Source organism: Pseudomonas sp. S2_B07 (genome assembly GCF_054668435.1).
Genome location: NZ_CP162769.1, coordinates 4557314 through 4670897, shown reverse-complemented (window position 1 = coordinate 4670897; position 113584 = coordinate 4557314). Strand labels below are relative to the sequence as shown.

Annotated in this window: 105 protein-coding genes, 4 tRNA genes and 3 pseudogenes (2 of these 112 cut by a window edge); 56 read left to right on the top strand and 56 right to left on the bottom strand. The window is 59.3% G+C overall.

The window, feature by feature from the left end; all coding sequences use genetic code 11:
• Window positions 1-1146, bottom strand: partial view of a penicillin-binding protein 1B gene (mrcB, locus tag AB4N43_RS21490; protein WP_059182150.1) — the start only. The gene continues 1179 nt to the left of window position 1, outside the view; 1146 of the gene's 2325 nt are visible here — the first part of the coding sequence; it begins with the start codon at window positions 1144-1146; its stop codon lies beyond the left edge, outside the window.
• Between the two features lie 118 nt (window positions 1147-1264).
• On the opposite strand from mrcB, the gene AB4N43_RS21485 reads away from it, so the two are divergent.
• The 3 genes from AB4N43_RS21485 to AB4N43_RS21475 all read left to right on the top strand — a co-directional run bounded on the left by AB4N43_RS21485 (window position 1265) and on the right by AB4N43_RS21475 (window position 3750).
• The gene (locus AB4N43_RS21485; RefSeq protein WP_027924141.1) at window positions 1265-2821 is read left to right on the top strand and encodes a bifunctional aminoglycoside phosphotransferase/ATP-binding protein; all 1557 of its coding nucleotides are present in this window, start codon (window positions 1265-1267) and stop codon (window positions 2819-2821) included.
• Between the two features lie 90 nt (window positions 2822-2911).
• The gene (locus tag AB4N43_RS21480; protein WP_027924142.1) at window positions 2912-3256 is read left to right on the top strand and encodes a pentapeptide repeat-containing protein; all 345 of its coding nucleotides are present in this window, start codon (window positions 2912-2914) and stop codon (window positions 3254-3256) included.
• A 221-nt stretch (window positions 3257-3477) separates the two neighbouring features.
• Window positions 3478-3750: a TfoX/Sxy family protein gene (locus tag AB4N43_RS21475; protein WP_007948654.1), complete on the top strand. Its 273-nt coding sequence runs from the start codon at window positions 3478-3480 to the stop codon at window positions 3748-3750.
• 238 nt (window positions 3751-3988) lie between these two features.
• On the opposite strand, the gene AB4N43_RS21470 is transcribed toward AB4N43_RS21475, so the two are convergent.
• The 4 genes from AB4N43_RS21470 to AB4N43_RS21455 are packed head-to-tail and all read right to left on the bottom strand — an operon-like array spanning window position 3989 to window position 7533.
• Complete coding sequence (locus AB4N43_RS21470; RefSeq protein ID WP_460151925.1) at window positions 3989-4840, bottom strand: ChaN family lipoprotein; 852 nt, start codon at window positions 4838-4840, stop codon at window positions 3989-3991.
• A 19-nt stretch (window positions 4841-4859) separates the two neighbouring features.
• The gene (locus tag AB4N43_RS21465; RefSeq protein WP_027924144.1) at window positions 4860-5627 is read right to left on the bottom strand and encodes a heme ABC transporter ATP-binding protein; all 768 of its coding nucleotides are present in this window, start codon (window positions 5625-5627) and stop codon (window positions 4860-4862) included.
• Entirely contained in the window at window positions 5627-6610 is a 984-nt protein-coding gene (locus tag AB4N43_RS21460; protein ID WP_177327618.1) for a FecCD family ABC transporter permease, read from the bottom strand. The genes AB4N43_RS21465 and AB4N43_RS21460 overlap by 1 nt, the downstream gene beginning before the upstream one ends.
• A gap of 50 nt (window positions 6611-6660) precedes the next feature.
• Window positions 6661-7533, bottom strand: a complete 873-nt coding sequence (locus tag AB4N43_RS21455; RefSeq protein ID WP_460151924.1) for a heme/hemin ABC transporter substrate-binding protein — start codon at window positions 7531-7533, stop codon at window positions 6661-6663.
• A 165-nt stretch (window positions 7534-7698) separates the two neighbouring features.
• On the opposite strand from AB4N43_RS21455, the gene AB4N43_RS21450 reads away from it, so the two are divergent.
• Window positions 7699-8016 (top strand): Rieske (2Fe-2S) protein, encoded by a 318-nt coding sequence (locus AB4N43_RS21450; protein ID WP_194940741.1) that lies wholly within the window; start codon window positions 7699-7701, stop codon window positions 8014-8016.
• Here AB4N43_RS21450 and sfsA read toward each other — a convergent pair.
• Both sfsA and AB4N43_RS21440 read right to left on the bottom strand, forming a co-directional pair.
• On the bottom strand, window positions 8013-8726 hold the full coding sequence (gene sfsA, locus AB4N43_RS21445; RefSeq protein WP_460151923.1) for a DNA/RNA nuclease SfsA: 714 nt from the start codon (window positions 8724-8726) through the stop codon (window positions 8013-8015). The two genes, AB4N43_RS21450 and sfsA, sit on opposite strands and share 4 nt — an antisense overlap.
• Entirely contained in the window at window positions 8726-9898 is a 1173-nt protein-coding gene (locus AB4N43_RS21440; RefSeq protein WP_194940743.1) for a pyridoxal phosphate-dependent aminotransferase, read from the bottom strand. Before AB4N43_RS21440 ends, sfsA begins: the two co-directional genes overlap by 1 nt.
• A 332-nt stretch (window positions 9899-10230) precedes the next feature.
• Between AB4N43_RS21440 and dksA the strand changes: the two genes are divergently transcribed.
• The 16 genes from dksA to AB4N43_RS21360 all read left to right on the top strand — a co-directional run bounded on the left by dksA (window position 10231) and on the right by AB4N43_RS21360 (window position 31140).
• Window positions 10231-10671, top strand: coding sequence for an RNA polymerase-binding protein DksA (gene dksA, locus AB4N43_RS21435; protein WP_027924150.1), 441 nt, complete (start codon window positions 10231-10233; stop codon window positions 10669-10671).
• Between the two features lie 197 nt (window positions 10672-10868).
• The gene (gene gluQRS / locus AB4N43_RS21430; protein ID WP_027924151.1) at window positions 10869-11765 is read left to right on the top strand and encodes a tRNA glutamyl-Q(34) synthetase GluQRS; all 897 of its coding nucleotides are present in this window, start codon (window positions 10869-10871) and stop codon (window positions 11763-11765) included.
• A 77-nt stretch (window positions 11766-11842) separates the two neighbouring features.
• Window positions 11843-12019 (top strand): hypothetical protein, encoded by a 177-nt coding sequence (locus AB4N43_RS21425; RefSeq protein WP_003176118.1) that lies wholly within the window; start codon window positions 11843-11845, stop codon window positions 12017-12019.
• On the top strand, window positions 12003-14957 hold the full coding sequence (locus AB4N43_RS21420) for a sensor histidine kinase (RefSeq protein ID WP_027924152.1): 2955 nt from the start codon (window positions 12003-12005) through the stop codon (window positions 14955-14957). The genes AB4N43_RS21425 and AB4N43_RS21420 overlap by 17 nt, the downstream gene beginning before the upstream one ends.
• Window positions 14958-14979: 22 nt before the next feature.
• A complete protein-coding gene (locus AB4N43_RS21415) occupies window positions 14980-16416 on the top strand; it encodes a sigma-54-dependent transcriptional regulator (protein WP_027924153.1) in 1437 nt (478 codons plus the stop codon).
• A gap of 739 nt (window positions 16417-17155) precedes the next feature.
• Entirely contained in the window at window positions 17156-18556 is a 1401-nt protein-coding gene (locus tag AB4N43_RS21410; protein ID WP_027924154.1) for a polynucleotide adenylyltransferase PcnB, read from the top strand.
• Window positions 18557-18559: 3 nt separating this feature from the next.
• Window positions 18560-19045, top strand: a complete 486-nt coding sequence (folK, locus tag AB4N43_RS21405) for a 2-amino-4-hydroxy-6-hydroxymethyldihydropteridine diphosphokinase (protein ID WP_027924155.1) — start codon at window positions 18560-18562, stop codon at window positions 19043-19045.
• Window positions 19046-19410: 365 nt separating this feature from the next.
• The gene (panB, locus tag AB4N43_RS21400; protein WP_027924156.1) at window positions 19411-20211 is read left to right on the top strand and encodes a 3-methyl-2-oxobutanoate hydroxymethyltransferase; all 801 of its coding nucleotides are present in this window, start codon (window positions 19411-19413) and stop codon (window positions 20209-20211) included.
• Window positions 20208-21068 carry a pantoate--beta-alanine ligase gene (panC, locus tag AB4N43_RS21395; protein ID WP_027924157.1) on the top strand — a complete coding sequence of 287 codons (861 nt, stop codon included), beginning with the start codon at window positions 20208-20210 and terminating at the stop codon, window positions 21066-21068. Before panB ends, panC begins: the two co-directional genes overlap by 4 nt.
• A gap of 195 nt (window positions 21069-21263) precedes the next feature.
• A complete protein-coding gene (gene panD, locus AB4N43_RS21390; RefSeq protein WP_003228271.1) occupies window positions 21264-21644 on the top strand; it encodes an aspartate 1-decarboxylase in 381 nt (126 codons plus the stop codon).
• 229 nt (window positions 21645-21873) lie between these two features.
• Entirely contained in the window at window positions 21874-23538 is a 1665-nt protein-coding gene (gene pgi / locus AB4N43_RS21385) for a glucose-6-phosphate isomerase (protein ID WP_027924158.1), read from the top strand.
• A 227-nt stretch (window positions 23539-23765) separates the two neighbouring features.
• Window positions 23766-25703: an acetate--CoA ligase gene (acs, locus tag AB4N43_RS21380; RefSeq protein ID WP_460151922.1), complete on the top strand. Its 1938-nt coding sequence runs from the start codon at window positions 23766-23768 to the stop codon at window positions 25701-25703.
• A gap of 50 nt (window positions 25704-25753) precedes the next feature.
• Window positions 25754-26626, top strand: coding sequence for an oxygenase MpaB family protein (locus AB4N43_RS21375; RefSeq protein WP_027924160.1), 873 nt, complete (start codon window positions 25754-25756; stop codon window positions 26624-26626).
• A 156-nt stretch (window positions 26627-26782) separates the two neighbouring features.
• The gene (locus AB4N43_RS21370; protein ID WP_027924161.1) at window positions 26783-27799 is read left to right on the top strand and encodes a class I SAM-dependent rRNA methyltransferase; all 1017 of its coding nucleotides are present in this window, start codon (window positions 26783-26785) and stop codon (window positions 27797-27799) included.
• 93 nt (window positions 27800-27892) lie between these two features.
• A complete protein-coding gene (locus AB4N43_RS21365; protein ID WP_460151921.1) occupies window positions 27893-30844 on the top strand; it encodes a DUF748 domain-containing protein in 2952 nt (983 codons plus the stop codon).
• Between the two features lie 35 nt (window positions 30845-30879).
• Window positions 30880-31140, top strand: a complete 261-nt coding sequence (locus AB4N43_RS21360) for a DUF2845 domain-containing protein (RefSeq protein ID WP_050590206.1) — start codon at window positions 30880-30882, stop codon at window positions 31138-31140.
• A gap of 181 nt (window positions 31141-31321) precedes the next feature.
• On the opposite strand, the gene AB4N43_RS21355 is transcribed toward AB4N43_RS21360, so the two are convergent.
• Window positions 31322-31675, bottom strand: coding sequence for a BON domain-containing protein (locus tag AB4N43_RS21355; RefSeq protein ID WP_027924164.1), 354 nt, complete (start codon window positions 31673-31675; stop codon window positions 31322-31324).
• A gap of 310 nt (window positions 31676-31985) precedes the next feature.
• The gene (locus AB4N43_RS21350; protein WP_027924165.1) at window positions 31986-32408 is read right to left on the bottom strand and encodes a pilin; all 423 of its coding nucleotides are present in this window, start codon (window positions 32406-32408) and stop codon (window positions 31986-31988) included.
• 225 nt (window positions 32409-32633) lie between these two features.
• Between AB4N43_RS21350 and pilB the strand changes: the two genes are divergently transcribed.
• From pilB to yacG, 5 genes are read left to right on the top strand one after another with little or no spacing between them, the layout of a single operon-like run.
• Window positions 32634-34334, top strand: coding sequence for a type IV-A pilus assembly ATPase PilB (pilB, locus tag AB4N43_RS21345; protein WP_460151920.1), 1701 nt, complete (start codon window positions 32634-32636; stop codon window positions 34332-34334).
• A gap of 2 nt (window positions 34335-34336) precedes the next feature.
• Complete coding sequence (locus AB4N43_RS21340; RefSeq protein WP_059182144.1) at window positions 34337-35554, top strand: type II secretion system F family protein; 1218 nt, start codon at window positions 34337-34339, stop codon at window positions 35552-35554.
• A gap of 1 nt (window position 35555) precedes the next feature.
• Window positions 35556-36428 (top strand): prepilin peptidase, encoded by an 873-nt coding sequence (locus tag AB4N43_RS21335; protein ID WP_059182143.1) that lies wholly within the window; start codon window positions 35556-35558, stop codon window positions 36426-36428.
• The gene (coaE, locus tag AB4N43_RS21330) at window positions 36425-37048 is read left to right on the top strand and encodes a dephospho-CoA kinase (RefSeq protein ID WP_027924169.1); all 624 of its coding nucleotides are present in this window, start codon (window positions 36425-36427) and stop codon (window positions 37046-37048) included. The genes AB4N43_RS21335 and coaE overlap by 4 nt, the downstream gene beginning before the upstream one ends.
• The gene (gene yacG / locus AB4N43_RS21325) at window positions 37045-37245 is read left to right on the top strand and encodes a DNA gyrase inhibitor YacG (protein ID WP_027924170.1); all 201 of its coding nucleotides are present in this window, start codon (window positions 37045-37047) and stop codon (window positions 37243-37245) included. Before coaE ends, yacG begins: the two co-directional genes overlap by 4 nt.
• Before the next feature lie 4 nt (window positions 37246-37249).
• Here the strand turns inward: yacG and AB4N43_RS21320 are convergent, their stop codons facing one another.
• The 3 genes from AB4N43_RS21320 to AB4N43_RS21310 form a co-directional block, all read right to left on the bottom strand.
• A complete protein-coding gene (locus tag AB4N43_RS21320) occupies window positions 37250-37465 on the bottom strand; it encodes a hypothetical protein (protein WP_027924171.1) in 216 nt (71 codons plus the stop codon).
• Between the two features lie 63 nt (window positions 37466-37528).
• The gene (locus AB4N43_RS21315) at window positions 37529-38218 is read right to left on the bottom strand and encodes an energy-coupling factor ABC transporter permease (protein WP_027924172.1); all 690 of its coding nucleotides are present in this window, start codon (window positions 38216-38218) and stop codon (window positions 37529-37531) included.
• The gene (locus AB4N43_RS21310) at window positions 38215-38682 is read right to left on the bottom strand and encodes a hypothetical protein (protein ID WP_027924173.1); all 468 of its coding nucleotides are present in this window, start codon (window positions 38680-38682) and stop codon (window positions 38215-38217) included. Before AB4N43_RS21310 ends, AB4N43_RS21315 begins: the two co-directional genes overlap by 4 nt.
• A gap of 128 nt (window positions 38683-38810) precedes the next feature.
• Between AB4N43_RS21310 and AB4N43_RS21305 the strand changes: the two genes are divergently transcribed.
• The 5 genes from AB4N43_RS21305 to AB4N43_RS21285 all read left to right on the top strand — a co-directional run bounded on the left by AB4N43_RS21305 (window position 38811) and on the right by AB4N43_RS21285 (window position 42262).
• Complete coding sequence (locus tag AB4N43_RS21305; RefSeq protein WP_027924174.1) at window positions 38811-39437, top strand: DUF1780 domain-containing protein; 627 nt, start codon at window positions 38811-38813, stop codon at window positions 39435-39437.
• Window positions 39434-39961: an MOSC domain-containing protein gene (locus AB4N43_RS21300; protein WP_460151919.1), complete on the top strand. Its 528-nt coding sequence runs from the start codon at window positions 39434-39436 to the stop codon at window positions 39959-39961. Before AB4N43_RS21305 ends, AB4N43_RS21300 begins: the two co-directional genes overlap by 4 nt.
• Window positions 39962-40011: 50 nt before the next feature.
• Complete coding sequence (locus tag AB4N43_RS21295) at window positions 40012-40185, top strand: DUF3094 domain-containing protein (protein ID WP_032833555.1); 174 nt, start codon at window positions 40012-40014, stop codon at window positions 40183-40185.
• A 60-nt stretch (window positions 40186-40245) separates the two neighbouring features.
• Complete coding sequence (locus tag AB4N43_RS21290; protein WP_460151918.1) at window positions 40246-41544, top strand: NAD(P)/FAD-dependent oxidoreductase; 1299 nt, start codon at window positions 40246-40248, stop codon at window positions 41542-41544.
• 319 nt (window positions 41545-41863) lie between these two features.
• Complete coding sequence (locus AB4N43_RS21285) at window positions 41864-42262, top strand: HvfA family oxazolone/thioamide-modified RiPP metallophore (protein ID WP_027924177.1); 399 nt, start codon at window positions 41864-41866, stop codon at window positions 42260-42262.
• Window positions 42263-42324: 62 nt separating this feature from the next.
• Here AB4N43_RS21285 and AB4N43_RS21280 read toward each other — a convergent pair.
• From AB4N43_RS21280 to rluD, 9 genes and pseudogenes are all read right to left on the bottom strand, one after another.
• Window positions 42325-42924 (bottom strand): annotated as a pseudogene (locus tag AB4N43_RS21280) (methyl-accepting chemotaxis protein); the annotation flags it as partial.
• A 303-nt stretch (window positions 42925-43227) separates the two neighbouring features.
• A pseudogene (locus tag AB4N43_RS21275) lies at window positions 43228-43950 on the bottom strand (MCP four helix bundle domain-containing protein); the annotation flags it as partial.
• Window positions 43951-44121: 171 nt separating this feature from the next.
• A tRNA-Pro gene (locus tag AB4N43_RS21270) sits at window positions 44122-44198 on the bottom strand.
• A gap of 96 nt (window positions 44199-44294) precedes the next feature.
• A tRNA-Lys gene (locus AB4N43_RS21265) sits at window positions 44295-44370 on the bottom strand.
• A gap of 5 nt (window positions 44371-44375) precedes the next feature.
• Window positions 44376-44452: transfer RNA gene (locus AB4N43_RS21260), tRNA-Pro, on the bottom strand.
• 9 nt (window positions 44453-44461) lie between these two features.
• Window positions 44462-44537, bottom strand: a tRNA-Asn gene (locus AB4N43_RS21255).
• Window positions 44538-44836: 299 nt separating this feature from the next.
• Window positions 44837-47401, bottom strand: coding sequence for an ATP-dependent chaperone ClpB (clpB, locus tag AB4N43_RS21250; RefSeq protein WP_027924179.1), 2565 nt, complete (start codon window positions 47399-47401; stop codon window positions 44837-44839).
• Window positions 47402-47665: 264 nt separating this feature from the next.
• Entirely contained in the window at window positions 47666-48418 is a 753-nt protein-coding gene (pgeF, locus tag AB4N43_RS21245) for a peptidoglycan editing factor PgeF (protein WP_460151917.1), read from the bottom strand.
• On the bottom strand, window positions 48415-49377 hold the full coding sequence (rluD, locus tag AB4N43_RS21240) for a 23S rRNA pseudouridine(1911/1915/1917) synthase RluD (protein ID WP_007942311.1): 963 nt from the start codon (window positions 49375-49377) through the stop codon (window positions 48415-48417). Before rluD ends, pgeF begins: the two co-directional genes overlap by 4 nt.
• A 151-nt stretch (window positions 49378-49528) precedes the next feature.
• On the opposite strand from rluD, the gene AB4N43_RS21235 reads away from it, so the two are divergent.
• From AB4N43_RS21235 to AB4N43_RS21220, 4 genes are all read left to right on the top strand, one after another.
• Window positions 49529-50551: an outer membrane protein assembly factor BamD gene (locus tag AB4N43_RS21235; protein ID WP_027924181.1), complete on the top strand. Its 1023-nt coding sequence runs from the start codon at window positions 49529-49531 to the stop codon at window positions 50549-50551.
• Between the two features lie 122 nt (window positions 50552-50673).
• A complete protein-coding gene (locus AB4N43_RS21230; protein ID WP_027924182.1) occupies window positions 50674-50907 on the top strand; it encodes a PP0621 family protein in 234 nt (77 codons plus the stop codon).
• Window positions 50897-52486 carry a sensor histidine kinase gene (locus tag AB4N43_RS21225; protein WP_027924183.1) on the top strand — a complete coding sequence of 530 codons (1590 nt, stop codon included), beginning with the start codon at window positions 50897-50899 and terminating at the stop codon, window positions 52484-52486. Before AB4N43_RS21230 ends, AB4N43_RS21225 begins: the two co-directional genes overlap by 11 nt.
• 2 nt (window positions 52487-52488) lie before the next feature.
• Window positions 52489-53829 (top strand): sigma-54-dependent transcriptional regulator, encoded by a 1341-nt coding sequence (locus tag AB4N43_RS21220; RefSeq protein ID WP_460151916.1) that lies wholly within the window; start codon window positions 52489-52491, stop codon window positions 53827-53829.
• A 72-nt stretch (window positions 53830-53901) separates the two neighbouring features.
• Here the strand turns inward: AB4N43_RS21220 and thiO are convergent, their stop codons facing one another.
• From thiO to AB4N43_RS21185, 7 genes are read right to left on the bottom strand one after another with little or no spacing between them, the layout of a single operon-like run.
• Window positions 53902-55002 (bottom strand): glycine oxidase ThiO, encoded by a 1101-nt coding sequence (gene thiO, locus AB4N43_RS21215; protein WP_194940750.1) that lies wholly within the window; start codon window positions 55000-55002, stop codon window positions 53902-53904.
• Between the two features lie 55 nt (window positions 55003-55057).
• Window positions 55058-55459, bottom strand: a complete 402-nt coding sequence (locus AB4N43_RS21210; RefSeq protein WP_027924186.1) for a type IV pilin protein — start codon at window positions 55457-55459, stop codon at window positions 55058-55060.
• A 14-nt stretch (window positions 55460-55473) separates the two neighbouring features.
• The gene (locus tag AB4N43_RS21205; RefSeq protein ID WP_460151915.1) at window positions 55474-58566 is read right to left on the bottom strand and encodes a pilus assembly protein; all 3093 of its coding nucleotides are present in this window, start codon (window positions 58564-58566) and stop codon (window positions 55474-55476) included.
• The gene (locus AB4N43_RS21200) at window positions 58553-59023 is read right to left on the bottom strand and encodes a pilus assembly PilX family protein (protein WP_027924188.1); all 471 of its coding nucleotides are present in this window, start codon (window positions 59021-59023) and stop codon (window positions 58553-58555) included. The genes AB4N43_RS21205 and AB4N43_RS21200 overlap by 14 nt, the downstream gene beginning before the upstream one ends.
• Window positions 59020-59733 carry a PilW family protein gene (locus tag AB4N43_RS21195; protein ID WP_027924189.1) on the bottom strand — a complete coding sequence of 238 codons (714 nt, stop codon included), beginning with the start codon at window positions 59731-59733 and terminating at the stop codon, window positions 59020-59022. Before AB4N43_RS21195 ends, AB4N43_RS21200 begins: the two co-directional genes overlap by 4 nt.
• Window positions 59730-60179 (bottom strand): type IV pilus modification protein PilV, encoded by a 450-nt coding sequence (pilV, locus tag AB4N43_RS21190; protein WP_027924190.1) that lies wholly within the window; start codon window positions 60177-60179, stop codon window positions 59730-59732. Before pilV ends, AB4N43_RS21195 begins: the two co-directional genes overlap by 4 nt.
• The gene (locus AB4N43_RS21185) at window positions 60176-60649 is read right to left on the bottom strand and encodes a GspH/FimT family pseudopilin (RefSeq protein WP_027924191.1); all 474 of its coding nucleotides are present in this window, start codon (window positions 60647-60649) and stop codon (window positions 60176-60178) included. The genes pilV and AB4N43_RS21185 overlap by 4 nt, the downstream gene beginning before the upstream one ends.
• A gap of 130 nt (window positions 60650-60779) precedes the next feature.
• On the opposite strand from AB4N43_RS21185, the gene AB4N43_RS21180 reads away from it, so the two are divergent.
• Entirely contained in the window at window positions 60780-61298 is a 519-nt protein-coding gene (locus AB4N43_RS21180) for a GspH/FimT family pseudopilin (RefSeq protein ID WP_027924192.1), read from the top strand.
• On the opposite strand, the gene ispH is transcribed toward AB4N43_RS21180, so the two are convergent.
• The 6 genes from ispH to murJ all read right to left on the bottom strand — a co-directional run bounded on the left by ispH (window position 61295) and on the right by murJ (window position 68789).
• Window positions 61295-62242, bottom strand: coding sequence for a 4-hydroxy-3-methylbut-2-enyl diphosphate reductase (gene ispH, locus AB4N43_RS21175; protein ID WP_027924193.1), 948 nt, complete (start codon window positions 62240-62242; stop codon window positions 61295-61297). The two genes, AB4N43_RS21180 and ispH, sit on opposite strands and share 4 nt — an antisense overlap.
• A gap of 147 nt (window positions 62243-62389) precedes the next feature.
• Window positions 62390-62827: an FKBP-type peptidyl-prolyl cis-trans isomerase gene (gene fkpB / locus AB4N43_RS21170; RefSeq protein WP_010467538.1), complete on the bottom strand. Its 438-nt coding sequence runs from the start codon at window positions 62825-62827 to the stop codon at window positions 62390-62392.
• Window positions 62828-62834: 7 nt separating this feature from the next.
• Window positions 62835-63347 carry a signal peptidase II gene (gene lspA, locus AB4N43_RS21165; RefSeq protein WP_027924195.1) on the bottom strand — a complete coding sequence of 171 codons (513 nt, stop codon included), beginning with the start codon at window positions 63345-63347 and terminating at the stop codon, window positions 62835-62837.
• Window positions 63340-66171: an isoleucine--tRNA ligase gene (gene ileS, locus AB4N43_RS21160; protein ID WP_027924196.1), complete on the bottom strand. Its 2832-nt coding sequence runs from the start codon at window positions 66169-66171 to the stop codon at window positions 63340-63342. Before ileS ends, lspA begins: the two co-directional genes overlap by 8 nt.
• A complete protein-coding gene (ribF, locus tag AB4N43_RS21155) occupies window positions 66172-67122 on the bottom strand; it encodes a bifunctional riboflavin kinase/FAD synthetase (protein WP_027924197.1) in 951 nt (316 codons plus the stop codon).
• A 128-nt stretch (window positions 67123-67250) separates the two neighbouring features.
• On the bottom strand, window positions 67251-68789 hold the full coding sequence (gene murJ, locus AB4N43_RS21150; protein ID WP_027924198.1) for a murein biosynthesis integral membrane protein MurJ: 1539 nt from the start codon (window positions 68787-68789) through the stop codon (window positions 67251-67253).
• Window positions 68790-69041: 252 nt separating this feature from the next.
• On the opposite strand from murJ, the gene rpsT reads away from it, so the two are divergent.
• On the top strand, window positions 69042-69320 hold the full coding sequence (gene rpsT, locus AB4N43_RS21145; protein ID WP_007942340.1) for a 30S ribosomal protein S20: 279 nt from the start codon (window positions 69042-69044) through the stop codon (window positions 69318-69320).
• A gap of 184 nt (window positions 69321-69504) precedes the next feature.
• On the opposite strand, the gene AB4N43_RS21140 is transcribed toward rpsT, so the two are convergent.
• The 5 genes from AB4N43_RS21140 to rplU all read right to left on the bottom strand — a co-directional run bounded on the left by AB4N43_RS21140 (window position 69505) and on the right by rplU (window position 73280).
• Complete coding sequence (locus AB4N43_RS21140) at window positions 69505-69969, bottom strand: CreA family protein (protein WP_008022496.1); 465 nt, start codon at window positions 69967-69969, stop codon at window positions 69505-69507.
• Between the two features lie 12 nt (window positions 69970-69981).
• A complete protein-coding gene (proB, locus tag AB4N43_RS21135) occupies window positions 69982-71100 on the bottom strand; it encodes a glutamate 5-kinase (protein ID WP_123433510.1) in 1119 nt (372 codons plus the stop codon).
• A 137-nt stretch (window positions 71101-71237) separates the two neighbouring features.
• Window positions 71238-72461, bottom strand: coding sequence for an Obg family GTPase CgtA (cgtA, locus tag AB4N43_RS21130; protein ID WP_027924200.1), 1224 nt, complete (start codon window positions 72459-72461; stop codon window positions 71238-71240).
• Between the two features lie 194 nt (window positions 72462-72655).
• On the bottom strand, window positions 72656-72931 hold the full coding sequence (gene rpmA, locus AB4N43_RS21125) for a 50S ribosomal protein L27 (protein ID WP_007943982.1): 276 nt from the start codon (window positions 72929-72931) through the stop codon (window positions 72656-72658).
• A gap of 34 nt (window positions 72932-72965) precedes the next feature.
• On the bottom strand, window positions 72966-73280 hold the full coding sequence (gene rplU, locus AB4N43_RS21120; protein ID WP_003176051.1) for a 50S ribosomal protein L21: 315 nt from the start codon (window positions 73278-73280) through the stop codon (window positions 72966-72968).
• Window positions 73281-73520: 240 nt separating this feature from the next.
• Between rplU and AB4N43_RS21115 the strand changes: the two genes are divergently transcribed.
• The 3 genes from AB4N43_RS21115 to AB4N43_RS21105 all read left to right on the top strand — a co-directional run bounded on the left by AB4N43_RS21115 (window position 73521) and on the right by AB4N43_RS21105 (window position 75417).
• A complete protein-coding gene (locus tag AB4N43_RS21115; RefSeq protein ID WP_027924201.1) occupies window positions 73521-74489 on the top strand; it encodes a polyprenyl synthetase family protein in 969 nt (322 codons plus the stop codon).
• 122 nt (window positions 74490-74611) lie between these two features.
• The gene (locus AB4N43_RS21110) at window positions 74612-74953 is read left to right on the top strand and encodes a zinc ribbon domain-containing protein YjdM (RefSeq protein WP_027924202.1); all 342 of its coding nucleotides are present in this window, start codon (window positions 74612-74614) and stop codon (window positions 74951-74953) included.
• A gap of 206 nt (window positions 74954-75159) precedes the next feature.
• Entirely contained in the window at window positions 75160-75417 is a 258-nt protein-coding gene (locus AB4N43_RS21105) for a PA4570 family protein (protein WP_027924203.1), read from the top strand.
• Between the two features lie 113 nt (window positions 75418-75530).
• Here AB4N43_RS21105 and AB4N43_RS21100 read toward each other — a convergent pair whose 3' ends face one another.
• The 3 genes from AB4N43_RS21100 to AB4N43_RS21090 all read right to left on the bottom strand — a co-directional run bounded on the left by AB4N43_RS21100 (window position 75531) and on the right by AB4N43_RS21090 (window position 77282).
• On the bottom strand, window positions 75531-76148 hold the full coding sequence (locus AB4N43_RS21100) for an FKBP-type peptidyl-prolyl cis-trans isomerase (RefSeq protein ID WP_027924204.1): 618 nt from the start codon (window positions 76146-76148) through the stop codon (window positions 75531-75533).
• 121 nt (window positions 76149-76269) lie between these two features.
• A complete protein-coding gene (locus AB4N43_RS21095) occupies window positions 76270-76581 on the bottom strand; it encodes a DUF6482 family protein (protein ID WP_027924205.1) in 312 nt (103 codons plus the stop codon).
• Window positions 76582-76793: 212 nt separating this feature from the next.
• Complete coding sequence (locus AB4N43_RS21090; RefSeq protein ID WP_027924206.1) at window positions 76794-77282, bottom strand: TIGR00645 family protein; 489 nt, start codon at window positions 77280-77282, stop codon at window positions 76794-76796.
• Between the two features lie 171 nt (window positions 77283-77453).
• Between AB4N43_RS21090 and AB4N43_RS21085 the strand changes: the two genes are divergently transcribed.
• Window positions 77454-79283, top strand: coding sequence for a hypothetical protein (locus tag AB4N43_RS21085; RefSeq protein ID WP_460151914.1), 1830 nt, complete (start codon window positions 77454-77456; stop codon window positions 79281-79283).
• A gap of 4 nt (window positions 79284-79287) precedes the next feature.
• Here the strand turns inward: AB4N43_RS21085 and AB4N43_RS21080 are convergent, their stop codons facing one another.
• Both AB4N43_RS21080 and AB4N43_RS21075 read right to left on the bottom strand, forming a co-directional pair.
• Window positions 79288-79617: a PA4575 family protein gene (locus AB4N43_RS21080; protein ID WP_027924208.1), complete on the bottom strand. Its 330-nt coding sequence runs from the start codon at window positions 79615-79617 to the stop codon at window positions 79288-79290.
• Between the two features lie 324 nt (window positions 79618-79941).
• Window positions 79942-82380 (bottom strand): Lon protease family protein, encoded by a 2439-nt coding sequence (locus AB4N43_RS21075; RefSeq protein WP_027924209.1) that lies wholly within the window; start codon window positions 82378-82380, stop codon window positions 79942-79944.
• 278 nt (window positions 82381-82658) lie between these two features.
• Here AB4N43_RS21075 and AB4N43_RS21070 point away from each other — a divergent pair, with 278 nt between their 5' ends.
• The 4 genes from AB4N43_RS21070 to AB4N43_RS21055 all read left to right on the top strand — a co-directional run bounded on the left by AB4N43_RS21070 (window position 82659) and on the right by AB4N43_RS21055 (window position 86230).
• Window positions 82659-83147, top strand: a complete 489-nt coding sequence (locus AB4N43_RS21070; RefSeq protein ID WP_027924210.1) for a DUF3015 domain-containing protein — start codon at window positions 82659-82661, stop codon at window positions 83145-83147.
• Window positions 83148-83239: 92 nt separating this feature from the next.
• Window positions 83240-85093 (top strand): Lnb N-terminal periplasmic domain-containing protein, encoded by a 1854-nt coding sequence (locus AB4N43_RS21065; RefSeq protein WP_194940753.1) that lies wholly within the window; start codon window positions 83240-83242, stop codon window positions 85091-85093.
• A 215-nt stretch (window positions 85094-85308) separates the two neighbouring features.
• On the top strand, window positions 85309-85665 hold the full coding sequence (locus tag AB4N43_RS21060; protein WP_059182130.1) for a hypothetical protein: 357 nt from the start codon (window positions 85309-85311) through the stop codon (window positions 85663-85665).
• 70 nt (window positions 85666-85735) lie between these two features.
• Window positions 85736-86230, top strand: a complete 495-nt coding sequence (locus tag AB4N43_RS21055; RefSeq protein WP_460151913.1) for a GreA/GreB family elongation factor — start codon at window positions 85736-85738, stop codon at window positions 86228-86230.
• A 91-nt stretch (window positions 86231-86321) separates the two neighbouring features.
• On the opposite strand, the gene ettA is transcribed toward AB4N43_RS21055, so the two are convergent.
• Window positions 86322-87986, bottom strand: coding sequence for an energy-dependent translational throttle protein EttA (gene ettA, locus AB4N43_RS21050; RefSeq protein ID WP_460151912.1), 1665 nt, complete (start codon window positions 87984-87986; stop codon window positions 86322-86324).
• A 285-nt stretch (window positions 87987-88271) separates the two neighbouring features.
• Between ettA and AB4N43_RS21045 the strand changes: the two genes are divergently transcribed.
• The 5 genes from AB4N43_RS21045 (at window position 88272) to AB4N43_RS21025 (ending at window position 96689) form a co-directional block, all read left to right on the top strand.
• Window positions 88272-92120 (top strand): sensor domain-containing protein, encoded by a 3849-nt coding sequence (locus tag AB4N43_RS21045; RefSeq protein ID WP_059182129.1) that lies wholly within the window; start codon window positions 88272-88274, stop codon window positions 92118-92120.
• A 250-nt stretch (window positions 92121-92370) separates the two neighbouring features.
• Window positions 92371-93624, top strand: coding sequence for a serine hydroxymethyltransferase (gene glyA / locus AB4N43_RS21040; protein WP_059182128.1), 1254 nt, complete (start codon window positions 92371-92373; stop codon window positions 93622-93624).
• 275 nt (window positions 93625-93899) lie between these two features.
• The gene (locus AB4N43_RS21035) at window positions 93900-95213 is read left to right on the top strand and encodes a C4-dicarboxylate transporter DctA (RefSeq protein WP_027924217.1); all 1314 of its coding nucleotides are present in this window, start codon (window positions 93900-93902) and stop codon (window positions 95211-95213) included.
• Window positions 95214-95270: 57 nt separating this feature from the next.
• Window positions 95271-95975, top strand: a complete 705-nt coding sequence (locus tag AB4N43_RS21030) for a FadR/GntR family transcriptional regulator (protein ID WP_027924218.1) — start codon at window positions 95271-95273, stop codon at window positions 95973-95975.
• A gap of 24 nt (window positions 95976-95999) precedes the next feature.
• Window positions 96000-96689, top strand: a complete 690-nt coding sequence (locus AB4N43_RS21025) for a GntR family transcriptional regulator (protein WP_027924219.1) — start codon at window positions 96000-96002, stop codon at window positions 96687-96689.
• A gap of 96 nt (window positions 96690-96785) precedes the next feature.
• Here AB4N43_RS21025 and yjiA read toward each other — a convergent pair whose 3' ends face one another.
• The 3 genes from yjiA to AB4N43_RS21010 all read right to left on the bottom strand — a co-directional run bounded on the left by yjiA (window position 96786) and on the right by AB4N43_RS21010 (window position 100203).
• The gene (gene yjiA / locus AB4N43_RS21020; protein ID WP_059182127.1) at window positions 96786-97760 is read right to left on the bottom strand and encodes a GTPase; all 975 of its coding nucleotides are present in this window, start codon (window positions 97758-97760) and stop codon (window positions 96786-96788) included.
• Window positions 97761-97923: 163 nt separating this feature from the next.
• Window positions 97924-98121: a YbdD/YjiX family protein gene (locus AB4N43_RS21015; RefSeq protein WP_007895266.1), complete on the bottom strand. Its 198-nt coding sequence runs from the start codon at window positions 98119-98121 to the stop codon at window positions 97924-97926.
• A gap of 15 nt (window positions 98122-98136) precedes the next feature.
• Window positions 98137-100203: a carbon starvation CstA family protein gene (locus AB4N43_RS21010; protein ID WP_027924221.1), complete on the bottom strand. Its 2067-nt coding sequence runs from the start codon at window positions 100201-100203 to the stop codon at window positions 98137-98139.
• A 160-nt stretch (window positions 100204-100363) separates the two neighbouring features.
• On the opposite strand from AB4N43_RS21010, the gene AB4N43_RS21005 reads away from it, so the two are divergent.
• Window positions 100364-100732, top strand: coding sequence for a PilZ domain-containing protein (locus AB4N43_RS21005; protein ID WP_194940756.1), 369 nt, complete (start codon window positions 100364-100366; stop codon window positions 100730-100732).
• 119 nt (window positions 100733-100851) lie between these two features.
• Here AB4N43_RS21005 and radA read toward each other — a convergent pair whose 3' ends face one another.
• Genes radA through katB form a run of 3 tightly spaced genes read right to left on the bottom strand, consistent with a single transcriptional unit; the run spans window position 100852 to window position 104408 of the window.
• Window positions 100852-102219 (bottom strand): DNA repair protein RadA, encoded by a 1368-nt coding sequence (radA, locus tag AB4N43_RS21000; protein ID WP_008040321.1) that lies wholly within the window; start codon window positions 102217-102219, stop codon window positions 100852-100854.
• A 45-nt stretch (window positions 102220-102264) separates the two neighbouring features.
• Window positions 102265-102807, bottom strand: coding sequence for an ankyrin repeat domain-containing protein (locus AB4N43_RS20995; RefSeq protein WP_027924223.1), 543 nt, complete (start codon window positions 102805-102807; stop codon window positions 102265-102267).
• 59 nt (window positions 102808-102866) lie between these two features.
• Window positions 102867-104408, bottom strand: a complete 1542-nt coding sequence (katB, locus tag AB4N43_RS20990; protein ID WP_059182126.1) for a catalase KatB — start codon at window positions 104406-104408, stop codon at window positions 102867-102869.
• Between the two features lie 284 nt (window positions 104409-104692).
• Between katB and mscL the strand changes: the two genes are divergently transcribed.
• The gene (mscL, locus tag AB4N43_RS20985) at window positions 104693-105106 is read left to right on the top strand and encodes a large-conductance mechanosensitive channel protein MscL (protein WP_027924225.1); all 414 of its coding nucleotides are present in this window, start codon (window positions 104693-104695) and stop codon (window positions 105104-105106) included.
• 44 nt (window positions 105107-105150) lie between these two features.
• Here the strand turns inward: mscL and AB4N43_RS20980 are convergent, their stop codons facing one another.
• Complete coding sequence (locus tag AB4N43_RS20980; protein ID WP_027924226.1) at window positions 105151-105927, bottom strand: ferredoxin--NADP reductase; 777 nt, start codon at window positions 105925-105927, stop codon at window positions 105151-105153.
• Between the two features lie 344 nt (window positions 105928-106271).
• Between AB4N43_RS20980 and AB4N43_RS20975 the strand changes: the two genes are divergently transcribed.
• Window positions 106272-106982, top strand: a complete 711-nt coding sequence (locus AB4N43_RS20975; RefSeq protein ID WP_460151911.1) for an autoinducer binding domain-containing protein — start codon at window positions 106272-106274, stop codon at window positions 106980-106982.
• Between the two features lie 177 nt (window positions 106983-107159).
• Window positions 107160-108284: a methyltransferase gene (locus tag AB4N43_RS20970; protein ID WP_460151910.1), complete on the top strand. Its 1125-nt coding sequence runs from the start codon at window positions 107160-107162 to the stop codon at window positions 108282-108284.
• Between the two features lie 71 nt (window positions 108285-108355).
• Here the strand turns inward: AB4N43_RS20970 and AB4N43_RS20965 are convergent, their stop codons facing one another.
• The 3 genes from AB4N43_RS20965 to AB4N43_RS20955 form a co-directional block, all read right to left on the bottom strand.
• On the bottom strand, window positions 108356-108523 hold the full coding sequence (locus tag AB4N43_RS20965; protein ID WP_081743969.1) for a DUF2474 domain-containing protein: 168 nt from the start codon (window positions 108521-108523) through the stop codon (window positions 108356-108358).
• A 70-nt stretch (window positions 108524-108593) separates the two neighbouring features.
• A complete protein-coding gene (cydB, locus tag AB4N43_RS20960; RefSeq protein WP_059182124.1) occupies window positions 108594-109601 on the bottom strand; it encodes a cytochrome d ubiquinol oxidase subunit II in 1008 nt (335 codons plus the stop codon).
• Window positions 109602-109604: 3 nt separating this feature from the next.
• Window positions 109605-111041 (bottom strand): cytochrome ubiquinol oxidase subunit I, encoded by a 1437-nt coding sequence (locus AB4N43_RS20955; protein WP_027924230.1) that lies wholly within the window; start codon window positions 111039-111041, stop codon window positions 109605-109607.
• Window positions 111042-111525: 484 nt separating this feature from the next.
• On the opposite strand from AB4N43_RS20955, the gene AB4N43_RS20950 reads away from it, so the two are divergent.
• The 3 genes and pseudogenes from AB4N43_RS20950 (at window position 111526) to AB4N43_RS20940 (ending at window position 113429) form a co-directional block, all read left to right on the top strand.
• A complete protein-coding gene (locus AB4N43_RS20950; RefSeq protein WP_059182123.1) occupies window positions 111526-112764 on the top strand; it encodes an MFS transporter in 1239 nt (412 codons plus the stop codon).
• A gap of 84 nt (window positions 112765-112848) precedes the next feature.
• Window positions 112849-113128 (top strand): annotated as a pseudogene (locus tag AB4N43_RS20945) (type II toxin-antitoxin system RelE/ParE family toxin).
• Window positions 113129-113141: 13 nt separating this feature from the next.
• Window positions 113142-113429, top strand: a complete 288-nt coding sequence (locus AB4N43_RS20940) for a HigA family addiction module antitoxin (RefSeq protein ID WP_059182122.1) — start codon at window positions 113142-113144, stop codon at window positions 113427-113429.
• Between the two features lie 7 nt (window positions 113430-113436).
• Here AB4N43_RS20940 and AB4N43_RS20935 read toward each other — a convergent pair whose 3' ends face one another.
• Window positions 113437-113584 carry the end of a DJ-1 family glyoxalase III gene (locus AB4N43_RS20935; RefSeq protein ID WP_027924233.1) on the bottom strand. 404 nt of this gene lie beyond the right edge of the window, so only the last 148 of its 552 coding nucleotides appear in the window; the start codon falls outside the window, past its right edge; its stop codon occupies window positions 113437-113439.

Here is a 113584-nt window from a genome sequence, read left to right as displayed (position 1 = left end):
GTAGTCTTCGCGCAACTGGCGTTTAACCAGATCGAGGAAACCCGGGAACGAGCTGTCGGCCAATTTGCCGCGTGTCGTCACACCCAGTGGCATGTTCTTCGCCGCAGCAACTTGTTCAGCGGTGGCGACGCCCTGCTGTTCAAGGACGTCGAGCACCAGGTTGCGTCGTTCAAGCGCACGCTCGGGATTGCGACGCGGGTTGTAATAGGAAGGCCCTTTGACCATCCCCACCAGCAAGGCAACCTGATGCAATTTCAGTTCGGACAATGGCTGTCCGAAGAAGAACTGGCTGGCCAGACCGAAACCGTGCACCGCGCGCTGGCCGTCCTGACCGACGAACACTTCGTTGAGGTAAGCCTCAAGAATTTCCCGCTTGTCGTAATGCAGCTCAAGCAACATCGCCATCATGGCTTCGGTGAGCTTGCGGGTCAGGCTGCGTTCGCTGGTCAGGTAGAAGTTCTTGACCAACTGTTGGGTCAGCGTACTGCCGCCCTGGGTCATCTTGCCGCCAGAGGTGTTGACGTAGACCGCTCGGGCAATCGACTTCGGCGACACGCCCCAGTGGCTATAGAAATCCCGGTCTTCCACGGCGACCAGGGTCTCCAGCAGATACGGCGGGACCTGGTCGATTTTGATCAGGATGCGGTCTTCGAGGTTTTTCGGGTAAATCCCGCCGATCAGCAGCGGCTCCAGGCGCACCACCGACAGCTTCGAACCGTTCGTCGCCGAAAGCTCGGCGACATAGTCGCCGGAGAAACGCACGCGCACAGGCTGGGGCTTTTCCAGGCCTTCATAAAACTGGAAGCCGCGGGTATTCAAGTCCACGGTATTGCCGTTGACCGCCGCAGCGCCGGGGCCATTGCTCACGCTTTCGCGGCGGTAGCCCAGGGCGTCGAGCTCGGTGAGGAAGTCATCCTTGCTCAGCTTCTGGCCGGTAAACAGCTCCAGCGGGCGCGCATATACCTTGGCCGGGATCGTCCAGCGTTTGCCGGAGAACTTTTCCTGGACGATAGCGTCGAGGTAAACCGCGAATCCGGCGAGCACCACGAGGCCGACCAGACTGAGTTTAAGGGCCCAACCCAGCCACGGGCTAAGGCCCCTGGAAGGTGGTTTTTTTGGAGTGCGGGGGGATCGAGTACGAGTCATGGCGGCGGATTATACGCACTTTATTGATACTCAACAGACGCCCTCCGAGGTTTGCGTCAGGCGGACTTGCGGCCATAATGGCGGCCTTGAATTTTTCCCAGTCTTTGAAGGATCGCCTGTGAGCCAGTCCCTGATCGCCGCTCTGCAAAACCCGGCCCTCTACCCGCATCCGGTAGACGGGTTCCAGGTCATCGAAACCCATATTTCCTGGGTCATCCTCACAGGCCCCTTTGCTTATAAAGTGAAGAAACCGGTGAACTTCGGCTTCCTCGACTTCACCAGCCTCGATGCCCGCGAGCATTTCTGCGGCGAAGAACTGCGTTTGAACCAGCGCCTGACCAACGATTTGTATCTGGAAGTGTTGCCAATCACCGGCAGCGCCGAAGCCCCTCAATTCGGCGGCGATGGCCCGGTCGTTGATTTCGCCCTGAAAATGCGTCAATTCCCACAAAGCCAGTTGCTCAGCACCCTGCAGGCCAATGGCGAACTGACCACCGCGCACATCGACGAGATGGCCGCGCAGATTGCTCAGTTCCACCTCAACGCGCCGAAAGTGCCTGCCGAACACGACGCCGGCACCCCGGACAGCGTGATGGCCCCGGTACGCCAGAACTTCGAGCAGATCCGTCCGTTCCTCAGCGACAAGGCCGACCTGGTGCAACTCGACGCCCTGCAAGCCTGGGCCGAAAGCAGCTTCGAACGCCTCAAACCACTGTTCGCCCAGCGCAAGGCCGAAGGCTTCATTCGTGAATGCCACGGTGATATCCACTTGGGCAACGCCACCGTGATCGATGGCAAGGTCGTGATTTTCGACTGCATCGAATTCAACGAACCGTTCCGTTTCACCGACGTCTACGCCGACACCGGTTTCCTGGCGATGGACCTGGAAGACCGTGGTTTGAAATGCCTCGCACGCCGTTTCGTCAGCCAATACCTGGAGCTGACCGGCGACTATCAAGGCCTTGAACTGCTGAACTTCTATAAAGCCTACCGCGCATTGGTTCGCGCCAAGGTCAGCCTGTTCAGCATGCCCGCCGAAGCCGATCCGGTGCAGCGCGCCACGACCCTGCGCCAATACCGCAACTACGCCAACCTGGCGGAAAGCTACAGCACCATTCCTTCGCGCTTCATGGCGATTACCCACGGCGTGTCCGCTGTCGGCAAAAGCCACGTGGCCATGCGCCTGGTCGAAGCGCTTGGCGCCATTCGCCTGCGCTCGGATGTAGAACGCAAACGTCTGTTCGGTGAACAAACCGTAGCGAATGATCCACAGGCCGGCATTTATAACGCAGACGCCACTGCCGCCACCTACAGCCGCCTGCATGAAATCGCCGGAATCATCCTGCGCGCCGGTTTCCCGGTAGTGATCGATGCCACTTACCTCAAGCGCGATCAGCGTGACGGCGCGGCGAAAATTGCCGAGGCCACCGGTGCACCGTTCCTGATCCTCGATTGCCATGCGCCGCAAGCTGTCATTGAGAGCTGGCTGGCCCTGCGTCAGGCAGACAAAAAGGATCCGTCCGACGCCAACCTGGCCGTTATCGCAGCCCAGCAAGCCAATCGTGAAGCGCTGACACCCGCTGAGATTCTGTGCAGCAAGCGAGTCCAGACCAATGAAAGCGGGACCCTCGACACCGTTGTTGCGCAAATCCGCCAACGCATGCCAGGCCTGTAAAAACTATTTCAGCCGTGACGCCTTCCCTGGCTTCACGGCTGTCAAATAGTGGCACTATACTGGCGTCATAAAACCATCAGGTGATGCGACATGAGCCAGCCCAAACTTCTCGACACCCCGCTGTATGCCTTGCTGCACAAAGACGACATCGCAGGATTCAACAATGAGCGGCCCAAAGACGGACCTATCGACATGGCCGGTGGCGATTTCCGTGGCCTGGACTTGCGTGAACTGAATGCCGATGGCGTCGACTTCACTGATGCTTATTTCCGCTCCGCCGATTTGCGCGGCATCGATTTTCGCAGCGCACAGCTGGAAGGCGCCAGCCTGGCCCATGCACAGATCTCCGGCGCCTACTTCCCGGCAGAGCTGAGCGCGGACGAGATCCTGATGTCGATGAACTTCGGCACACGCCTGCGTTATCGCACTCGCTAAAAACGACGTCTTAGCCTGACACGTCCAGCGCCCCCGCTTTGCGCTGGATGCCGTGCGATCGCCCGAAAACCGACTTCTGACGCCCCTTCCCTACCCGTCTTTGCCTCGTCCTCTTAGAAGCTTTTGCGTCGAAACCGACCAAACAATCACGCTTTTCCTACTGATGGCTACACTCCTGAGAAGCTCGCCCACGCACCGTTCGGCCGTCGCAAGGAGGCTTGATGAATGATGAACTGCAACACCTGAAGAATCTTGGCAAGACGTCGGCGCAGTGGCTGCATGCCGTGGGCATCCACAGCGCCTCGGATTTGCGTCGCCTCGGGGCGGTGGATGCTTATCGGGCCGTGCGTACGCGCGGGTTTCGGGCGTCAAAGGTGTTGTTGTATGCGATCGAAGGTGCACTGATGGATGTGCACTGGAACGACATTCCGGCCGAGCGTAAAGAAGCCTTGAACAAACAGCTGGAAGCGATTTCCTCGCGCCACAAGGCTTGATGGCATTGGCTTTGAACCGAATTGACGGGGCATCTCAAATAAACTGAAAAACAGCGGTTGACATGGTAATGAGAATCGCTATGATTACCACCAACTGGTCGCGAGACTGGTCGATATTTGAAAAGCCCTTGGTTCGGACTCTCAGATATCTCCTCATCAGGCTAATCACGGTTATTTGACCCGGCTCTTGCCGGGTCTTTTTTTGCCTGCGCCTTTTTACCTGTGAAAGCACCGGTCGTTACTTGCCGAATTGCTTGCGCATCTGTGCACAGTAATCCTGAGGCGGCGAAGCAGGCGTGTACCAGACGTAATCGGCCATTGCCGCTGTCACCTCCGCCCCCTGCTCTGCCAGCAGCAACACCGTCGGCGCTGGCGCCTGCCCCAAATCCAGCACATGGATCGGCACACCCACGTCCTTGCGCGCGTGATAGGCACCGGCAAACAGCAATGAAGGCGTTGGAGCCGCCAGCAAGCGCTCGGCCATTCGCCGGTCTCGTTGCTGCTGCACGGCCAACATGGCGGGCATCTGTGAAGTGGGCAGCAAACCGCAATGGGAGTCGCTGATCTCTGCCAGCAACTCATCCTTGACTGCTGCCGCATTGGAGCGCGAGCCAATCAATGCCGGAGGTTTGGCGTAGACCGCACGAACGTCGAGGTTGTCCAGGTTGGCCGCAAGCAGCGGATAGGGCTGAGTCAGCGCAAAACGCACGATGGGACCGTAAAGCACCCAGTCCCACCCTTCCTGCCAAGCCAAGGCAGCTGGCAAATTGGACGGTGGCGTCAGCGCATGGCGAACATCATCAACCCGCGACTGCTGATCCGGCGTCAGCATTTCAAGGAGCAAACTGCCTTGCGGCCGTTGCTCACCCAGTGACTGCAACAACCACAGTTCCAGCTGATGGTGATCGCGATTGTCATGCTGCTCGCCGACGATCAGCCGCGAAGGCTTGGCCAGTCGCTCAAGCAGTTCCTGCGCGGTCAGGACCTGACCGTTTCGCAGGTCACGGATTTCACCGTTGACCGGCGGTGGCTCCGCAACATGCTGGCAGGCACTCAAGAGCAGTACGGCCAGCAGCAAAATCCCACGCATGTTCACCTCGATGACAGTCTCAGCGGGCGATGATCAGCGGATGCCCACGCTCCGGATGCTGCTGCACTAACACTTCCAGCCCGAACACGGCTTTGAGCGGCTCGGGTTTCAGGACCTGCTCCGGCGTGTCCAACGCCACCGGTCGCCCGCCCTCAAGCAGCAACAGACGATCACAATACCGCGCCGCCAGGTTCAGATCATGCAGGATGACCAGCACCGCCGCGCCGCGATCGGCAAATTCGCGCACCGCTTGCAGGGTGGTGTGCTGATGCAGCGGGTCGAGCATCGAGGTCGGCTCATCGAGCAACAGCGTCTGCCCCGCTTCACCCGGCCAGAGCTGCGCCAGCACTCGGGCCAAATGCACCCGCTGACGCTCGCCGCCAGACAAGGCCAGGTAGCTGCGACCACTCAGGTGACTGGCATCGGCGGCGTGTAGCGCGGCAGCGACAATCTCGTCATCGCGCACTCGCCCACTTTGATGGGGCAAACGCCCCATGCCCACCACTTCTTCGACGCGAAAGGCAAAGTCCAGGGTCGACACCTGAGGCAGTACCGCCAGTCGCTGCGCGCGCTGCGGTGCGGCCCAGTGACGCAATTCGCGATCATCGAGCCAGACGCTTCCATGATCGGCATGCAACTCGCCGCACAAGGCACCGAGCAAGGTACTTTTGCCGGCGCCATTGGGACCAAGCACGCCCAGCACTTCGCCCGGTCGAAGCTCAATCGTGATGTCCGACAGCACGGTCTTGGCGCCACGACGGATGTGCAGGTTCTGCGTGCGCAGCATCAGGCGCGCCTCCGGAGCAACAAGAACAGGAAAAACGGCGCACCGATGAAGGCCGTAACAATGCCGATCGGCAGTTCGGCCGGCGCCAGGGCCAGTCGCGCCACCAGATCGGCAAACAACAGAAGACTCGCACCGGCGAGCACAGAAGCGGGCAGTAACACTCGGTGATCAGGGCCGGCAAGCAAGCGCACGAGGTGCGGAACCACCAGACCGACAAACCCGATCATCCCCGCCGCCGCCACCGCCGCGCCCACACCCAGCGCTGTACAGAACACCAGTTCGCGCTTGAGCCCTTCAACATCGATGCCCAGATGACCGGCCTCCGATTCCCCCAGCAACAACGCATTCAAGGCCTTGGCCCGACGCGGCAACCAGAGCGCCACAGCCGCGCTGACCAGCAGCAACGGCCAGAGTCGCGCGTAACTGGCGCCATTGAGACTGCCCAGATTCCAGAACGTCAGCGTACGCAGGGTCGCGTCGTCGGCCAGATAGGTGAACAAACCCACCGCCGAGCCCGCCAGTGCGGTCAATGCGATACCGGCCAACAGCATCGTCGCGACGTTGGTCTGGCCGTTGCGCCGGCCCAGTCGATACACCAGCGCAGTCACCCCGAGCCCACCGAGAAACGCACACACCGATAACAGATAAGGCCCGAAGGACTCAGGCAAACCGCCAAACGCCGAGCCGCCAACAATGGCGATGGCGGCACCCAATGCCGCGCCGCTGGACACCCCCACCAACCCCGGATCGGCCAGCGGGTTGCGAAACAGGCCCTGCATTGCCACACCGGAGAGCGCCAGCACGCCCCCCACCGCCAACCCCAGCAAGGTTCGCGGCAGGCGAATTTGCCCGACGATCAATTCGGCTTGCTCCAGCCCATCCGGAGCAATCGGCAATCCGGCCAGGCGCAATGCAGCGTGCAAGGTGTCGAGCAACGGCAGACTGACCGGCCCCAGCGCCAGCGACAGCCAGATCGCCAGCACACACAGAAGGCTCAGGCCAATGAACAACGTACGAGGCTTAACCAAGACGGTCATTGGCTGGCCGTGCCAGGAAAGAAACCGTCAGACAGCTTTTTGAGGCTGTCCGGCAACCGTGGCCCCAGCCCGCCCACCAGCAACGTCGGATCCAGTTCCATGACCCGTCCGTCCTTCGCCGCACGCGTCGAGGACAGCATCGGGTTTTCCTTGAACAACGCGGCACGCGCCGCATCACCCGTCAGCGCCCGGTCGGAAAACACCAGCACCTCGGGATCGAGGTTGATCAGCGACTCGACAGAAAACGGTTTGTAGCCGGTATGCGTGGCCAGGTTGTGGCCGCCGGCCTGGCGCAGCAACCAATCGGCGGCGGTGTCCTTGCCCGCGATGAGCGGTTTGCCGCCCGCATGCCCGAGTAGCAACAGCACACCCGGTGATGGTTGCGTCAGCTGCGCCTTGGTCACGCGGATTTTTTGCTGATCGAGTTGCTCCTGATAACGCTGGTACGCCTGAACAGCCTGCTCTTCAGCCCCCAGTAACTTGCCCAAATGCTGCAAATTGCCCTGCAATGTCGGCAAATCCGGCTGCGCCGAGAACAACTCGACCTGCACCCCCGCGTTACGAATCTGCGAGAGCACGGGCGGCGGACCCATTTCTTCGGTGCCGATGAGGATCTGCGGGCGTAAGCTCAAGATACCTTCCGCCGACAATTGCCGCTGGTAGCCAATGCTGGGCAGCGCCTTGAGGCTTTCAGGGTGCTGACTGGTGGTGTCGACGCCGACCAGTTTCGATTCGCCGCCCAGCACGCTTACCCACTCGGACAACGCGCCGCCGGCACTGACCCAACGTTGCGGTAACTCGGCCGCTGCAGCGTGGTGACTGACAAGGAGTCCGACACAGAGCACAGCAACGCGGGTACTCAGGCGCATAAACAGCTTCCTTCATAGTTTTCCCAGGCATCGAGATGACAGGCCAAGTATCCTTGGCCACTGGCACCTGCACCCGACGGGCAAGACGGCCATTTGATAATTGTTTGCATTTGAACGTCAAGCTCGGACTTATCCGGTCACGAGACGCTGGACTAGAGGATAGACATGAAGTTTCTTTGTACAGGCGCCGAATTGGCTGACGCCAGCAGTCGCGGTTTCGACATCGACGGGCAGAAGCTCTTCGCCGTACGCCGGGGCGGCCAGGTCTACGTCTACATCAATCGTTGCCCGCACCGTGGCGTCGGCCTGGAATGGACGCCAGACAGCTTTCTCGACCCCAGCAACAGCCTGATCCAGTGCGCCACCCACGGCGCACTGTTTCTGATCGAAGACGGCGAATGCGTTTCGGGCCCCTGCGCCGGTCAATCACTGACCGCCGTGCCCTGCCGCGAAGATGCGCAAGGCCTCTGGGTCAGCCTTTAACCGTCGAGCAGCACGTCCAGACGTCGGTCGACGACCATCTCTTCATGGCTCAAACGCACACCATAAGCCAGCACCTCGACCCCGCACGTCACCGCCTCACGCAAGGCTGCCGCGTAGGCCGAATCGATTTCTGCTGCAGGACGCACCGCGTCGATGCCGGTCAGGTTGACGCAATACAACTGCACCGCACGAATCCCGTCCCGGGCCAGGTGCGCCAATTCGCGCAAATGCTTGGCCCCGCGCAGGGTCACTGCGTCCGGAAACGCCGCTACCGACGACCCGTCGAAACCCAGGGTGACGCTTTTGACCTCTATATAAGCCGGGCCGCCGGGGTATTCGAGACGAAAATCGATGCGGCTGCTTTCCTGTCCGTAGGCGACTTCACGCTTCAGTTCAGTAAACCCGTTCAGCTCACTGATGACACCGGCACGCAGCGCCTCTTCGATCAACCCGTTGGCGCGGGCGGTGTTCACGCAAAACAAGCGCCCTTGCGGGGTTTCACCGACTTCCCAGGTGCCGGGTAACTTGCGCTTGGGGTCGTTTGAGCGGCTGAACCAGACTTGCCCGCCTTCGACCTGGCAATTGAGCATCGAGCCGGTGTTGGGGCAATGAATGGTCAGCAACTCGCCGCTAATGGTTTCGATATCGGCGAGAAAACGCTTGTAACGACGGATCAGGCGACCTTCTTCGAGGGGAGGATGAAAACGCATCAGCCTTGCCAGCTCTTCAGCCCGCGAGCAATGCGCTCGACCGCTTCCTGCAAGCGCGGCAGGCTTTGGGTGTAGGCAAAACGCACGTGGTGCCCGGCCTGATAACGCCCGAAATCCAGCCCCGGGGTAATGGCCACGTGTTCGGTTTCCAGGAAGTGCCGGCAGAACGCGAAGGCATCTCCGCCGAACTTGCTGATATCGGCGTACAAATAGAACGCGCCTTCCGGCTCCACGGCAATCCCGAAACCCAACTCGCGCAGGGCCGGCAGGAGGAAATCGCGACGACGACCAAATTCAGCGCGGCGCTCTTCCAGAATGCTGATGGTCGCCGGCTCAAAACAGGCCAGAGCGGCGTGCTGAGCCATGCTCGGCGCGCTGATGTAGAGATTTTGCGCGAGTTTTTCCAGCTCGCCGACGGCCGCTTCCGGCGCCACCAACCAGCCGAGGCGCCAACCGGTCATGCCGAAATACTTGGAGAAGCTATTGAGCACGAACGCACTGTCATCGACTTCCAGCACGCTGGCGGCGTCGGTGCCGTACGTCAGGCCGTGATAGATCTCGTCCACCACCAAGTGGCCGTGACGAACCTTGATCGCCGCAGACAGCCCCGCCAGTTCGTCGCGGGTCAGGATGGTCCCGGTCGGATTGGCCGGGGACGCCACCAACGCACCGACGCTGTCGTGGTCCCAATGCCGGGCGACCAGATCAGGGGTCAGCTGATAACGCACGTCCGGACCGACTGGAACCAGCTGCGCCGCGCCTTCCACCAGTCGCAGAAAATGCCGGTTGCACGGGTAGCCCGGATCCGCCAACAGCCAGTGCTTGCCCGGATCCACCAGCAAGGCGCTGGCCAGCAACAAGGCGCCCGAACCGCCGGGGGTGATGAGGATTCGCTGAGGGTCAATGTTCAACCCGTAACGTTGCTGATAAAAATTGGAAATCGCCTCGCGCAACTCGGGAATGCCCCGCGCCGCGGTGTAACGGGTCTTCCCCGCCGTCAATGCGGCCTGGCCGGCCTGGATGATCGGCTCGGCGGTGGTGAAGTCCGGCTCGCCGATTTCCAGGTGGATCACGTCGTGGCCGGCGGCCTGCAATTCATTGGCCCGCGCCAGCAGCGCCATGACATGGAAAGGTTCGATCGCACGACTGCGAGCACTGTAGGACTGGGCCATTAGCCTTCCTTCGACGGGAAAAGAACCAATTCTACCCAAGCGCAGGAACGAGCGAGAACCTAAAGCGGTCAGACGCCTTAGAACCCTGACCATAAACGACTCAAACGAGTACCCCAGGTTTGACTAAAATCAATATTTGATCAGGCCTCCAACACCACCAGGCAAGGCTTTGCAATGATTTGCAAGCCCCGCGGGCCACTACCTCGACATCCGGGAGTAGCGCGCCCCGATTTGATCTGGTAAGTTCGCCCGCTTGCAGCCGCAGGGCCGGCAGGTGTCGGTGATGGAGCAATCCTGCGCAATGGATTACAAGAGTAGAGGCGGTCTATTTCATGTCCACCCAAGCAAAGCAGCAAACCACGACGATCAGCGGCTTCGAACCCTACAAAGAAGTCAAGGGCGAGGAGTACATGGGCAAGCCCATGCGCGCTCACTTCACCAAGATCCTGAACAAGTGGAAACAGGACTTGATGCAGGAAGTCGACCGTACGGTTGATCACATGAAAGACGAAGCGGCCAACTTCCCGGACCCGGCAGACCGTGCCAGCCAGGAAGAAGAGTTCAGCCTCGAACTGCGTGCCCGCGACCGCGAGCGCAAGCTGATCAAGAAGATCGACAAGACGCTTCAGCTGATCGAAGACGAAGAATATGGCTGGTGCGAGTCCTGCGGCGTCGAGATCGGCGTCAAACGACTGGAAGCCCGCCCTACCGCCGACATGTGCGTTGACTGCAAGACCCTGGCGGAAATCAAGGAAAAGCAAGTCGGCAAGTAATATCGACTTGAACGAAAAACGGAGCGTGCGAACGCTCCGTTTTTGTTTCTGATATTTGCCATGGAGAGAAACCTGTAGGAGCGAGCCTGCTCGCGAAAGCGGTGTGCCAGCCAACAATAATGTTGGCGCTGACGGCCCCTTCGCGAGCAGGCTCACCCCCAGGGACTCGCGCACGACCAGAGATGTAACATTCGTCCATGAACGCCACGACTTCCACTCCCTACATCGGGCGCTTCGCCCCCACGCCCAGTGGCCATTTGCATTTCGGTTCGCTGGTCGCTGCCCTGGCCTCGTACCTCGACGCTCGCTCGGTGGGGGGGCGCTGGCTGATGCGCATGGAAGACCTCGACCCGCCACGGGAAGAACCCGGCGCACAGGCAGCGATTCTCAAGGCACTGGAGAGCTACGGTTTCGAGTGGGACGGTGAAATGGTTCGTCAGAGCGACCGCCACGAGGCTTATGCCGAAGTGCTCAATCGCCTGTTCAGTCACGGCCTCGCTTACGCCTGCACCTGTTCGCGCAAACAACTGGAGCCGTATCACGGCATTTATCCGGGACTGTGCCGCAACGCCGGCTACGGCACCGAAGACGCGGCCATTCGCCTGCGCGTACCCGAGCTGGAATACCACTTCATCGACCGCGTGCAAGGCGAATACCGCCAGCATTTGGGCCGAGAGGTCGGCGATTTCGTCATTCGCCGCCGCGACGGGCTCTACGCCTATCAACTGGCCGTGGTGCTGGACGATGCCTGGCAAGGCATCACCGACATCGTGCGTGGTGCCGACCTGTTGGACTCGACACCGAGACAACTCTATCTGCAAGAGTTGCTCGGCCTGCGCCAACCGCGCTACCTGCACATCCCGCTGATCACCCAGCCCGATGGCAACAAGCTTGGCAAGTCCTACCGCTCGCCACCGTTGACCGAAGATCAGGCAACGCCTTTGTTGCTACGGGCATTGCGCGCACTCGGGCAAAAACCCGGCACCGAACTGGCTTACGCCAGCCCACGGGAAGTGTTGAATTGGGGCATCGCGCACTGGGATGCGTCGCTTATCCCGCGCACACTGAACCTGCCCGAGGCGCAACTGCAGTGATCGCACTTGCAGTGGCGCGCCCATCCGTTACCATCGCCGCACGTTTTCGGGCACGCGCATAAAAAAGAGAGGCCGGGATGTACATCTATCGCTTGGTCCTGCTCCTGGTAGTGGGGATTTATCTGTTTTCCCCGGCCATCATGGATTGGTGGATCGACGCCACTGGCGCCTGGTATCGCCCTTATCTGCTCTGGCTGATTCTGATCGTCGTGACCTTCATCCTGCAGAGCCAAAAAGATGCCGATGAGCTTTAGCCTGACCCAGATGATCCTGATCAGCGCTGCCTACCTGGCGGTGCTGTTCGGCGTGGCCTGGGTCAGTGAACGGGGCATGATTCCCCGGGCGATCATTCGCCACCCGTTGACCTACACCCTGTCATTGGGCGTCTACGCCAGTGCCTGGGCGTTTTACGGCACGGTGGGCCTGGCCTATCAGTACGGCTACGGCTTCTTGTCCAGCTACCTCGGGGTCTCCGGCGCATTTTTGCTGGCGCCGGTGCTGCTGTACCCGATCCTGAAAATTACCCGGACCTATCAACTGTCGTCGCTGGCCGACCTGTTCGCGTTCCGGTTCCGCAGCACATGGGCCGGCGCACTGACCACGATTTTCATGCTGATCGGTGTATTGCCCCTGCTGGCCCTGCAGATTCAAGCGGTCGCCGACTCCATCGGCATCCTCACCCGCGAACCGGTGCAGCATCGGGTCGCCCTGAGCTTCTGTGCACTGATTACCCTGTTCACCATCTTCTTTGGCTCGCGCCACATCGCGACCCGCGAGAAACATGAAGGCCTGGTGTTCGCCATTGCCTTCGAGTCGGTGATCAAGCTGATCGCCATCGGCGGCGTCGGCCTGTATGCGTTGTACGGCGTGTTCGACGGCCCTCAGCAGCTGGAACTGTGGCTGCTGCAAAACCAGACCGCCCTCGCCGCTCTGCACACGCCGCTGCAAGAAGGGCCGTGGCGCACGCTGCTGCTGGTGTTCTTCGCTTCGGCGATTGTGATGCCGCACATGTATCACATGACTTTCACCGAAAACCTCAACCCGCGCTCGCTGGTCAGTGCAAGCTGGGGCCTGCCCCTGTTCCTGCTGCTGATGAGCCTGGCAGTGCCGCTGATTCTCTGGGCCGGACTGAAACTCGGCGCCACCACCAATCCCGAATACTTCACGCTCGGCATCGGCATCGCCGCCAACAGCAAGGCCTTGGCACTTTTGGCGTACGTCGGCGGCCTGTCGGCAGCAAGCGGCCTGATCATCGTCACCACCCTGGCGCTGTCCGGGATGGCCCTGAACCACCTGGTGTTGCCGCTCTATCAGCCACCGGCCGAAGGCAACATCTACCGCTGGCTGAAGTGGACCCGCCGCGCCCTGATCGTCGCGATCATCATGGCCGGCTACGGCTTCTACCTGCTGCTGGGTGCAGAACAGGATCTGGCCAACCTCGGCATCGTCGCGTTTGTCGCCACGCTGCAGTTTCTGCCGGGTGTCCTGTCGGTGCTGTACTGGCCGACCGCCAACCGCCGCGGCTTCATTGCCGGTTTGCTCGCCGGGATTCTGGTGTGGCTGGTGACCATGCTGTTGCCGCTGGTAGGCAATCTTCAGGGTTTCTACATCCCGCTGCTGAACATGATCTACGTGCTGGACGACACCAGTTGGCACATGGCGGCGATTGCCTCGCTGGCCGCCAACGTACTGATGTTCACCCTGATCTCGCTGTTTACCAACGCCAGCCCGGAAGAAGCCAGCGCCGCCGAAGCCTGCGCCGTGGATAACGTGCGTCGCCCGCAGCGCCGAGAATTGCACGCCGCGTCCCCGCAGGAATTCGCCACGCAGCTGGCAAAACCCTTGGGCGCCAAAGCGGCGCAGAAAGAAGTCGAACAGGCGCTGCGTGATCTCTACCTGCCGTTCGACGAGCGCCGGCCTTACGCCTTGCGCCGCCTGCGTGACCGCATCGAAGCCAACCTGTCCGGCCTGATGGGCCCGAGCGTGGCGCAGGACATGGTCGAAACCTTCCTGCCCTACAAGGCCGGCGGCGAGAACTATGTCACTGAAGACATTCACTTCATCGAAAGTCGCCTTGAGGATTACCACTCGCGCCTGACCGGCCTGGCCGCCGAACTCGATGCCCTGCGCCGCTACCACCGCCAGACCTTGCAGGAGCTGCCGATGGGCGTCTGCTCACTGGCCAAGGATCAGGAAATCCTCATGTGGAACAAAGCCATGGAGGAGCTGACCGGAATTGCCGCGCAACGTGTGGTGGGTTCGCGCCTGAGCACCATTGCCGATCCATGGAAAGAACTGCTGCAAGGCTTCATCAATCTGCCGGACGAGCATTTGCACAAACAGCACCTGGCCCTCGACGGCCAGACACGCTGGTTGAACCTGCACAAAGCCGCAATCGATGAACCGCTCGCACCGGGTAACAGCGGCTTGGTGTTGCTGGTTGAAGACCTGACCGAAACCCAGATGCTCGAAGACAAACTGGTGCACTCCGAGCGTCTGGCCAGCATCGGACGACTCGCGGCGGGTGTGGCCCATGAAATCGGCAACCCGATCACCGGCATCGCCTGCCTGGCGCAGAACCTGCGCGAAGAACGCGAAGACGATGGCGAGTTGAAGGAAATCAGCGGGCAGATTCTCGAGCAGACCAAACGCGTGTCGCGCATCGTCCAGTCGCTGATGAGCTTCGCCCACGCCGGCAGCCACCAGCACAGCGATGAGCCCGTCTGTCTGGCCGAAGTGGCGCAGGATGCCATCGGTTTGCTTGCCCTGAACCGACGCAATTTCGAAGTGCAGTTCTATAATCTGTGCGACCCCGATCACTGGGTCGAAGGCGATCCGCAGCGACTCGCCCAAGTACTGATCAACCTGCTCTCAAACGCCCGCGACGCCTCGCCTCCAGGCAGCGCAGTGCGCGTGAAAAGCGAAGCCGGCGAACACACGGTCGACCTGATCGTGGAAGACGAAGGCAGCGGTATTCCGAAGAACATCATGGACCGATTGTTCGAACCTTTCTTCACCACCAAGGATCCTGGCGAAGGCACCGGTCTGGGCCTTGCACTGGTCTATTCCATCGTTGAAGAGCATTATGGACAAATCACCATCGACAGCCCGGCTGATGTACAAAGCCAACGCGGCACCCGTATCCGGGTGACCTTGCCGCGTCATGTCGAAGCGACGTCCGCTGTGAACTGAGACCGTCGAGAGTATCGAATCAATGCCGCACATTTTGATCGTCGAAGACGAAACAATTATCCGCTCCGCCTTGCGCCGCCTGCTGGAACGTAACCAGTACCAGGTCAGCGAAGCCGGTTCAGTGCAGGAAGCACAAGAACGCTTCACTATTCCCACGTTCGACCTGATCGTCAGTGACCTGCGTCTGCCGGGCGCTCCGGGCACCGAGTTGATCAAACTCGGCCAGGGCACGCCGGTGCTGATCATGACCAGCTACGCCAGCCTGCGTTCGGCGGTCGACTCGATGAAGATGGGCGCGGTGGACTACATCGCCAAGCCTTTCGATCACGATGAAATGCTCCAGGCTGTCGCCCGCATCCTGCGTGATCGGCAATCGTTGCCGGCCGGTGGCGAAATGCCTGCTGGCAAAGCCACCAACGGCGCGGCGAAAGCGGGCGTCGACAACAGCAACGGCGAAATCGGCATCATTGGTTCGTGCCCGCCGATGCAGGACCTTTACAGCAAAATCCGTAAAGTCGCGCCGACCGATTCCAACGTGTTGATCCAGGGCGAATCCGGCACCGGTAAAGAACTGGTGGCGCGTGCCCTGCACAACCTGTCCAAGCGCGCCAAGGCGCCGATGATTTCGGTGAACTGCGCGGCCATTCCGGAAAGCCTGATCGAGTCCGAGCTGTTCGGTCACGAAAAAGGTGCGTTCACCGGCGCCAGCGCCGGGCGAGCCGGTCTGGTGGAAGCAGCGGACGGTGGCACGCTGTTCCTCGACGAGATCGGCGAACTGCCTCTGGAAGCCCAGGCCCGTTTGCTGCGCGTGTTGCAGGAAGGCGAAATTCGCCGTGTGGGTTCGGTTCAATCGCAAAAGGTCGATGTACGTTTGATCGCCGCGACGCACCGGGACCTCAAGAGCCTGGCGAAAATCGGCCAGTTCCGTGAAGACTTGTATTACCGCCTTCACGTCATCGCCCTGAAACTGCCTGCCTTGCGCGAGCGTGGTGCGGACGTCAACGAAATCGCCAATGCCTTCCTGGCGCGACAGAGCGCGCGGGTCAACCGCACCGATCTGAAATTCGCCCCGGATGCCGAACAGGCGATTCGTCATTATTCTTGGCCCGGTAACGTTCGCGAGCTGGAAAACGCTGTCGAGCGCGCGGTGATCCTGTGCGAGAGCCCGGAAATTTCTGCCGAGCTGTTGGGTATCGACATCGAATTGAGTGGCCTGGAAGAGGACGAGTTCATCGGCCTGGCACCGCAACAGGGCAACAATGGCAGTAACACCAGCCATGAGCCGACCGAAGACTTGTCGCTGGAAGACTATTTCCAGCATTTCGTCCTCGAGCATCAGGACCACATGACCGAAACCGAGCTGGCGCGCAAACTCGGGGTCAGCCGCAAATGCCTGTGGGAGCGTCGTCAGCGCCTGGGCATCCCGCGGCGCAAGACCGGGGTCGCCAGCGAAAGCTGAATGTCACCTGTCCGAGGTGTGGGTAACACGTGACTTCGTGAAAAAACTGTTACCCCAGATTTTTCACGTAACAGAAGCCGGGGCTTACGGTAACGAAGCCCCGGCTTTTTTTGGCCTCCAAAAACCCCACGGACCGACCTAACCCCTTGTTTTACTGGGGTTCGCAAAAGTTGGCACGCACCCTGCTATATGTTTGGTACAAGAACAATAACAAGCAATGCATAACATAATAAAAATAAGACGAATCGACTCACGCACAATAAAAACAAGACGGCGAGAGGCGCAGCTAACTGATTCTTTTGGAGAGGCGTTGTATTTGGGGCTTGCCCCACGACCAGGCCGAGAATAATAAAAAACTGTCCTAAGACAGTGCCTGAACTGGTTGGATCGCAAGATCACTGCAGCACAGCGACCAAAGCAATCCGTTTGCTCTTGGCTCCCGATTGGGAGGGTCATGAAGGAAAAGCTTCATGACGAGGGCACTTAACAAAAACAAAAAGCCCGAAACCAATAATAAAAATAGAGCATGCAACTACTTCTTGGGGAGCTTCGGCTCCCCTTGTAGTTTCTACGATTCGAAAAACCTGCCCCAATCTGCTTTGTTTTTCGCTGGAAGCCTGCGGCTTACAGCTCATATCTGCTGTGTCCTACACCATCCCTCGACTAAATGCTAGAATCCCCGCCCATCATGCGGTCATTCTTCTGTTATGGCCGAACATTCCTTCAAACAGTGCATCCCATGCTGAAGAAGCTGTTCCAGTCATTCCGTTCTCCCAAGCGTCATACGCAACACATTCGCAGTACGCCTGAAGTGCTCAACAGCGGCCAACACTCGCTGCAAAAGGCCCAATTCAGCCGTTACGCGGTGAATATCGTCGAACGCCTGCAGAACGCCGGTTACCAGGCTTACCTGGTCGGCGGCTGCGTGCGTGACATGCTGCTCGGCATCACGCCGAAAGATTTCGACGTCGCCACCAGTGCCACACCTGAACAGGTGCGCGCCGAATTCCGCAATGCGCGGATCATCGGTCGCCGATTCAAACTGGTGCACATTCACTTCGGTCGCGAAATCATCGAAGTGGCGACCTTCCGCGCCAATCACCCGCAAAACGACGAGGAAGAAGACAGCAACCAGTCTTCCCGTAATGAAAGCGGGCGCATCCTGCGCGATAACGTCTACGGCACCCTGGAAGAAGACGCGCAACGCCGCGACTTCACCATCAACGCGCTGTATTACGATCCGGTCAGCGAGCGCATTCTCGATTACGCCAACGGCGTACACGACATCCGCAATCATCTGATCCGCCTGATTGGCGACCCGAAACAGCGCTACCAGGAAGACCCGGTACGGATGCTGCGGGCCGTGCGTTTTGCCGCCAAGCTGAATTTCGGTATCGAAAAACACAGCGCCTTGCCGATTCGCGAGCTGGCTCCGATGCTGCGCGAGATCCCGTCGGCCCGCCTGTTCGAAGAAGTGCTCAAGCTGTTCCTCTCCGGCCACGCCGCGGACACCTTCGAGATGCTGGTCGACCTGCAGCTGTTCGATCCGCTGTTCCCCGCCAGTGCCGAGGCGCTGGAATACAACCCGACGTACACCCACACCCTGATCAGCGATGCGCTGGTCAACACGGACCTGCGCATCAAGCAGAACAAACCGGTGACCCCGGCGTTCCTGTTTGCCGCCCTGTTGTGGCCTGCCCTGCCGGCTCGCGTCTTGCGCCTGCAAGAACGTGGCATGCCGCCGATTCCGGCCATGCAGGAAGCCGCTCACGAGCTGATTGCCGAACAGTGCCAACGCATCGCCATCCCGAAACGCTTCACCATGCCGATCCGCGAAATCTGGGACATGCAGGAGCGCCTGCCACGTCGTAGCGGCAAGCGCGCCGATCTGTTGCTGGAGAATCCGCGGTTCCGTGCCGGTTACGACTTCCTGCTGCTGCGCGAAAGCGCCGGTGAGCAGACCGATGGCCTGGGCGAATGGTGGACGGATTATCAGGACGCCAACGACAGCGAACGTCGCGACATGATCCGCGACCTCAGCGGCAAGGAAGACGGCACCGGTGCACCGCGCAAACGTCGCCGCAGCGGTGGCGCCAAGCGTAAACGCGCCGCCGGCGCACCGAGCGTCTCGGGCGAGTAATCCATGGAACGCATCTACATCGGCATGGGCAGCAATCTGGCTGACCCCGCCGAACAATTGCGCAGCGCCGTCGAAGCGCTGGCGCGGTTACCGCAAACCGAGCTGGTCGGGGTGTCCGCTTTCTATCAAAGCGACTCGCTGCTACCCGGCCAACCGCGCTACACCAACGCGGTCGCCGCCCTCGACAGCACACTCGCGCCGCTGGACCTGCTCGATGCGCTGCAAGCCATCGAGAATGGCCAGGGTCGCGAGCGCCTGGAACGTTGGGGGCCTCGTACGCTGGATCTGGACATCGTGCTGTTTGGCGATCGACTGATCGATGAGCCTCGGCTCAAAGTCCCTCACTATCATATGCAGGAACGGGCCTTCGTCCTGTATCCACTGGCCGAACTGGCGCCTGCGGATTTGCGCTTGGCCGATGGCCGCCACCTCAGCGAATTACTTGCAGCCTGCCCGTTCGTCGGCCTGGAACGCCTCCCCAAAAATTGACCCTATCCCCCTGTAGGCGTGAGCCTGCTCGCGATGGCGTCCTGACATTCACCCAAGATGTTGACTGTCAGGACGCCATCGCGAGCAGGCTCACGCCTACATTGGTTTTTGTGTTGAAGCCAAAATCCGTTGCTGAATCGCATCAGTTACCCCGGTAACACCCCTGTCGTAACAATGCGGTAACACATGCAATTGACTTCCCGAGTTCTCCTCACGACTATAGGCGTCCCGCTGCCGCCAACACGGCGTTGAAGGGCGCAATCCAGGCCGTAAAAGCACGACAACAGACCGTGCGCCTGTATTTAACGAAGAATCACGCGCGTTACTCGCAGTAGTTTCCACAGCGCCTGAATGAGGATCTTTTCATGCCAGCCATCACCCTGACCACTCTGCAAGGTCTGAAGCAAAAAGGTGAAAAAATCACCATGCTGACCTGCTATGACGCGACCTTCGCCCACGCCTGTAATGAGGCTGGCGTCGAAGTGCTGCTGGTGGGCGACTCCCTCGGCATGGTTTTGCAGGGCCACGACAGCACCCTGCCCGTGACGACTGCAGAGATGGCTTATCACGTCGCAGCCGTCAAACGCGGCAACACCGATGCGCTCATCCTCGCCGACCTGCCCTTCATGGCCTACGCCACCACCGAACAAGCCATGACCAACAGCGCGCTGTTGATGCAGGCCGGTGCGCACATGGTCAAGGTAGAAGGCGCACTGTGGCTGGCGGACTCGATTCGCCTGCTGGCCGAGCGCGGCATCCCGGTGTGCGCGCACCTGGGGCTGACGCCGCAATCGGTGAACATCCTGGGCGGATACAAAGTCCAGGGCCGTAACGAAAACCAGGCGCGACAGATGCGTGCCGATGCGATTTCGCTGGAGCAGGCCGGCGCCGCCATGCTGCTGTTGGAGTGCGTGCCCAGCGAACTGGCTGAAGAAATCACCCAGGCCGTGAAGATTCCGGTCATTGGTATCGGCGCTGGCAATAGCACCGACGGCCAGGTGCTGGTCCTGCACGACATGCTGGGCTTGTCGATTACCGGTCGCGTGCCAAAATTCGTGAAGAACTTCATGACCGGCCAGCCCACCCTTCAAGCAGCCCTGAGTGCTTACGTAACTGAAGTCAAAGCGGCGACTTTTCCAGGCATCGAACACGGATTTTCTGCATGAACACCGTAAAAACCGTACGCGAACTGCGGGCCGCCGTGGCCCGTGCCCGCAGCGAAGGCAAGCGCATCGGCTTCGTGCCGACCATGGGCAACCTGCACAGCGGTCATGTTGCACTGATTACCAAAGCCTCCCAGCGGGTGGATTTTGTGGTCGCGAGCATTTTCGTCAACCCGCTGCAATTCGGCGCCGGCGAAGACCTCGACAAGTACCCGCGCACCCTCGCCGCCGACCAGGAGAAACTGCTCCAGGCCGGTTGTCACCTGCTGTTTGCGCCGACCGTTGAAGAAATGTACCCGGACGGCATGGCCGGCCAGACGCGTGTCAGCGTTCCGCTGCTGTCAGAAGGCCTGTGCGGCGCCAGCCGTCCGGGGCATTTCGAAGGTGTGGCGACGGTGGTCAGCAAGCTGTTCAACATGGTCCAGCCGGACCTGGCGATTTTCGGCCAAAAAGATTATCAGCAACTGGCTGTGATCAAGTCCCTGGTGCATGACTTGAACATGCCGATCCAGATCATTGGCGAACCGACCGTCCGCGCGGCCGATGGCCTGGCGCTGTCGTCTCGCAATGGCTTTCTCAGCGAAGAACAGCGTGCCGTGGCACCGGTGGTCTACCGCACCCTGAGTTCAATTGCCGACGCGATCAAACAGGGTGACCGGGATTTCCCGGCGCTGATCGACGCGCAAATCAAGCAGCTCGAAGCCGCGGGATTGCGTACCGACTACCTGGAGATTCGCCATGCGCTGACCTTGCGCCCGGCGACGCCGGAAGATCGTGACTTGGTGATTCTGGTGGCGGCGTTCCTGGGCACCACGCGGTTGATCGACAACCTGCACCTGAACCTCGACGCGCTCGCCTAAACACCAGCAAACCCTGTGGGAGCGAGCTTGCTCGCGATAGCGGTGGATCAGCCAACATCAATGTTGAATGTTGATCCGCTATCGCGAGCAAGCTCGCTCCCACAGGGGTTAGCAGTGGTTAAACACACTGTATTGCTGCCTCCAAAGCCTTCGGGCAAACTGCCCGCCGTTCGATTCCGACCTGGGGAAACACTCATGCACGCCATCATGCTCAAGGCCAAGCTGCATCGCGCCGAAGTTACCCACGCTGTACTTGATTACGAAGGTTCCTGCGCCATCGACGGCGAATGGCTGGACTTGTCCGGCATCCGCGAATACGAGCAAATCCAGATCTATAACGTCGACAACGGCGAACGCTTCACCACCTACGCCATCCGTGGCGAAGAAGGCTCGCGCATGATCTCGGTCAACGGCGCCGCAGCTCACAAGGCCAAGGTCGGTGACCGCGTAATCATCTGCGCTTACGCTCATTACAGCGAAGCCGAGCTGCTCAACTTCAAGCCGCGCATGCTCTACATGGCACCAGGCAATGAACTGAGCCACACCAGCAATGCCATTCCGGTCCAGGTCGCCTGATCGAGCCGTAGCCTTGTCTTTTTTCCGTTTGTCGGCCGCTTCAAACTTTGATGTTAAAAAAGTACCGGAAACAGGTCAGACAAAGTCAAGACAGATCAAGGCGCGGGGTTTACTGTATTCGCCCTGCGCCATGAAATCGTGTCGACGCAGTTGACCGGACGCCGACCCGCAGCGCTCCGGGATTTTTAGTGTTCAAAAAGCCGTTCAAGTAAAAAGGAAACCCGCAGCGATGGCGTACTACCGCACTCCTCACGACGTGACCGCTCTGCCCGCCTGGCAGGCGTTGAATGATCACCGCCAAGCCATGCAGGATTTCAGCATGCGCGAAGCCTTTAATGCCGACCCGCAGCGCTTTACCCAATTCACCCTGAGCAGCTGCGGGCTGTTTCTCGATTACTCGAAAAACCTGATCAACGCCGAGACCCGCAACCTGCTGGTGGGCCTGGCCAATGAAGTCGACCTCAAGGGCGCGATCAAGTCGCTGTTCGAAGGCGAAATCGTCAACGCCTCCGAAGGTCGTCCGGCCCTGCACACCGCACTGCGCCGCCCGGTGGGCGACAAGCTGTCGGTCAACGGTGTCAACGTGATGCCGGAAGTGCACAAAGTGCTGAACCAGATCACCGACCTCGTGGGCCGCATCCACGACGGTTTGTGGCGCGGTTACACCGAGAAGCCGATCACCGACGTGGTGAACATCGGCATCGGTGGTTCGTTCCTCGGCCCTGAGCTGGTGTCCGAGGCGCTGCTGTCCTACGCCCAGAAAGGCGTGCGGTGCCACTACCTGGCGAACATCGACGGCAGTGAGTTCCACGAACTGACCCAGAAGCTGCGCGCCGAAACCACGCTGTTCATCGTGTCATCGAAGTCTTTCAACACCCTCGAAACCCTGAAGAATGCCCAGGCCGCACGCGCCTGGTATCTGGCTCAGGGCGGTTCGGAAGCCGAGCTGTATCGTCACTTCATCGCCGTATCGAGCAACAATGCGGCCGCCGTGGCGTTTGGCATTCGCGAAGAAAACATTTTCCCGATGTGGGACTGGGTCGGCGGCCGTTACTCGCTGTGGTCGGCCATCGGTTTGCCGATTGCCCTGGCCATCGGCATGTCGAACTTCAAGGAACTGCTGTCCGGTGCCTACACCATGGACCAGCATTTCCAGACCGCGCCATTCGAACAGAACATGCCAGTGCTGCTGGCCCTGCTCGGCGTGTGGTACGGCAACTTCTGGGGCGCGCAAAGCCACGCGATCCTGCCGTACGACCACTATCTGCGTAACATCACCAAGCACTTGCAACAGCTGGACATGGAATCCAACGGCAAGAGCGTGCGTCAGGACGGCACCCCGGTGTCCACCGACACCGGTCCGGTGATCTGGGGCGGCGTCGGTTGCAACGGTCAACACGCCTATCATCAGTTGCTGCACCAAGGCACCCAACTGATTCCGGCCGACTTCATTGTGCCGATCGTCAGCTTCAACCCGGTGTCCGACCACCACCAGTGGCTGTACGCCAACTGCCTGTCGCAGAGTCAGGCGCTGATGCTCGGCAAGACCCTTGCCGAAGCGGAAGCCGAACTGCGTGACAAAGGCATGAGCGAAGAAGACGTGAAGAAACTGGCGTCGCACAAAGTGATCCCGGGCAACCGTCCGAGCAACACCCTGGTGGTTGAACGAATCAGTCCGCGTCGCCTCGGCGCACTGGTGGCGATGTACGAACACAAAGTCTTCGTGCAAAGCGTGATCTGGGGCATCAACGCCTTCGATCAGTGGGGTGTGGAGCTGGGTAAAGAACTGGGTAAAGGCGTCTACAACCGCCTGGTCGGCAGCGAAGAAACGCCTGCTGACGATGCCTCGACCCAAGGCCTGATCAACTATTTCCGCGGCCGTCACCGCGGTTGATCTGACGCCTTGCCCACAGGGTTGAAACATAAACCCTGTGGGCAACACCATCCCCCTGCAGGAGTGAGCCTGCTTGCGATAACGGTTTGTCATTCAACATTAATGTTGGCTGATCCATCGCCATCGGGAGCAGGCTCACTCCTGCAGTTGTTTTGTGTATGACTTGAACCCGTTGACCGCTCGGCGCATCTTTATTACTTGTCGCAAAACAAGCATAAGGAACCGTCATGTTCGATATCAGCACGTTCCCCAAAGCCGATGCCGTCCGCCGGGCTGCGCATTTGAGTCAAGACGACTATCACCGCCTGTATCGCGAATCCATCGAACACCCCACCACTTTCTGGGCCGAACAAGCCTCGCGCTTTCTCGACTGGAGCACGCCGTGGGACACCGTCCAGCGCTATAACCTGAAAACCGGTGAAGCCAGCTGGTTTGCTGGCGGCAAGCTGAACGTCAGCTACAACTGCATCGACCGTCATCTGGAACAGCGCGGCGAGCAAATCGCAATTATCTGGGAAGGCGACGATCCCGCCGAATCCGCACAGATCACCTACAAAAAACTCCACCACAACGTCTGCCGCCTGGCCAACGTGCTCAAAAGCCGAGGCGTAAAGAAAGGCGACCGCGTCTGCATCTACATGCCGATGATTCCTGAAGCCGCTTACGCCATGCTCGCCTGCACACGAATCGGCGCGGTGCATTCGGTGGTCTTCGGTGGTTTTTCCCCGGACTCAGTGCGCGACCGGATTCTCGATGCCGATTGCCGCACCGTGATCACCGCCGATGAAGGCGTGCGCGGCGGCAAATTCGTACCGCTGAAAGAGAAAGTCGACAAGGCGCTGGAGAGTTGCCCGAACGTCAGCACCGTCATCGTGGTCGAGCGCACACAAGGCAAAGTGAATTGGGTTGAAGGGCGCGACCTCTGGTATCACCAGGCCCTGCGCGATGTCAGCGACGATTGCCCGCCAGAGCCGATGGACGCCGAAGACCCGCTGTTCATCCTCTACACCTCCGGGAGCACCGGCAAGCCCAAAGGCGTGTTGCACACCACCGGCGGTTATCTGCTGCAAGCGGCGATGACCTTCAAATACGTGCTCGACTACCGTGATAACGAAGTGTTCTGGTGCACCGCCGATGTCGGCTGGGTCACCGGCCATAGCTACATCGTTTATGGCCCGCTGGCCAACGGCGCGACCACGCTGATCTTTGAAGGTGTGCCAAGCTACCCGACCAGCTCGCGGTTCTGGCAAGTCATCGACAAGCACCACGTGAACATTTTCTACACCGCGCCCACTGCGTTGCGTTCGCTGATGCGCGAAGGGCCGGAACCGTTGAAGGAAACGTCCCGCGCCAGCCTCAGATTACTCGGCAGCGTCGGTGAGCCGATCAACCCGGAGGCGTGGGATTGGTACTTCAATGTGGTCGGTGAACAACGTTGCCCGATAGTCGATACCTGGTGGCAGACTGAAACCGGCGGCATCATGCTCAGCCCGCTGGTCAGTGCGCAACGGATCAAACCGGGTTGCGCCACGCAGCCCATGTTCGGCGTGCAACCAGTGTTGCTCGATGAAACGGGCAAGGAAATCAAAGGCGCTGGCAGCGGCGTGCTGGCGATCAAATCCAGCTGGCCGGCGCAGATCCGCAGTGTCTACGGCGACCCGCAACGAATGGTCGACACCTACTTCAAACCCTACCCCGGTTATTACTTTACCGGCGACGGCGCGCGACGCGATGAGGACGGCGATTACTGGATCACCGGGCGTATCGACGACGTGATCAACGTCTCCGGCCACCGTATCGGCACCGCCGAAGTGGAAAGTGCCCTGGTGCTGCATGACAGCATCGCCGAAGCCGCCGTGGTCGGTTACCCCCACGACCTCAAGGGCCAGGGCATCTACGCCTTCGTCACCCCGATGAACGGCACCGAACCCAGCGACGAACTGAAGAAAGAACTGCTGGCCCACGTCAGCAAGGAAATCGGCAGCTTCGCCAAACCGGACTTGATCCAATGGGCCCCGGCCTTGCCGAAAACCCGCTCGGGCAAGATCATGCGGCGTATCCTGCGCAAGATCGCCTGCAACGAACTGGACACCCTGGGCGATACGTCGACCCTGGCTGATCCGAGTGTTGTTCAGGACCTGGTCGATAAACGCCTGAACCAATAAGCCCGACGCGGCCAGCCATGGCCGCGTTTCATTTTCGCCACTGAGTCGCCATGGAATTTATCCGCACCCGCATCGAAACCCAGGTCATGAGCCTGTCCGGTCTGTCCCTCGGCAAGCTCGACCTGGAAAACCCCAAGGGCGATCCGGGCCTGTTCGGCCCCGATTCGGTGAGCTGGCAAGTGCATGGCGACTTCAGCAGCATGCTCATTGGCGGCATCAGTGCGCTGATGCTGCAAGCCTTGCACCCCCTGGCCCTGGCCGGGGTCTGGGACCATTCGAATTTCCGCGAGGACATGCTCGGCCGACTGCGCCGCACCGGGCAGTTCATCTCCGGCACCACGTTTGGCTCACGAAAAGATGCCGACTGGCTGATCGAGAAAGTCCGCACCATTCACCTGCAAGTGACCGGCACAGCACCGGATGGTCGGCCTTATGCGGCCAGCGATCCGGACCTGCTGACCTGGGTGCACGTGGCCGAGGTCAGCAACTTCCTCGCCGCGCATTTGCGTTATCGCAATCCGCACCTGTCATTGACCGACCAGGACCGTTACTACGAAGAAATCGCGTTGATCGCCGAACGACTGGGCGCCCGTGATGTGCCCCGCTCGCGACAACAAATTGCTGATTATCTTGAGCGCATTCGCCCACAGTTGCTGTGCGATGAACGCAGCCGTGAAGTGTTGCGACTGTTGTTGAACGCGCCATCACCCAGCCGTCTGGCCAGGCCTTTCGGCGGGTTGATGATGCAGGCCGGGATCGATCTGCTGCCGGACTGGGCCAGTGACATGCTGGGCATCAGCCAGAATCCGTTGCAACGCAAACTGATCCGCGCCAGCGTCAATCGCAGTGCGCCGATGTTGCGCTGGGCGGTGCGTAATGGCTCGGTGCAGCGGGCGAAGCGGCGGATGGGGTTGCTCACCTGAAAAGCTAAAAGCTTCGCGAGCAAGCCCGACCCCACATTTGATCGGTGTCGAACGCAAAATTCCTGTGGGAGCGAGCCTGCTTGCGAAGGCAGCACCTCGGTATGGCGCCAAGCTGCTAAACTCCCGCGCCAAATTCCCTCCTGCAAGGCGCCCAGCATGTCTTCCTTGAATCAGGCGCTGCGCGCCGCCCTAGAACATCGCCAGGACCTGCTTGCCGAACTGCATCAGCAAGGCACCGATTGCTATCGCCTGTTCCACGGCAGCCAGGAAGGCGCCGGCGGCCTGACCATCGACCGCTATGGACCGCAACTGCTGGTGCAAAGCTTTCACCAGGCGCTGGAACGCGATGCGCTGCTGCAATTGCACGAGGCAATCAATCAGCATTTGGGCCTCGACACCCTGTTGGTCTACAACGACCGCTCCCGTGGCAATTCACGCATCGACCGCGAAGACACGGTCTACCGAGCCGATGAAGCCGCGCTGGCGGACCTGGTCGGCCACGAATGGGGCCTGAACTACCGTGTTCGCGGGCGTCACGCCGGCCAGGATCCCCTGCTGTTCCTCGACCTGCGCAACACCCGCGGATGGGTCAAGGCGCACAGCCAAAACAAAAGCGTGCTCAACTTGTTTGCCTACACCTGTGGCGTCGGCCTGAGTGCTGCGGCCGGTGGCGCCCGTGAGGTGTGCAACCTGGATTTCGCCGAGGGTAACCTGGCGGTCGGCCACGAGAACGGGCTGCTCAATCCACAATTGCCCGCCATGCAATTCATCCAGTCCGATTACTTTCCGGCAATCCGCCAGTTGGCGGGCCTGCCGATCAGTCAACGACGCGGGCAGAAACTGCCGAGTTACCAGCGACTGGAACAGCGTCAGTACGATCTGGTGCTGCTCGATCCACCCGCCTGGGCCAAGAGCGCTTTCGGCACCGTCGACCTGCTGCGCGACTACCAGAGCCTGCTCAAACCCGCGCTGCTGACCACCGCCGACAACGGCGTGCTGATCTGCTGCAACAACCTGGCGAAGGTCAGCATGGACGACTGGCGCGAACAGGTGTTGCGCTGTGCAGAGAAGGCCGGACGGCCAGTACGCGAGTGGACCGTGATGACGCCGGGCGGGGATTTTCCGTCGAGGGATCAACAACCTCCGCTGAAAACGCTGATCCTGCAGCTCTGAGATTCCCCCTGACTTTCAGACAAATCCTGTAAAGCGTGATGACTTCGGAACCGTAATCGCGTGCCATACTCCAAGGCACTCCGATTCAGACAGATGAAGCCGCACATGCCCAAAGGATTGATTCGCGCTATCGGCGCCTTGTTGACTGCTCTGGCTCTCTACAGCTTGCTGGGGTTTCTGATTTTGCCGGGCATCGCGTTGCGGGTTGCCAACCAGCAATTGGCCAACTACGCCACGGTGCCCGCCCACCTTCAACGGATCGAACTCAACCCGTTCAGCCTTGAAGTCACCCTTTGGGGGCTGATCATCGGCGAACCGGGCAAGGAGCAGATCGGCTTCGAACGCCTCTACGCCAATGTGCAAGTCGACAGTCTCTGGACCAAGGCCGTGCATCTGTCCGACATCGAACTGGACAAACCCAAGACCGAAATCCTCTTCGGCAAGGACGGCCAGCTCAACCTGCTCGGGTTGTTCAAACTGCCCGCGAGCGAACCGACACCTGCCGACCCGAACGCCAAACCATTTCCGCTGCGCGTGGACCGGATCAATCTCGCGGGCGGCGCGTTGCACTTCGAGGACTCGCGTCCCAGCGAACCCATCGAATTTCTCTACGACAAACTCGACTTCGAGCTGAAAAACCTCAGCACTCTGCCCGACGACAGCGCCGACATGACCTTGGTAGCCATCGGCCCCAACGGCGGCCAGGTCGACTGGACCGGCAACTTCAGCCTGATCCCGCTCGCCTCCGAAGGTAAGCTGAAAATCACCGACGGCAAGATGAAAGCCTTCTGGCCCTACGTGCGCGACGCCGTGCCCCTGGACCTCGAAAGCGGCATCATGAACCTCAGTACCGACTACAAACTCAACCTGTCCAAAGAAACCGAACTGTTGCTGAACAACGTTGCGGTCAGCATCGCGCCGTTCGCGATCAAGGCCCCGGACGGCCGACCTTTGGCAAAACTGGAACGACTGGACATCAGCGAAACCACGGTCGACCTGGCCAAGCAGCAAGTGGTGGTCGGCAAGATTCGCAGCCAGAAACTGGAAACCTGGGCCGCCCTCGAAGCCGACGGGCAACTCGACTGGCAAAAGCTGTTCGCCAGCCAGCCGTCCAAATCCGCCGCCAAAGCCAAAGCCGAACCGGCCAGTACGCCAGCGGCAGCCGACTCGCCCAAACCGGAACCGGCGCCACCGAGCAAACCGTGGCAGGTGCTGCTCAAAGACGTGCAGCTGCGCGATTACCAGGTGCATCTGGCCGACCGCAAGGCGCAGCCCCCCGTAGCGCTGGAAGTCGGCCCGTTGAATCTGGACTTGCAGAACTTCGACAGCCTTAATGGCTCACCTTTCAATCTCAAGCTCGACACCGGCGTGGGTAAACAGGGCAAGCTCCTGGCAGACGGCGTGGTCAATCTCGCCCCGATCAGCGCCAAACTGAAGGTACAGACCAAAGACATTGACCTGCGTATCGCACAGTCCTACATCACCCCGTTCATTCGCCTGGAACTGCGCAGCGGCATGCTGGGCAGTGATCTGGCGGTCGATCTGAAAAGCACCGAGCCGTTGGCGTTCAGCGTCACCGGTCGTGCACAGGTCGATCAGTTGCACACCCTCGACACCCTTAAAACCCGCGACTTCCTCAAGTGGCAACAACTGGTGCTCGAAGGCCTGAATTATCAGCACGGCGACAGCCTGTCGATCGACAAGGTCAACCTGTTCCAGCCGTATGCGCGCTTCATGATCAACGATGATCGCACCACCAACATCGATGACCTGCTGATCCCGCAACCGCCCGATAGCGGCGCCAAAACCGCAGCGGCCAAACCGGCCAGCAAAGACAAACCCTTGGGCATTCGCATCGGCGGCATTGCCATCAATGACGGTTCGGCGAACTTCGCCGACTTCAGCCTGACACCGAACTTCGCCACCGCCATCCAACAGCTCAACGGACAGATCGGCACCATCGACAGCCGTCAGGCGAAACCGGCCAGCGTGGACGTCAAGGGCAAGGTTGACCGTTATGCGCCGGTGACCATCAAGGGCGCAGTCAATCCGTTCGACCCAATGGCCAGTCTCGACATCGCGACCAGTTTCAAACGGGTGGAACTGACCACGCTGACGCCCTACTCCGGCAAATTCGCCGGGTATCGCATCCGCAAGGGCCGGCTCAATCTTGATGTGCATTACTTGATAACCAAAGGCCAGCTCAAAGCCGAAAACAAAGTGGTGATCGAGCAATTGCAACTCGGTGAAAAGGTCGACAGCCCGGATGCCGTAAGCCTGCCGCTGAAACTGGCGATTGCCTTGCTCAAGGATGTCGATGGCAAGATTTCCATCGAGTTGCCGGTCACTGGCGACCTCAATAATCCGCAGTTCAGCATCATGCCGATTGTCTGGCAGACTCTGCGCAACCTGATCGTCAAAGCGGCCGCTGCGCCGTTCAAACTGATTGGCGGACTGGTCAGTGGCGGCGGTTCCGAGGACTTGGGCACCGTGTCGTTCGCGCCGGGTTCAAGCGATTTGAGCAAGGACGCTGAAGGCGCCCTGGTCAAACTGTCCCAAGCCTTGAAGGAACGTCCAGCCCTGCGCCTGGAAATCGAAGGCACGGCCGCCGCCAGCAGCGACGGCCCGCTGATTGCCGAGCAACGCCTGGAACGTGAATACCAGTACAACTACTACAAAATGCTCCAGCGTCGTGGCGACAAGGTGCCGGCCCAGGCTTCGTTGCTCGAGGTCCCGGAGAACGAGAAAGGCCCGCTGCTGGAAGGCATCTACCGCACACGCCTGAAGACCCAGCCGCCAGCCGAATGGAAGGACCTGGGCAAGGAAGAACGCACCGCGAAAATGCGCGCCGACGTGATCAAGTTCTGGAGCACCAGCGATGTGCTGTTGCGTCAGTTGGGGCAGGAGCGCGCCAGCAGCATCAAGGACTATCTGGTGGATAAGGGTCAGTTGGCCGATGACCGTGTGTACTTCATCGACGCCAACCTTGGCGAAGCCGAAAGTGATGGCCGGGTGGTAACGCCGCTGCATCTGGACGCGGAGTGATCGTGAGGCGATTGCTGGCGGGCCTGGCCCTGGTGATGGTTGCCAGCCAGGCCTCGGCGGCCGATACGCTGCGCTGCGGCAGTCAATTGATCAGCGTTGGGGACAGGTCCAGCGAAGTGCTGCAGAAGTGCGGGGAACCGGTCAGCCGCGATGTGCTGGGCTACAAACGCAGTGCCAACCGACGCGAAGAGTTTCAGGTGGAAGAATGGACGTACGGGCCCAATGGCGGGATGTACCAGTTCCTGCGGTTTGAAGGGAATCGCCTGAGGCAGATCACCAGCAAGCGCGGCAACTGAACTTCACCACTCCTACATTTTGATTTTGGGTGCCGCAAATAGAACAGGCCCCCGACACGAATGTCGGAGGCCTGTAATGGCCACATCCTTATGGCCGTTCGCATGAACTCCTAAGAAGCGGCAGGCGTATTACTCAGCCCGTCTGCCACACCTTCTCCCGGTCCAGGCGAGAAGTCTTGCCTTACTCGGCTTTCAGGCCGTCAGCGGAGACCGCTTTGACGCCTTTGATTTTCTTGGTGATCGCCACGGCGGTGGCTTTCTGGGAATCAGTCACTGCAACAGTGGACGACAGCGACACAACACCTTTGTTGGTTTCAACTTTGATGTCGGTACCAGGAATGCCTTTTTCGGTCAGCAGGTCGCTTTTGACTTTGGTAGTGATCCAGGTATCGGAAGTAGCTTCCTCGGCCTTGGTCATTTCACCAGCAGCCAAGGTCATTGGCGCTTGAGTGGTGGTGGTCTGTGCGAATGCCACGTTGGCCATGGTCAGGGTCAGCGCGGTAGCAGTAGCGGCAGCGATAGCGAACTTCTTCATACGAGTAACTCCTGTTTTTCTAGAAAGTCTGCTGGTTGTCTTCTCAGCAGGGTTACTGAGTATGTTGCGAACGCTGTGCCAACTTTGAGACAACCAATAAATCCTTATAAATCAATAGCTTGCAAATTAGACCCATTTTCGAAATCATGCAAAATGCATGACCTGGGAAATCTCTGCATGCAACATGCGGCTTTTCACAAAGTTCCTAACACGCTGAATTTTTTGGCTTTTTTTCTGTGTCTGAAAGACATTCGCAAGCAAAAAAAAGCCCCGTGTCCTTTGGACGCGGGGCTGTTCTGGAGGTCAGCCTTCAGGTAGCGGAACCCGTGCAACCTTTAGGCACGTAGTCCTGTTGAGCGGTGCTGGTACACGACCAGCCATTGGTTGCATCGCGGGTCAAGGTAATGGTCTTGCTCAGCACTGGCGCCGGTGCATTCAGAATCGTGCACACAATCGTGCCCGCGCCTGTGGACGCCGTGCCAGTCACCGCGACCGTACAATTGCTGGTCGTGGCACTACCTGCCGGCGCCACGTTGGCAACCGTTGGCGCAGTGCCCTGGTTGATCACATCTTCATACGGCACCTTCATCGCGGAAATCTCGGCCAGACCCGCCGTCACTTTCGCCCGGGCCTGATATTTGGAATACATCGGCAACGCAAACGTCGCCAGAATCCCGATGATCGCCACCACGATCAGCAGTTCGATCAGGGTAAAACCTTTCTGAGTCTTCATAGACAAGCTCCATGCATGAGTCGGAATCTCATGATCTGAAAGAGCTCCAGCACAGCCCGTGCCAAGCGCTACAGCCCCTGCTGGCGGGGAGCAGTGTCGATCAAAGGACCTTTGCGACACCCAGCAACCGCACTATCTGACACTTTTTGTCACCTCAACACGGCTGGTTGGGCTCGGGTCCTTGACTAGGCTATAAGTCATGAACTGTCTGTGTCCGGTATCCCAATGAATGACATCGCCCTTAGCGGTCTGGCCAAGCAATTGGTCCTGGCCGAGCTGCTCACTGACAAAAGCGCGCAACAGGCGTATCAGCAAGCCCAACGCAATAAAATCTCCCTGGTCAGTTACCTGGTGCAAAACAAACTGGTGAAGAGCCGCCAGATCGCCGAGATCGCCTCGGAGCATTTCGGCATGGCGCTGCTCGACCTCAATGGCCTGGACAGGGAAACCCAGCCCAAGGGACTGGTCAGCGAAAAACTGATCCGCCAGCACCACGCCCTACCCCTCTGGCGGCGCGGCAACAAGTTGTTCGTGGGGGTTTCCGACCCGACCAATCATCAGGCGATCAATGACATCCAGTTCAGCACCGGGCTAAACACCGAAGCCATCCTGGTGGAGGACGACAAACTCAGTGAGGCCATCGAAAAATTCTTCGACAGCCACGCCAGTGGCCTGGAAGACATGGCAGACGTTGACCTCGATGGGTTGGACATCGAGTCGGCCGACGACAACAAAAATGACGCCATCGCCGGGCAGGATGCCGATGACGCCCCCGTGGTGCGGTTCGTCCACAAAATGCTGCTCGACGCGATCAAGAGCGGCTCTTCCGACCTGCACTTCGAGCCCTACGAAAAAACCTACCGGGTGCGGATGCGCACCGACGGCATGTTGCGCGAAGTGGCCAAGCCGCCCATCCAGTTGGCCAGCCGCATTGCGGCGCGGCTGAAAGTCATGGCCAGCCTGGACATCTCCGAGCGGCGCAAACCTCAGGACGGGCGGATCAAAATGCGCCTGTCCAAAAGCAAGTCCATCGACTTTCGGGTCAATACCCTGCCGACCTTGTGGGGCGAGAAAGTGGTGATCCGGATCCTCGACCCGGCCAGCGCGCAATTGGGCATTGATGCCCTCGGCTACGAACCCGACCAGAAAGACCTGTACATGGCCGCCCTGAAGCAGCCACAGGGGATGATTCTGGTCACCGGCCCCACCGGCTCGGGCAAGACCGTGTCGCTCTACACCGGCCTGAATATTCTCAACACCGTCGACATCAACATTTCCACCGCCGAAGACCCGGTGGAGATCAACATGGAAGGCATCAATCAGGTCAACGTCAATCCCAAGCAAGGGCTGGATTTCGCCCAGGCACTGCGTTCGTTCCTGCGCCAGGACCCGGACGTGATCATGGTCGGCGAAATCCGTGACCTCGAAACCGCCGAGATCGCCATCAAGGCCGCGCAGACCGGGCACATGGTGCTGTCCACTTTGCACACCAACAGCGCGGCCGAAACCCTGACCCGTTTGCTCAACATGGGCATTCAGGGCTTCAACATCGCCACCTCGGTCACCCTGATCATCGCCCAGCGACTGGCGCGCAAATTGTGCAGTCACTGCAAGACACCCATCGAGATTCCCCGCGAAACGCTGCTCAAGGAAGGCTTTCCCGAGGAACGCATCGGCTCATTCACGATCTATGATCCGGTCGGTTGCGATCAGTGCAACGGCGGCTACAAAGGGCGAGTCGGGATTTATGAAGTGGTGAAGAACACCAAGGACCTGCAACGGCTGATCATGGCCGAAGGCAATTCACTGGAAATCGACAGCCAGATGCGCAAGGACGGTTTCAACGACTTGCGCACCTCGGGCCTGATCAAGGCCATGCACGGCGTCACCAGCCTTGAAGAAATCAACCGGGTCACCAAGGACTGAACATGGCGGTCAAAGCAGCAAAAATCAGCGTCTATGCCTGGGAAGGCACAGACCGCAAAGGCACGAAAATGACCGGCGAGCTGAGCGGCCAGAACCCGGCGTTGATCAAGGCTCAACTGCGCAAGCAAGGCATCAACCCCGGCAAGGTGCGCAAGAAATCCGCGTCGTTTTTCAACCTGGGCAAACGCATCAAGGCCCAGGACATAGCCCTGTTCACCCGGCAGATGGCGACCATGATGAAAGCCGGCGTGCCGCTCCTGCAATCGTTCGACATCATCGGCGAAGGCTTCGATAACCCGGCGATGCGCAAGCTGGTGGACGAGGTCAAACAGGAAGTGGCGGCGGGTAACAGCTTCGCCGCGTCCCTGCGTAAGAAGCCGCAGTATTTCGATGAGCTTTACTGCAACCTGGTGGACGCCGGCGAGCAGGCCGGCGCCCTCGATACCCTGTTGGAGCGGGTTGCGACTTACAAGGAAAAGAGCGAAAGCCTCAAGGCCAAGATCAAGAAAGCCATGACCTACCCGCTGGCGGTGGTCTTCGTCGCGATCATTGTCACCGGGATTCTGCTGGTCAAGGTCGTGCCGCAGTTCGAGTCAGTGTTCAAGGGCTTTGGGGCCGAATTGCCGGCGTTCACAGTGATGGTCATCGGTCTGTCGGAATTCATGCAGCAGTGGTGGTGGGCAATGCTCGGCGGGTTGTTCGCGGGCATTTTCGGTGTGCGTCACGCCTTCAGGAAATCCCCGGGGTTTCGCGACTGGCTGGACACCTGGCTGTTGAAACTGCCGTTGATTGGCACGCTGATGTACAAGTCTGCCGTGGCCCGCTACGCCCGCACGCTGTCGACCACCTTTGCCGCTGGCGTGCCACTGGTCGAAGCGCTGGATTCAGTGGCCGGCGCCACCGGCAACATCGTGTTCAAGCGCGCGGTGTTGCGCATCAAGCAGGACGTGTCGACCGGCATGCAGCTGAATTTTTCCATGCGCACGTCCGGCATCTTTCCCAACATGGCGATTCAGATGACGGCCATTGGCGAAGAGTCCGGTGCGCTGGACGACATGCTCGACAAGGTCGCGAGCTTCTACGAAGACGAAGTGGACAACATGGTCGATAACCTCACCAGCCTGATGGAGCCATTCATCATGGTCGTGCTCGGTGTTATCGTCGGAGGCCTTGTGGTTGCGATGTACCTGCCCATCTTCCAACTCGGCTCAGCGATCTGACATGCCATTGACTGAAATCCTCACGGTTTACCCGGCGTTTTTCGTGGTCATCGCCTTGGCGGTGGGCCTGGTGGTGGGCAGTTTTCTCAATGTGGTGGTCTGGCGCCTGCCAAAAATGCTCCAGCGCGAATGGCGGCTGCAAGCCCATGACGTGCTGGGCGTGCCTCCCGAAGTGCCGGGGCCGACCTACAACTTGATGCTGCCCCACTCCCACTGCCCGCACTGCGACCATCGGATTCGCGCGTGGGAAAACATTCCGGTGCTCAGTTACCTGTTTTTACGCGGTCGCTGCTCAAGCTGCGCCGCACCGATCAGCAAGCGCTATCCGCTGACCGAACTGGCGTGCGGTCTGCTTTCGGCGTTTATCGCCTGGCATTTCGGTTTCGGCTGGCCGGCTTGCACGGTGCTGATCCTGACCTGGGGCTTGCTGGCGATGAGTCTGATCGACGCCGAGCACCAACTGCTGCCGGATGTGCTGGTATTGCCGCTGCTTTGGCTGGGGTTGATCGTCAACAGCTTCGGCGTTTTCGTCTCACTGCATGAAGCGCTCTGGGGGGCAGTGGCCGGGTATATGGCATTGTGGTCGGTGTATTGGCTGTTCAAACTACTCACCGGCAAGGACGGGATCGGCCATGGCGATTTCAAGTTACTGGCCATGCTCGGTGCCTGGGGCGGCTGGCAGATTTTGCCACTGACGATCCTCCTGGCATCGCTGGTAGGCGCCCTTCTCGGGGTGATTTTGTTGCGCCTGCGCGACGCGAAAACCTCGTCGCCAATCCCCTTTGGCCCCTATCTGGCGATTGCCGGCTGGATTGCCTTGCTCTGGGGTGGTCAAATAACCGACTTCTATTGGCAGTTTGTCGGTTTGAAATGAATACCCCTGTGGAAAAACCCTGGATTCTTGGCCTGACCGGCGGCATCGGCAGCGGCAAAAGCGCGGCGGCCCAACACTTCATCGACCTCGGTATCCACGTCGTCGACGCTGATCATGCGGCACGTTGGGTGGTGGAACCGGGTCGCCCGGCGCTGGCCGCCATCGCCGAACACTTCGGCCCCGGCGTGCTGCAAGCCGATGGGCAACTGGACCGCGCCGCTCTTCGAAAACTGATTTTTGAAGTGCCGGAAGAACGCCTGTGGCTCGAAGGCCTGCTGCATCCGTTGATCGGTGAAGAAATCGCACACAATCTGGCCAAGGCACAATCGCCCTACGCGATTCTGGTTTCGCCCCTGTTGATCGAGTCCGGGCAGTACGCCATGACCCAACGGGTGCTGGTGATCGATGCGCCGGAACAGTTACAGATCGAACGCACCTTGCAGCGCGACCAGACCAGCGAGCAACAGGTCCAGGCGATCCTCAAGGCCCAGTCCAGCCGCGAAGACCGCTTGAGCCATGCCGACGATGTGGTGGTCAACGACCGCGACCTCGCCTGGCTGCACAGCGAGGTCGAACGCCTGCATCACTTTTACCTTACTTTGCGTGGAGGCCAGTCATGAGCCAACCAACAACCGTCGAATGCCCAACCTGTGGCGCGCCTGTCGAATGGAGCCCCGAGAACAAATTTCGGCCGTTCTGCTCGGACCGTTGCAAATTGATCGACCTCGGGGCATGGGCATCGGAAGAACACAAGATTCCGGTCAGCCCGGACGCTGAAGACGAGCTGTTCAGCGAAGATTTCGACCCGCGCCACTGATTTCTCAGGGCCGCATAAAACCGTAGTCCTGGTCGTCATCGAGGTTTTCCGCGAGAAAGCGCAACTCGTCAGCCAGGTCCTCGATACTGCGCACCGCCTTGCTTTGTTGCACCACTGCGCTGAGCAAGGCGCGCAGGCTCAACCCCGGATCAAAACCCACCTCCTGCGCCCCATCCAGACTCTGACGCAGCTCCTGTCTTGCCCATTCGTACACACTCATGTCGATGCTCCTCAAGATTTTGTCGAGCATGAGTTCACCGGCGTTTAGCCGATTTGATGTGGATCAAGAATTCGGATCGTCGTCTTTCCAAGGGGCCGACAGGTAGCGTGTGCGATTGAACGTCTCCAGCCATTCCGGGCAAAACACCACCAACGCGCTGACGATCATGCCGTTGATGAACGCTTCCGGAAAAATCAGCAGCCACAGATAGCCGACAAAATCTTCGAGCCAATACGGCATGACAAAAATTTCGTCGTACCACAGCACCCCCAGCGCCAGCAGCAGACACAACAATGCCGACAGCGCGGCGGCAAAAAAACCCGAACAGAAGATATACACAAAGGGATTTCGCGGTTGCGCCCGCTCTACCAGGATGGCGATGCACTCAGTAACCAGCACGGGTAGCAAAATCAGCAACGCCCCGTTCACCCCTACGGCGACCAGGTCCTGACGCCCGAGCAGCACCAGCCCGAACTGCGCAATCAAGCCACCGACGATTGCCAGCGGCCAGTCCAGCAACAACGTGACGGCCGTCATACCGATGAAGTGATAAGACACGCCGGTATCAAAATCCCGCCGCACCAGCCACAGCATAAACAGCGCGAACACCGTACCGAACAGCAAATGCTGGCGCCGACTGTCGGTGAATAACTCCACCCACGGCGCACGCCAGATCGCCCAGAGCAGCACGGGCACATAGATCAGCCAGCCGACCGTCAGCGTTTCGGGTGACAGCAGCTCGGCACCGATCATGGCCGGACCTTCTCCAGCGCCTCATGCAGCTGCGCGGCCGTGCTGTATTCGTGTTGCGCCACCAATTGGCCTGCCTTGAGTTGCAGCCACAGCACTTTATCCTCTGCACCTGGGTAACGCGGCACTACGCGCCCCTCACGGTCCAGCATTACCCTGTAGGAATAATCGCGCATGGCCGGAATGGCAAACATCTTCGCGATCAGCTGTGGCATGCGTTGGATGTCCGCTAGAAATACAACGTGCCGCGCCTCCAGATAGCCTTTGGGCTGGCCTTGCAACGCCGCCTCAACCAGTTTGGCGGCTTCCATGCTCCGCGCCACCAGCAGCGTCTGAGTCTGATTATCGAGCGTGAAGGCCTGATCGAACTGATCGAGCAGGGTCCAGGGCGCCAGTCGCTCACCCACCTCCAGCGCCTGGGCCCACACGGGTAGAAAACTGAGCAGCAACACCGGCCAATATTTCACGTTCACACCTCGTACTATCGCTTACGCATGATGGCCATCAGTCTACACCGCCGATTCTGACTGCCCAGTGATCTCCAATGCCGGTAAACGGTTTCTGCTTGTCGCATTTGAACGCTAAGCTTGGGCCTATGGATGACTCAGATTATTTACGCCTGCTGACCATTGCGGCCGAGCAAGCCAACGCGTTCCTTTCCAATGCCCGCAAATGGGAGCGTGAGCGTTGGGTGTGCCAGCGCCTGCTGCAAGGCCTGAACATTTCCTACCGCGCCGACGAGTTCGCCCCGGCCGGGGAGCCGCCGGACGTGTTGTTTCGCGAGGCGAATTTCGAAGTGTTCTTCGTACTCGATGAGGGCCGCCGACTGAACGACGAATGGCGCGACGAGCTGCAACGTCGGCGCAGCGCGTTCTCACTGAGCCAGTTGGTGCGCCGCGAAGCCAAGCCTAAGCGCATTCCTGCCAATGAGTTTTTGCTGCGACTGGCGCCGACCTTGCGCAAAAAAGCGCACAACTACAAAGAACGCGGCATGGACCTGGGGGAGCTCGACATCATCGCCTTCGCCAGCCTCAAGCGTGAAGTGCTGGACCTCAACAGCCATTTTCCGCCGCCCACCGAATATTTGCGCCAGGGCTGGCGTTCGTTGTCGCTGGTCGGCCCGACATTCGCCCGGGTGCTGTTCGCGCACCCGGATGCACCGGATTTCCTGCGCAGCAACCTGGGGCGCAGCATCGTCTTCGATGTCGGAATCAGCCTGTGAGCCCATTGCAGGAATTGATCGCACATGTCCCGCAAACTGGCCGAGTCCGCTGGATCGGCGTGCGCCCGGAATCTCACGTACCGATGATCGAACTGGATGCAGTGGAAGCGCGACTCGAGGCCGGCTTGACTGGCGATCGAGCCCGTCCTGGCATCCGTAACGCGCGGCAGGTGACATTGATTCAATGGGAACACTTGGCCGTCATCAGTTCGCTGATGGGCCGCCCGGACGATCAACCGGTTTTACCTGATGATTTGCGGCGCAACCTCGTTATTAGCGGTATCAACCTGTTCAGTCTCAAGGGCCGGCGCTTCCGGATCGGTCAGGCGATTTTCGAAACCACCGGTTGGTGCCAGCCTTGCGCGCGTCTGCAAAACAACCTCGGCCCCGGGACCTTTCAGGCCGTGCGTGGCCATGGCGGAATCACCGCTCGGGTGATACAAAGTGGAATCATTCGACTGGACGACACGGTGAGCGTCGAGCCCATCCCGGACAGCGGCTATGCTCCGTTCAACGTGCGTTAAATCTGCCTGTAGCTTCTACACATTCAGCAACGTCTACTGACGAGGCCTTTATGACCAGCCGCCTGAACCCCGACGACCAAAAGCATGTCGAAGAGTACCTGCACTTGTCCCAGCACCAAGTCGAGCGCCGGCCTTTCCGGCCGTGGATGCTCCTGGTGGTGGTGTTGGCAGTGACCATAGGCCTTGGCCTGTTGAGCCGATTTATCAGTTACCTGACGCTATGAGCTGCCTTGCGCTCGCTCGGATAACCGTACCGATTTCTTTTAGCCTTGCGAGTTATCCCCATGTCCCATCGTATTGTTATTGTCGGCGGCGGCGCCGGCGGTCTGGAGTTGGCTACCCGTCTGGGTAAGACTCTGGGCAAGCGTGGCACGGCCCGTGTGATGCTGGTCGACGCGAACCTGACCCACATCTGGAAACCGCTGCTGCACGAAGTGGCGGCCGGGTCGCTGAACTCTTCCGAAGACGAACTCAACTATGTTGCCCAAGCCAAATGGAACCACTTCGAGTTCCAGCTGGGGCGCATGAGCGGGCTCGATCGCACGCAGAAAAAAATCCAGCTGGCCGCCACTTACGACGAAGCCGGCCTGGAACTGGTGCCCGCCCGTGAAGTGGGTTACGACTCGCTGGTGATCTCGGTCGGCAGCACCACCAATGATTTCGGCACCCAGGGCGCGGCGCAGCATTGCCTGTTCCTCGACACCCGCAAACAGGCCGAACGCTTCCACCAGCAATTGCTCAACCATTATCTGCGTGCCCATGCCGGGCAAACCGACAAGGTCGAACAGATCAGCGTGGCCATCGTCGGCGCCGGGGCCACCGGTGTCGAACTCGCTGCCGAGCTGCACAACGCAGCGCATGAACTGGCGGCGTATGGTCTGGACCGGATCAAACCGGAAAACATGCACATCACCCTGATCGAAGCCGGTCCACGGGTATTGCCGGCCCTGCCGGAACGCATCGGCGGGCCTGTGCATAAAACCCTGGAGAAACTCGGGGTCAACGTCATGACCAATGCGGCGGTCAGTGAAGTGACGGCCGACAGCCTGATCACCGCCGATGGCAAAGTGATCAACGCGAGCCTGAAAGTCTGGGCCGCCGGGATTCGTGCGCCGGGCTTCCTCAAGGACATCGATGGCCTGGAAACCAACCGCATCAACCAGCTGCAAGTGCTGCCGACCCTGCAAACCACCCGCGACGAGAACATCTTCGCATTCGGCGATTGCGCGGCCTGCCCGCAACCAGGTACCGATCGCAATGTGCCGCCGCGCGCTCAGGCGGCGCATCAGCAGGCGTCGTTGCTGGCCAAATCGCTGAAGCTGCGGATCGAGGGCAAGGCGTTGCCGGAGTACAAGTACACCGATTACGGCTCGTTGATCTCGCTGTCGCGTTTTTCGGCTGTGGGTAACTTGATGGGCAACCTGACGGGCAGCGTGATGTTGGAAGGCTGGCTGGCGCGGATGTTTTACGTGTCGCTGTACCGCATGCACCAGATGGCGCTGTATGGGGCGTTCCGTACGGCGATGCTGATGCTGGGCAGTAAAATCGGGCGCGGGACTGAGCCGCGACTCAAACTGCACTAAAATTTCCGGCATGCGTCAGGGCCTCATCGCGGGCACGCCACACTCCCACAGTTGATCTGCATCCTCCTGTGGGAGCGTGGCGTGCCCGCGATGCAGTCGCCTCGGTCTCTCCTGCAAACACTTCTGTGTCTCACTGTATCTCCCCCTGCGTTTTCGCCCCTTCGCTTACAAACTCCCCCCTTGCGCGACACAGTAGCGATACACCCATCCCGCTAAATGGCCACACCCGAGCAAGGCAACCCGCCAGCTTCGGTTGTCGCCGCACTTACGTGGCAACCCTCTATCAAGTGGTTGTGTCGTGCAACCCAGGAGAATTGAAATGTCCCGTACTACCAAAAACACTATCGGTCTGCTTGGCGCTGTTCTGGCGGGCGGCATGATGTTGACCGGCTCCGTCTTCGCTTCGCAGCCATTGACTCAAGGCTATCTGTTGGCCTCGGCTGAACAGGTGGTGAAAACCCCTGAAGGCAAGTGTGGCGAAGGCAAGTGTGGCGATGCGTCGATGGCCAAGACTGACACTGATGGCGACGGCAAGGTCTCCCGCGCCGAATTCCAGGCTGTCGCGCCGAAATCCAACTTCGACAAGATCGACACTAACCACGATGGCTTCATCGACGAGCAAGAAGCGTTTGATAACGTGAAAGCCAACTACGAAGCCAACGGCAAGAAAATGCCAAAAGGCCTGTTCGAGCACCTGAAAGACCAAGACGGCGCCTAAGCCTCTGAGCACCACGCCCCGCTTTCTCTACCGAGAAGCGGGGCTTTTTTCGTCGGGCGGATTTACACCTGGAAGCGTTGCACCATAGTGCTCAACGAATTGGCCAGGCGTGAGAGCTCATGGCTGGAGGCACTGGTCTGATTCGCCCCGGCAGCGGAACGCACGGACAGATCGCGAATATTCACCAGATTGCGATCCACTTCTCGCGCCACTTGGGCCTGTTCTTCAGCCGCGCTGGCGATCACCAGATTGCGCTCATGGATCTGGTGAACCGAGTCGGTGATGGTCTGCAGCGCTTCACCCGCACGCTCGGCCAGGGCCAGTGTCGTCGCTGCGCGAGTTGAGCTCGCTTGCATCGAATCCAGCGCCTGGGTCGAGCCGCTGCGCATCCCCTGAACCATTTGTTCGATTTCCTGGGTCGATTGCTGCGTGCGATAAGCCAGTGCGCGAACTTCATCGGCCACCACTGCAAATCCTCGGCCGCTTTCCCCAGCGCGCGCCGCTTCGATGGCGGCGTTGAGCGCCAGCAGATTGGTCTGCTCGGCAATCGCGCGAATCACATCCAGCACCTTGCCAATGTCCTGCGACTGGTTGGCCAGGGACTGAACCAGGCCACCCGTCACTTGCACATCACTGGCTAGCGCACCGATGGCCGTGACCGTTTCGCTGACGCGCTCCTGACCGGCGTGGGCGGATTCGCTGGATTGGCGCGTAGCGTCGGACGTCGACACCGCATTGCGGGCAACTTCCTCAACCGCTGTGGTCATCTCGTTGACGGCCGTGGCGGCTTGTTCGATCTCGTTGTTCTGCTGTTGCAGGTTTTGCGTGCTGTCGAGGGTGACCGCGTTCAACTCATCCGCCGCCGTCGCCAGTTGCGCCGCCGAGCCGCTGATGCCTTGCAAGGTGTCGCGCAGGTTCTGCTGCATGGTTGCCAGCGCCTTGAGCAAGCGGCTGACTTCGTCGTTGCCATGGGTTTCGATCGGCCGCGTCAGATCGCCACGAGCTACATTTTCCGCGGCCTGCAACGCTTCGCCCAAGGGCTTGACGATGCTGCGGGTCAGCAACATGGCCAGGCCGACGGTGGCCAGTGCCGCCAATGCGATGAACAGGCTGACGATCATTCGCGAGGTGTCGTAATGCGCGGCGGATTTCTCGCTTTCGGCGGCGACTTGCCTGGCGAACAGGTCCGCCAGATCACTGAGCTGTTTACCGGAGCCATCGACCACGGTTTTCATGTCAATCAGCAGCAATTTGGTCAGTTCGTCACGACGACCTTGTTCCGCCAGGGAAAACGATTGGGCAATACCGGAACGGTAGGCCGCGAAGGTGGTTTTGAACTGGTCATATAACGCCTTGCCTTCGGCCGTGTTTACCAACTTGTCGTACGCGGCGATCCTGTCGCTGAGCTCCTTGTCGCGAGTATCCATCTGGCTGCGGTATTGAGGAATGTTCCTGGGGTCCTGATCCAGGGCCATGCGCAGGGAAATGGTACGGATGCGCAGCATGATTTCGCGGATCTCGTCGCCACCGCGAATGCTCGGCAGCCATTGCTTCTCCACCGCCACCTCACTGTCGCGAATGCTCGACATCTGCCCCAGCGCAAACACACCGAGCAAGGCAACCAACACGGCGATCAGGGCAAACCCCAAGGCCGCCCGAGGAGCAATATTCAACTGACGAAGCAACATAACGAACGCCCTTTTCTTGTAATGGCCTGGATAAGGGGCGTGTGTCGGCAGAACCCCGTCGCTTCGCTATCGGCAAGTTGTACGATGACTTGAAGGGAATCGCCTTTTCGGCAGACAAAAAACGGCAGACAAAAAAAATCCCCGTATCTTTCGATACGAGGATTTTTAATATGGTCGGGGTAAGGGGATTCGAACTCCTGACATCCTGCTCCCAAAGCAGGCGCGCTACCGGACTGCGCTATACCCCGGTAAAAAAAAGGCGACCTTCACAAGTCGCCTTCTTCGATCAGCGCTTTTGGCCTCTGATCTTAAGATCTGATCCCAGCGTTAACTGGTTTCAAAAATGGTGGGTCGTGTGGGATTCGAACCTACGACCAATTGGTTAAAAGCCAACTGCTCTACCAACTGAGCTAACGACCCAAAAATGGTCGGGGTAAGGGGATTCGAACTCCTGACATCCTGCTCCCAAAGCAGGCGCGCTACCGGACTGCGCTATACCCCGGTTTGAAATTGGCTCCGTGACCAGGACTCGAACCTGGGACCCAATGATTAACAGTCATTTGCTCTACCGACTGAGCTATCACGGAACTACATATTTCAATTTACAACGGTGAAGCTTTTTGCGTTCTCTTCGACCCGTTCGCATCGCTGCGTTCGTGTGTCTGAGGCGCGCTATTCTACAATCTTCAGCACCTCTGTCAACCCCCTAAATTGCTTTCAAGTTAATGATTTGCAACTTATTTTGGATTCCTGCTTGGGGAGCGGAAACCCTGGCGGGTGACTGACTGCGGGGCGCACTTTACAAGCCTTTTCCTTAGAGTTCAACAGCCTGGCGAAAAAAAGGCCTCGCAATGCGAGGCCTCGTCGGTTTTGTTGCCTGGATGGGTCAGACGAATACGATTTCGTCGTTTTCCACCACACCCTTGGCGGTATCGCCGGGCATGAAACGACCCGACAGAATCAACTGAGCCAGCGGGTTCTCGATCCAGCGCTGAATCGCTCGTTTGAGCGGACGTGCGCCGTACACTGGGTCGTAACCCACCGCGATCAGCTTATCCATGGCCTCAGGGCTCAGTTCCAGCTTCAGTTCACGCTCGGTCAGGCGACTGCGCAGGCGACCCAACTGAATCTCGGTAATGCCCGCGATCTGATCCCGCGCCAATGGCTCGAAGATCACCACTTCGTCGACCCGGTTGATGAACTCCGGCCGGAAGTGGGTGGAAATCGCATCCATCACCGCCGCGCGCTGTGCCTCACGATCACCGACCAGTTCCTGGATCTGTACCGAGCCCAGGTTGGACGTCATGACGATCACGGTGTTCTTGAAATCCACCGTGCGGCCATGGCTGTCAGTCAAGCGGCCATCTTCCAGCACTTGCAGCAAGATGTTGAACACATCCGGGTGGGCCTTCTCGACCTCATCCAGGAGGATCACCGAGTAAGGCTTGCGACGCACCGCCTCGGTCAGGTAACCGCCCTCTTCATAGCCTACATAGCCTGGTGGCGCACCAATCAGCCGGGCCACGGAATGTTTCTCCATGAACTCGGACATGTCGATCCGCACCATCGCCTCTTCAGTATCAAAGAGGAACTCGGCCAGTGCCTTGCACAGCTCGGTTTTACCGACACCGGTCGGGCCGAGGAACATGAACGAACCGCTCGGGCGATTCGGGTCGGACAACCCGGCCCGGGAACGCCGCACCGCATTGGAGACCGCGATGACTGCTTCGTCCTGGCCGATCACACGCTGGTGCAACAGGCTTTCCATCTTCATCAGCTTGTCGCGCTCGCCTTCGAGCATTTTTGACACCGGAATGCCGGTCCACTTCGACACGACTTCAGCGATTTCTTCCTCAGTCACCTTGCTGCGCAACAACTGGTTCTCGCTTTTACCGTGCTGGTCGACCATTTGCAGGCTGCGCTCCAGGTCCGGGATCACCCCGTATTGCAGCTCGGCCATGCGGTTCAGGTCACCTTTACGGCGTGCGGCTTCCAGTTCCTGACGGGACTGTTCGATTTTTTGCTGGATCTGTGCAGAACCCTGGACTTCGGCTTTTTCCGAATTCCAGATTTCTTCGAGGTCCGAGTACTCACGCTCGAGGCGGACGATTTCTTCCTGGAGTTTTTCCAGGCGTTTGATCGCCGCTTCATCGCTTTCTTTCTTCAGTGCCTGGGATTCCACCTTCAACTGAATCAGGCGACGCTCCAGACGGTCGAGCACTTCCGGCTTGGAGTCGATCTCCATGCGGATGCGGCTGGCCGCTTCGTCGATCAGGTCGATGGCCTTGTCCGGCAACTGACGGTCAGTGATATAGCGATGGCTGAGCTTGGCCGCTGCAATGATGGCGCCGTCGGTGATCGCCACCTTGTGGTGAACCTCATAGCGTTCTTTGAGGCCACGCAGTATCGCGATGGTGTCCTCTTCACTCGGCTCATCCACCAACACTTTCTGGAAGCGCCGCTCGAGGGCTGCGTCCTTCTCTATATATTGGCGGTACTCATTAAGCGTGGTCGCGCCGACGCAATGCAGCTCGCCGCGCGCCAGCGCAGGCTTGAGCATATTGCCCGCATCCATCGAGCCTTCGCCTTTACCGGCGCCGACCATGGTGTGCAGTTCGTCGATGAACAGAATGATCTGCCCTTCCTGCTTCGACAACTCGTTGAGCAGCGATTTCAGGCGCTCTTCAAACTCACCGCGATACTTGGCACCGGCGATCAGCGCCCCCATGTCGAGGGACAGCAGACGTTTGCCTTTCAGGCCGTCCGGCACTTCGCCGTTGATGATGCGCTGGGCCAGACCCTCGGCAATGGCGGTTTTACCCACACCAGGCTCACCGATCAGCACCGGGTTGTTTTTGGTACGGCGTTGCAGGACCTGAATGGTCCGGCGAATTTCGTCGTCACGGCCGATGACCGGATCGAGCTTGCCTTCTTCGGCGCGCTTAGTCAGGTCGACGGTGTATTTATCCAGCGCCTGGCGCGATTCCTCGTGGTTGGCATCGTTGACCGCTTCGCCGCCACGCAGGTTATTGATCGCGTTTTCCAGGGCTTTCTTGCTCACGCCCTGCCCCAGCAACAACTTGCCGAGCTTGCTGTTCTCGTCCATGGCGGCGAGCAGCACGAGTTCGCTGGAGATGAACTGGTCGCCCTTCTGCTGGGCCAGGCGATCAGCCTGATTAAGCAGGCGCGCCAGATCCTGCGACATGTTCACGTCGCCGGTCGGGTTCTGGATTTTCGGCAGCTGGTCGAGCTCTTTGGTCAGCTCTTTACGCAGGCTGTTGACGTCGAAACCGACCTGCATCAGCAGGGGTTTGATCGAGCCGCCCTGCTGTTCGAGCATGGCCTGCATCAAGTGCGCCGGCTCGATGCCGGGATGGTCGAGGCCGACGGCCAAGGATTGGGCGTCGGAGAGTGCTAACTGCAATTTGCTGGTTAATCGATCTATGCGCATGGGTCACCTTCCTTTTGAGCAGGCCGGACCTATAAAACATCCTGAATGAAGAAACCTGCCAGATACCGTTATAGATGCGGTCGATTCTGGGAGTTTCAAGCGTCGATCAGTTGATGCAGATCAGAGAAGTCTAGCGTTTGTGCCCTGTCTCACGAATACGTTTCGCTTTTGACGAGTGGCTGTTGTCGTCAGGCAAGGCGCCGCGACGAGTCATAGCCCGCTATGGCGAGGGGCGGCAACGCAGCATGACGGCAACAGACACCGTCAAAAAGGAACAGTATTCGTGAGACAGGGCACTTCAAGCCAGATAAGGGAGGCAAAGCGGCCCGTTTGAGGACTGCGGCGGTAAGAAAAGAAGCGCGGATCGGTCACGGTGCAAAAACCGCCACCGTAAACAGCGGTGACACCACGGGCCGCCAGACGCAAACGCGCCAGTTCGTAGATATCGGCCATGAACTTGCCAGCATTGGCACTCGGCACAAAGGCTTTGGCGGCTGCCGGCAATTGCTCGACGAAGGTTTCGCGCACTTCCGGGCCGACTTCAAAGGCTTTGGGGCCAATGGCCGGGCCGAGCCAGACCAATACGTCAACGGGCGGCACGTCCAGGCTGTCGAGCGTTGCTTCCAGCACACCCGCCGCCAATCCACGCCAACCGGCATGGGCCGCCGCAACGCGAGTGCCGGCACGGTTGCAAAACAGCACCGGCAGACAGTCAGCGGTCATTGAAGCGCAGGCAATACCGGGCGTGGCTGTCCAACTGGCGTCAGCAGTGACGACCTGGCCTGGGTCCGCGTGGGCCACGGCAATGCCGTGAACCTGTTGCAGCCAGGCCGGTTGAATAGAGAAATGATCGGTGAGACGCCGGCGATTTTCGGCCACAGCTTCGGGGCTGTCGTCGACGTGATCGCCGAGGTTGAGGCTGTCGAACGGCGCCAGACTGACGCCGCCCGCACGGGTGGTCACGCAGGCTTTCACCCCGGCAGGCGCAGGCCAGTCGGGAATCAGCCAGTCACTCATCCGATGAACGCCTCACGGTCTTGCTTGAGCAGGGTCAGCAACCAGACGAAATCGTCCGGCAGCGGCGATTCCCAGCTCATACGTTTACCGGTGGTCGGGTGATCCAGTTCCAGGAACCGCGCATGCAGGGCCTGGCGCGGGAACGCCTTCAACGATTCGACCATGGTCACACTGGCTGCCGGCGGGATACGGAAGCGACCGCCGTAGGCAGGGTCTCCGACCAACGGGTAGTTGATGTGGGCCATGTGCACACGAATCTGGTGGGTACGACCGGTTTCCAGCTTCACCCGCACGTGAGTGTGGGAGCGGAAACGCTCGAGCACGCGATAGTGGCTGACGGCTTGCTTGCCGCCTTCCATGACCGCCATGCGCTGACGTTGCTGGCCGTGACGACCGATTGGCGCATTGATCTTGCCGCCTGCCGTCACCACGCCGATCACGATGCATTCGTAGATCCGGCTTACGCTGCGGCTCTGCAATTGCGTGACAAGCTGTGTCTGCGCCTGAATGGTCTTGGCCACCACCATCAGACCGGTGGTGTCCTTGTCCAGGCGATGCACGATACCGGCGCGGGGCACATTGATAATGTCCGGCACGTGGTGCAGCAAGGCGTTGAGCAAGGTGCCATCAGCGTGGCCGGCAGCCGGATGCACCACCAGACCCGCAGGTTTGTTGATCACCAGGATGTCATCGTCTTCATAGACGATGTCCAGTTCGATGTCTTGAGCGATCCATTCGCCCTGAGCTTCCTGCTCGGCGGTCAGTTCAAGAATGGCGCCACCGTGAACGATGTCTCGCGGGCGGATAACCGCCCCATCCACAGTCAGGCGGCCGTCTTTGATCCAGGCGGAAAGGCGCGAGCGCGAGTGCTCAGCGAATAATTGTGCGGCGACTTGATCGAGGCGTTGGCCGCCCAATTCGGACGGCACCTCTGCGCGAAGTTCAATTTTATCGGACATGCTCAGACTAGGCGTCGGCACAGCCTTTGGTTTCGGCTGCGCGCTTGTGGTTAAATACGGCGTCTTTTGCCCCGAGGCTATTCAACGGGGCGCTCATCATAACAGGACGGCCCCGCCCAAGACAGCGGCCGTCATAGGGACGCAAGCCGCCATGCAAGTGAAACACCTGCTGCTGATCGCCATCCTCGCATTGACCGCTGCTTGCTCATCGAAGGAAGTCGTAGACGAAAACCTTAGCGAAGTCGAGCTGTACCAGCAGGCTCAGAACGATCTGGACAATAGTAGCTATACCAGCGCCATTGCCAAGTTGAAGGCTCTGGAATCGCGCTATCCGTTCGGTCGCTACGCTGATCAGGCTCAACTCGAGCTCATTTACGCCAACTACAAGAACACCGAGCCTGAAGCCGCCAAGTCTGCTGCCGAGCGTTTCATTCGCCTGCACCCGCAGCATCCGAACGTGGATTACGCCTACTATCTGAAAGGTTTGACGTCGTTCGACCAGGACGTCGGCCTGCTGGCGCGCTTCCTGCCGCTGGACATGACCAAGCGTGACCCCGGTGCCGCTCGCGACTCCTACAATGAGTTCGCCCAGCTGACCAGCCGCTTCCCGAACAGCCGCTACTCGCCGGATGCCAAGCAGCGCATGATTTACCTGCGCAACCTGCTGGCCTCCTACGAGATTCACGTTGCCGACTACTACCTGACCCGTCAGGCCTATGTCGCCGCCGCAAACCGTGGCCGTTACGTGGTGGAAAACTTCCAGGAAACCCCGTCCGTCGGTGACGGCCTGGCGGTCATGACTGAAGCCTACCAGCGCCTGCACCTGGACGAACTGGCAGCCACCAGCCTCGAAACCCTGAAGCTCAACTACCCGAACCACCCAAGCCTGGTGGACGGTCAGTTCCAGCCTTCGGTTGCCGAAGCCGACAACCGTTCGTGGTTGAGCAAGGCCACCCTGGGCCTGATCGAATCCCGTCCGCCGCTGCCGCCGGGCGAAACCCGCGCCAACCAGGACGTGCAGAAGCAGTACCAGGATGCCAAGGACGCGATTCCGAGCGAGCTGAAGCCTAAAGATGGCAATGGCGATGCCGTCGAAGAAGAGCAACACGAGTCCGAAGGCAACAGCAGCGACCGCTCGTGGTTCAGCTACATGACCTTTGGCGTGTTTGACTGACACCTCAGGTTGTACAAAAAGGAGCCTCGCGAGGCTCCTTTTTTGTGGGCGTGATGATTACGCTGTGCGCTCGGCATGACCTTGGCTAAACTGCTGAATCACTCGTCATAAAGCAGCTCACCATGCTTCGTTTACTGTTCTGGATCGCCCTGATTGCCGCTGCAGTATGGTTCTGGCGCAAGTTCAAGGGCGCGGCTAATGCCCCAAGGTCCTCCGCCGAGCTGGAGGCGGCTCCCATGGTCCGTTGCGCCCATTGCGGCGTGCACTTGCCCCGCGACCGCGCGCTGAGCCTTCAACAACAGTGGTATTGCAGCCAGGCTCACCTTGAGCAAGGCCCGGGCCCAAGTGGTCGCTGAGACCTCCAGTCCCGGCGGCAAACAGGCTCAGCGACTGCTGCGCCTCTATCACCTCTACCGTTTAAGTATCGGCATCACCCTCGTGCTGTTGATGACCAGCAACCTGGACAACCAGTTGCTGGCGTTCGCCAATGACGACCTGTTGCGCAATGGCAGCTGGTTGTACCTGGTACTGAACATTCTGCTGGTGGTGTTCCTGGAAAACACCCGCCGGCCGGCGCAGCTGTTCAGCCTGGCGCTGGTCGATGTCTTGCTGCTCTGCGGTTTGTTCTACGCCGCGGGCGGAGTGGCCAGCGCCATCGGCAATCTGTTGATTGTGTCGGTGGCCATCAGCAATACCCTGCTGCGTGGGCGTGTCGGCCTGTTAATCGCCGCGGTCGGCGCGCTGGGCATCGTCAGTTTGAGCTTCCTCCTGAGCTTCAGCCATCCGGCCAGCCCCAACGATTACCTGCAAGTCGGCATGCTCGGCGCACTCTGTTTTGCCGCGGCTTTGCTGGTGCAAGGGCTGAGCAGACGCCTGGAAGTCAGCGAACACCTCGCCGAACAGCGAGCCGGCGAAGTGATGGGGCTCGAAACGCTCAATGCGCTGATCCTGCAACGCATGCGCACGGGCATTCTGGTGCTCGACGAACAGCGACGAGTGCAACTGGCCAATCACAGCGCATTGATCCTGCTGGGGCACAAAGCACTCGACGGACGGCTGATCGACGATTTTTCCCCGACGCTGGTCGAACGTCTCCAGCTGTGGCTCAACAATCCGATCTTGCGCCCGCAAAGCCTGAAAATCCCCGCCAGCGGCCTGGAGCTGCAACCCAGCTTCATTGCCCTGGACCAAAGCCCGAACCCACAAACCCTGGTTTTTCTCGAAGACATCGCTCAGGTTGCACAACAGGCGCAGCAATTGAAACTCGCCGCCCTCGGTCGACTGACGGCGGGTATTGCCCACGAAATCCGCAATCCATTGGGTGCCATTAGTCATGCCGCGCAATTGCTGCGCGAATCCGAGGAACTCAACGGTGCGGATCGGCGTCTGACCCAGATTATTCAAGACCACTCTCAGCGAATGAATCGGGTTATCGAAAACGTCCTGCAACTGTCTCGCCGCCAGCAAACCGTCCCGCAACGGCTGGACCTGAAGCCGTGGCTGGAAAGGTTCGTTGCTGAAACCCGTGAGAACGCGAAGGACGCCCAGCAGATCCACCTGCGTATGGGTTCCGGCGACTTCAACACCTTGATGGACCCAAACCAGCTCACCCAGGTCCTGGACAATTTGTTGCGAAATGCCTGGCGCCACAGCGCCCTGAATCACGACACGGCTCAGGTCTGGCTCGAGTTGTTTGTCGATACCGACAGCCAATTGCCGGTTCTCGAAGTTGTGGACGACGGCCCCGGCGTGGCGCCCGACCAGCAGGGGCATTTGTTCGAGCCGTTTTTTACCACCAGTAGCCAAGGCACAGGCCTTGGGCTTTATCTGTCCCGTGAGCTGTGCGAAAGCAACCAGGCCCGCCTAGACTTCAAACCACGCCAAGGCGGCGGCTGCTTTCGCATCACTTTTGCTCACGGACGGAAACAAAGTTGAACATGAGCCCACGGCCCAAAGTCCTGATCGTCGACGACGAACCGGATATCCGCGAACTCCTGGAAATAACCCTGGGACGGATGAAACTCGATACCTTCAGTGCCCGCAACCTGGTCGACGCCCAAGCCTTGCTGGCCCGGGAAACCTTCGATCTGTGCCTGACCGACATGCGCCTGCCCGACGGCACCGGCCTTGAGCTCGTGCAACACATCCAGAAGCGTTACGCACAGGTGCCGGTGGCGATGATCACGGCCTACGGCAGCCTTGAAACAGCCATTAACGCACTCAAGGCCGGCGCCTTCGACTTCCTGACCAAACCGGTCGACCTCACTCGCCTGCGGGAACTGGTCACCAGCGCCCTGCGCCTGCCTGCTCCAGCCGACGCCAGTACGGCGATTGATCGCCGGCTGCTGGGCAACTCGCTGCCCATGCGTAACCTGCGCAAACACATCGACAAACTCGCCCGCAGCCAGGCGCCGGTGTACATCAGCGGCGAGTCCGGCAGCGGCAAGGAGTTGGTTGCAAGACTGATCCACGAACAAGGCCCGCGAGCTCATCACCCCTTCGTCCCGGTCAACTGTGGGGCGATTCCGTCAGAGCTGATGGAAAGCGAGTTCTTCGGGCATCGCAAAGGCAGTTTCAGCGGCGCCGTCGAAGACAAGCGCGGACTGTTCCAGGCCGCCCAGGGCGGCACGCTGTTCCTCGATGAAGTCGCGGATTTGCCGTTGGCGATGCAGGTCAAACTGCTGCGTGCGATTCAGGAAAAAGCCGTGCGCAGTATTGGCGAGCAACAGGAAACCGTGGTCGATGTGCGCATCCTTTGCGCCACCCACAAAGACCTTGAGGCCGAAATCGCCGCCGAGCGTTTTCGTCAGGATTTGTACTACCGGCTCAACGTGATCGAACTGCGGGTTCCGCCCTTGCGCGAACGCCGTGACGACATCGAGGCATTGGCCAGCCATGTGCTCAAGCGCTTGGCGGCCGACAGCGGCCGACCTCCCGCGACACTCCATCCGCTCGCCCTGGATGCGCTCAAAAGCTATCGCTTTCCCGGCAATGTGCGGGAACTGGAGAACGTACTCGAACGGGCTCACACCTTGTGCGAGAACAAGCAGATCGAAACCAGCGATTTACGATTGGCCGACGGTAATTGCGCGGCAGAAGGCGGGGTGCCGGACCTGACGCAGATCGACAATCTGGAAGACTATCTGGAAAACATCGAGCGCAAAGTCATCCTCCAGGCGCTGGAGGAAACCCGCTGGAACCGTACGGCGGCGGCTCAGCGGTTGAATTTGTCGTTCAGGTCGATGCGTTACAGGCTCAAAAAACTGGGCCTGGATTAAGGGCCCCTTGGCGAGCAGGCTCCGGGCGGCGTTCCGACGAAGGCAATATGACAGTCGCCGTAGATCCTGCGACTAGATACGCCCGACCGGTGCATAAGGCGTGGGATCAATAATCGGTTCACGCCCTAGCATCACATCCGCAAACAACTGACACGACGCCGGCGCCAGCACCAGCCCGTTTCGGTAGTGCCCGCAATTGAGCCAAAGCCCTTCAAACCCCGGCACCTGACCGATATAAGGAATGCCTTCCGGCGAGCCCGGCCGCAATCCGGCCCAGTGCCCGACGACTTCGGCCTCCGCCAGCGCGGGAATCAACTCCACCGCCGATGCCTTCAGGCTTTCCAAAGCCGAATCGGTCGGCGTCTTGTCGTAGCCTTCATGCTCCAGCGTACTGCCGATCAGAATGTGCCCGTCGCGGCGGGGAATCGCGTAACGCCCTTTGGCCAATACCATGCTCGGCAGAAAATCGGCCGCGCACTTGTACAGAATCATCTGCCCTTTTACCGGTTCGACCGGCAGCGCCAGGCCCAGCCCCTTGAGTAAATCTCCACTCCAGGCGCCAGCGGTCAGCACCACTTGATCGCCCTGAATGGCCCCCGTCGAAGTCTGCACGCCAACGACTTGATCGCCTTCACGAATAAACCCGCTGACTTCGCACTGCTCATGGATGGTCACATTTGGCAGTGCCAGCAACGCAGCCTTCAGCGACTTCACCAGCCGCGGATTGCGCACATTGGCCACATCGGCCATGTAGATCGCCCGCGAGAACCCCGTGCCCAATACTGGCACCGCATCGTGTGCCGCCGAGATATCCACAGCCCGCAGCGGGCGGTTTTCCCGTTTGGCCCACACCAGTGCCTCGGCTTCGTCATCCAGGTCCAGCCAGTACAGGCCGGTGGTGTGAACTTCAGGATCGACTCCGGTCGCAGCGAACAAACGCTCACCGAGCTGTGGATAAAAATCCTGAGACCAATGCGCCAACGCAGTGACCGCCGGGTTGTAGCGCCACGGGTAGAGTGGCGAAACAATCCCGCCGCCCGCCCATGACGACTCCTGCCCGACGTTCGAACGATCCAGCAGCACCACGCTGCGCACTTCGGACGCGAGATTGAACGCCGTCAGCAGCCCGATCACCCCGCCGCCGACAATCACCACTTGCTGTTGCCTGGTCATGTTCAGATCCAACCGTTAAATAGACAGAGGGCGCAAAAGGCGCCCGAAAGGAAACTCAGCGACCCCAGCAATCCTTGGCGGTCAAACCGGCTGTGGCGTTGACCATGTTCCGGACACCGGTATTGGTGAGGGTGAAATCCCCGCACTTGTCGGTTGCCATGCTCGAACCGGCCTTGCGCACGGCCGTCAGCAGGAAGGTCTGGTCAGTGATAGTCGGGGTGATGGTGTAATAGTCATTGCCGACGCTCAGGCCTGTGGCGCCGGTGTAGACATTGCTCTTGGTGTAGAACCGTTCAAGGATCTGCGCCTGCTCCGACAACACCCCGGCGATTTCGCTGCGCCGGCCCTTCTTCAGGTACTCGGTGAAGCTCGGGGCGGCAATGGTCATGACGATCCCGATGATCGCAATCACGATCATGATTTCGATCAGGGTAAAACCTCGGTTGGATCTACGCATGCCTCAACTCTCACTTACTGTATTTGTCGCCACATGATGCGACGGCTGCCGCCGCCGGATTTTTCCACCAGCGTGCTGATACCGCCACTGGAATCGTTCACGATTTTGCGGGTTGCACCGTTGACGATGGCGTTCAGGGTTGGAATGCCACCGGTGAAAATCACCCCGCTCGACACCGTGTCTGTACTGTCGACCACCCCGTCGCCATTGGTATCAAGCACCGCATAGTTGAGCATCTTACCGCTGAATGCCTCCAGCTCGACCAGTTTGCCGGTACCGAAGCTGGCGCACGGGTCCGTAGTGTCCACACTCGCCGTAGTAAAAACGATCCGCCCCAGTATCAGACTGGCCTGATTGATCACCCGCTCGCCGATCAGCGCGTTGTTGTACACCAGTGGCAAATACCAGCCCTTCTCTGTCGGGTAGGTCACGTCGTTCTGGCTGGTGGTGATGAACTGGCCAGTGCTGCCAGAGACCCCCCCCGTTACCGCCTGAGCCTGCAAACTGGCCACGGTGATTTGACCTGATCCGCCGTCCGCATCCCACACCGCATAAAATGCCTGTAGATCCTTGTTGGTCTTGTCGGCCGTCTCGTTGAATTTTCCGGTGCCGACAAACACTTCCTTACCGCCCAATGCATTATCCGCCAGCAACGGCTGCGCAGTGATGGGCTGAGTGGCGCCGCCTGCCGTGGTAAACAGCGGTTTGCCGGAAAAGGCTACGCCCCAGGTATCGGGCGCCGTGGCGCTCAGATCGAACTTCCACAACCGCCCTTTCAAGTCGCCGCCATAAGCGGCCTGCACCACATTCTGCGAGTTGACTCTGAGCTTCACCGACGACAGACCATTGGTGGTTTCAGTGCTGTCGACCACGATTTTCTTGATCAACGATCCATCACGCACATCCACCACGTACAACGCAGCGACGCCGGAGTTGCTGCCATAACCGTTAGAGATAAAAGCGGCCCATCGACCATCGGCCAAGCGTGCCACTTCCGGTCGAGCGTAGGCATAACCCAGGTCATTGAACACGTTTGCCGAACTCGGCGTGGTCGGCGCAGCGATTTCCCACAGCGCCTTGAATGCGTTACCCAACGAGGCATCGAACAGTTGCAGCGCATAGAAGACTTTGCCGCCCGCCCCGGTGCCGCCAATGGCCAGGGTTTTCCAGGCGCCGCTGAGTTGGGCATCGAACACACCGACCTGCCCATCGACCAGATACTTGTGGCTCACACCGTTGATGTAGGCTGGATCGGCGATGTACCGCAGCGAAGGCAAAACACTGGACGGCATGTAGGCATAGCGCCTGACACCATTGGCCGAGTTGATGACATTCACAAAACCGTCATTGGCGTTCACCACCAGGCTGGCACTCATATTGGCGGCTTTGGTGTTCAGGAAGGTGCTGTAAGTACTGTCGCCCAGCAGATCGGATGCGGTTTTATCCACAGGGGAGGCCAACACCAGCGGCGAGTTGATGATGTCGCCGAGCAATACGCTGCGCACCTTGAGCCCGGTTTTGTTGGTGCCCTTGCTCCACTCCACCAGATCGCTGCCAGTGATGCCGGTGGGCAAGCTCTGACTCAACGATGTCTGCTGCGCCGGGGAGAAACTGCTGTAAGCCAGCGTGACGGCGGAGTTGTTCAGGGTGTTCCAGGATTGAAAGGTCGGCGCGGTGGCACCGGGGACGATGGTGGTGTCGGTGGTCCATTGCACAGCGGCAGTGTTCACCGCACCAGCGGACGTGAAACCAAAGGACTTGAGGGTGCCGCGCCAGTCTTTCGGGTCATAGCTGGTCTGAAAATAGCTGGAACCGCTGGCCAGAGTGGTGCCGCTGGTGACCCCGCTCCCCCCGGAACCAGCCTTGGAAGTGATCTCACTCAACGCTGACGACAATGCGTTGTTGAGCCCCACACTATCGGTCGCCTGATAATACTTGCCCTGCCCATAGCTCGCCGAGTCCGACAGCATTTGATTCGCAGCGGTGAACCCCACGGTGTAGGTGTTCATGTTCTGTTTCGGGAAATCCACCGCGTTCCAGCTTTTGCCGGCCGCGTCGGTGCCGGTGGAGCGCATGTCGATGTCGAACGCGAACTTGGCGATATCGTCGAGATAAAGCGTGTCACCTTCGCCGTCACCATTGAGGTTGTTGCCATCATTGTTCACGCCATCCCAGTTCGGCAGGCGAGCACCTCCCAGCGGATCGTTGGTCGGGAAGCTGCGGTCAAACGTCGGCAGGCCATCGGTGATGACCACGCCGTAGTTCTTCTGGCAACGGTACTGGATCGGGCTGGTGTACGTGGCCGGCGTCGAGTTGTAGTACGGCGCCAACCCCCGGAAGTAGCGGGTGATTTCGTAATAGGTTTCCGCCAGTGGCGTATTGGCCACGGCGCTCAAGCCGTTGATGGAGGAGATCAGGTTGTTGTAATTGTTGTCGGCCTGCGATTGGGTCACGCTGCCGGTCACCACCGACAGATCACTGATCGAGCGGGCGATGAAGCCGCCATTGCCGGAGTTGCTGCTATTTACCGGATTGAACGTTGCAAGCCCCATGCGCAGGCCGCGGTTGCTGCTCACCAGTGCCGTGGACACGTTTCGCGCCACGTTCATGCGGTAGTCGTTGGGGATCGAGCCGGTGGTGAAGTCCCGGTTGCTGCCGTTGGCCAACCCCACCAGGTAGGACAGGTAATCGTCGGAGTAGCGGGTGTTTTCATTGCCCACCGGGTCCGGCAACTTCAGGCACAACGGCGCCAGGCTGTTGTTGTAAAACGCGTAGGCCCCACTGGAACAACCGGACTGCGGCAGGCTGGACAGGAAGATCGAATCACCGACGATGTCGCTGCCGCTCAAACACAGCCCGAGGAAAAAATTACATTGCTTGGCGGGCGGGCGCCCCGTGACGGTCGGATCGAACCCGGCGGCGTAAAGGATGCTGTTCATGCTCCCCGAATCGTCGATCAGCAACATCACGTTCGGTGCAACAGCGGCAGCGCTTAACAGCGGTGAATCCGAAGGCGTGAAGGCATACGCCGGGGCCGACAGATAAAGGCCGAACACAATGCCGCAAAACAGCTGCCCAATGCGGGCGCGCCATTCAGTACTTCGCATAGATACTCTCCACGACGCTGCGCGAGTTGCCCGCGATGCCGACGGCGGTCACCCGGTAAAGCGTCGCCGAGGTATTGCTCGGCACATTGACGGCGTTCAGCGTGGTGCCGATGTTCTGCACCCCGTAAAATCCACTGCCGGAAGCGATCCACGTCACACCAGAGCTGGAGTTGAGACCGGCGGCCGTGATGCTTGTGGCCTCGGCCGGCGGTGCACACTGGCTGCAGACCGGCAATGAATAGCTGTCGAGTTGCACCGCGCTTTCACCCACGCGCAACGCCGCTTCGGCCCCCTGAAACGACTGGTTGCGCAGGCTCACGCTGCCGGCCATTTTTTCCTGCAGGGTGGCGTTCTGCATCGAAGAAAGGCCGATCAGTGTCAGCAACAGCAGAAACACCAGGCTGACCAGCAGCGCCATGCCACGTTGGGCTTGAGACGTCATGGTGGCCGTCCTCATGGCAGACGGTTGCGCAAGGCGGCAACCACGCTGAAGGTCTGATTGCGTACCCGATTATTCGGGTCGGTGAGGGTCAGGCTCAGACGTACGCTGCGAATGCGCGCCGGGTCCGACGGGTTGCTGCTGTAACTGGAAGCCGCCACATCGGTGGCGGAACTGGCGAGGCCGAAGCTCACGTTGAACGCACTCACGTTGTTCACCAGCACGTACTGGGCGGGCGTGCCGGCGCCGGCCCCCATCAATATCTGGTTGTTGCTGAAGCTGTAGATCAATCGCCGGATCGGAAACGCCAGAAACCCTGTCGCGGGTGTACGTGCGCCGGTGTATGCCGTAGCCAAGTTTCGACAGTCAGACACCACCGTCCAGGTCGGCGCCCCGCCGTTGCCGCCGACATCCGCCGTCACCAGGGTCAGCTTGAGGTTGGCGTTGTCCCAACTGATGGGCGTGATCTGACTGGCGTTGAAGTCACCCGACGAACTCGAATCGGTGATGGTGCCCAGACAGCCGAACATGCCGACCATACGGATTTCCTGAATCATTTTGCTCAACACAAAACGCGCGTCTTCCTGCATCCCGGCGGAGACGTTCTGGCTGACGTAGGTATTTTTCGCCGCGATGAAAATCTGCGCCACGCCCAAGACCACGATCAGGCTCAACGCCAGCGCAATCAGCAACTCGATCAAACCGAACCCTCGGCTGGAGCGGTTCATGGCGTGGACACCGGGTCGACCGTGGCGCGACTGGTCAGGACAAAGCTGCGGCGCGCGCTGGCGATATTGGCGGCGCGCGAGTCATCCCAGGTGATAGTGATGGTGTAGACCCGCTGGTTCAGCGTCACGCTGCCGGTGGCCGTTGCGCCGCCGAAATTGACGATGTTGGTGGTGAAGTCGTAGAGGTCCTGGTCCCGGGCGACACTCAGGTTGCCCGAGGTCGGAGGCGTGACGGTGTAATCGGCAGCGGAATTGGCGCGGATGCGGTCCATCATGTCGTAGGCGATAAAACTCGCCTGGCTGGTCATCCGTGAACTGTCGGTGTACTTCAGTGCATTGAGCTGAATCGCCGCCGCCCCCAATAGCCCCACGGTCAGTATCAACAACGCCACCAAGACCTCGATCAGCGTCATGCCCTCCTGTGCACGCTTGCTCCCTTCCCTCATCCGCAACTTCCACCCAATAGAATTCGTCCGTTCAAACACACGTTCAGCGTCCTGTTTTGCGCCCCCGATACATAGTTGATGACCACGGCGGTAGACGGTGCCGACAAACCGCCCAGGTTGTTGAAGTCCAGCGCGGTTACTCCTGAGGTTAGCGACAGAGTGGCGCCGCTGCTCATCGCTGGAACAACCCGCAATACATTGGCCGGTGTGCCAGTACCGTCATAGACCGTCAATTCACCGGTCCACACACTGCCGCCCGCCGTCGGACGGACCCGGGTGGTAATGCCACGGTCGATGGCCTCCAGCCGGGCGAAGTTAAGTCCACGCTGCAAGTCGCCGATTTCGGTGTCGGCCCGGGTGGTTTGCACCGAACGGGTAAACGCCGGCACGGCCAGGGTAATGAGGATCAGAAACACCGCGAGCGTGATCAACAACTCGATCAGCGTGAAACCTTTTGTACGATGATCCATCGGTGCCCTCCGTTGCCGTCGGCTATACCTGCTTCTACACGCTAGAACATTCGACCGGCCCAGGCGGGTTGTTTTGCCATTACTCGCGCAAGGATTGCGCGGGTCACACCACTCCAGGGAGGGAAATGCCATGCATCAGCGAGGTTTCAGCCTGATCGAACTGCTTATGGGACTGGCGATTGCCGCAATTGTTCTGCTGTTGGTCAGTCCGGCGTTCGCAGCACTCACTGAATCGAACCATCGCGAGGCGACGGCGAACGCTCTGGTCAGTGGTATTCGCAATGCCAGAACCTTGGCCATTACACGCAATCAGGCCGTTGTGATTCACGGCATCAACGGGGATTGGGGTCAGGGCTGGCGGATCATTCTGGACATCAGTGGCAAAGGACCAGAGGACAGCAGCAATCCGCTGCTGGTTGAGCGCGTGGATAGCGCTCGGGGAGCGATTGTCGGCAATTGGCCGGTCAGGCGATATGTTCGATTCAGCGGGATCGGCGAACCCCAGATGCCCGGACGGGCGTTTCAAGCGGGGACTGTGCATTTTTGCGCAGCCCGCGAACCGGTCAGCCAGCTCCAGGTGGTGCTGGCCGCTACAGGTCGCGTCAGCCTGCGCAGCGACAAGGCTGAGCAGGCTTTATGTCAGCGTTAAAGCAGGGAACGCACGCGCAGCTCTTTAGGCATGGAGAACGTGATGTTCTCCTCGCGACCGGCCAGTTCATCGGCACCGGTGGCGCCCCATGCCTGCAATTGCTGGATCACGCCCCGCACCAACACTTCCGGAGCGGAGGCACCAGCGGTAATGCCGATACGTTCGACACCCTCAAACCAGCTCTTTTGCAGGTCTTCGGCGCCGTCGATCAGGTAAGCCGGGGTGGCCATGCGCTCGGCCAGTTCACGCAAGCGATTGGAGTTGGAGCTGTTCGGGCTGCCAACCACCAACACCACGTCGCATTCGTCGGCCAGTTGCTTGACCGCGTCCTGACGGTTTTGCGTGGCATAGCAGATGTCGTCCTTGCGCGGACCACCAATCGCCGGGAAACGTGCACGCAGTGCGTCGATCACGCGGCTGGTGTCGTCCATGGACAGGGTGGTCTGGGTCACGAAAGCGAGTTTTTCCGGGTTGCTCACCTGTAACTCGGCGACGTCTTTCTCGTCTTCGACCAGGTAAATCGCACCGCCATTGCTGCCATCGTACTGGCCCATGGTGCCTTCGACTTCCGGATGACCGGCGTGGCCGATGAGGATGCATTCACGACCATCGCGGCTGTAGCGTGCGACTTCGATGTGCACCTTGGTCACCAGTGGGCAGGTTGCGTCGAACACCTTGAGGCCACGGCCGGCGGCTTCGGTACGCACCGCCTGGGAAACGCCGTGGGCACTGAAGATCACGATGACGTCGTCCGGCACCTGATCCAGTTCCTCAACGAAGATCGCCCCGCGAGCACGCAGGTCTTCGACGACGAATTTGTTGTGGACCACTTCGTGGCGCACGTAGATCGGCGGCCCGAATACTTCCAGGGCGCGATTGACGATTTCGATCGCACGGTCCACACCGGCGCAGAAGCCACGGGGGTTGGCGAGTTTGATTTGCATGCTGTGCCTCGTGTCTTGCGCGCAAGAAATTAAAACATTGCAGGAGCTGAGCTTGCTCGCGAAAGCGCTGTGTCAGTCAACATTGATGCTGAATGTGGTGACGCCTTCGAGCAAGCTCTGCTCCTACAGGTGACCGTGTTCGGTCAGTTACAACGATTTGACGCTGATGATCTCGACGTCAAAGGTCAATGTCTTGCCGGCCAGCGGGTGGTTGAAGTCGATGGTCACTTGCTCGTCATCGAATTCTTTCACCACGCCAGGCAGCTCAGTATTCGCCGCATCGTTGAAGATCACCAGCAAACCCGGTGACAGCTCCATGTCCTTGAACTGCGAACGCGGGATGATCTGTACGTTTTGCGGGTTCGGCTGGCCGAAAGCGTTTTCCGGCTGAATGGTCAGCGTACGCTTGTCGCCTGCCTTGAAGCCGAACAGTGCCGCTTCGAAACCTGGCAACAGGTTGCCGTCGCCGACCTGGAAGGTCGCCGGGGCTTTGTCGAAGGTGCTGTCGACGGTGTCGCCGTTCTCCAGGCGCAGTGCAAAGTGCAAGGTGACTTCCGTGTTCTGGCGGATGCGTTGCTCAGCCAATACCTGTTCAGTCATGAACGGTTTCTCCGGTCTTCTTACTTTTGAACATATCCAGTGCCAGCATCACCGCACCGACAGTAATTGCGCTGTCGGCAAAGTTGAACGCCGGGAAATACCAGCGGTTCTGCCAATGCACCAGAATGAAATCGATCACATGGCCCAGGGCGATGCGGTCATACAAATTGCCCAGCGCGCCACCCAGCACCAGCGCCAGCGCGACGGCCAGCCAGGTTTCGTTGCGCCCAAGACGCTTGAGCCATACCACCAGCACCGCGCTGACCACCACGGCGATCAGGGCGAACAGCCAGCGCTGCCAGCCGGAGCTGTCAGCCAGGAAGCTGAACGCAGCGCCGGTGTTATAAGCCAGGGTCCAGCTGAAGTAATCGGGGATCACCACGATTTGCTGGTACATCTGGAGCTTGCCTTCGAAGTAGAACTTGCTGACCTGGTCGATGACCAGGACCAGCAAACTCAACCAGAGCCAGCTCAGCCGTCCGAAACGGCCAACGGCATTAGGCATAGTGACGAACCTCGCCAGCGCCGCTGATGTTGTCGACGCAACGACCGCAGATTTCCGGATGCTCCGGGTTCACGCCGACGTCTTCACGGCAGTGCCAGCAACGGGCGCACTTGGCGTGGCTGGACTTGACCACTTGCAGCTTCAAGCCGCTGACTTCGGTGACTACCGCATCGGCCGGTGCCAGTACAAACGGCGCAACGGTCGCGGTCGAGGTGATCAGCACGAAGCGCAGTTCGTTGCTCAGTTTGGCCAGGTCGGCGCTCAGCGCGTCATCGGCAAACAGCGTCACTTCGGCTTGCAGGTTGCCACCGACAGCCTTGGCCGCGCGCTGGATTTCCATTTCCTTGTTGACGGCTACCTTGACGGCCATGATCCGCTCCCAGTAGGCGCGGTCCAGCTCGACGCCTTCCGGCAGCTCGGTCAGACCTTCGTACCAGGTGTTGAGCATCACCGACTCGTTACGCTCGCCCGGCAGGTATTCCCACAGTTCGTCAGCGGTGAACGCGAGGATCGGCGCGATCCAGCGCACCAGCGCTTCGGAGATGTGGTACAGCGCGGTTTGCGCCGAACGACGGGCCTTGCTGTTGGCGCCAGTGGTGTACTGACGGTCCTTGATGATGTCGAGGTAGAAACCACCCAGCTCCTGCACGCAGAAGTTGTGGATCTTGGAGTAGACGTTCCAGAAGCGGTATTCGCCGTAGTGCTCTTGCAGCTCGCGTTGCAGCAACAGGGTGCGGTCCACGGCCCAACGGTCCAGCGCCAGCATGTCTTCGGCCGGCAGGATGTCGGTGGCCGGGTTGAAACCGGTCAGGTTCGAGAGCAGGAAGCGCGCGGTGTTACGGATACGCCGGTAGGCGTCCGCACTGCGCTGCAGGATCTGCTCGGACACCGCCATTTCACCCGAGTAATCGGTGGAAGCCACCCACAGACGCATGATGTCGGCGCCCAGGGTGTCGTTGACCTTTTGCGGAGCAATCACGTTGCCCAACGATTTAGACATCTTGCGACCGGACTCATCGACAGTGAAGCCGTGGGTCAGCAGTTCGCGGTACGGCGCGTGGTTGTCGATGGCGCAACCGGTCAGCAACGACGAGTGGAACCAGCCACGGTGTTGGTCCGAGCCTTCCAGGTACAGGTCGGCACGTGGACCGGTTTCGTGGCCCATCGGGTGCGAACCGCGCAGGACGTGCCAGTGCGTGGTGCCCGAATCGAACCAGACGTCCAGGGTGTCGCTGATTTTGTCGTAAAGCGGCGCTTCGTCACCGAGCAGTTCGGCGGCGTCCATCTTGAACCAGGCTTCGATGCCTTCGACTTCGACGCGCTTGGCAACTTCTTCCATCAGCTCGGCAGTGCGTGGGTGCAGTTCGCCGCTTTCCTTGTTCAGGAAGAACGGGATCGGCACGCCCCAGTTGCGCTGACGGGAGATGCACCAGTCGGGACGGTTGGCGATCATCGAGTGCAGGCGCGCCTGGCCCCAGGCCGGAACGAACTTGGTGTCTTCGATGGCTTTGATCGCCCGCTTGCGCAGGGTGTCGCCGGTCGCAGGCTCTTTGTCCATGCCGATGAACCACTGCGCGGTGGCGCGGTAGATCAACGGGGTCTTGTGACGCCAGCAGTGCATGTAGCTGTGTTCGATGATGGTGGTGTGCAGCAGCGCACCGACTTCAGTCAGTTTATCGACGATGGCCGGGTTGGCTTTCCAGATGAACTGGCCGCCAAAGAACTCCAGCGACGGCACATAAACGCCGTTGCTTTGTACCGGATTGAGGATGTCGTCGTTGACCATGCCGTACTTCTTGCAGGTCACAAAGTCGTCCACGCCGTAGGCCGGTGCGGAGTGAACCACGCCGGTGCCAGCGCCCAGTTCAACGTACTCGGCCAGGTAAACCGGCGACAGGCGATCGTAGAACGGGTGACGGAAATTGATCAGTTCCAGTTCTTTACCGGTGGTGGTCGCGATGACCGAACCTTCCAGGCTGTAACGGGCCAGGCACGACTCGACCAGCTCTTCCGCCAGTACCAGCAGTTTGTCGCCGACGTCGACCAGGGCGTAGTTGAATTCCGGGTGAACGTTCAGCGCCTGGTTGGCCGGGATGGTCCACGGGGTGGTGGTCCAGATCACGATCGAAGCCGGCTTGTCCAGCGACGACAGACCGAATGCGGCAGCCAGTTTGGCTTCGTCGGCGATCGGGAACGCTACGTCGATGGTCGAGGACTTCTTGTTCTCGTACTCGACTTCCGCTTCAGCCAGGGCCGAACCGCAGTCGAAGCACCAGTTCACAGGCTTGAGGCCCTTGAACACGAAGCCGCCCTTGACGATTTCAGCCAGGGCACGGATTTCACCGGCTTCGTTCTTGAAGTCCATGGTCTTGTACGGGTTGGCGAAGTCGCCCAACACGCCCAGACGGATGAATTCGGATTTCTGCCCTTCGATCTGCTCGGTGGCGTAGGCACGGCACAGTTCGCGGGTCTTGTCCGCGCCCAGGTTCTTGCCGTGGGTCACTTCGACTTTGTGCTCGATCGGCAGGCCGTGGCAGTCCCAGCCCGGAACATAAGGCGCATCGAAACCCGACAGGGTCTTCGAGCGGATGATCATGTCCTTGAGAATCTTGTTCAACGCATGACCGATGTGAATCGTGCCGTTGGCGTACGGAGGACCGTCGTGAAGTACGAACTTCGGACGATCCTTGCCAATCTCGCGCAACTTACCGTACAGGCCAATGCTGTCCCAGCGCTGCAGAATCTGCGGTTCGCGCTGAGGCAGGCCGGCCTTCATTGGGAAGGCGGTGTCCGGAAGGTTTAGCGTGGCTTTATAGTCGGTCATTTAAGGCTCTTCATTAGCGATTGGCGCTAGGTGCGACAGGGCACGGGCGGCGGCGACATCCGCATTGATCGCCGTCTTAAGCGCCTCCAGAGAGGCAAAACGCTGCTCTTCACGCAGCTTGTGGTGGAAGACCACCGTCAAACGCCGGTCATACAGATCGCCGGCAAAATCTAAAAGATGCACTTCGAGGTGGGCTTTGCCATCCCCTTGGACCGTTGGTCGCACGCCGATATTGGCGACGCCTGGCCAGGTCTTGCCGTCGATGTCGACGTTGACCAGGTAAACCCCGGTCAGCGGCACGCGACGACGCTTGAGTTGTATGTTGGCCGTGGGCGTACCCAGCTGGCGCGCCAGCTTCTGGCCATGTAGCACCCGGCCAGTAATCTGGAACGGCCGCCCGAGCAGTCGCTCGGCCAGGACGAAATCGGCAGCGGCCAGGGCATTGCGGACCTGGGTGCTGCTGACGCGAATGCCGTCCAGTTCGACGGTTTGCGCAGCTTCCACGGTAAAGCCCTGAACGATGCCGGCCTGTTGCAGGAAATCGAAATCGCCAACGCGGTCACAGCCGAAGCGGAAGTCGTCACCGACCTCAAGGTGCTGCACACCAAGGCCGTCCACCAGAATGGTATCGACGAATTCGCTGGCGCTGAGCTTGCTCAGCCGCTGGTTGAAGGCCAGGCACAGGACGCGGTCGACACCTTCGTCGGCCAGCAGCTGCAGTTTGTCCCGCAGCCGGGCCAGACGGGCCGGGGCCGTGTCCGGGGCGAAGAATTCTCGCGGCTGCGGCTCAAAAATCACCACGCAGCTCGGCACGCCCAACTCGAGCGCACGTTCACGCAGCCTCGCCAGGATAGCCTGGTGGCCACGGTGAACACCGTCAAAGTTGCCAATAGTGGCGACACAGCCCCGATGCTGGGGGCGCAGATTTTGGAGGCCTCGAACCAGCTGCATAACGCGCTTCTTGCTCATAAAGTGGTCGATTATAACCACACCCGGCGGCCGACGACAGGCAACACCGTAACCAAAGTGATCGAGCCGACAAAACCACCGGCTCGCCCGTGTTTATCGAGACTGCAACCTCAGCTCAATGCCTTGCGATTGAAGTCGCGCAAACGGAAGCCCATCAGCAGCAACATTCCGAAGTAAGCGACGATGCCGGCGGCGATCAAGGCGCCCAGACGCAGGAATCTTTCAAGCATATGCCCTTGATCCCATGCCGGCATAAAGTGCATCCCGACCAGCAATACGGCGGACATCACCAACACGGCGATAACGAGCTTGGCGCCGAACTTCGCCCAGCCCGGCTGCGGTTGGTACATCTGCTGCTTGCGCAGTTGATAGAACAACAGCCCGGCGTTGATGCAGGCACCGGCACTGATGGCCAGGGCCAGGCCGGCGTGGGCCAGCGGACCGATCAGCATCAGGTTGAACAACTGCGTAACCACCAGGGTGAAAATGGCGATTTTTACCGGCGTGCGGATGTTTTGTTGCGCATAAAAGCCCGGTGCCAGCACTTTGATCACGATAATCCCGAGCAAACCGACGGAATAAGCGATCAGTGCACGCTGGGTCATCGACGCATCAAAGGCACTGAACTGGCCGTACTGGAACAGCGAAACGGTCAGCGGCTCAGCCAGGATCCCGAGCGCCAGCGAACACGGCAACACCAGGACGAAGCACAGGCGCAGGCCCCAGTCGAGGATCCGCGAATATTCGTGACGGTCCTTGCTGGCGTAGGTTTTGGCCAGCGTCGGCAACAGAATCGTGCCCAGCGCCACACCCAATACGCCGGACGGCAACTCCATCAGGCGGTCGGCGTAATACATCCAGGACACGGAACCGGCCACCAGGAAGGACGCGAAAATGGTGTTGATGATCAGGGAAATCTGGCTGACCGATACGCCGAGAATCGCCGGCAGCATCTGCTTCATGACCCGCCACACGCCGCTGTCGCGCAGGTTCAGACGCGGCAACACCAGCATGCCGATCTTTTTCAGGTGCGGCAGCTGGTAAAGCAATTGCGCCAGGCCACCCACCAGAACCGCCCATCCGAGTGCCATGACCGGCGGATCGAAGTACGGCGTCAGGAACACCGAAAAGACGATCATGCTGACGTTGAGCAAGGTCGGCACAAAGGCCGGCACCGAAAAACGGTTGTAGGTATTGAGGATCGCACCGGCCAGGGACGACAGGGAAATCAGCAATATGTAGGGAAAGGTCACCCGTAACAGGCTGGAGGTCAGCTCAAATTTTTCCGGTGTATCGGTAAAACCCGGCGCCGTTGCCCAGATAACCCAGGGCGCTGCAATCATCCCCAGTGCCGTGACCAGCGCCAGCACGAGTGTCAGCAGGCCCGAGACGTAGGCAATGAATGTTCGCGTCGCCTCCTCGCCCTTCTGGCTTTTGTATTCGGCCAGAATCGGCACGAAGGCTTGGGAAAACGCCCCCTCGGCGAAGATTCGCCGCAACAGATTGGGCAATTTGAAGGCGATAAAGAAGGCGTCCGTCGCCATCCCGGCACCAAATGTACGTGCGATCAGCGTGTCACGAACAAACCCCAAAACCCGGGAAATCATCGTGATAGAGCTGACGGCGGCCAACGATTTGAGCAGATTCATTGAAAGAGTTTGTGCCTGTCGATAAACAGCAGGCGAACAAAGCGCCTACTTATGCGATACTCCGCGCCGCAGCAGCACAGAGCCAAAGCTCGCGAGTTTACAGGTCAAGCGCCGGAAATAAATATCCCGCCTCTTTATACCTACCACTTAGCGGAACGTCTCAACCGCCCTTGACAAGACATCAACTCATCGGCATGATTCGCGGCCTATTTTGTTTGCTATTTCCTAAAAAGTCTTTCGAGGAGCTCGACGGTGGCCAACACACCTTCCGCCAAAAAACGTGCAAAACAGGCTGAGAAGCGTCGCAGCCACAACGCCAGCCTGCGTTCCATGGTTCGTACCTACATCAAGAATGTAGTTAAAGCCATCGACGCAAAAGACGCTGCTAAAGCTCAAGCTGCTTACGTTCTGGCCGTGCCAGTTATCGACCGTATGGCCGATAAAGGCATCATCCACAAGAACAAGGCTGCTCGTCATAAGAGCCGCCTGAACGGTCACGTCAAGGCTCTGAACCTTGCTGTTGCCGCATAAGCGATAAGCTTGTTGAAAAACCGACCTCAGGGTCGGTTTTTTATTGCCTGCGATTTAACAGACACCATACAAAAAAATGCAGGAGCGAGCCTGCTCGCGATAGCGGTGCAACATTCAACACTGATGTCGACTGTTGCACCGCTATCGCGAGCAGGCTCACTCCCACATTTGGTTTTGCGTCAGATTATTGAGCGTGCGCCCACGGCAGGATCGGGATCGCCGTCACCGCATTCTGCGGACTACCCTCGATCAAGCGATCGCTGTAGACCAGATACACCAGCGTATTGCGCTTCTTGTCGAGGAAGCGCACCACCTGCATGGTCTTGAACACCAGCGACGTGCGCTCCTTGAACACCTCATCACCATCCTTCAGCTCACCCTTGAAACTGATGGGACCGACCTGGCGGCAAGCAATGGAGGCCTCGGCGCGATCTTCCGCCAGGCCCAAACCACCCTTCACGCCTCCAGTCTTGGCGCGCGACAGGTAGCACGTCACGCCGTCGACCTTAGGATCATCAAACGCCTCGACGACAATCCGGTCGTTCGGCCCGACGAATTTGAACACCGTCGACACCTGGCCAATTTCCTCAGCCGAAGCCAGTAGCGGCATCGCCAGCAGCAGACCCAATAATCCTTTTGCCACACGCATTCAAATATTCCTTCAGACCAGAATCAGGTTATCGCGGTGAACCAGTTCCGGCTCAGCCATGTAACCCAACAGACCGACAATCGCCTCAGACGACTGACCGATGATTTTTTGTGCTTCCAGCGCACTGTAGTTGGCCAGGCCACGGGCGATCTCGCGACCATCCGGCGCCACGCACACCACCATTTCGCCGCGACGGAAGCTGCCCTGTACCAGCTTGACCCCCACCGGCAGCAAACTTTTATGGTCCTGGGCCAGCGCTTTCACCGCACCACCGTCCAGCACCAGCGTGCCACGGGTTTGCAGGTGCCCGGCCAGCCATTGCTTGCGCGCCGCCAGCATGCCACGCTCAGGCGAGAGCAAGGTGCCGATGCGCTCACCCGCCTTCAGGCGATCCAGCACGCGCTCAATGCGCCCACCAACGATGATGGTGTGCGCCCCGGAACGAGCTGCCAGACGCGCCGCACGCAATTTGGTCTGCATACCGCCACGCCCCAGCGCACCGCCAGTACCGCCCGCCACCGCATCCAGCGCCGGATCATCAGCGCGCGCCTCGTAAATCAGGCTGGCGTCAGGGTTGTTGCGCGGATCGGCGTCGAACATGCCATCGCGATCCGTGAGGATCACCAGCAAATCAGCTTCAACCAGGTTAGCCACCAGCGCCGCCAGCGTGTCGTTGTCGCCAAATCGGATTTCATCGGTCACCACGGTGTCGTTTTCGTTGATCACCGGGATCACTTTCAGCTCAACCAGGGCGCGCAAGGTGCTGCGGGCGTTCAGGTAGCGCTTGCGATCGGACAAGTCATCGTGCGTCAGGAGAATCTGCGCGGTGTGCCGGCCATGCTCGGCAAAGCTCGACTCCCAGGCCTGCACCAACCCCATCTGACCGATGGCGGCGGCGGCCTGCAACTCGTGCATCGCGCTGGGTCGTACGGTCCAGCCCAAGCGGCTCATGCCCGCGGCCACAGCCCCGGAAGACACCAACACCAGCTCGACGCCAGCTTCATGCAAAGCCACCATCTGCTCGACCCAGACACCCATTGCCGCGCGATCCAGGCCCTTGCCGTCCGCTGTCAGCAAAGCGCTGCCGATCTTCACGACCCAACGCTGCGCACCTGTCACCTTGCTCCGCATCATCTTCAACCTTAGCTTGAGGACAGCGCGACCTGGCACTGCCCGTGACGTTAATCGTGGCTATTACTGACCAACGATCGATTTCCAGATACTAAAACGCCGCTCGATTGAGCGGCGCTTAAGTTTACTGCAACGAATCAGTCACGCACGTAAATGATTTCCGGACCGTCTTCGTCATCCACATCTTCTTCGTCCCAATCATCGTCGCCGATGTCATGGACCGACTTCACGCCACTACGGCGCAGGGCACGCTGGTCATCCAGGGCCTGCAGCTGAGCACGAGCTTCGTCTTCGATGCGCTGATCGAGCTCTGCCAGCTCTTCCTTGTAGGCAGGGTCCGCAGCCAGACGATCAGCACGATCTTCCATGTAACGCATGATGTCGTGGCACAGACGCTCAGTGCCAAGCTTGGAGATGGCCGAGATCACGTAGACCGGACCAGTCCATTCCAGACGATCAACGATCTCCTTGACGCGAGCATCGTGCTCTTCTTCAAGGATCTGGTCGCACTTGTTCAGCACCAACCAACGATCACGTTCAGCCAGGGACGGGCTGAACTTGGTCAGCTCGCTGACGATCACCTCAGCCGCATCCGGTGCGCTGGTGTCATCCAGTGGCGCCATGTCCACGAGGTGCAGCAGCAAACGGGTACGCGACAAGTGCTTGAGGAAGCGAATCCCCAGGCCAGCGCCATCGGAAGCGCCTTCGATCAGACCCGGAATGTCCGCGACCACGAAGCTCTTCCAGCGATCGACGCTGACCACACCCAGGTTCGGCACCAAGGTGGTGAACGGGTAGTCGGCGACTTTCGGCTTGGCGGCCGATACCGAGCGAATGAAGGTACTTTTGCCGGCGTTCGGCAAGCCCAGCAGACCGACGTCCGCCAGCACTTTCATTTCCAGCTTGAGGTCACGCGCCTCACCCGGCTTACCCGGAGTGGTCTGACGCGGAGCACGGTTGGTACTGGATTTGAAACGGGTATTACCCAGACCGTGCCAGCCGCCGTGAGCCACCAGCAACTTCTGGCCGGCCTTGGTCAGGTCGCCGATCACCTCTTGAGTGGCCGCATCGATGACGGTGGTGCCCACCGGCACGCGCAGTACCAGCTCTTCACCTTTCTTGCCGGTGCAGTCGGTGCTGCCGCCGTTGGAACCGCGCTCAGCGTCGAAGTGACGGGTGTAACGGTAGTCGACCAGTGTGTTGAGGTTTTCGTCGGCGATCATGTAGACCGAGCCGCCATCACCACCGTCACCGCCGTTCGGGCCGCCGTTTTCAATGAATTTCTCGCGACGGAAGCTCATGCAACCGTTGCCGCCGTCGCCGGCCTTTACTCGAATCGATACTTCATCAACAAACTTCATAACAAAACGCCTCTCGCCATACGGACGAGCCGAAAAAATCTAGACATAAGACTCTTGCAAAAATGAGCGCAGCGACCTCAATCAACGACCGCAAAAACCTGCGCTGGAGCCCATCACAAACAGCTTTGCAAGAGACTCACCCCACAAACGAAAAAGCCCCGTCGCAAGACAGGGCTTTTCCAGCAACCACGTAATTATGCCGCGACGACGTCAGTCTTCGGAACAATGCTTACGTAACGGCGATTGAAAGCGCCTTTTACTTCAAACTTGATCACGCCGTCGATTTTAGCGAACAGAGTGTGATCTTTACCCATGCCAACACCGTAACCGGCGTGGAATTGGGTGCCGCGCTGACGCACGATGATGTTGCCCGGAATGATAACCTGGCCGCCATACATCTTCACGCCAAGGCGTTTGGCTTCTGAGTCGCGACCGTTACGGGTACTACCACCAGCTTTTTTGTGTGCCATGAGTCAATTCTCCTAGTGAGGAATTAGGCTGAAATTAAGCCTGAATACCGGTGATTTTGATCTCGGTGTACCACTGGCGGTGGCCCATACGCTTCATGTGGTGCTTACGACGACGGAACTTGATGATGCGGACTTTATCGTGACGACCTTGGGAGATCACTTCAGCCACAACGGTAGCGCCAGCAACAACTGGAGCGCCGATGTTCACGTCATCGCCATTGGCGACCAACAGAACGCGATCAAAAGTAACGGATTCGCCGGTAGCGATTTCCAGTTTTTCGATCTTCAGGTATTCACCTGGGGCGACCTTGTATTGCTTGCCACCAGTAACAATTACTGCGTACGACATGGTATTTCTCCGATAATCCTGCTCACCCAGCTCTTTATAAGAAGAGGTATTGGCTGGCATGGCTGCATAGGGCTGGAAGGCCGGTTTGCAATTGCGTAAGGCAGGTGCTGCCCAGGAAGTTCAGGGTGCGCGATTGTACGCAAGCTGCCGGAGTGATGCAAGAGGCCGTCCATCGCGCCTTGACACTCGCCGACGTGGGTCCTAGCATGCCGCGCAACCCTTCTGGAGCAACTGTCGCTGATGCAACCCCAAGCTTTCTACCGCGCGGTGGCGGACGATTTTAGCGCCGTCGACGGCATCATCAAGAAGCAGCTGACTTCCCGAGTGCCGCTGGTATCGAAAATCGGCGATTACATTACCTCGGCTGGCGGCAAACGCCTGCGTCCTTTATTAGTGTTGCTGTGTGGCAAGGCGCTGGGCCGCGAAGGCGACGACCTGCGTCTGCTGGCCGCGACCATCGAGTTCCTGCACACCGCCACCCTGCTGCACGACGACGTGGTCGACATGTCCGGCATGCGCCGTGGCCGCTCGACCGCCAACGCCATGTGGGGCAACGCACCCAGCGTACTGGTCGGCGACTTTCTGTATTCGCGCTCCTTCGAAATGATGGTCGAGCTGGGCTCCATGCCGGTGATGAAGATCCTTTCGCAAGCGACCCGCATCATTGCCGAAGGCGAAGTGTTGCAGCTGTCGAAGGTCCGTGACGCCAGCACCACCGAAGAAACCTACATGGAAGTCATCCGCGGCAAGACCGCGATGCTCTTCGAGGCGTCGACCCACAGTGCTGCCGCACTCTGCGAAGCCACAGCTGAGCAGGCCGAAGCCCTGCGCACCTTTGGCGACCACCTGGGCGTGGCCTTCCAACTGGTCGACGACCTCCTGGATTACAAAGGCGACGCGGAAACCCTGGGCAAGAACGTCGGCGACGACCTGGCCGAAGGCAAGCCGACCCTGCCGTTGATCTACACCATGCGCGAAGGCACGCCGGAACAGGCAGCCCTGGTGCGCAAGGCGATCCAGAAAGGCGGCATCGAGGATCTGGAAAGCATTCGCGAAGCGGTAGAAGCCTCCGGCTCGCTGGAATACACCGCGAAACTGGCCCGTGATTACGTGGCCCGTGCGATCAAATGCCTCGACGCACTGCCTGCCAGTGAATATCGCGACGCATTGGTTGAGTTGAGTGAGTTTGCGGTAGCCCGCACGCACTAACTGCACCGTAATACCCTGTGGGAGTGAGCCTGCTCGCTCCCACAGTTTTCGGCGTCGCCCCCTCCCAGCTAAAACCCTATATAATGTGCGCTTTTTAGCGATCCTGAATCCAAGGAGCTTTAGTGAGCACGTTGCCACCCTGCCCAAAATGCAATTCCGAATACACCTATGAAGACGGCGCACAGCTGATCTGCCCCGAGTGCGCGCACGAATGGTCCGCCAGCGGCGAAGCCGATGTGGCGTCCGATGACGCCGTGAAAAAGGATTCGGTCGGCAATGTCCTGCAGGACGGCGATACCATCACCGTGATCAAGGACCTCAAGGTCAAGGGCACGTCGCTGGTGGTCAAGGTCGGCACCAAGGTCAAGAACATCCGCCTGTGCGATGGCGACCACGACATCGACTGCAAGATCGACGGCATCGGCCCGATGAAGCTCAAATCCGAGTTCGTCAGAAAAGTCTGAATCCGCTGTATTCCATCCCGCGCCATGCGTGGGATGGTGCTTCGCCCTCCCCCGCTTCAACCCGCCTGCCCGCGCAATAGCTAAACGCCAGCCGATTTGACCTTACGCAACCTTTACCCGGAAAGAAGCACAAACTGCCAATAGGCCCTTGCTATTTGATGAATAAGAATTATTCTCATTGAAACCCAAATCAATGGAGATGAGACATGACTTATTTGATCGATGCCTGGCTGGATCGACCACACCCTTACCTCAGGATCCTGCATCGGGAAACCGGGGAAGTCTGTGCCGTGCTTGAAGAAGAAGCCTTGAGCGAGTTGCAGGATCAGGGGGATCTGGACGTCAACGGACTAAGCTCCAGCGAGCCAGTGGTGCTGAAGGAACTGGTGCGTAATCTGTTTCTGTTCTGTTATGCCCGGGCGTTGCGCCCATCGAATGAACTGCACCACAAGATCGAAATATGAAAATCACCGCAAAAAAATGTGGGAGCGAGCTTGCTCGCGATGACTGACTAACATCCAACATCTCTGTCGACTGTTACGCCGCTATCGCGAGCAAGCTCGCTCCCACAGAGGTCTTACAGAACGTCGAGCAGTTCGACGTCGAACACCAGTACGCTGTGCGGCGGAATGCTGCCAACGCCTTGAGCGCCGTAAGCCAGTTCGCTCGGCACGTACAGACGCCATTTGCTGCCGGCATTCATCAGTTGCAGGGCTTCGGTCCAGCCAGCGATCACGCCGCCAACCGGGAATTCTGCAGGCTGGCCGCGCTCGTAGGAGCTGTCGAACACCGTGCCGTCGATCAGGGTGCCGTGGTAGTGGGTACGCACTTGATCTTCACGGGTCGGCTTCGCGCCTTCACCGGCAGTCAGCACTTCGAATTGCAGGCCGGAAGCCAGGGTGGTGATGCCTTCACGCTTGGCGTTTTCAGCCAGGAAAGCCAGGCCTTCGCCAGCAGCCGCTTCAGCCTTGGCAGCCGCTTCGGCTTGCATGATTTCACGGATCACCTTGAAGCTGGCGGACATTTCTTCCTGGCCAACACGGCTTTCCTTACCGGCGAAGGCATCGGTCAGACCCGCCAGGATCGCGTCCAGGCTAACGCCCGGTGGCGGGTTGTCGCGCAGTTGGTCGCCCAGCTGACGGCCAATACCGTAGCTGACGCGGGTTTCGTCGGTGGACAGATTTACTTCGGACATGACACTGCTCCGCTGTGCGGACGGCCCGGGAACTTGCCGTGCGTGCACAGCGCGTCCCGGAGCGCCCGGAACCAAAAGGGCCAGCAGACTAGCACAGATGGCATCGTCCTGATGAGGGCTGTCAGTGATGCCAGGAAGAGCGGAAGGCAATCGGCACCTTCAGACTTTCCCCCACGCTGGCACCCAGCCCGCACATTTCATCATGAACCGAGGCGTGAACCAGATTGAAGGGTAAGGTCGGGAATTTATGCAGCACCTGACGAGCATGCTCGACCGAGCGCAGGTGGAACATATGGTCGTGGGCATCGCTCAAGGGATACGCGGCACCGTGCATGCGCGCTTCCAGCAGATAGATCCCGCCTTCCATGGAGATCAGGTTCAACTCATCGACTTTCCCTGCGAGGGCATATGCGCGTAGTTCAACAAGGTTCATGAAGGCACCTCATACAATGGCGAGCCAAGACTACTTACAGGGATAGGCCCCGGCGCATCAAAGTACAAGCCAGCAACGGCACCGCCCGTCCGGTTCGACCATCTCTCCTTGCGGGAGCGTGGCTTGCCCGCGATGGCATCAGCGCGGTTTAGCGCCAGACCGAGATGATGCCATCGCGGGCAAGCCACGCTCCCACAGGGATTTTGGGCGAATCAGTGCTTGGTCAGCTTGTCCAGATAACCCATGGCGAAGGCCGACACGACGAATGTCATGTGGATGATCACGTACCACTTCAAATGCTCGGGATCGACGTTCTTGGCGTCCATGAAGATCCGCAGAAGGTGGATAGAGGAAATCGCCACGATGGAAGCGGCCACTTTCATCTTCAGGGAAGAAGAATCCATGGTGCCCAGCCAGTTGAGCTTTTCCTTATGGTCATCGATGTCCAGTTCAGAGACGAAGTTCTCATAACCTGAAATCATCACCATCACCAGCAAACCGCCCACCAGCGCCATGTCGATCAGCGACAGCAGCACCAGGATCAAGTCCGATTCCGCCATCGAAAACACGTTGGGGATAACATGGAAAACTTCCTGGAAGAACTTCAGCGCCAGCGCCAGCAGCCCAAGCGACAACCCGAAGTAGATCGGCGCCAGCAGCCAGCGGGAGGCGTACATTGCATTTTCGATAAAGCGTTCCATTGAATCTCACACAGGGGTTGAAAATGGCCGCGAGTATACCAGCCACCCGTCGCTATCCAGAAGCTGCCAGGAACCATCGAGAAATCCGCCACCTGCGCCGTGTGTCACAAAGTTTTTCTGCTAGTGTCCAGACTATTGACCGCTCAGCGACATCGGACAGGAAGACTGGGAATGGATGTGCGATTGCCTTTAACGAGTGTCGGCATTTGCCTGACGTTGCTGATGAGCGGCTGCTCGCCCGGCGAGGACAAGCATCAGGTCAGCCTCGAGGAAAAAACCGCACAGTTCGAACAATCGCTGGATCAGATCCAGGACCCGAAACTCAAGGACGCCGTGTCCGAGCTCGGCGGCTCACTGCTGCTGCTCGAACGTGCGCAACTCAAGCTCGACAGCAAACCGGTGGAAACCGAATACGGCGAAGATGCCCTCGCCGTGCTCAAGCACTACCCAACGCCACAGGCCCTGGTAGACACCTACATCAATGGCCTGTTCGTGCTGCACAAGGATTCCAGCTCCGATTACCTGACCGACCTGCAACCGGTATTCCCGTTCAACTTCAATATTCCGGCGGCATTCCTGTTCCCCCATGGCCTGGAATGGCAATCGGTGACGCTGAGCAACAAACGGGTCATCCCCTTCCAACCCGAATGGTCGGAAACCGATCCCGGCATCCAGCTCAGCCCGTCGAGCTCCAACCTGACCAACCCCGACGACCTGACGGTGACCTACCCTTTCATCGACGGCCTGGATGTCGACAAGAAGAACCAACCGCAACCGGTGAGCCTGCAAGGCAAAGTCGAAGTGATCGCACCCCGCCGGCTCTACAGCGTTGTCCTGAGCAAAAAGGACGTCGGCCAGACCCGCACCAACGACAACCTCAGCGTCACCCTGTTGAAGCTCGGAAAGAACTACGCCGAAATCGAGTACAACAACAGCGTACCGGTGGCCCCCGAAGTCGGTGAAACACCGTTGAACCCACTGATCGTCCAGGCCAGGGACAGCACCGGGCAATTTCTCTCGCGCTCCGGATCGATCAACGAAACCCCCACGCAAATTGCCTTCTACCAAAAACAACTGGCGAAAATGCAGCAACAGAAAACCTGGAGCGAGGCGTTCGAAAAACAGCTCAATGACGAACAGCGTATGTTCGAGCAGCAGCAAGGCCAGCATTATTCCAAGGTGTACTTCAACGGGCCGATCGAGACCCTTGAAGTCAGCCTGTTGGATTTCTCGACCGCCACCGTCACACGCAAGGACTTGAACTTGCCGGTACGCCGCTTCGACCCACACACCACGGCAAAAACCGTGCAGCCGCTGAACTTGCCGGTGGTGGTGTATGACGATCAGGCGCCAAACTGGCTCAAGGGCGCGACACTGAGTGAGGAGCAGCTGAAAAAAAGCATCAACGTCAATCAGTCGGTGGACGACCCGAGTGCCGCGCGCATCGAATTCGATCACCCCAGAAGTTTCAACGACGAGTTGCTCGGCACGTCATTCAGCCCCGGCAATAGCCCGGTCAGTTTCTTTACCGCGGACAGCAGCGGTAAACGCGATGAGCCGATCGAACTGCCACCGGAGGCCTATCAGGTCGACCCTCTGCGCGGCACGATCACCTACGACCTGAACCTGTTTCCGCAAACGCCGGCGTTCGCCGTGGGCTCCATGCCCTTGTTCCTGGCCACGGTCGACAAGCAATCGCTCGACGCACAGAAATTGCCCAAGGGGCTTGAGCTCAAAGGCAATGCGCTGGTGGTGGATGCGAAACTGTTTCCTGCGCAGGACTGGCGATTTTTCGCCAGGGACGACAGCGGGAACTACCTGAAGGAGATTCTTGCGGTCACTCATGACGCTGGCGCCGATGGTCCGGCGTTATTTGACGTGCACTACTTCTATGGCCAGCCCACACGTCTGGAAACTTATCAGCGAACCGACCTCACCACTGTGCAATATGGTTTCGAGGTCAAACTGGCCAAGGCTGATCTGAGCCAGCTCGACCAATAACCCATCAGTGCTCGAAGCCACCCAGATTGCGGCAACGACCGCCGTTGATTTCCCGCAGCTGGGCTTGCAGGTGCAAACACCAGATTTGGGGATCATCGGCCAGTTCGTAGCCGTGCAGCGTCAGGCTTTCCACAATAGTGTCGAGGATGGATTCAGCCACGAAAGGGCCATGAAACGGGCCTTGTGCCTTGATGGCTGAAGGTTGCTCGCCAGCCATTCCGGCGGCGAAGAGCAAGGTCCACATGCCGGTATCTCCCGCCAAAGGGCGGATGGCACACTCGATACGGGTCACTAGGCCCAGGCATTGACGGGTAAGGCAGAGGTTGCGCGACATGGCGGCGACCCTCGGTAGATCCGGTATTCAGCCCCCGTGGGAAGGCTGTTTCGATCCTGTGATTGCTGTCGATATCCTTGAACCAGAGAATAGAAGAAAAGTCTGGCCAGCACGTCAGGCGAGACCAGAAGGCGCCGAATGGTCATAGTGTGAATATTGACGCCAGACTGATGGCACTTTTACTTGGATTCGCGCAAAAAAATGTGGGAGCGAGCTTGCTCGCGATGAGGCACTAACATTCAACATCTCTGTTGTCTGAAAGTCCGCAATCGCGAGCAAGCTCGCTCCCACAGTGGATCGGGATGAGCCTCAGATTCGTTTGTCTCAGGCCGGCTTGGCCTCGACCAACGCTTCCTGCGCCGCTTCTTTCTCGGCTTCCTTGAGGTCTTCCTCGCTGATCATTTCCGCGATCACCCGCAGGCGCTCCACCACCCGCGCATTGACGCTGCCTTCAGGGAATTCGCCATTTTCATTCGGCGCCCCCGCCGGCTCGCCGACCAACAGGCTCAACGCTTCGTCCGCCTGACGCACCGCGTAAACATGGAACTGCCCCGCACGCACGGCAGCCAGCACCTTCTCGTCGAGCATCAAGGTAGCAACGTTCGCCTGCGGAATGATCGCACCTTGTTTGCCGGTCAGTCCGCGCGCTTCGCAGAGGCGGAAGAAGCCTTCGATCTTCTCGTTGACCCCGCCCACGGCCTGCACTTCACCGAACTGGTTGATCGAACCGGTGATCGCAAAGCATTGCTTGAGCGGTGTTTTCGACAAGGCCGAAATCAGCGTACAGGCTTCGCCCAGCGACGCACTGTCGCCATCGACATAACCGTAGGATTGCTCCAGGGCGATGCTCGCGGAAATCGCCAGCGGGAATTCCTGGGCGTAACGACTGCCCAGATACCCGGTGAGGATCATCACGCCTTTGGAGTGAATCGGCTGCCCGAGGTTGACCTCACGCTCGATGTCGACAATGCCGCTGCCGCCCGGATACACCGTGGCGGAAATCCGCGCTGGTACACCGAAGGCCGAGTCGCCGACTTCCAGCACTGTCAGGCCGTTGCACTTGCCGACGGCGGCGCCATCGGTGTCGATCAGGATGATCCCGGCCAGCATGTCATCAAGAATCCGCGCCGAGACGCGCCCGGTACGGGTGGCCTTGGCCTTGAGCGCACGCTCGATGTGCCCGGCGTCGGTCATTTCATCGCCCGCCAGGTGGCGAATGAAATCCGCCTCGCTGACCAGTTGGAACAGATCGCCGATGCGCGCCGACAAACGCCCCTGGTGTTCAGCCAGACGCGCGCTGTAAGTCGCCAGACGTGCGACGGCATCCGCCGTCAGCGGCGCCATGCCTTCTTCGGAGGTGCGGGTTTTGAGCAACTGGGCGAACTGCTCCAGGCTCTCGTCGACCATCGGGATGTCTTCATCGAAGTCCACCAGGACGCGGAACATCTCCTGGAAGTCCGGATCAAGGTCTTGCAGCGTGTAATACAGCTGACGGGCACCGATGATGATGACTTTGACCGCCAGCGGAATGTGTTGCGGCGTCAGGGTGACAGTGGCCAGTCGCCCCAGTTCACCCAACGGCGATTCCATTTTCAGCTTGCGCGATTGCAGGGCGCGCTTGAGCGCATCCCAGACGAACGGCTCGCTGAGCATTTTTTCCGCTTCAAGAATCAGGAAGCCGCCGTTCGCCCGGTGCAAGGCACCCGGTCGCAGTTGTCGGTAGGTCGTGTACAGCGCACCCTGATCGGTGCTGTATTCAATCCGGCCGAACAGGTTTTCGTAAGTCGGGTGCGGCTCGAACACCACCGGCGCACCGCCGCTGGCCGAATGCCCGACCACCAGGCTCGGCGCGTATTGCTCTTCCAGCAGCTTGCGGGCAATGGCGTCGGTCTTGCTGTCGTCCACCAGTTGCTCGACCACCGTCTTCAGCAGGTAAACCTGCATCGCTTGCAGGTAACCGCATACAGCCGCGTTCTCGGCGTACTTCTCCGACAACGGCGACAACAGCGGCTGCAAGGCCAGGGTAATGGTCTCTTCGTTGAGGTGGCGCAGTTGATTGCTCGACTCACGCTTCCATTGCGGCAGGCTGGCGAGCTCCTCATTCAGACGCTCTTCCAGGCCGGAAATATCATCGTGAAAACGCTCGCGATCAGCTTCCGGCAATTGGGCGAACTCCGCTTCGTCCAGCGCCTTGCCTTCACTCATCGGGGTAAACGCGATGTTGCTGGCGTCGCGATACAGCGCGACTTCTTTCTCCAGGGCCAGGCGCTCGATGACGTCCAGCGCCTTGTCGTAACGCTGGTTGAAGGCGCGGTCGATGGCGCTTTTCTTTTGCTGGTAGGACGGGTGTTCAAACACCGCAGGAAAGGTCGCCAGCAGGTTATCGATCAAGCCGTTGATGTCGCCGATGAAGGCACCGGCGGTGCCCGACGGCAATTCCAGGGCGCGGGGCTCGCGCGGCTCATCGAAATTGTTGACGTAGACCCAGTCCGCCGGGGCCTGCTGGCGTTTGGCTTCGGCCTTCAGGTAGCGTTTGACGAACGAAAACCGGCCGGTGCCGGGTTCCCCCATGACGAACACGTTGTAACCGGGGCGTGGCATGGCCACACCGAACTGCAAGGCTTCGACCGCACGTTCCTGGCCAAGCACACCGCGGAAGGGCTCCAGATCATTGGTGGTAGAGAAGCTGAACTGTTCAGCGGAAAACGGACGGGTCAGCGCTTCAGGCGCTAGACGCAAGCTGGCAGCAACAGGATCAGGCATCGGGCTTCCTTACATCAGGCGGGGCAGATAGCGGCATTCTGGCGCTGCCCATACCCCACTTGCAAGGCGCGCCTCCAGCCAAAGCATAGACAAACTGCCATCCTCAGGCAGGCCGGGGCTAAATCACTGATTTCGGCGAATGTTTTGCAAAAAATCACGGAACCCCGTGATCGTGCCTAAACTCCAAACTGCGCGGCTGGACTAATAACCGGCCCAACTGGCGCCGACACGGGCCAGAACCCCTTGTCCATTGGTATGCACACTAAGAGAACATAGCTATGAAACGGATTCTTCTCGGTACTCTCTTCACCGTTGTATCCCTCAACGCCATGGCGCAAGCCCCAGGCGGGCCGGATTGCGGTTGGGGCAACATGCTGTTCGAAGGTCAGCGTGGCACCCCGGCTCACTTCCTGGCCTCCACCACCAACGGCACCTCCGGCAACGCAACCTTCGGTATGACCTCCGGCACCAACGGCTGCGCAACGAATGCGTCGCTGACCTACGGCGGCAAATCCTGGTTTGCCATGAATGGCATGATGAACGAGCTGTCCGAAGACATGGCCAAAGGTCAGGGCGAAGCGCTGACCACTTACGCCGTGGTCCTGGGCGTGGCGCCGGAAGACCGTGCGCATTTCGCCGCCGTGACTCACGAGCACTTCCAGCAAATCTTCAGCAAGGCTGACGTGACCGCTGAAGACGTGCATACCAACACCCTGGCCGTTCTGAAGAGCGATCCGCGTCTGGCCAAGTACGCCACTCAAGCTTAAGCTCGAACCGCCCGCTCCTTTCGGGGAGCGGATTTATTTTTTTGACCCGCCCCTCCTTGGGTCTTTGTTTTTTTCGACTTAAGTTGCCCACTATGCTCAAACGCCTTGCCTGGCTGGCGCTCTGTGTCTGCGCCCCGCTGGCCGCCGCGCCGCACATCGAACCTCAACGTTTGCAGCAACTGGCCAATGACCCCTTCTGGATTTCCCTGGGCCACTATGAAACCGCCAAGCTCGGCGGCTGGCGCAGCTATGTCAGCGACAAGAAATTCTTCCTTGCGCCCGACGGCAACGAACACCCCGACCATGAACTGGCCGCCACCGTGCAAGCGTTGTACGCCCCGGCCAGCGCCGGCGAACACCACGCCCAATGCGTCTATCCGGCCCGTACCCGCTGGCTGAAAGCACAGCTCAACCTGACCGATCTGCCGACACTGGACTGCCGCGAATTCAAGCAATGGTTCAAGGACGTCTCGCCCCACAGTGCGGTGATGATTTTCCCGGCAGCGTATTTGAACAGTCCGTCATCAATGTTTGGCCACACGTTGCTGCGCATCGACCAGGCTGATGTACAGAGCGACCACACGGCCCTGCTCAGTTATGCGATCAACTTCGGCGCCTACATCGAAGGTTCGGACAACAGCATCCTCTATGCCTGGAAAGGCTTGATGGGCGGTTATCCGGGGCTGTTCGCGCTGGTGCCCTATCAGGAAAAACTCTCGGAATACCGCAGCCTCGAGAACCGTGACTTGTGGGAATACCGGCTGAACCTGACCCAGGAAGAAACCGCACGCATGGTCGAGCATGTCTGGGAGCTGAAACAGATCAAGTTCGACTATTTTTTCTTCGACGAAAACTGCTCCTACCGCCTGCTGGAATTGCTGCAAGTGGCACGGCCGAGCCTGCGCCTGACCGAGCAATTCCCGCTGACTGCGATTCCGACCGACACCGTCAAAGCCGTGAAAGAGGCCGGTCTGGTGGAATCCATTCAATACCGCCCGTCCCGCGAACGTGAGTTGTTAAGTCGTGCCGAACCGCTGAACCCTGAAGAACAGCAATGGGTGCTCAAAGTCAGCGCCGATCAGAAACAGTTGCAGGCGCCCGCGTTCAAGGCGCAACCCAAGGCTCGCCAGGCGCTGATCATCGATGCGGCCTATCGTCTTGAACGCTACCGCGCCAATGGTCAGGAGCGCGACCCGGCGCGGGCTCAGCGCAGTTTCGAACTGCTGCGGGCGATCAACCAGAACCCGGCGCCGGAACTGGATATCCCACAACCCGGCCTGCCCGAGGATGGCCATGAATCGCGCACCTGGCAGGCCGGCATCGGCACCCGCGGTGACAAGGCGTTTGGCGAATACGGCTTGCGCATGGCCTATCACGATCTCAACGACAACGCCGAGAGCTTCCCGCTCGGCGCCCAGATTGAAATCCTGCAAATGAAACTGCGCCAGTACGAAGGCAATCACTGGCAGTTTCAGCAGCTGGATCTGGCGACAATTCGCTCCCTGACCCCGCGCAACGAGCTGCTGCAGCCGCTGTCGTGGCAGGTAACGGGCGGCCTGGAGCGGGTGCCGGGCAAGCATGACGACGAAACCCTGGTCAGCCACGTCAATGGCGGTGGCGGCGGTACCTGGCAATTGGGCGAGGACATGCTCGGTTTTGCACTGGGCACGGTGCGCATCGAACACAACAATGACTTCGCCGAATTCATCGCCCCCGCGGCGGGCTTCAACACTGGCGTACTGTGGAAAAACCCACTGGGCAACTTCAGTCTGGAGACCAAGGGCGATTTCTTCACCAATGGCGAAGTGCGCCGCAACATCAGCCTGAATCAGCAGTGGGAACTGTCGCGCAACCTCGGCCTGCGCCTGAGCGCCCAGCGCGACTTCAGCCACCTCGCCACACCCGAGAACGAAGTGATGCTTGAAGTGAAGTGGTATCACTACTGACTAAAATCCACCGCCCCCCTGTAGGCGTGAGCCTGCTCGCGATAGCGGACTGTCATTCAGCATTGATGTCGACTGTCACACCGCTATCGCGAGCAGGCTCACTCCTACACGGGGATTGGCGTTATCCGACAGATTCATCACAGGCCTTTCACACACGCCTCACGAATCCACTTCTAGACTTCCCTTATAGCCGTTGCACGGCCCGGGAGTTTGAGATGTGGCGCTGCGTTGCAGTCATAGGTGTGTTGATGTTGATCGCAGGTTGCCAGACAACCCACGAAGAGTTGATCTCCAAAGGTTATCCACCGGCTTTCGCCGACGGCTTCGATGACGGTTGCAGCAGTGGACGGCAAGCCGCCGGGGCGATCAGTGGCGAATTTCGCAAAAACGTCCCGCGTTATCTCAAGGACAAGCAGTACGCCGAAGGCTGGAGCGATGGCTTTCGTCAGTGTCAGGCCATGCTCGAGAACCAGAACCGCGATGACTATCGCAGCCACCATTGGGACGACCGGGACAAAGCCTGGCAGCAACAGAAAGACCAGGACGCTGCACGTGCCTATCACTCGCCATGAGTCGCTTACAGACATCCGCCGAAACTAAAGGCCTGCAACCATGGCCCAAACCCTATAACGGGAGAAGACCATGAGCCGGGCATTCGTCAACGAAGATAACGCCGCCGAGCAAGCCGATCAGCCGGTCGAACGGCAGGTCAGCACACAACCCAATTACGTCACACCCACAGGACTTGCGCAGTTGCAGGCGAAAGTCGCCGAGGTGCAAAACCTGATCAATGAACAGAGCGCGAAAGGTGAACTGGCCGACAAACAGCGCCAGGCCGACCTTGAGCGTGACTGGCGGTATTTCAACCAGCGACTGCAAAGCGCTCAACTGGTCGTGCCGGCTTCCTCGACCGACAAGGTACAGATTGGCGCCTGGGTGACCTTTGCCGATGAACAGGGCAGCGAACAACGTGTGCAGTTGGTGGGTGAGGATCAGGCGGATGCCGCCAGCGGATTAATCAATTGGGGCTCGCCGTTGGGGCGGGCGTTGTTGGGCGCGCGGGTGGGGGATGAGGTGGTTTGGAAACGGCCGGTGGGGGATTTGGTGATTGAGGTGTTGAGCATAGATATTGAGTGACCATCAGGCCGCCTTCGCGACTGGGTCTATCTGAACGCCCATAAAAAAACGGAGCCCCGGAGGCTCCGTTTTTTATGCAACCGACCCGATATCAGGCCAGTTTCTTGTGCCGTACACGATGCGGCTGGGTAGCCGCTTCGCCGAGACGCTTGCGGCGGTCGGCTTCGTATTCGGTGTAGTTACCTTCGAAGAACACCGCTTGCGAATCGTCTTCGTACGCCAGGATGTGGGTCGCGACGCGGTCAAGGAACCACCGATCGTGAGAGATCACAATGGCGGCGCCCGGGAAGTCCAGCAGGGCTTCTTCCAGGGAACGCAGGGTTTCAACGTCGAGGTCGTTGGACGGTTCGTCGAGCAGCAGGACGTTGCCGCCCTCTTTCAGGGTCAGGGCCAGGTGCAAGCGACCACGCTCACCACCGGACAGGTCCTTGACGAACTTCTGCTGATCGCCGCCCTTGAAGTTGAAGCGACCGACGTAGGTACGCGACGGGATCTCGTAGTTGCCGATGCGGATCTGGTCCGAACCGTCGGAGATCTGCTGGAACACGGTCTTGCTGCCGTCCAGGTCTTCTCGGCTCTGATCGACACACGCCAGTTGCACGGTTTCGCCGACTTCGATGCTGCCCGAATCCGGTTGTTCCTTGCCCATCAGCATGCGGAACAGGGTCGATTTACCGGCACCGTTACCGCCGATCACGCCCACGATGGCGCCTTTAGGCATGGAGAACGACAGGTTGTCGATCAACACGCGATCGCCGTAACCCTTGGAGACGTTCTTGAACTCGATGACCTTGTCGCCCAGGCGCGGACCGGCCGGGATGTAGATCTCGTTGGTTTCGCTGCGCTTCTGGAATTCCTGCGATTGCATTTCTTCGAAGCGTTGCAGACGAGCCTTGGATTTGGACTGGCGGGCCTTGGCGCCTTTGCGCACCCACTCCAGTTCTTCCTTCATGGCTTTTTCGTGAGCCGATTGCTGCTTGGATTCAGCGGCCAGACGATCGGACTTGGCTTCGAGCCAACCCGAATAGTTGCCCTCGTACGGAATACCGGCGCCGCGGTCGAGTTCCAGAATCCAGCCGGCAACGTTGTCCAGGAAGTAACGGTCGTGCGTGATCGCTACCACGGTGCCCGGGAAGTCGTGCAGGAAGTGCTCCAGCCAGGCGACGGAATCGGCGTCCAGGTGGTTGGTCGGTTCGTCGAGCAGCAGCATGTCGGGGGCGGACAGCAGCAGGCGGCACAGGGCCACACGACGCTTTTCACCACCGGACAGGAATTCGACCTTGGCATCCCACGCCGGCAGGCGCAGCGCATCGGCGGCGACTTCCAGTTGGCGATCCAGGTTGTGACCGTCGCTGGCTTGCAGGATAGCTTCGAGCTTGGCCTGTTCTGCCGCCAGTTTGTCGAAGACGGCATCTTCTTCAGCGTAAGCCGCGTAGACCTCGTCCAGGCGCGCCTGGGCGTTCTTGATCACGCTGACCGCTTCCTCGACCACTTCACGCACGGTCTTGGTCGGGTCCAGGATCGGTTCCTGTGGCAGGTAGCCGATGTTCAGCTCCGGCATCGGACGGGCTTCGCCCTCGAACTCGGTGTCGACGCCGGCCATGATTTTCAGCAGCGTGGACTTACCCGAACCGTTGAGGCCGAGTACGCCGATCTTGGCGCCGGGGAAGAACGACAGAGAAATGTTTTTCAGGATTTCCCGCTTCGGCGGAACAACTTTGCCCAGCCGATGCATGGTGAAGACGTATTGAGCCATGGAGAACCTTGGGTCAGTGACAGATGAATGATTGCAGCGCAGGCGAAGCCCGGCCAGACCGTGCGCGTCGTTCGATTGATGGGGGTCAATGCGTGCGCGCTGAAAAAGTCTGAGTTTAGGAGCTGGAACGCTCCCGCGTAACCGGCAAAGCTACCTGAATGACGGAAGGCAGTCCAGCCGACAGGGGCTGGCACTTAGCCACAACTCAAGGCATGCTAGCCGCCCTTCGGGCGTCAGGCTTATAGTGCACGTCGCGCCAGTCCAGTCAAACCGCAGGATTCCAGTTTGCCTAATGCCACCCCGCCAGTTCCCGTGAGCGCCCCCAGTCCTGCGACCGGCTCGCCCCTGCGCGGAACCTTGAAAGGCGCACTGGCCACCCTCGTCCTGTTACTGCTCGCGCTGCTGTTCTGGCAGTTGCTGGATCAACTTCGCGAAACCCAGAAACACCAGCGCCAATACACCATCGATTACACCGCCGACCTGGCCGCGCAAATCAGCCTGAACATGGCGCTCAACGCCCAGATCGCCCTTAACCTGCTACCGATCGTCGAGCAACCGCAAAGTGCCGACGAACAACAGGCGTTACTGCGCAAGCTGCAGCAGTCATTGCCCGAATTGCGCAGCCTGGCGTTGCTCAGTCCCTCCGGAAAGATTATCAGCGACAGTGCCACTGACAGTCAGGACGCCGACTACCTGAGTGAACTGGTGCGGCGCAGTCACGCCCAGGCGCACTATTTCAGTAATGCCGATGACGGCTCCATGGTGCATCTACTATTGCATCAGGCCAGCGGCAGCACGCGAGGCTATTGGGCCTTACGCCTGACACCGACCTTTTTCTCGGCCCTGACCAAACAAAACGAAGCCGGCATCCGCCCGCTGTGGCTGGTGGAGAACCGCGTCAATCGCCAGATCATCAGCCGCGATGATGCATTGCCGTCAAGCACGCCAACCGTGCTGACGCCAGATGAACTGGCCAGCAGTGTGCTGACCGTTCCCCTGAGCAGCAGCGACTGGCAGTTGCGTGGGTTGTTCGATCGGCAGCGGGTGCTCGAAGACCTGCTGCCGGCCTTCATCGGCAAATGCCTGCTGGGCCTGGCGCTCTCGTTACTGCCCTTCATTGCGTTGCTGAACATGCGCCGGCGTCAACGCCAGGTGCATGAAGGCCGTCGACGTTATCAGGACATTTTCGAAGGAACGGGAGTTGCCCTCTGTGTTCTCGATGTTTCCGGGCTCAAGAACGTTTTCGACAAGGCGCAGCTGAACAGCAGCGAACAATTGCAGGCCTGGCTTGATAATCCGGAACAACGACGGCAACTGCTGCAGGAGCTGCGCATCACCGAGGTCAACCTGGTTGCCCTGCAACTGCTCAACGTCAATTCCTGCGATCAAGCCTGGAACCTGCTGATCGACGGCAATCCGCTGGACGGCACCGCCATCGGCAATCAAGTGCTTGAAGCGGTGCTCAACCAGCAAAACCAGCTGGAGCTGGAAATCAAATTGCAGGGCGCCAATGAGCGTGATCAGCATTTGTGGCTGGTTCTGCGCCTGCCGGCCGATCAGGACGACTATAAAGCGGTGATCCTGAGCATCACCGACATCACCAGCCGCAAGCTGATCGAGCTGTCGCTGCTGGAACGTGAAGGGTTCTGGTCCGATGTGGTGCGCACCGTGCCGGATCACCTGTACGTGCAGGATGTGATCAGCCAGCGGATGATTTTCAGTAACCACCACCTGGGCCAGACCCTGGGTTACGACCGCACCGAACTGCATCAAATGGGTGAGTATTTCTGGGAAATCCTGCTGCACCCCGAAGACGCCGATTTCTACCACCGTTCGCGCCAGACCCAGCGCCAGGCGGGTTACAGTCAATTGATGCAGTGCCAGCTGCGCTTCCGTCATCGCGACGGCAAATGGCGGCGATTCGAGATTCGTGAACAGGCCCTGGCACGGGACAAGCACAATCAAGTCACGCGCATCATTGGCGTGGCCAAGGACATCACCGACCAGATCGAAGCCAGCGAATCGTTGCGCGACAGCGAGCAGCGTTACCGGATGCTCGCCGAAAGCATCAGCGACGTGATTTTCTCCACCGACAGCAAGCTGTCGCTCAACTACGTCAGCCCCTCGGTGCAAGCCGTGCTGGGTTATGACTCAGACTGGATCTTCCAGAACGGTTGGCAATCGATCGTCGCCAACCCGCAACAACTGACCGGCATCTTCACCCTGATGGACCGGGTCAGCAAAGCGCTGGATAAACCCGAGCAACTGGCGCTGTTGCGCAGCCAGGTGCAGACCCAACTGTTCCTGTTCGATTGCCTGCGGGCCGACGGTCGCAAGATTCCCATCGAGCTGCGGCTGGTGCTGGTCTGGGACGAACACGGTGCCTTCGAAGGCGTGCTCGGTGTCGGTCGCGACATCAGCCAGCAGCGCCGGGCCGAGAAAGACCTGCGCATGGCGGCCACGGTATTTGAGCACTCGACCTCGGCGATCCTGATCACCGACCCGGCCGGTTACATCGTTCAGGCCAACGAAGCGTTCAGTCGCGTCAGTGGTTACGCCGTGGAACAGGTGCTCGACCAGTTGCCAAACATCCTGACCGTCGACGAGCAGCAGGAAGCGCATCTGCGCTATGTGCTCAAGCAACTTCATCAAAACAGCACGTGGGAAGGTGAAGTCTGGCTCAAGCGCCGTAGCGGCGAACACTATCCGGCCTGGGTCGGTATCACGGCGGTACTCGATGACGAAGGCGACCTGGCCAGTTACGTGTGCTTCTTCAGCGACATCAGCGAACGCAAGGCCAGTGAGCAGCGGATTCACCGCCTCGCCTACTACGACGCCCTGACCCACCTGCCCAACCGCACGCTGTTCCAGGATCGCCTGCACACCGCGCTGCAATCGGCGGAACGACAGAAGTCGTGGGTGGTGCTGATGTTCCTCGACCTTGACCGTTTCAAACCGATCAACGACTCCCTCGGTCACGCCGCCGGCGACCGCATGCTCAAGGAAATGGCCACGCGCCTGCTCGGCTGCGTCGACGATGACGACACCGTGGCACGCATGGGCGGCGATGAATTCACCTTGCTGCTGCAGCCGAAGGTCAACCGTGAAGTCGCGCTGAACCGGGCGATCCACGTGGCAGAACAGATTCTCGCCAGCCTGGTGAAACCCTTTGTGCTCGAAGGGCGCGAGTTCTTCGTCACGGCCAGTATCGGCATCGCCCTGAGCCCGCAGGACGGCAACGAACTCAGTCAGCTGATGAAGAACGCCGACACGGCGATGTACCACGCCAAGGAACGCGGCAAGAATAATTTCCAGTTTTATCAGGCGGACATGAACGCCAGCGCCCTGGAACGCTTGGAGCTGGAAAGCGACTTGCGCCACGCGTTGGAACAGAACGAATTCGTGCTGTATTACCAACCGCAGTTCAGCGGCGATGGTAAACGCCTGACCGGTGCCGAAGCCTTGCTGCGCTGGCGTCATCCGCGTCGTGGCCTGGTGCCGCCGGCGGATTTCATTCCGGTGCTCGAAGAGCTCGGTCTGGTGGTGGATGTCGGCGACTGGGTGATCGCCGAAGCCTGCCGTCAGCTCAAGACCTGGCACCAGACCAAGGTCCGTGTGCCGAAGGTGTCGGTGAACATCTCGGCGCGGCAGTTCTCCGACGGCCAGTTGGGCACGCGGATCGCCACCATTCTCAGGGAAACCGGCCTGCCGCCAGCGTGCCTGGAGCTGGAACTGACCGAAAGTATCCTGATGCGCGAAGTCAGCGAAGCGATGCAGATACTCGCCGGGTTGAAGAACCTCGGCCTGAGCATCGCGGTCGACGACTTCGGCACCGGTTATTCATCGCTCAACTACCTCAAGCAATTCCCGATCGATGTGCTGAAAATCGACCGCACCTTCGTCGATGGGCTGCCGTCGGGCGAACAGGATGCACAGATTGCCCGAGCGATCATCGCCATGGCCCACAGCCTGAACCTGGCGGTGATCGCCGAAGGCGTGGAAACCCATGAGCAACTCGAATTCCTGCGTGAGCATGGGTGCGATGAGGTTCAGGGGTATCTGTTCGGACGACCGATGCCGGCCAATCGGTTTGAGGCGCAGTTCAGCAATGATGCGCTCTTCATGTTCGACTGAGATTTTGTGCGGCAGCGACCGGCCCTATCGCGAGCAAGTTCGCTCCCACAGGTTTTTGGGGTGTACACCCCCTTTGTGAACACCGCAGATCCACTGTCGGAGCGAGCTTGCTGGCGATGAGGCCAGCACGATCACCGCTGATCCCGTCATGAAGCCCACTTGTCTGCGACATGATGTCCTTTCATATGCCATCTAAAAGCGGTTGGGTTAGAATGCCCCCCTTTTCTGCCCCCGATCCTTGAGGACCGCCATGTTCAGCCGTGATTTGACTATTGCCAAGTACGACGCCGATCTTTTTGCCGCCATGGAGCAAGAAGCTCAGCGCCAGGAAGAACACATCGAGCTGATCGCTTCGGAAAACTACACCAGCCCAGCGGTGATGGAGGCTCAAGGCTCGGTACTGACCAACAAGTACGCCGAAGGCTACCCGGGCAAGCGCTACTACGGTGGTTGCGAGTTCGTTGACGTCGTCGAGCAGCTTGCAATTGATCGAGCCAAGGAACTGTTCGGCGCCGATTACGCCAACGTTCAACCGCACGCCGGTTCCCAAGCCAACAGCGCCGTTTACCTGGCCCTGCTGTCGGCTGGCGACACCATCCTGGGCATGAGCCTGGCCCACGGTGGTCACCTGACCCACGGTGCCAGCGTTTCATCCTCCGGCAAACTGTACAACGCCATCCAGTACGGCATCGACGCCAACGGCCTGATCGACTACGACGAAGTCGAGCGTCTGGCGGTTGAGCACAAGCCGAAAATGATCGTGGCCGGTTTCTCTGCCTACTCGCAGATTCTGGACTTCCCACGCTTCCGCGAAATCGCTGACAAAGTCGGTGCTTACCTGTTCGTCGACATGGCCCACGTGGCCGGTCTGGTCGCCGCTGGCGTCTACCCGAACCCGGTGCCATTCGCTGACGTCGTGACCACCACCACGCACAAGACCCTGCGCGGTCCACGTGGCGGCCTGATCCTGGCTCGCGCCAACGCCGACATCGAGAAGAAGCTGAACTCCGCGGTATTCCCGGGCGCCCAGGGTGGCCCGCTGGAGCACGTGATCGCCGCTAAAGCGATCTGCTTCAAGGAAGCGCTGCAGCCTGAGTTCAAGACCTACCAGCAACAAGTGGTGAAAAACGCCAAGGCCATGGCCGGCGTATTCATCGAGCGCGGGTTCGACGTGGTTTCCGGCGGTACCGAGAACCACCTGTTCCTGCTGTCGCTGATCAAGCAGGAAATCTCCGGTAAAGACGCTGACGCCGCTCTGGGCAAGGCGTTCATCACCGTGAACAAGAACTCCGTGCCAAACGACCCTCGCTCCCCGTTCGTCACCTCCGGCCTGCGCTTCGGCACTCCGGCGGTAACCACTCGCGGCTTCAAGGAAGCCGAGTGCAAGGAACTGGCTGGCTGGATCTGCGACATCCTGGCTGACCTGAACAACGAAGCGGTAATCGACGCCGTTCGTGAGAAGGTCAAGGCCATCTGCAAGAAACTGCCGGTGTACGGCGCTTAATTGCACCGCTAGACCAGCAACATGAAAAACCGGCCAGAGATGGCCGGTTTTTTTTCACCTGTGATTTTTTCGAGGGTCGAAAAGGCTCAAGATCGGGGCATTCCGCGCAACTGGTAAGACCGGTCATGCCGCTGATGCAATTTCTGCTTGCGACCACCTAAAACCTGCGTCTAGACTGCGCCTGCACTGGACATACCGGTAAGACCACAATAATTAAGTCCTGAATCTGATGCGCCTCGCGCACGGCAGCCAGGACACCGACCAGGATTCCTCCCATGCTCAGATGGTGCTCGCGTTCAATCTTCCTTCAAGTGGTTCTCGGACTGGTGCTCGGCATCGTCTGCGGGCTGACCCTTCCCGAATACTCCGCCCAGCTCAAACCCCTCGGCGACGGCTTCATCAAGCTGATCAAGATGCTCATTGGCCTGATCGTGTTTTGTGTGGTGGTCAGCGGCATCAGCGGTGCCGGCGATCTGAAGAAGGTCGGGCGCATTGGCCTCAAATCGGTGATTTACTTTGAAGTGTTGACCACCATCGCCTTGGTGATCGGCCTGGTCTTCGCCTTCAGCACCGGCATCGGCAGTGGCGCGAACATTCATCTGGATCAGCTCTCTGCTGCCGACATGGGTGACATCGCCCAGCGCGGCCAGCACATGCACACCACCACGCAATTCCTGATGGACCTGATCCCGACCTCGGTGATTGGCGCCTTCGCCGACAACAACATCCTGCAGGTGCTGCTGTTTTCGGTGCTGTTCGGCAGCGCGTTGAACCTGGTGGGCGAAGCGGCCTCGGGCATCTCCCGACTGATCAATGAACTGAGCCACGTCATTTTCCGCATCATGGGCATGATCGTGCGCCTGGCGCCGATCGGCGTGTTCGGCGCCATAGCCTTCACCACCAGCAAATATGGCCTGGATTCGCTGCAGCATCTGGGCAGCCTGGTCGGCCTGTTTTACCTGACGTGCGCCGCTTTTGTGTCGCTGATCCTCGGCCTGGTGATGCGCCTGTCCGGCCTGCGTATGTGGCCGCTGCTCAAGTACCTGCGCGAAGAACTGCTGATCGTCATGGGCACCGCTTCGTCAGACGCCGTGTTGCCGCAAATCATGCGCAAGCTTGAGCATCTGGGCATCGGCAGCTCGACGGTCGGGCTGGTGATTCCGACCGGTTACTCGTTCAACCTCGACGGTTTCTCGATTTACCTGACCCTCGCCATCGTGTTCATCGCCAACGCCACCGGTACGCCGCTGGCCATGACCGACTTGCTGACCATTTTGCTGGTGTCCTTGATCACGTCCAAAGGCGCCCACGGTATTCCCGGCTCGGCGCTGGTGATTCTCGCGGCCACCCTGACGGCGATCCCGGCGATTCCGGTGGTTGGCCTGGTGTTGGTGCTCGCGGTGGACTGGTTCATGGGCATCGGCCGGGCGCTGACCAACCTGATCGGCAACTGCGTTGCCACCGTGGCCATCGCCCGCTGGGAGAAAGACATAGACATCCAGCGCGCGAACAAGGTGCTTTCCGGTCAGGTGGGTTATACCTTCCAGCCGAGAAAACCGGTCGCGCCGGCGCACCAGCAGGAATTTTGAATTAAGTGGGAGCCTGCCAGACGGCGGGCTCCCCTGCCTTTATCCATGGAGCAAACCGTGATTACCACTTCAACGGTCGTCAATTCAGTCGTAGAAAAACTTCGGGCCGCACTGGCCCGTGGTCAGTGGCGCTCCGGCGAGATGTTGCCGGGCCAGCGTGAACTGGCCGAACAACTGGGCATCAGCCGTCCGAGCCTGCGCGAAGCCGTGATCGTGCTGGAAACCCTCGGCCTGGTGCGCTCGATGCCGGGCAAAGGCGTGGTGGTGCTCGACGCCCACCTCGGCGACAGCCAAAGCCACGACAGCGCAGTGGCCGGCGCGAGCCTGGAAGACGTGCTGCAGCTGCGCTACACCCTTGAGCCGTTCATCGTCGGTCTGGTGGCGCAGTCGATCAGCAGCAAGGAAGTCGGGCAACTGCGCCTGACCCTGATGGACATGCGCGAAGCGCTGGAAGCCAACGACGCCGAGGCCGGGGTCAACGCCTACATCGCCTTCCACGAAGAATTGTTCACGCTGACGTCCAATCCGATTTTCCAGAGCGTGGTGCAGCAGACCAGTAACGCACTCAAGCAAAGCGCGCAAGTGCTGCGCAACTCGCCGGAACACCTGGCCGAGCGCTTGGAAGAAAACGAAGCCGTGGTGCGCGCCATCCGTAGCAAGAACAGCGCCCAGGCCAGTGCCGAAATGCGTCGGCACATCCTTCGCGAAGGACGGCGAATGGGCATCGAATTGAACATACCGGAAGACAACCTCGGCAGTTAAAACCATTGGAACCGGAGACCGGCCATGAACAGCTTCGCTTCACCGCAGACGCTTGTTGCCCTGCCCTTTCCCAACCGGGAGGAGAATCTGTATTCACGGGTTTTCGATGCGATTCTCGAACAGCGCCTTGATGCGGGCAGTCGTTTTACCGAAGAAAGCCTGGCGCAGGTGTTCAACGCTCGACGCGGTGATATCCGGGGTGTACTGACGCGATTGGCTCATCAGCAGATCATCGTCCTTCGGGCAAATCATCGGCCCCGTGTCGCTGCGCTCAATGTCGAGCAGGTCCGGCAAACGCTGCATGCACGGCGGCTGGCCGAGATCACGCTGGTGCGGTTGGCCTGTCAGCACCCGTGCCCGCACGCGTTAAAACGCCTGGGAGCGTTGATCGACAGCGAGCGCGAAAGTACCCAGCGTGGTTCGGCGATTCGGTTGTCGGGGGAATTTCATTTACAACTGGCGAAAATGGCGGGGAATGCTCCTTTGGCGCATTTTCTGGACAGTCTGGTGCCGCTGACTGCGTTGGCCGTTGCGCAGTTTGATGGCTGGCTGGAGGGTTATTGCGATTGGCAGGTGCATCAGCGGGTTTTGACGGCGGTGGAGCGTGGCGATGAGGAGATGGCGGTCGCCTTGCTGAATCAGCATCTGGATCATTTGGGAGCGGTGTTGCTGAGCTCTGGGCCGACTCTCAGCCAGAATCGTGTTGCCGGGTAAATCGCCATCGCGAGCAGGCTCACGCCTACAATTGGAATGCATTCCCCTGTAGAAGTGAGCCTGCTCGCGAAGAGGCTCTTTCAGCCACCGAAAATATCAGGGCTGCGCCGCCACCCGCGCAAATCCCTCACGAATCTTCTCTTCCGGCAAATCATCGGCAATAAACACGATCACACTTTCCCGCGCCTCGCCCTCTGCCCATTCCGTGTCCCAGTCGAATCCGTACAACTTCAGGACACCCTGGAACACCATGCGTCGCGGCTCGCCAGCAATGTTCAACACGCCTTTGTAGCGCAGCAACTGCTTGCCGTGATCCTCCAGCAGCTCATTCATGAACTCGCTGAGTTTGTCGATATCCAGTGGCTTGTCGGTGCGCAGCACCAGGCTGGAGATGCGGTCGATGGACGGCGCTTTGCTCACCGGACGCAAACTCACGCCACCGCCGAGGTCGGCATTCAGGTTAAAACCACGCACGTCGAGCAATTCGGCCAGGTCGATCTGGCCGTGATCGACCACGCGGATCGGTGCACGCCGGTTGATGCGGGTCAGACGCTCACTCAATGCGGTGAACGTCGGCTCGTCCACCAGATCGCGTTTGCTCACCAGCAAGCGGTCGGCGAAACCGATTTGCGCCTGGGCGATGGTTTGGGTCAGGTGAGTCTCGGCGTGCGCCGCGTCCACCAGGGTGATGATGCCGTCGAGGATGTAGCGCTCGCGCAGCTCTTCATCGATGAAGAAGGTTTGCGCCACCGGCGCCGGATCGGCCAGCCCGGTGCATTCGATCACCAGACGGTCGAAGGCGATGTCGCCGCTGTCCAGGCGTTCGAGCAACAGGTACAGCGCTTTGGTGAGGTCGGTGTGGATGGTGCAGCAGACACAGCCGTTGGACAGCGTCATGACTTGTACCGGCTCGTCGCCCAACAGCTGGGTGTCGATACCGGCATCACTGAATTCGTTTTCGATCACGGCGATTTTCAGCCCGTGCTCGGCTTTGAGCAGGTGGCGCAACAGCGTGGTCTTGCCAGCGCCGAGGAAGCCGCTGAGGATTGTTACCGGGATGGGAGAGGACAAACTGGATCTCCTGACTCACAAAATTAAAGTATCAACACAAAACAACTGTGGGAGCGAGCTTGCTCGCGATAGCGGCTTAACATTCAACATCACTGTTGATTGAAATTCCGCCATCGCGAGCAAGCTCGCTCCCACAGGTATTGCTGTTAAGCCGACAACCGGATCAACAGCACTTCGGCCCACCCTTGCCACCGTAACGAGCTTCCTGGCGTTCGCGGAAGAACATCTCGTAGCTCATCACCGGTTTGTCCGGGTGTTTGGTTTGCATATGCTCGACGTAGTTGTCGTAGTCGGGCATGCCGACCATCAGGCGCGCGGCCTGACCGAGGTATTTACCGAGGCGACTCAGGTCATTGAACATGCTTGCAATCCTCGATTACGCGTCCGGCAGGGCCTGGAATGGCGCTTCTTTATCCGTACGCTCTTTGGTACCCCAGGCGGCAATGCCGACCTTGAGTGCGTAGAACAGGATACTGAAGACCACGAACAGGAACAGCGCTGTCAGCGTTGCGTTGGTGTAGGCATTGAAGATCACGTGCTGCATCTGCGTGATGTCCTTGGCCGGGGCAAGGAGCTGACCATTGGCCAGCGCATCGCTGTATTTCTTCGCCAGCGACAGGAAGCCGATGGCCGGATTAGCGTCGAACAGCTTGATGAAACCCGCCGTCACGGTGCAGATCAGCAGCCAGACGGCCGGCAGCATGGTCACCCAGATATAGCGTTGGCGTTTCATTTTGATCAGCACAACGGTTGCCAGCATCAGCGCGATACCAGCCAGCATCTGGTTGGAGATACCGAACAGCGGCCACAAGGTGTTGATCCCGCCCAACGGGTCGATCACGCCTTGGTAGAGCAACCAGCCCCACATCGCCACACAACCGCCGGTGGCGATCAGGTTGGCGGTCCAGGACTCGGTACGGCGCAAGGCCGGCACGAAGGAGCCGAGCAAATCCTGGAGCATGAAGCGACCGGCACGGGTACCGGCATCGACCGCCGTCAGGATGAACAGCGCTTCGAACAGGATCGCGAAGTGGTACCAGAACGCCATGGTGTTTTCACCCGGCAGGACACTGTGCAGGATCTGCGCGATCCCCACCGCCAGGGTCGGTGCGCCACCGGCACGGGCCAGGATAGTGGTTTCACCAATGTCATGGGCCACCGCTTGCAGGGCTTCCGGGGTAATCGCAAAGCCCCAGCTGCTGACGGTTTGCGCGACCGCTACGATGTCACCACCAACTACGGCAGCCGGGCTGTTCATCGCGAAGTACACGCCCGGCTCGATCACCGAGGCGGCAACCATGGCCATGATGGCCACGAAGGATTCCATCAACATCGCGCCGTAACCGATGTAACGGGAATTGACTTCGTTATCCAGCAGCTTCGGCGTGGTGCCGGAAGAGATCAGCGCGTGGAAACCCGAGACCGCGCCACAGGCGATGGTGATGAACAGGAACGGGAACAGACCACCCTTCCACACCGGACCGGTGCCGTCGATGAACTGGGTCAGCGCGGGCATTTTCAGCTCGGGCATGGTCACTAGAATGCCGATCGCCAAGGCCACGATGGTGCCGATTTTCAGGAACGTCGACAGGTAGTCACGGGGTGCCAGGATCAGCCACACCGGCAGTACCGCCGCGACAAAACCGTAGCCGACCAGCATCCAGGTGATCTGGATCCCGGTGAAACTGAACGCCTTGGCCCAGACCGGATCAGCGGCAATCTGCCCACCGAGCCAGATCGAACCGAGCAGCAACGCCACGCCGACCACGGAGATTTCGCCAATGCGACCCGGACGGATGTAGCGCATGTAGATGCCCATGAACATCGCAATCGGGATGGTCGCCATCACCGTGAAAATGCCCCACGGGCTTTCGGCCAGGGCTTTCACCACGATCAGCGCCAGCACCGCGAGGATGATGATCATGATCAGAAAGCAGCCAAACAGCGCGATAGTGCCGGGGATACGGCCCATTTCTTCGCGGACCATGTCGCCCAGGGACCGGCCATTGCGGCGGGTCGACATGAACAACACCATGAAGTCCTGAACCGCACCGGCCAGCACCACGCCGGCAATCAGCCACAATGTGCCGGGCAGATACCCCATCTGCGCCGCCAACACCGGCCCGACCAGCGGCCCCGCGCCAGCAATGGCCGCGAAGTGGTGACCGAAGAGGATGTGCTTGTTGGTCGGAACGTAGTCCAGACCGTCATTATTGAGTACGGCGGGGGTGGCCCGTCGCGGGTCGAGTTGCATCACATTGGTGGCGATGAACAGACTGTAGTAGCGATACGCAACCAGATAAATGGCCACGGCAGCGACTACAATCCACAGGGCGTTGATCGCCTCACCTCGGCGCAATGCCACCACACCAAGGGCGCACGCACCGACGATTGCCAGCAGCAGCCAGGGTAAATGGCGTAGCAGGCTATTATTATTTTTCATTTTATGATTCCAGCCAGAGTGGACAAGAAAGACAGCCACCCCGAGTTTAGCTCCCCTGACGGCAAAGGCCATACCCCGACATTGGTCTAGACGCCTGCCCGCGCTGGCAGGCTTTAACAATGCAGGTCTATAGTCAGCGTACCTTTCCGAGGATTGCGCCATGAGCGAACACGCAGCCGACCGCCGTCGCTTCAAACGTATCGCGTTCGACGCCCAAACCGAACTGGGCCAGGACGAATACATCTGGCAGGTGAAGTTGATTGATCTGTCGCTCAAGGGGCTGTTGGTCGAGAAGCCCGAGCCATGGCTGGGCAATCGGGAGCATCACTTTTGCGTTGATGTTCATCTGACGCCTGAAGTCGCGATCAAGATGGATGTACTACTGACCCACGATGACCATGGCCAGCTCGGCTTCGTCTGCAAACACATCAGCCTGGAATCGATTGAACGCCTACGGCGGTTGATCGAATTGAATCTAGGGGATCCGCAAGAGCTGGAACGCGAGCTGGGCGCCCTGATCGAAGTTTGAACCCACGACAAATCCACTAATGTAGGAGCCGGGCTTGCCCGCGATAGCGACTTCACTGTCAACATCATCGTTGAATGACAAGTCGCTATCGCGGGCAAGCCCGGCTCCTACATCTATGGTTACTCGAACAGTGCGTCGAGGGCCTGCTCCAGACGGGTAACGGCAATAATCTGCAAACCCGGCGGCGCCTCTTTCGGCGCATTGCCCTTGGGCACGATGGCGCGCTTGAAGCCGTGCTTGGCGGCTTCTTTCAGGCGTTCCTGACCGCTTGGCACCGGGCGCACTTCGCCGGACAGGCCGACTTCGCCAAACACCAGCAGATCATGTGGCAATGGCCGGTTGCGCAAACTGGACATGACCGCCGCCATCAAGGCCAGATCAGACGCGGTCTCCAACACCTTCACACCACCGACCACGTTGAGAAACACGTCCTGATCGTGGGTCGGAATGCCGCCATGACGGTGCAGAACCGCCAGCAACATCGCCAGGCGATTCTGATCCAGCCCCAGCGTGACCCGGCGCGGGTTGGCCAAATGGCTGTCATCCACCAGGGCCTGGACTTCCACCAGCATGGGCCGCGTCCCTTCCCACGTCGCCATGACCACACTGCCAGGGACTTCCTCCTGAGCGCGTGTGAGAAAAATCGCCGACGGGTTAGAGACTTCTTTCAGACCCTTGTCCGTCATGCCGAACACACCCAATTCGTTGACCGCGCCGAAACGGTTTTTGACCGCTCGCAGCAAACGCAAACGCCCATCGGATTCGCCTTCGAAATACAGCACGGTATCAACCATGTGCTCCAGCACACGGGGACCGGCCAGGGCGCCTTCCTTGGTTACGTGACCAACGAGGAAAATCGCGGTGCCACTCTGCTTGGCATACCGCACCAGCAAGGCCGCACTCTCGCGAACCTGGGAGACGCCACCCGGGGCCGATTGCAGTTGTTCGGTGAAGATCGTCTGGATCGAGTCGATCACCATGACCTTGGGTTTTTCCACCCGGGCCGTGGCGATGATGGTTTCGATGCAGGTTTCGGTCATCACTCGCAGTTGGTCCTGCGGCAAGCCCAGCCGGCGGGCACGCATGGCCACTTGTTGCTGCGATTCTTCGCCGGTGACGTACAGCGCCGGCATGCTCTTGGCGAGGTTGCACAAGGTTTGCAACAGGATGGTCGATTTACCGATGCCCGGGTCACCGCCGATCAGCACCACCGAACCGTCGACCAAGCCCCCACCCAACACTCGATCGAGTTCACTGGAGGCTGTGGAAAAGCGCGGGATTTCCTCGACACTGACTTCGGCCAGGGTCTTGATCTGGGCCTGTTGGCCAGTCCAGCCGGTGCGACCGCTCGGGGCGGCGGCACCACCGCTTTCCACCATGGTTTCGGTCAGCGTGTTCCAGGCCCCGCACTCGCCGCACTGGCCGGCCCACTTGGGGAAGGTTGAGCCACACTCGGTGCAGCCGTACATGCGCTTGGCCTTGGCCATCTGAACTCCCGGCAAAAACCACGATGATAGCTCAGCTGACGCCGATCAGCGCGGCGCGGCGATACGGATTTCGCCGCTGGCCAGACGCGTGGCACTGTTGCCCAATGGATCTTCGGCCTCCAGGTCCGCACCTTTGGCCTTGAGTGCGTCGAGCAGTTCGGCACGCTTGAACAATCCGGCGTACATCGCAGCCGTTTGCCCCGCGCCGTTGCGTTGGTCGGGGCTGCAATTGGCCAATAGTAAAGTCCGGGCAATCTGTACTTCCCCTTTGAAAATCGCCCCCATCAATGCCGTGTTGCCTCGCTGGTCCTGAGCACAGGCATCCGCGCCGGCGGCGAGCAAACGCTCTACTGCGGCGGTCTGGCCGTGATAGGCCGCCAGGATCAGCGCGGTGTAGCCCTTGCTGTCGCGGGTATCGAGTGAGTAGCCAGCCTCAATGAACGTGTCGAGCATGGGCACATCGCCACGGCGGGCGGCGTCGAAGTAGTAATCCTGCAGTTGAGCAGACAGCGCCGCAGAGTCGTCGGGTGTGGTGGAAAAGGCACTGGTCGAGAGCAACGCCAGCCACACAAACAGATAAATACGCATCGCAAACTCCTTGGCCCGACGGGACCTCATCGGAGGTCCCGCATTTCAGGCAAACGCCGTCAGTCGACCAGGTTGGCCGCCAGCGCCTTGACCCGGCTCAAGTCACCCTTGGCCACCTTGGTCACGCCGGTCCCGTATTCCGGGTCGGCTTTGTACAGGAACGACAGAATGATGTGCTTGCTCTCGTCATCGGTTGTCGCGAGCGAACCGCCAAAACTCTCGATAAGGTCGTTCCGCTCCTTTTTACTGAAGGAGCGATACAGATCACCGGCCTGCTTGAAGTTTTGCTCGCGCGGGATCTTCGCCTGCTGGGTGCTGCCCGTCAGCGCCGATGGGCTGTAACGCGCGGTTTGCGGCTCGTCGCGGGGCATCAAACGGCTTGGCTGATAGTTCACGCCTGTGGTGCTGTGACCGATGTTCATCGCACCGTCCTGATTGCCGTTATTCACGGCAACTTTTGGCGCATTGATCGGCAACTGAAGTGCATTGGCACCCAGGCGATAGAGTTGAGTATCGGCATAGGAGAACACTCGCCCTTGCAATAAGCGATCTTCCGAAGGTTCGATACCGGGAACCAGATTGGCCGGAGCCATCGCCACTTGTTCGGTTTCCTGGAAGACATTCGAAGGATTACGATCCAGGATCATTTGTCCAACTTTTCGTTCAGGAACTCCAGGCCAGATCTTCGTCGCATCCAATGGATCGAAATCAAACTTGTACAAATCTTGAGAGCTCACAACCTGAACGTACAAGTCCCATTTCGGAAAGTCACCCTTGTTAATATGAGCAACCAAATCATTGGTCATATGACTGTAATCTTTTCCTTGAACTTTCGACACCAACTCAGGATCGAGATTATTAATCCCCTGCAAACTCTTCCAGTGAAACTTCACGTAATGCACATCGCCTTTGGCATTAACTAACTTGTACGCATGCACACCGTTTCCATCCATCTCCCGATAACTGGCCGGTGTACCCGAGTTGGAATACAACTCGGTCAGGGTGCGAGTGGCTTCAGGGACATGGGAGAAGAAATCAAATCGCCGCGAATCATCGTCGAGGTTGGTGCGTGGGTCGGGTTTGAACGCGTGGACCATGTCTGGAAACTTGATCGCATCACGGATGAAGAAAGTCGGGAAATTGTTTCCCACCAGGTCCCAGTTGCCGTCGGCGGTGTAGAACTTGGTAGCGAAACCACGAGGGTCGCGCAGGGTTTCCGGCGAATGGTTGCCATGAACGACGGCGGAGAATCGCACGAACACCGGTGTGCTCTGACCGCCAGCAAACACTTTCGCCTTGGTCAGGTCGCTCAGGTCATTGGTCACGGTGAAGGTGCCGTGGGCGCCAGTGCCACGAGCATGCACCACACGTTCAGGAATGCGTTCACGGTCAAAGCGCTGCAGCTTCTGGATCAGTTGCACGTCCTGCAACAACACCGGGCCTGTGGCACCTGCCGTTTGTGAGTTCTGGTTATCGCCCACGGCAGCGCCATTATCACGGGTCAAGTTGGCAGCATGGACGGAGAAGGACAGCAGGCTGGCGGTTAAAACGCCAAGCGTACGCCAATGGGGAAAAGCCCCAAGGCCAAGTGTAGAAGTCATATCAGGTTCCTCTGTTTTCAAGGCGCACTCCCAGTGCGCTGAACCGAGGCTAGAGGCCGAACCGGCAAAACTTAAATAGAAAAAACGCAACGTGATGATTCAGATATTTATGTCGCTAATCAGTCAGTTAGCGCGTATTTCGCGCGCGATTGCTGGCACTTTGCAAACTAATTGCCGGCAGACAGGTCGATAGTCACGAGCATTGTAATGAGGTGTTTCGAGCAAGAGCCGTTTTGCTGAATTACACTGCGTTCACCAACCTCATCTGTAACAAGGAATAACCTATGGGCGTGATAAGTGAGTTCAAGGCCTTCGCGGTCAAAGGTAATGTGATCGACATGGCCGTCGGTATCATCATCGGCGCCGCCTTCGGCAAGATCGTGACGTCGTTTGTCGGCGACGTGGTCATGCCGCCCATTGGCTTGCTGATCGGCGGTGTGGACTTCAGTGATCTGGCCATTACGCTCAAGGCTGCCGAAGGCAATGCCCCGGCCGTGGTGCTGGCCTACGGCAAATTCATCCAGAGCATGATTGACTTCATCATCGTCGCGTTCGCGATTTTCATGGGGATCAAAGCGATCAACCAACTGAAGCGCGAAGAGGCCGCGGCCCCGACGCTGCCGCCGGTTCCGACCAAGGAAGAAGAGTTGTTGAGCGAGATCCGCGATCTGCTCAAGGCCCAGAACGATCGGCCTTGAAGGCGGGTTGCAAACAGAAACGGCGCCCTTGAGGCGCCGTTTTTTTACCAGAAGTTTTCCACCGCCACCTGGCCTGGGCGTCGGCTGAGGCTCAGGTGCATGTCCCGCTGCTTGAGCAGCTTGCGCGTGTCATCGATCATCTGCGGATTACCGCAGAGCATGACCCGCGAATGCTCGGGCGTCAGCGCCACGCCTGCTGCCCGCTCCAGCTCGCCATTTTCAATCAGCGTGGTGATTCGTCCGTTCAGGGCGCCTGGGTGTTGTTCGCGAGTGACGGTGGCGATGAACTGCAATTTGTGAGCGTTTTCGGCCAGATAATCGCGCTGTCCCAACTCGGCGATCAACGCCTGATACGCCAATTCCCGGGCCTCACGCACGCTGTAGACGAGGATAATGCGTTCGTATTTCTCCCACACTTCGAAGTCCTGCAGGATCGACAGGAACGGGGCAATGCCGGTGCCTGTGGATAACAACCAGAGGTCACGTCCATCGACAAAGCGGTCCGGGGTCAAATAACCAAAGGCCTGGCGGTCCACCAGCAACGTATCACCCACCTTCAGTCGACTCAGCTCGCTGGTGAACTCACCGCCTGGCACCACGATGGAGAAGAACTCGAGAAATTCGTCATGGGGTGACGACACCATTGAATAGGCTCGCCAGACCGTAGTGCCATCGGCCTTGGTGACACCTAGCCGGGCGAACTGCCCGGCCCTGAAGCGAAAGCCCGGATCTCTCGTGGCTCGCAGCGTAAACAGGTTTGGGGTCAACGGCTGGACGTCGAGCAAGGTTTGGCGAGTGTATTTTTCGGCACTGGCGGTCATGGGACGCTCCATTGAACTGATATCACCAGTGTCGCGCAAAGCAGGCGATGTAAACACCGACGATTTGTAGTGTCTTTGGTATTAGATCCATCGTTAGTTGTACAGCTGCTTTTATATTGTCGATGACATGACTAAAACTTGTACAAAAAACAATGCATAGAATGATATACGCCCCGCGAAAAGAGTTTCATGAGCCTGAGCAGCTAAGAACCAGATATGCACTTTCGATAATGTTAAAGAGCAAAAAAATTGCAGCACATTTGTAGGATTACTCCTACACTCTGGGCGTGTTGGATCCTGGATCCAATTTGCACCCCCCAAGATAGCCGCATGGAGTTGCTGCAATGAAGATGTGGAAGGAGTCACAGCTAAAACAGATACTTGAAGCCAAGGAAGTTAAGCCCGCCTATGAGACTTCGCTCATACTGGCTCAGGATCTTGGCTTCAATTTCTGTGCTTTTTCAATTACATCCCCCGCAGTTTTGCTTAATCAAGACACGGTAAGTTTTAACAATTACCCCGTCGATTGGAACACGGCATATGAACATGACCAATTAGGTGACACAGACCCAATACTGGCTCATTGCAATCATTCAGAGTTGCCAATTCTTTGGGAGGATGAGCTCTTCTCAAAGGTCCCTCAGCTGAGGCAGGCGCAAAAACAACAAGGCTTGCAGTATGGTTGGTCACAATCGATTCATGACGACAGCGGTCTGCGCAGCATGTTTAGCCTGGCCAGAAGCAACAGCCCGATCACTGCCGATGAATGGTATGCACATCTGGCCTACGCCATTTTAATCAACCGCCATTTGCATGGGCTCGTGGCAAAAAAGCTGGATCACCGCCTGGCGATTGCATGCACACCCCGGTTGTCGACGCGTGAAATCGAAATCATGAAATTGTCGGCCGACGGCAAGACGGCCTATGAATGTTCCAAAATCCTGAGCATCAGTGAACGCACCATCAATTATCATGTGCAAAGCTGCATCCATAAATTTGGGGTGAACAACAAGATTGCAGCCGTGATAAAGGCTGTGAGGGTCGGCGCTATCTGAATCCAATCAGTACGAAGAAAACCCACGGGTAATCCAACCGAAAAAAACGTACCATTTGCGGCCCCCTGAGTGATGTCGTATATAACTTCACGACGCCGTGCACTCGGCCGGTCCCGCCTGCTACAACGCCTCCGGCCGTGGGACACCACACCCGTTGACTACCCAGAGCCCCGCCTCATGCCCCTGCTCGAAACACCCTTCGCCCAACTCGACCTGATCCGTCAGCCAGAACAGCAGAACGAACCGCTGCAAGCGTTCGATGCCGCCGACGAATACCTGCTCAACCACCTGGCCGAACAACAGCCCTCGGCCGAAACTCGGGTACTGGTGTTGAACGACAGTTTTGGTGCATTGGCCGCCAGCCTCGCGGGCAAGGTCCGGGTGATCAGCAGTGGTGATTCGTTCCTCGCCTTTCAGGGACTGGAAAAAAATCTGATCCGTAACGGCCAGGCGTTTGACGCCGTACCGAGCGTGCCCGCCAGCGACGTGTTCAGCGGCCCGTTTGACCGGGTATTGATCCGGGTGCCGAAAACCCTGGCGTTGCTGGAAGAACAACTGATTCGCCTGCAAGGCCAACTGGCGCCAGGCGCGCAGGTGATTGCCGCGGCGATGATCAAGCACCTGCCACGTGCTGCCGGTGATCTGCTAGAACGCTACGTCGGCCCGGTACAGGCCTCCCTGGCAGTGAAAAAGGCCCGGCTATTGATCGCCACACCTGAAGCAAAAGACCCGGTCGTGTCCCCCTACCCTTCGCGTTATCAGCTTGATGAGCCGGCCATTGAACTGCTGAACCACGCCAATGTGTTCTGCCGCGAAGGGCTGGACATCGGCACCCGGGCCTTTCTGCCGCACCTGCCAAAAAACCTCGGCACCGCGCGAGTCGCCGATCTCGGTTGCGGTAACGGCGTGTTGGCCATTGCCAGTGCGCTGCAAAACCCCGAGGCGCAGTACACGCTGGTGGACGAGTCGTTCATGGCGGTTCAATCGTCTGCCGAAAACTGGCGCGCGGCGCTGGGCGACAGAGCGGTCATTGTGCGGGCCGGCGACGGGCTGGCCGGGCAGGAAGCTCAATCCCTGGACGTGGTGTTGTGCAATCCGCCGTTCCATCAACAACAGGTCGTCGGCGACTTTCTCGCCTGGCGCATGTTCCAGCAGGCCCGCGAGGCGCTAGTGGTGGGTGGCGCGCTGTATATCGTCGGCAATCGTCACCTGGGTTACCACAGCAAGCTCGCACGGCTGTTCCGCGGCGTCGAACAAGTGGCTGCCACGCCAAAATTCGTGATTCTCAAAGCCCGCAAATAAACCGGGGCAAAAAAAACCCTCCGCGCAGGAGGGTTGTGAATCCGTGCCTCCAAGGCGACGGGATGGGATCTTCAGTGTGTAGTCAGGCCTGCCGCATTCATGAACATGCGCATCAGACTGGCCACGATAAACAGGGCGCCGACGCTACCGACCCAGATCAGGACCAGCCATCCAAGCCGCTGCAACAGCGGTTTTTTTTCGGCTTCTTCAATGTCGTGCAGGGAATGTTTACCGGTCATTACAACAATCCTCAGGTAGATCGATGGCGCCAGTGAGGGCGCCATCGCGAGCACGCTCGCTCCTACAGTGTCAGTGATAACCGTCTTCGTGGGTGACCTTGCCGCGGAACACGTAGTAGCTCCAGAAGGTGTAGCCCAGGATGAACGGGATGATGAACAGCGTGCCCACCAGCATGAAGCCCTGACTTTGCGGCGGTGCGGCGGCGTCCCAGATCGAGATCGACGGTGGCACGATGTTCGGCCACAGGCTGATGCCCAGACCGCTATAGCCGAGGAAGATCAGCACCAGCGTCAGCAGGAACGGCGTGTAGTGCGCATTGCGGGCGACGGCGCGGATCAAGCCATACATGGTCACCAGCACCAGAATCGGCACCGGCATGAACCAGAACAGATTGGGCAGCGTGAACCAGCGGGCGGCGATTTCAGCGTGGGCCAAGGGTGTCCAGATGCTGACAATACCGATCACCGCCAACACCACGAAGGCCAGCGGCCGTGCCAGGTTGTGCATTTGCTCCTGCAGCTTGCCCTCGGTCTTCATGATCAACCACGTGCAACCAAGCAGTGCATACGCCACCACCAGTGCCACGCCGCAGAACAGAGTGAACGGTGTCAGCCAGTCCAGCGAACCACCGGCAAACTGGCGATTGACCACCGGCAATCCATCAATGAAGGCGCCCAACGCCACCCCCTGAAAGAAGGTCGCGGTGATGGAGCCGCCGATGAAAGCCTTGTCCCAGAGGTGGCGCTTGTGGTCCTTGGCCTTGAAGCGAAACTCAAAAGCCACGCCCCGGAAGATCAGCCCGATCAGCATCAGGATCAGCGGCAGGTACAACGCCGAAAGCACCACCGAATAGGCCAGCGGGAAGGCACCAAACAACGCGGCGCCGCCCAGTACCAGCCAGGTTTCGTTACCGTCCCAGACCGGGGCGACCGTGTTCATCATCACATCACGGTCGGTCTTGCCCGGGATGAACGGGAAGAGAATCCCGATCCCCAGGTCGAAGCCGTCCATGACCACGTACATCATGATGCCGAAGATGATAATCACGGCCCAGATCAGCGGAAGATCAATACCCATGACTCAAATCTCCTTGGTCAGGCTGTGGTCACTGTCGGCGTCATCATCGTCAGCGGCGGACAGCGGACGGGCCGGTGTGCGTTTCTTGCCAGGCCCACCTTCGCTGGTTTCCTTGCCTTCGTCGATCTTCGGCCCTTTGCGCACCAGGCGCATCATGTAGCCCAGGCCGGCACCGAACAGCGCGAAATACACCACCACAAACAGAATCAACGTGATGCTCATCTGCATGAAACTATGGTTGGAAGAAGCATCCGCCGTGCGCATCAGTCCGTAGACCACCCACGGCTGACGGCCGATTTCAGTGGTAAACCAACCCGCGAGGATCGCGATCAGGCCCGACGGCCCCATCCACAACGCCAGGTAAAGGAACGGTCGCGAGGTATAGAGCTTGTCGCGCTTGCGCAGCCACAGGCTCCACAACCCGGTGAATATCATCAGGAAACCCAGGCCGACCATGATCCGGAACGACCAGAACACGATGGTCGAATTGGGCCGGTCTTCAGGCGGGAATTCCTTGAGCGCAGGGACTTGTTTGTCCAGCGAGTGGGTGAGGATCAGGCTGCCCAGATACGGAATCTCGACGGCAAATCGGGTTTTCTCGGCTTTCATGTCCGGCCAGCCGAACAGGATCAACGGGGTCGGTTCGTCGCCGATGTTTTCCCAATGACCTTCGATCGCGGCAATTTTCGCCGGCTGATGCTTGAGCGTGTTGAGGCCGTGGAAGTCACCGATGACCGCCTGAATCGGCGCAACGATCAAGGCCATCCACATGGCCATCGACAACATGGTGCGGATCGCCGGGTTGTCCTTGCCGCGCAGCAAGTGCCAGGCCGCCGAAGAGCCGACGAAGAAGGCGGTGGCAACGAACGCCGCCGTCGCCATGTGCATCAGGCGGTACGGGAACGAAGGGTTGAAGATCACCGCCAGCCAGTCGGTGGGGATCACCTGACCGTTAACGATTTCGAAACCCTGCGGCGTCTGCATCCAGCTGTTCGAGGCGAGGATCCAGAAGGTCGAGATCAGCGTGCCAATAGCCACCATGACCGTGGCAAAGAAGTGCAGCTTGCGCCCGACCTTGTTCCAGCCAAACAGCATGACCCCAAGGAAACCGGCTTCGAGGAAGAACGCCGTCAACACCTCGTAGGTCAGCAACGGCCCGGTAACCGATCCGGCAAAGTCCGAAAAACGGCTCCAGTTGGTGCCGAACTGATACGCCATCACCAGCCCGGAGACCACCCCCATGCCGAAATTGACGGCAAAGATCTTCGACCAGAAGTGATACAGGTCGCGGTAGGTGTCGTTATGGGTTTTCAGCCACAGACCTTCGAGTACCGCCAGGTAACTCGCCAGGCCAATGGTGATGGCCGGGAACAGGATGTGAAACGAGATGGTAAACGCGAACTGCATTCGGGCGAGATCAAGTGCCTCTAAACCGAACATAAGTCTTCCTCTGTCAGTTAATACGGCTGCTGGCTGGAAGCCTGCACCCAACGGCCCCCACGGGTATGGAGTGCGGCGAATTCGAATTCGTTCTTTTTATTGAAAGCCTCACAACGCAGGGAAGTCTGGCCTGATGGCCGCCGGATCAATTCCTGGTGGGGTTTTGATCTGGATCAATCAACGTTGAAAGAGTAGTCCCATTTCCGGGGATGAACCGCGTGGTCTTTTGCCGCGTGACAAGTTGCCTCATGGCTATCGTTACAGGCAGATACATTTCCCCTGCGGGAGCGAGCTTGCTCGCGAAGCGCGTGTGCCAGGCAGCTCGGTATCGAGGGATAGGCCGCCATCGCGAGCAGCCTGCTCCCACAGAGGAATCAGGTGTTTTTACGATCGATGTCTAGCTAAGTATATTTTCTGTGGCTGCAACTTCTGGTTACAGGTTGGTGATAACCTCGCCCTTCCCCTCTCCCAGATTTCCCCGCAGATGCCCAGCCAAGAGCCCTTGCTGTTACGTCATCACCGCCCCTTCATCGCGTTCTGGCTGGCTCGGGTGTTTACCGCCAGCGGTTTTCAGATGCTCACCGTGGCCATTGGCTGGAACCTGTACCAGTTAACCGGCAACGTGCTCGATCTGGGCCTGGTGGGGTTGGTGGAATTTGCCCCGCGCGTGCTGTTCATGCTGCACACGGGGCACGTCGCGGACCGCTATGACCGGCGCAAAGTCGCGGCGATCTGCCAGTCGCTGCAAGCGTTGATCGCCCTGTCGCTGGCCATCGGCAGCGCCACCGATCATGTCACCCGGGAAATGATCTTTATCCTCGCGTTCTTGCTCGGTGCTGCGCGCTCCTTCGAAATGCCCACCACTCAAGCCCTGTTGCCGAGCATCGTGCCCAGCGCGCTGTTTCCCCGTGCGGTGGCCGCCGCGCAATCCGCGCAGCAGTCAGCCACTATCGTCGCCCCGGCGCTCGGCGGTTTGCTCTACGCCTTCGGCAGCGTCTGGGTGTATGGCCCGACCGTAATCCTCTACATCATTGCCTGCGGGTTGATGCTCAACTTGCCGGCCCGGCAAACGCCGTTGAACAAGGGCAAGGCGACGCTGGATTCGCTGCTGGCGGGTATCCGCTTCATTCGCAGTCGCCCGGACATTCTCGGGGCAATTTCTCTGGACCTGTTTGCGGTCTTGCTCGGCGGCGCGACGGCGCTGCTGCCGGTGTTTGCCAAGGACATCCTGCTGACCGGCCCGTGGGGGCTTGGCCTGCTGCGGTCTGCGCCGGCCGTCGGCGCGCTGTTGATGTCGCTATTCCTGGCGCGGTTTGCGGTTGAGCGCAACGTCGGACGGGTGATGTTCACCGCCGTCGGTGTGTTCGGCGTCGCCACCATCGCCTTCGGCCTGTCGACCTCGTTCTGGTTCTCGCTTGCAGTGCTGGTGGTGCTGGGCGCAGCCGACATGATCAGCATGGTGATCCGCGCCTCGTTCGTGCAGCTGGAAACCCCGGACGAAATGCGCGGCCGGGTCAGCGCCGTGAACGGCCTGTTCATCGGTGCATCGAATCAGTTGGGCGAATTCGAATCCGGGCTGACCGCCCACTGGTTCGGTACCGTGCCGGCGGTGGTCATGGGCGGGATCGGCACGCTGGTGGTAACCGGGGCCTGGGTGAAACTGTTCCCGACCTTGGCCAATCGCGACCGCATGCATGTGCCGCTGGAGGAAGTGAAGGTCTGAAGCAGGTGCCTGGCACAAATTTGCCGACCAGTTGCACTAACTAGATACCGCAACAGGTGTAATGTATCGCCTTACACTTGCCCCATGATCAAATCCTTTCGGCACAAGGGCCTTCGTGGCCTCTATGAAACAGGTTCGACTCGAGGGATTCGTGTAGACCATGCAAAGCGTCTGTCTCGGATACTTCAGTTCATGGACCGCGCAACGCTACCCGGCGATCTAGACCTTCCGGGATGGCGACTGCATCCACTCAGAGGAGAGTTGGCCGAATTCTGGTCGCTGAGTTGTTTCAGGGAACTGGCGAGTTGTTTTTCGGTTTATCGGTTCAGATATCGAACTGGTCGATTATCTGGACTACCACTGACAGGAGGCAGGCAATGCCCATGCACAACCCGCCACACCCTGGCGAAACACTCTTGATGGATGTGTTACCCGAACTCGGCATCAGCGTCACGGAACTCGCCCGCCATCTGGGTTTTGCACGACCGCACCTTTCTCGGGTTCTGCATGGCCACGCCCCCATCAGTCCGGATCTGGCCGTGCGTCTGGAGCGGGCGGGGATTGGCAAGGCTCGCATGTGGCTAGGGGTTCAGACTGATTACGATCTCTGGCAAGCAGAACAGCGCGAACAGCCGGCGATCAAGCCCATCGCCATCCACGCCTGACATATCCTCACGCCAGCATCTCCCCCGCCACCGCCATGCGCGTGGCCTTGCCGCAGAGTTGTTCCACCAGCGTCAGGGCAAATGCCAAAGCGGCCCCGGAACCCTGGGCGGTCACGCAGTTGCCGTCGACCACCACCGGTTGGTCGATGAAGTTG

What these genes read in the sequence shown, in the direction of transcription:
- dksA (WP_027924150.1), top strand. Translation starts at nt 10,231, where the DNA reads ATGTCCACCCAAGCAAAGCAGCAAACCACGACGATCAGCGGCTTCGAA.
- AB4N43_RS21005 (WP_194940756.1), top strand. Translation starts at nt 100,364, where the DNA reads ATGAGCGAACACGCAGCCGACCGCCGTCGCTTCAAACGTATCGCGTTC.
- AB4N43_RS21375 (WP_027924160.1), top strand. Translation starts at nt 25,754, where the DNA reads ATGGAATTTATCCGCACCCGCATCGAAACCCAGGTCATGAGCCTGTCC.
- AB4N43_RS21295 (WP_032833555.1), top strand. Translation starts at nt 40,012, where the DNA reads ATGACCAGCCGCCTGAACCCCGACGACCAAAAGCATGTCGAAGAGTAC.
- AB4N43_RS21100 (WP_027924204.1), bottom strand. Translation starts at nt 76,148, where the DNA reads ATGTCCGAAGTAAATCTGTCCACCGACGAAACCCGCGTCAGCTACGGT.
- AB4N43_RS20975 (WP_460151911.1), top strand. Translation starts at nt 106,272, where the DNA reads ATGAAGATGTGGAAGGAGTCACAGCTAAAACAGATACTTGAAGCCAAG.
- thiO (WP_194940750.1), bottom strand. Translation starts at nt 55,002, where the DNA reads ATGACCAGGCAACAGCAAGTGGTGATTGTCGGCGGCGGGGTGATCGGG.
- AB4N43_RS21340 (WP_059182144.1), top strand. Translation starts at nt 34,337, where the DNA reads ATGGCGGTCAAAGCAGCAAAAATCAGCGTCTATGCCTGGGAAGGCACA.
- gluQRS (WP_027924151.1), top strand. Translation starts at nt 10,869, where the DNA reads ATGAACGCCACGACTTCCACTCCCTACATCGGGCGCTTCGCCCCCACG.
- AB4N43_RS21220 (WP_460151916.1), top strand. Translation starts at nt 52,489, where the DNA reads ATGAGCCCACGGCCCAAAGTCCTGATCGTCGACGACGAACCGGATATC.
- AB4N43_RS21455 (WP_460151924.1), bottom strand. Translation starts at nt 7,533, where the DNA reads ATGCGCCTGAGTACCCGCGTTGCTGTGCTCTGTGTCGGACTCCTTGTC.
- radA (WP_008040321.1), bottom strand. Translation starts at nt 102,219, where the DNA reads ATGGCCAAGGCCAAGCGCATGTACGGCTGCACCGAGTGTGGCTCAACC.
- ribF (WP_027924197.1), bottom strand. Translation starts at nt 67,122, where the DNA reads ATGCAGCTGGTTCGAGGCCTCCAAAATCTGCGCCCCCAGCATCGGGGC.
- AB4N43_RS20940 (WP_059182122.1), top strand. Translation starts at nt 113,142, where the DNA reads ATGCCCATGCACAACCCGCCACACCCTGGCGAAACACTCTTGATGGAT.
- cydB (WP_059182124.1), bottom strand. Translation starts at nt 109,601, where the DNA reads ATGGGTATTGATCTTCCGCTGATCTGGGCCGTGATTATCATCTTCGGC.
- rpmA (WP_007943982.1), bottom strand. Translation starts at nt 72,931, where the DNA reads ATGGCACACAAAAAAGCTGGTGGTAGTACCCGTAACGGTCGCGACTCA.
- AB4N43_RS21285 (WP_027924177.1), top strand. Translation starts at nt 41,864, where the DNA reads ATGTCCCGTACTACCAAAAACACTATCGGTCTGCTTGGCGCTGTTCTG.
- rplU (WP_003176051.1), bottom strand. Translation starts at nt 73,280, where the DNA reads ATGTCGTACGCAGTAATTGTTACTGGTGGCAAGCAATACAAGGTCGCC.
- AB4N43_RS21140 (WP_008022496.1), bottom strand. Translation starts at nt 69,969, where the DNA reads ATGCGTGTGGCAAAAGGATTATTGGGTCTGCTGCTGGCGATGCCGCTA.
- AB4N43_RS21410 (WP_027924154.1), top strand. Translation starts at nt 17,156, where the DNA reads ATGCTGAAGAAGCTGTTCCAGTCATTCCGTTCTCCCAAGCGTCATACG.
- panC (WP_027924157.1), top strand. Translation starts at nt 20,208, where the DNA reads ATGAACACCGTAAAAACCGTACGCGAACTGCGGGCCGCCGTGGCCCGT.
- AB4N43_RS21450 (WP_194940741.1), top strand. Translation starts at nt 7,699, where the DNA reads ATGAAGTTTCTTTGTACAGGCGCCGAATTGGCTGACGCCAGCAGTCGC.
- rluD (WP_007942311.1), bottom strand. Translation starts at nt 49,377, where the DNA reads ATGTCCGATAAAATTGAACTTCGCGCAGAGGTGCCGTCCGAATTGGGC.
- AB4N43_RS20955 (WP_027924230.1), bottom strand. Translation starts at nt 111,041, where the DNA reads ATGTTCGGTTTAGAGGCACTTGATCTCGCCCGAATGCAGTTCGCGTTT.
- AB4N43_RS21185 (WP_027924191.1), bottom strand. Translation starts at nt 60,649, where the DNA reads ATGGATCATCGTACAAAAGGTTTCACGCTGATCGAGTTGTTGATCACG.
- AB4N43_RS21090 (WP_027924206.1), bottom strand. Translation starts at nt 77,282, where the DNA reads ATGGAACGCTTTATCGAAAATGCAATGTACGCCTCCCGCTGGCTGCTG.
- cgtA (WP_027924200.1), bottom strand. Translation starts at nt 72,461, where the DNA reads ATGAAGTTTGTTGATGAAGTATCGATTCGAGTAAAGGCCGGCGACGGC.
- AB4N43_RS21010 (WP_027924221.1), bottom strand. Translation starts at nt 100,203, where the DNA reads ATGAAAAATAATAATAGCCTGCTACGCCATTTACCCTGGCTGCTGCTG.
- pgeF (WP_460151917.1), bottom strand. Translation starts at nt 48,418, where the DNA reads ATGAGTGACTGGCTGATTCCCGACTGGCCTGCGCCTGCCGGGGTGAAA.
- panD (WP_003228271.1), top strand. Translation starts at nt 21,264, where the DNA reads ATGCACGCCATCATGCTCAAGGCCAAGCTGCATCGCGCCGAAGTTACC.
- AB4N43_RS21315 (WP_027924172.1), bottom strand. Translation starts at nt 38,218, where the DNA reads ATGATCGGTGCCGAGCTGCTGTCACCCGAAACGCTGACGGTCGGCTGG.
- AB4N43_RS21320 (WP_027924171.1), bottom strand. Translation starts at nt 37,465, where the DNA reads ATGAGTGTGTACGAATGGGCAAGACAGGAGCTGCGTCAGAGTCTGGAT.
- AB4N43_RS20965 (WP_081743969.1), bottom strand. Translation starts at nt 108,523, where the DNA reads ATGACCGGTAAACATTCCCTGCACGACATTGAAGAAGCCGAAAAAAAA.
- AB4N43_RS21015 (WP_007895266.1), bottom strand. Translation starts at nt 98,121, where the DNA reads ATGTTCAATGACCTGAGTCGCCTCGGTAAATACCTCGGTCAGGCCGCG.
- murJ (WP_027924198.1), bottom strand. Translation starts at nt 68,789, where the DNA reads ATGAATCTGCTCAAATCGTTGGCCGCCGTCAGCTCTATCACGATGATT.
- AB4N43_RS21025 (WP_027924219.1), top strand. Translation starts at nt 96,000, where the DNA reads ATGAACAGCTTCGCTTCACCGCAGACGCTTGTTGCCCTGCCCTTTCCC.
- AB4N43_RS21305 (WP_027924174.1), top strand. Translation starts at nt 38,811, where the DNA reads ATGGATGACTCAGATTATTTACGCCTGCTGACCATTGCGGCCGAGCAA.
- AB4N43_RS21075 (WP_027924209.1), bottom strand. Translation starts at nt 82,380, where the DNA reads ATGCCTGATCCTGTTGCTGCCAGCTTGCGTCTAGCGCCTGAAGCGCTG.
- katB (WP_059182126.1), bottom strand. Translation starts at nt 104,408, where the DNA reads ATGACTTCTACACTTGGCCTTGGGGCTTTTCCCCATTGGCGTACGCTT.
- AB4N43_RS21200 (WP_027924188.1), bottom strand. Translation starts at nt 59,023, where the DNA reads ATGAGGACGGCCACCATGACGTCTCAAGCCCAACGTGGCATGGCGCTG.
- AB4N43_RS21290 (WP_460151918.1), top strand. Translation starts at nt 40,246, where the DNA reads ATGTCCCATCGTATTGTTATTGTCGGCGGCGGCGCCGGCGGTCTGGAG.
- AB4N43_RS21365 (WP_460151921.1), top strand. Translation starts at nt 27,893, where the DNA reads ATGAAGCCGCACATGCCCAAAGGATTGATTCGCGCTATCGGCGCCTTG.
- lspA (WP_027924195.1), bottom strand. Translation starts at nt 63,347, where the DNA reads ATGCCTAATGCCGTTGGCCGTTTCGGACGGCTGAGCTGGCTCTGGTTG.
- AB4N43_RS21470 (WP_460151925.1), bottom strand. Translation starts at nt 4,840, where the DNA reads ATGCGTGGGATTTTGCTGCTGGCCGTACTGCTCTTGAGTGCCTGCCAG.
- clpB (WP_027924179.1), bottom strand. Translation starts at nt 47,401, where the DNA reads ATGCGCATAGATCGATTAACCAGCAAATTGCAGTTAGCACTCTCCGAC.
- ileS (WP_027924196.1), bottom strand. Translation starts at nt 66,171, where the DNA reads ATGACCGACTATAAAGCCACGCTAAACCTTCCGGACACCGCCTTCCCA.
- AB4N43_RS21210 (WP_027924186.1), bottom strand. Translation starts at nt 55,459, where the DNA reads ATGCGTAGATCCAACCGAGGTTTTACCCTGATCGAAATCATGATCGTG.
- AB4N43_RS21070 (WP_027924210.1), top strand. Translation starts at nt 82,659, where the DNA reads ATGAAACGGATTCTTCTCGGTACTCTCTTCACCGTTGTATCCCTCAAC.
- panB (WP_027924156.1), top strand. Translation starts at nt 19,411, where the DNA reads ATGCCAGCCATCACCCTGACCACTCTGCAAGGTCTGAAGCAAAAAGGT.
- AB4N43_RS21115 (WP_027924201.1), top strand. Translation starts at nt 73,521, where the DNA reads ATGCAACCCCAAGCTTTCTACCGCGCGGTGGCGGACGATTTTAGCGCC.
- AB4N43_RS21425 (WP_003176118.1), top strand. Translation starts at nt 11,843, where the DNA reads ATGTACATCTATCGCTTGGTCCTGCTCCTGGTAGTGGGGATTTATCTG.
- yacG (WP_027924170.1), top strand. Translation starts at nt 37,045, where the DNA reads ATGAGCCAACCAACAACCGTCGAATGCCCAACCTGTGGCGCGCCTGTC.
- AB4N43_RS21480 (WP_027924142.1), top strand. Translation starts at nt 2,912, where the DNA reads ATGAGCCAGCCCAAACTTCTCGACACCCCGCTGTATGCCTTGCTGCAC.
- AB4N43_RS21335 (WP_059182143.1), top strand. Translation starts at nt 35,556, where the DNA reads ATGCCATTGACTGAAATCCTCACGGTTTACCCGGCGTTTTTCGTGGTC.
- AB4N43_RS21370 (WP_027924161.1), top strand. Translation starts at nt 26,783, where the DNA reads ATGTCTTCCTTGAATCAGGCGCTGCGCGCCGCCCTAGAACATCGCCAG.
- AB4N43_RS21360 (WP_050590206.1), top strand. Translation starts at nt 30,880, where the DNA reads ATGGTTGCCAGCCAGGCCTCGGCGGCCGATACGCTGCGCTGCGGCAGT.
- proB (WP_123433510.1), bottom strand. Translation starts at nt 71,100, where the DNA reads ATGCGGAGCAAGGTGACAGGTGCGCAGCGTTGGGTCGTGAAGATCGGC.
- AB4N43_RS20970 (WP_460151910.1), top strand. Translation starts at nt 107,160, where the DNA reads ATGCCCCTGCTCGAAACACCCTTCGCCCAACTCGACCTGATCCGTCAG.
- pilB (WP_460151920.1), top strand. Translation starts at nt 32,634, where the DNA reads ATGAATGACATCGCCCTTAGCGGTCTGGCCAAGCAATTGGTCCTGGCC.
- AB4N43_RS21055 (WP_460151913.1), top strand. Translation starts at nt 85,736, where the DNA reads ATGAGCCGGGCATTCGTCAACGAAGATAACGCCGCCGAGCAAGCCGAT.
- ettA (WP_460151912.1), bottom strand. Translation starts at nt 87,986, where the DNA reads ATGGCTCAATACGTCTTCACCATGCATCGGCTGGGCAAAGTTGTTCCG.
- AB4N43_RS21205 (WP_460151915.1), bottom strand. Translation starts at nt 58,566, where the DNA reads ATGCGAAGTACTGAATGGCGCGCCCGCATTGGGCAGCTGTTTTGCGGC.
- AB4N43_RS21105 (WP_027924203.1), top strand. Translation starts at nt 75,160, where the DNA reads ATGACTTATTTGATCGATGCCTGGCTGGATCGACCACACCCTTACCTC.
- AB4N43_RS21465 (WP_027924144.1), bottom strand. Translation starts at nt 5,627, where the DNA reads ATGCTGCGCACGCAGAACCTGCACATCCGTCGTGGCGCCAAGACCGTG.
- pilV (WP_027924190.1), bottom strand. Translation starts at nt 60,179, where the DNA reads ATGAGGGAAGGGAGCAAGCGTGCACAGGAGGGCATGACGCTGATCGAG.
- AB4N43_RS21180 (WP_027924192.1), top strand. Translation starts at nt 60,780, where the DNA reads ATGCATCAGCGAGGTTTCAGCCTGATCGAACTGCTTATGGGACTGGCG.
- AB4N43_RS21230 (WP_027924182.1), top strand. Translation starts at nt 50,674, where the DNA reads ATGCTTCGTTTACTGTTCTGGATCGCCCTGATTGCCGCTGCAGTATGG.
- AB4N43_RS21420 (WP_027924152.1), top strand. Translation starts at nt 12,003, where the DNA reads ATGCCGATGAGCTTTAGCCTGACCCAGATGATCCTGATCAGCGCTGCC.
- AB4N43_RS21355 (WP_027924164.1), bottom strand. Translation starts at nt 31,675, where the DNA reads ATGAAGAAGTTCGCTATCGCTGCCGCTACTGCTACCGCGCTGACCCTG.
- pgi (WP_027924158.1), top strand. Translation starts at nt 21,874, where the DNA reads ATGGCGTACTACCGCACTCCTCACGACGTGACCGCTCTGCCCGCCTGG.
- AB4N43_RS21415 (WP_027924153.1), top strand. Translation starts at nt 14,980, where the DNA reads ATGCCGCACATTTTGATCGTCGAAGACGAAACAATTATCCGCTCCGCC.
- AB4N43_RS20980 (WP_027924226.1), bottom strand. Translation starts at nt 105,927, where the DNA reads ATGACCGCCAGTGCCGAAAAATACACTCGCCAAACCTTGCTCGACGTC.
- AB4N43_RS21065 (WP_194940753.1), top strand. Translation starts at nt 83,240, where the DNA reads ATGCTCAAACGCCTTGCCTGGCTGGCGCTCTGTGTCTGCGCCCCGCTG.
- AB4N43_RS21095 (WP_027924205.1), bottom strand. Translation starts at nt 76,581, where the DNA reads ATGAACCTTGTTGAACTACGCGCATATGCCCTCGCAGGGAAAGTCGAT.
- AB4N43_RS20995 (WP_027924223.1), bottom strand. Translation starts at nt 102,807, where the DNA reads ATGCGTATTTATCTGTTTGTGTGGCTGGCGTTGCTCTCGACCAGTGCC.
- AB4N43_RS20950 (WP_059182123.1), top strand. Translation starts at nt 111,526, where the DNA reads ATGCCCAGCCAAGAGCCCTTGCTGTTACGTCATCACCGCCCCTTCATC.
- mscL (WP_027924225.1), top strand. Translation starts at nt 104,693, where the DNA reads ATGGGCGTGATAAGTGAGTTCAAGGCCTTCGCGGTCAAAGGTAATGTG.
- AB4N43_RS21475 (WP_007948654.1), top strand. Translation starts at nt 3,478, where the DNA reads ATGAATGATGAACTGCAACACCTGAAGAATCTTGGCAAGACGTCGGCG.
- AB4N43_RS21350 (WP_027924165.1), bottom strand. Translation starts at nt 32,408, where the DNA reads ATGAAGACTCAGAAAGGTTTTACCCTGATCGAACTGCTGATCGTGGTG.
- glyA (WP_059182128.1), top strand. Translation starts at nt 92,371, where the DNA reads ATGTTCAGCCGTGATTTGACTATTGCCAAGTACGACGCCGATCTTTTT.
- folK (WP_027924155.1), top strand. Translation starts at nt 18,560, where the DNA reads ATGGAACGCATCTACATCGGCATGGGCAGCAATCTGGCTGACCCCGCC.
- AB4N43_RS21060 (WP_059182130.1), top strand. Translation starts at nt 85,309, where the DNA reads ATGTGGCGCTGCGTTGCAGTCATAGGTGTGTTGATGTTGATCGCAGGT.
- AB4N43_RS21235 (WP_027924181.1), top strand. Translation starts at nt 49,529, where the DNA reads ATGCAAGTGAAACACCTGCTGCTGATCGCCATCCTCGCATTGACCGCT.
- AB4N43_RS21035 (WP_027924217.1), top strand. Translation starts at nt 93,900, where the DNA reads ATGCTCAGATGGTGCTCGCGTTCAATCTTCCTTCAAGTGGTTCTCGGA.
- acs (WP_460151922.1), top strand. Translation starts at nt 23,766, where the DNA reads ATGTTCGATATCAGCACGTTCCCCAAAGCCGATGCCGTCCGCCGGGCT.
- AB4N43_RS21440 (WP_194940743.1), bottom strand. Translation starts at nt 9,898, where the DNA reads ATGGCCCAGTCCTACAGTGCTCGCAGTCGTGCGATCGAACCTTTCCAT.
- AB4N43_RS21195 (WP_027924189.1), bottom strand. Translation starts at nt 59,733, where the DNA reads ATGAACCGCTCCAGCCGAGGGTTCGGTTTGATCGAGTTGCTGATTGCG.
- AB4N43_RS21085 (WP_460151914.1), top strand. Translation starts at nt 77,454, where the DNA reads ATGGATGTGCGATTGCCTTTAACGAGTGTCGGCATTTGCCTGACGTTG.
- coaE (WP_027924169.1), top strand. Translation starts at nt 36,425, where the DNA reads ATGAATACCCCTGTGGAAAAACCCTGGATTCTTGGCCTGACCGGCGGC.
- AB4N43_RS21080 (WP_027924208.1), bottom strand. Translation starts at nt 79,617, where the DNA reads ATGTCGCGCAACCTCTGCCTTACCCGTCAATGCCTGGGCCTAGTGACC.
- sfsA (WP_460151923.1), bottom strand. Translation starts at nt 8,726, where the DNA reads ATGCGTTTTCATCCTCCCCTCGAAGAAGGTCGCCTGATCCGTCGTTAC.
- ispH (WP_027924193.1), bottom strand. Translation starts at nt 62,242, where the DNA reads ATGCAAATCAAACTCGCCAACCCCCGTGGCTTCTGCGCCGGTGTGGAC.